The organism is Rhodococcus sp. NPDC058521, from assembly GCF_042719695.1.
GTDB lineage: Bacteria > Actinomycetota > Actinomycetes > Mycobacteriales > Mycobacteriaceae > Rhodococcus_F.
In genome coordinates this window covers 57,672-173,014 of the sequence record NZ_JBHXNL010000006.1, presented here as the reverse complement: position 1 = coordinate 173,014, position 115,343 = coordinate 57,672, and the positions used below count along the sequence as shown (strand labels likewise).

Annotated in this window: 103 protein-coding genes and 4 tRNA genes (1 of these 107 only partly in view); 40 read left to right on the top strand and 67 right to left on the bottom strand. The window is 64.6% G+C overall.

The window, feature by feature from the left end:
• From ACFWO3_RS12265 to hrcA, 3 genes are all read right to left on the bottom strand, one after another.
• On the bottom strand, positions 1 to 180 hold the 5' portion of the coding sequence (locus tag ACFWO3_RS12265; RefSeq protein ID WP_378577649.1) for a 16S rRNA (uracil(1498)-N(3))-methyltransferase. 582 nt of this gene lie to the left of the window's left edge; the window shows 180 of its 762 coding nt (coding positions 1-180); its start codon is at positions 178 to 180; the stop codon falls past the left edge of the window.
• A 4-nt stretch (positions 181 to 184) separates the two neighbouring features.
• A complete protein-coding gene (dnaJ, locus tag ACFWO3_RS12260) occupies positions 185 to 1,336 on the bottom strand; it encodes a molecular chaperone DnaJ (protein WP_378577647.1) in 1,152 nt (383 codons plus the stop codon).
• Positions 1,337 to 1,416: 80 nt separating this feature from the next.
• Positions 1,417 to 2,460 (bottom strand): heat-inducible transcriptional repressor HrcA, encoded by a 1,044-nt coding sequence (hrcA, locus tag ACFWO3_RS12255; RefSeq protein ID WP_378577645.1) that lies wholly within the window; start codon positions 2,458 to 2,460, stop codon positions 1,417 to 1,419.
• Positions 2,461 to 2,656: 196 nt separating this feature from the next.
• Between hrcA and ACFWO3_RS12250 the strand changes: the two genes are divergently transcribed.
• Positions 2,657 to 2,974 carry a type II toxin-antitoxin system VapB family antitoxin gene (locus tag ACFWO3_RS12250; protein ID WP_378577642.1) on the top strand — a complete coding sequence of 106 codons (318 nt, stop codon included), beginning with the start codon at positions 2,657 to 2,659 and terminating at the stop codon, positions 2,972 to 2,974.
• 6 nt (positions 2,975 to 2,980) lie between these two features.
• On the opposite strand, the gene hemW is transcribed toward ACFWO3_RS12250, so the two are convergent.
• On the bottom strand, positions 2,981 to 4,177 hold the full coding sequence (hemW, locus tag ACFWO3_RS12245) for a radical SAM family heme chaperone HemW (protein ID WP_378577640.1): 1,197 nt from the start codon (positions 4,175 to 4,177) through the stop codon (positions 2,981 to 2,983).
• 358 nt (positions 4,178 to 4,535) lie between these two features.
• On the opposite strand from hemW, the gene ACFWO3_RS12240 reads away from it, so the two are divergent.
• The 6 genes from ACFWO3_RS12240 to ACFWO3_RS12215 all read left to right on the top strand — a co-directional run bounded on the left by ACFWO3_RS12240 (position 4,536) and on the right by ACFWO3_RS12215 (position 10,982).
• A complete protein-coding gene (locus ACFWO3_RS12240; RefSeq protein WP_378577638.1) occupies positions 4,536 to 6,248 on the top strand; it encodes a nitrite/sulfite reductase in 1,713 nt (570 codons plus the stop codon).
• Positions 6,245 to 6,985 carry a phosphoadenylyl-sulfate reductase gene (locus tag ACFWO3_RS12235; RefSeq protein WP_378577636.1) on the top strand — a complete coding sequence of 247 codons (741 nt, stop codon included), beginning with the start codon at positions 6,245 to 6,247 and terminating at the stop codon, positions 6,983 to 6,985. The genes ACFWO3_RS12240 and ACFWO3_RS12235 overlap by 4 nt, the downstream gene beginning before the upstream one ends.
• On the top strand, positions 6,982 to 7,929 hold the full coding sequence (cysD, locus tag ACFWO3_RS12230) for a sulfate adenylyltransferase subunit CysD (protein ID WP_378577634.1): 948 nt from the start codon (positions 6,982 to 6,984) through the stop codon (positions 7,927 to 7,929). Before ACFWO3_RS12235 ends, cysD begins: the two co-directional genes overlap by 4 nt.
• A 2-nt stretch (positions 7,930 to 7,931) precedes the next feature.
• Positions 7,932 to 9,254, top strand: a complete 1,323-nt coding sequence (locus ACFWO3_RS12225) for a sulfate adenylyltransferase subunit 1 (RefSeq protein WP_378577632.1) — start codon at positions 7,932 to 7,934, stop codon at positions 9,252 to 9,254.
• 17 nt (positions 9,255 to 9,271) lie between these two features.
• Complete coding sequence (locus ACFWO3_RS12220) at positions 9,272 to 10,024, top strand: sirohydrochlorin chelatase (RefSeq protein WP_378577630.1); 753 nt, start codon at positions 9,272 to 9,274, stop codon at positions 10,022 to 10,024.
• A gap of 70 nt (positions 10,025 to 10,094) precedes the next feature.
• Entirely contained in the window at positions 10,095 to 10,982 is an 888-nt protein-coding gene (locus ACFWO3_RS12215) for a universal stress protein (RefSeq protein WP_378577628.1), read from the top strand.
• Between the two features lie 27 nt (positions 10,983 to 11,009).
• On the opposite strand, the gene ACFWO3_RS12210 is transcribed toward ACFWO3_RS12215, so the two are convergent.
• From ACFWO3_RS12210 to ACFWO3_RS12170, 9 genes are all read right to left on the bottom strand, one after another.
• Positions 11,010 to 12,023 (bottom strand): sulfate/molybdate ABC transporter ATP-binding protein, encoded by a 1,014-nt coding sequence (locus tag ACFWO3_RS12210; protein WP_378577626.1) that lies wholly within the window; start codon positions 12,021 to 12,023, stop codon positions 11,010 to 11,012.
• A complete protein-coding gene (gene cysW, locus ACFWO3_RS12205) occupies positions 12,020 to 12,826 on the bottom strand; it encodes a sulfate ABC transporter permease subunit CysW (RefSeq protein WP_378577625.1) in 807 nt (268 codons plus the stop codon). The genes ACFWO3_RS12210 and cysW overlap by 4 nt, the downstream gene beginning before the upstream one ends.
• Positions 12,823 to 13,626, bottom strand: coding sequence for a sulfate ABC transporter permease subunit CysT (gene cysT / locus ACFWO3_RS12200; RefSeq protein ID WP_378577861.1), 804 nt, complete (start codon positions 13,624 to 13,626; stop codon positions 12,823 to 12,825). The genes cysW and cysT overlap by 4 nt, the downstream gene beginning before the upstream one ends.
• Positions 13,627 to 13,693: 67 nt before the next feature.
• Positions 13,694 to 14,728 (bottom strand): sulfate ABC transporter substrate-binding protein, encoded by a 1,035-nt coding sequence (locus ACFWO3_RS12195; protein WP_378577624.1) that lies wholly within the window; start codon positions 14,726 to 14,728, stop codon positions 13,694 to 13,696.
• 196 nt (positions 14,729 to 14,924) lie between these two features.
• Positions 14,925 to 15,011, bottom strand: coding sequence for an Ms4533A family Cys-rich leader peptide (locus ACFWO3_RS12190; protein ID WP_378577859.1), 87 nt, complete (start codon positions 15,009 to 15,011; stop codon positions 14,925 to 14,927).
• Between the two features lie 121 nt (positions 15,012 to 15,132).
• Complete coding sequence (locus ACFWO3_RS12185; RefSeq protein WP_378577622.1) at positions 15,133 to 15,324, bottom strand: hypothetical protein; 192 nt, start codon at positions 15,322 to 15,324, stop codon at positions 15,133 to 15,135.
• A gap of 9 nt (positions 15,325 to 15,333) precedes the next feature.
• Positions 15,334 to 16,269, bottom strand: a complete 936-nt coding sequence (locus tag ACFWO3_RS12180; protein ID WP_378577620.1) for an NAD(P)H-dependent flavin oxidoreductase — start codon at positions 16,267 to 16,269, stop codon at positions 15,334 to 15,336.
• A 50-nt stretch (positions 16,270 to 16,319) separates the two neighbouring features.
• A complete protein-coding gene (gene lepA / locus ACFWO3_RS12175; RefSeq protein WP_378577618.1) occupies positions 16,320 to 18,206 on the bottom strand; it encodes a translation elongation factor 4 in 1,887 nt (628 codons plus the stop codon).
• Positions 18,207 to 18,281: 75 nt separating this feature from the next.
• Entirely contained in the window at positions 18,282 to 19,157 is an 876-nt protein-coding gene (locus ACFWO3_RS12170; RefSeq protein ID WP_378577616.1) for an SGNH/GDSL hydrolase family protein, read from the bottom strand.
• A 106-nt stretch (positions 19,158 to 19,263) separates the two neighbouring features.
• Here ACFWO3_RS12170 and ACFWO3_RS12165 point away from each other — a divergent pair, with 106 nt between their 5' ends.
• Entirely contained in the window at positions 19,264 to 19,827 is a 564-nt protein-coding gene (locus tag ACFWO3_RS12165) for a type II toxin-antitoxin system PemK/MazF family toxin (protein ID WP_378577614.1), read from the top strand.
• Between the two features lie 14 nt (positions 19,828 to 19,841).
• Here the strand turns inward: ACFWO3_RS12165 and ACFWO3_RS12160 are convergent, their stop codons facing one another.
• From ACFWO3_RS12160 to ACFWO3_RS12150, 3 genes are all read right to left on the bottom strand, one after another.
• Positions 19,842 to 20,606, bottom strand: coding sequence for an SGNH/GDSL hydrolase family protein (locus ACFWO3_RS12160; protein WP_378577857.1), 765 nt, complete (start codon positions 20,604 to 20,606; stop codon positions 19,842 to 19,844).
• A 186-nt stretch (positions 20,607 to 20,792) separates the two neighbouring features.
• Positions 20,793 to 21,950: a hypothetical protein gene (locus tag ACFWO3_RS12155; protein ID WP_378577612.1), complete on the bottom strand. Its 1,158-nt coding sequence runs from the start codon at positions 21,948 to 21,950 to the stop codon at positions 20,793 to 20,795.
• Between the two features lie 5 nt (positions 21,951 to 21,955).
• Complete coding sequence (locus ACFWO3_RS12150; RefSeq protein ID WP_378577610.1) at positions 21,956 to 22,729, bottom strand: aquaporin; 774 nt, start codon at positions 22,727 to 22,729, stop codon at positions 21,956 to 21,958.
• Between the two features lie 224 nt (positions 22,730 to 22,953).
• Between ACFWO3_RS12150 and rpsT the strand changes: the two genes are divergently transcribed.
• Positions 22,954 to 23,214: a 30S ribosomal protein S20 gene (gene rpsT, locus ACFWO3_RS12145; RefSeq protein WP_378577608.1), complete on the top strand. Its 261-nt coding sequence runs from the start codon at positions 22,954 to 22,956 to the stop codon at positions 23,212 to 23,214.
• Between the two features lie 105 nt (positions 23,215 to 23,319).
• Here the strand turns inward: rpsT and holA are convergent, their stop codons facing one another.
• The 11 genes from holA to ACFWO3_RS12090 form a co-directional block, all read right to left on the bottom strand.
• The gene (holA, locus tag ACFWO3_RS12140; RefSeq protein WP_378577606.1) at positions 23,320 to 24,294 is read right to left on the bottom strand and encodes a DNA polymerase III subunit delta; all 975 of its coding nucleotides are present in this window, start codon (positions 24,292 to 24,294) and stop codon (positions 23,320 to 23,322) included.
• The gene (locus ACFWO3_RS12135) at positions 24,248 to 25,801 is read right to left on the bottom strand and encodes a ComEC/Rec2 family competence protein (RefSeq protein WP_378577604.1); all 1,554 of its coding nucleotides are present in this window, start codon (positions 25,799 to 25,801) and stop codon (positions 24,248 to 24,250) included. The genes holA and ACFWO3_RS12135 overlap by 47 nt, the downstream gene beginning before the upstream one ends.
• Entirely contained in the window at positions 25,798 to 26,604 is an 807-nt protein-coding gene (locus tag ACFWO3_RS12130; protein WP_378577602.1) for a helix-hairpin-helix domain-containing protein, read from the bottom strand. The genes ACFWO3_RS12135 and ACFWO3_RS12130 overlap by 4 nt, the downstream gene beginning before the upstream one ends.
• Positions 26,605 to 26,701: 97 nt before the next feature.
• The gene (locus ACFWO3_RS12125; RefSeq protein ID WP_378577600.1) at positions 26,702 to 27,541 is read right to left on the bottom strand and encodes a DegV family protein; all 840 of its coding nucleotides are present in this window, start codon (positions 27,539 to 27,541) and stop codon (positions 26,702 to 26,704) included.
• Positions 27,542 to 27,543: 2 nt separating this feature from the next.
• Positions 27,544 to 28,329, bottom strand: a complete 786-nt coding sequence (gene octT, locus ACFWO3_RS12120) for a diglucosylglycerate octanoyltransferase (protein ID WP_378577598.1) — start codon at positions 28,327 to 28,329, stop codon at positions 27,544 to 27,546.
• On the bottom strand, positions 28,316 to 28,966 hold the full coding sequence (locus tag ACFWO3_RS12115) for a histidine phosphatase family protein (protein ID WP_378577596.1): 651 nt from the start codon (positions 28,964 to 28,966) through the stop codon (positions 28,316 to 28,318). Before ACFWO3_RS12115 ends, octT begins: the two co-directional genes overlap by 14 nt.
• Positions 28,963 to 29,370: a ribosome silencing factor gene (gene rsfS / locus ACFWO3_RS12110; RefSeq protein ID WP_378577594.1), complete on the bottom strand. Its 408-nt coding sequence runs from the start codon at positions 29,368 to 29,370 to the stop codon at positions 28,963 to 28,965. The genes ACFWO3_RS12115 and rsfS overlap by 4 nt, the downstream gene beginning before the upstream one ends.
• Before the next feature lie 31 nt (positions 29,371 to 29,401).
• Positions 29,402 to 30,115: a nicotinate-nucleotide adenylyltransferase gene (gene nadD, locus ACFWO3_RS12105; protein WP_378577855.1), complete on the bottom strand. Its 714-nt coding sequence runs from the start codon at positions 30,113 to 30,115 to the stop codon at positions 29,402 to 29,404.
• A gap of 64 nt (positions 30,116 to 30,179) precedes the next feature.
• On the bottom strand, positions 30,180 to 31,640 hold the full coding sequence (locus ACFWO3_RS12100; protein ID WP_378577592.1) for a VWA domain-containing protein: 1,461 nt from the start codon (positions 31,638 to 31,640) through the stop codon (positions 30,180 to 30,182).
• An 11-nt stretch (positions 31,641 to 31,651) separates the two neighbouring features.
• Entirely contained in the window at positions 31,652 to 32,554 is a 903-nt protein-coding gene (locus tag ACFWO3_RS12095; protein WP_378577590.1) for an AAA family ATPase, read from the bottom strand.
• Positions 32,555 to 32,588: 34 nt separating this feature from the next.
• On the bottom strand, positions 32,589 to 33,881 hold the full coding sequence (locus ACFWO3_RS12090) for a glutamate-5-semialdehyde dehydrogenase (protein ID WP_378577588.1): 1,293 nt from the start codon (positions 33,879 to 33,881) through the stop codon (positions 32,589 to 32,591).
• A 213-nt stretch (positions 33,882 to 34,094) separates the two neighbouring features.
• Here ACFWO3_RS12090 and ACFWO3_RS12085 point away from each other — a divergent pair, with 213 nt between their 5' ends.
• From ACFWO3_RS12085 to ACFWO3_RS12050, 8 genes are all read left to right on the top strand, one after another.
• Positions 34,095 to 35,567: an MFS transporter gene (locus ACFWO3_RS12085; RefSeq protein WP_378577586.1), complete on the top strand. Its 1,473-nt coding sequence runs from the start codon at positions 34,095 to 34,097 to the stop codon at positions 35,565 to 35,567.
• 25 nt (positions 35,568 to 35,592) lie between these two features.
• Positions 35,593 to 36,477 carry a ribokinase gene (locus tag ACFWO3_RS12080; RefSeq protein WP_378577584.1) on the top strand — a complete coding sequence of 295 codons (885 nt, stop codon included), beginning with the start codon at positions 35,593 to 35,595 and terminating at the stop codon, positions 36,475 to 36,477.
• Positions 36,478 to 36,534: 57 nt separating this feature from the next.
• Positions 36,535 to 38,637 (top strand): RecQ family ATP-dependent DNA helicase, encoded by a 2,103-nt coding sequence (locus tag ACFWO3_RS12075; RefSeq protein ID WP_378577582.1) that lies wholly within the window; start codon positions 36,535 to 36,537, stop codon positions 38,635 to 38,637.
• Between the two features lie 152 nt (positions 38,638 to 38,789).
• The gene (gene ectA, locus ACFWO3_RS12070; RefSeq protein ID WP_378577580.1) at positions 38,790 to 39,305 is read left to right on the top strand and encodes a diaminobutyrate acetyltransferase; all 516 of its coding nucleotides are present in this window, start codon (positions 38,790 to 38,792) and stop codon (positions 39,303 to 39,305) included.
• A 24-nt stretch (positions 39,306 to 39,329) separates the two neighbouring features.
• Complete coding sequence (gene ectB, locus ACFWO3_RS12065) at positions 39,330 to 40,592, top strand: diaminobutyrate--2-oxoglutarate transaminase (protein ID WP_378577578.1); 1,263 nt, start codon at positions 39,330 to 39,332, stop codon at positions 40,590 to 40,592.
• 13 nt (positions 40,593 to 40,605) lie between these two features.
• Positions 40,606 to 41,004, top strand: a complete 399-nt coding sequence (locus ACFWO3_RS12060; RefSeq protein ID WP_378577576.1) for an ectoine synthase — start codon at positions 40,606 to 40,608, stop codon at positions 41,002 to 41,004.
• Positions 41,005 to 41,013: 9 nt separating this feature from the next.
• Positions 41,014 to 41,940, top strand: a complete 927-nt coding sequence (locus ACFWO3_RS12055; RefSeq protein WP_378577574.1) for a D-isomer specific 2-hydroxyacid dehydrogenase family protein — start codon at positions 41,014 to 41,016, stop codon at positions 41,938 to 41,940.
• Positions 41,941 to 41,978: 38 nt separating this feature from the next.
• The gene (locus tag ACFWO3_RS12050) at positions 41,979 to 42,794 is read left to right on the top strand and encodes a Sir2 family NAD-dependent protein deacetylase (RefSeq protein WP_378577853.1); all 816 of its coding nucleotides are present in this window, start codon (positions 41,979 to 41,981) and stop codon (positions 42,792 to 42,794) included.
• Here the strand turns inward: ACFWO3_RS12050 and proB are convergent.
• The 15 genes from proB to ACFWO3_RS11975 all read right to left on the bottom strand — a co-directional run bounded on the left by proB (position 42,767) and on the right by ACFWO3_RS11975 (position 64,023).
• Complete coding sequence (gene proB, locus ACFWO3_RS12045) at positions 42,767 to 43,867, bottom strand: glutamate 5-kinase (protein ID WP_378577572.1); 1,101 nt, start codon at positions 43,865 to 43,867, stop codon at positions 42,767 to 42,769. The genes ACFWO3_RS12050 and proB overlap by 28 nt on opposite strands.
• Positions 43,864 to 45,324 carry a GTPase ObgE gene (obgE, locus tag ACFWO3_RS12040; RefSeq protein ID WP_378577570.1) on the bottom strand — a complete coding sequence of 487 codons (1,461 nt, stop codon included), beginning with the start codon at positions 45,322 to 45,324 and terminating at the stop codon, positions 43,864 to 43,866. The genes proB and obgE overlap by 4 nt, the downstream gene beginning before the upstream one ends.
• Before the next feature lie 154 nt (positions 45,325 to 45,478).
• Positions 45,479 to 45,742 (bottom strand): 50S ribosomal protein L27, encoded by a 264-nt coding sequence (gene rpmA / locus ACFWO3_RS12035; protein ID WP_378577568.1) that lies wholly within the window; start codon positions 45,740 to 45,742, stop codon positions 45,479 to 45,481.
• 41 nt (positions 45,743 to 45,783) lie between these two features.
• Complete coding sequence (gene rplU, locus ACFWO3_RS12030) at positions 45,784 to 46,095, bottom strand: 50S ribosomal protein L21 (RefSeq protein WP_378577566.1); 312 nt, start codon at positions 46,093 to 46,095, stop codon at positions 45,784 to 45,786.
• A gap of 204 nt (positions 46,096 to 46,299) precedes the next feature.
• On the bottom strand, positions 46,300 to 49,479 hold the full coding sequence (locus ACFWO3_RS12025; RefSeq protein ID WP_378577564.1) for a translation initiation factor IF-2 N-terminal domain-containing protein: 3,180 nt from the start codon (positions 49,477 to 49,479) through the stop codon (positions 46,300 to 46,302).
• Positions 49,480 to 49,964: 485 nt separating this feature from the next.
• Positions 49,965 to 50,378, bottom strand: a complete 414-nt coding sequence (gene ndk, locus ACFWO3_RS12020) for a nucleoside-diphosphate kinase (RefSeq protein WP_378577562.1) — start codon at positions 50,376 to 50,378, stop codon at positions 49,965 to 49,967.
• Between the two features lie 18 nt (positions 50,379 to 50,396).
• Positions 50,397 to 50,822, bottom strand: coding sequence for a DUF4233 domain-containing protein (locus ACFWO3_RS12015; protein ID WP_378577560.1), 426 nt, complete (start codon positions 50,820 to 50,822; stop codon positions 50,397 to 50,399).
• Positions 50,819 to 52,249, bottom strand: coding sequence for a bifunctional folylpolyglutamate synthase/dihydrofolate synthase (locus ACFWO3_RS12010; protein WP_378577558.1), 1,431 nt, complete (start codon positions 52,247 to 52,249; stop codon positions 50,819 to 50,821). Before ACFWO3_RS12010 ends, ACFWO3_RS12015 begins: the two co-directional genes overlap by 4 nt.
• Positions 52,246 to 54,906: a valine--tRNA ligase gene (locus ACFWO3_RS12005; RefSeq protein WP_378577556.1), complete on the bottom strand. Its 2,661-nt coding sequence runs from the start codon at positions 54,904 to 54,906 to the stop codon at positions 52,246 to 52,248. Before ACFWO3_RS12005 ends, ACFWO3_RS12010 begins: the two co-directional genes overlap by 4 nt.
• Positions 54,907 to 54,955: 49 nt before the next feature.
• Complete coding sequence (locus tag ACFWO3_RS12000; RefSeq protein ID WP_378577554.1) at positions 54,956 to 56,392, bottom strand: HAD-IB family hydrolase; 1,437 nt, start codon at positions 56,390 to 56,392, stop codon at positions 54,956 to 54,958.
• Complete coding sequence (locus tag ACFWO3_RS11995) at positions 56,389 to 58,695, bottom strand: glycerol-3-phosphate 1-O-acyltransferase (RefSeq protein ID WP_378577552.1); 2,307 nt, start codon at positions 58,693 to 58,695, stop codon at positions 56,389 to 56,391. The genes ACFWO3_RS12000 and ACFWO3_RS11995 overlap by 4 nt, the downstream gene beginning before the upstream one ends.
• Positions 58,692 to 60,155 (bottom strand): wax ester/triacylglycerol synthase domain-containing protein, encoded by a 1,464-nt coding sequence (locus ACFWO3_RS11990; RefSeq protein ID WP_378577550.1) that lies wholly within the window; start codon positions 60,153 to 60,155, stop codon positions 58,692 to 58,694. Before ACFWO3_RS11990 ends, ACFWO3_RS11995 begins: the two co-directional genes overlap by 4 nt.
• Positions 60,156 to 60,226: 71 nt before the next feature.
• Positions 60,227 to 62,290: a prolyl oligopeptidase family serine peptidase gene (locus tag ACFWO3_RS11985; protein ID WP_378577548.1), complete on the bottom strand. Its 2,064-nt coding sequence runs from the start codon at positions 62,288 to 62,290 to the stop codon at positions 60,227 to 60,229.
• Positions 62,291 to 62,348: 58 nt separating this feature from the next.
• Positions 62,349 to 62,957, bottom strand: a complete 609-nt coding sequence (locus tag ACFWO3_RS11980) for a GNAT family N-acetyltransferase (protein WP_378577546.1) — start codon at positions 62,955 to 62,957, stop codon at positions 62,349 to 62,351.
• A gap of 37 nt (positions 62,958 to 62,994) precedes the next feature.
• Positions 62,995 to 64,023 carry an iron-siderophore ABC transporter substrate-binding protein gene (locus ACFWO3_RS11975; protein WP_378577544.1) on the bottom strand — a complete coding sequence of 343 codons (1,029 nt, stop codon included), beginning with the start codon at positions 64,021 to 64,023 and terminating at the stop codon, positions 62,995 to 62,997.
• 108 nt (positions 64,024 to 64,131) lie between these two features.
• On the opposite strand from ACFWO3_RS11975, the gene ACFWO3_RS11970 reads away from it, so the two are divergent.
• On the top strand, positions 64,132 to 66,438 hold the full coding sequence (locus tag ACFWO3_RS11970) for an FdhF/YdeP family oxidoreductase (protein WP_378577542.1): 2,307 nt from the start codon (positions 64,132 to 64,134) through the stop codon (positions 66,436 to 66,438).
• Complete coding sequence (gene fdhD, locus ACFWO3_RS11965; RefSeq protein ID WP_378577540.1) at positions 66,438 to 67,274, top strand: formate dehydrogenase accessory sulfurtransferase FdhD; 837 nt, start codon at positions 66,438 to 66,440, stop codon at positions 67,272 to 67,274. The genes ACFWO3_RS11970 and fdhD overlap by 1 nt, the downstream gene beginning before the upstream one ends.
• On the opposite strand, the gene aroQ is transcribed toward fdhD, so the two are convergent.
• From aroQ to ACFWO3_RS11935, 6 genes are all read right to left on the bottom strand, one after another.
• Complete coding sequence (gene aroQ, locus ACFWO3_RS11960) at positions 67,265 to 67,705, bottom strand: type II 3-dehydroquinate dehydratase (protein WP_378577538.1); 441 nt, start codon at positions 67,703 to 67,705, stop codon at positions 67,265 to 67,267. The genes fdhD and aroQ overlap by 10 nt on opposite strands.
• 113 nt (positions 67,706 to 67,818) lie before the next feature.
• Entirely contained in the window at positions 67,819 to 69,096 is a 1,278-nt protein-coding gene (gene clpX / locus ACFWO3_RS11955) for an ATP-dependent Clp protease ATP-binding subunit ClpX (RefSeq protein ID WP_378577536.1), read from the bottom strand.
• Positions 69,097 to 69,372: 276 nt separating this feature from the next.
• The gene (locus ACFWO3_RS11950; RefSeq protein WP_378577534.1) at positions 69,373 to 70,035 is read right to left on the bottom strand and encodes an ATP-dependent Clp protease proteolytic subunit; all 663 of its coding nucleotides are present in this window, start codon (positions 70,033 to 70,035) and stop codon (positions 69,373 to 69,375) included.
• 42 nt (positions 70,036 to 70,077) lie between these two features.
• Positions 70,078 to 70,665, bottom strand: coding sequence for an ATP-dependent Clp protease proteolytic subunit (locus tag ACFWO3_RS11945; RefSeq protein WP_378577851.1), 588 nt, complete (start codon positions 70,663 to 70,665; stop codon positions 70,078 to 70,080).
• 187 nt (positions 70,666 to 70,852) lie between these two features.
• Complete coding sequence (tig, locus tag ACFWO3_RS11940) at positions 70,853 to 72,226, bottom strand: trigger factor (RefSeq protein ID WP_378577532.1); 1,374 nt, start codon at positions 72,224 to 72,226, stop codon at positions 70,853 to 70,855.
• A gap of 64 nt (positions 72,227 to 72,290) precedes the next feature.
• Positions 72,291 to 72,367 (bottom strand) — tRNA-Pro (locus ACFWO3_RS11935).
• 139 nt (positions 72,368 to 72,506) lie between these two features.
• Here ACFWO3_RS11935 and ACFWO3_RS11930 point away from each other — a divergent pair.
• Positions 72,507 to 72,580, top strand: a tRNA-Gly gene (locus ACFWO3_RS11930).
• Positions 72,581 to 72,756: 176 nt separating this feature from the next.
• Positions 72,757 to 73,515: a DUF1542 domain-containing protein gene (locus ACFWO3_RS11925; protein ID WP_378577530.1), complete on the top strand. Its 759-nt coding sequence runs from the start codon at positions 72,757 to 72,759 to the stop codon at positions 73,513 to 73,515.
• 2 nt (positions 73,516 to 73,517) lie between these two features.
• On the opposite strand, the gene ACFWO3_RS11920 is transcribed toward ACFWO3_RS11925, so the two are convergent.
• Together ACFWO3_RS11920 and ACFWO3_RS11915 are read right to left on the bottom strand one after the other, a co-directional pair.
• Positions 73,518 to 74,315: an Fpg/Nei family DNA glycosylase gene (locus ACFWO3_RS11920; protein WP_378577528.1), complete on the bottom strand. Its 798-nt coding sequence runs from the start codon at positions 74,313 to 74,315 to the stop codon at positions 73,518 to 73,520.
• Positions 74,316 to 74,324: 9 nt separating this feature from the next.
• The gene (locus ACFWO3_RS11915) at positions 74,325 to 74,798 is read right to left on the bottom strand and encodes a ribose-5-phosphate isomerase (protein WP_378577526.1); all 474 of its coding nucleotides are present in this window, start codon (positions 74,796 to 74,798) and stop codon (positions 74,325 to 74,327) included.
• A gap of 74 nt (positions 74,799 to 74,872) precedes the next feature.
• Between ACFWO3_RS11915 and ACFWO3_RS11910 the strand changes: the two genes are divergently transcribed.
• The gene (locus tag ACFWO3_RS11910; protein ID WP_378577524.1) at positions 74,873 to 75,883 is read left to right on the top strand and encodes a M48 family metallopeptidase; all 1,011 of its coding nucleotides are present in this window, start codon (positions 74,873 to 74,875) and stop codon (positions 75,881 to 75,883) included.
• Between the two features lie 17 nt (positions 75,884 to 75,900).
• Here ACFWO3_RS11910 and ACFWO3_RS11905 read toward each other — a convergent pair whose 3' ends face one another.
• Positions 75,901 to 76,536 (bottom strand): DsbA family protein, encoded by a 636-nt coding sequence (locus ACFWO3_RS11905; protein ID WP_378577522.1) that lies wholly within the window; start codon positions 76,534 to 76,536, stop codon positions 75,901 to 75,903.
• 159 nt (positions 76,537 to 76,695) lie between these two features.
• On the opposite strand from ACFWO3_RS11905, the gene ACFWO3_RS11900 reads away from it, so the two are divergent.
• Together ACFWO3_RS11900 and pepN are read left to right on the top strand one after the other, a co-directional pair.
• The gene (locus ACFWO3_RS11900; RefSeq protein ID WP_378577520.1) at positions 76,696 to 77,931 is read left to right on the top strand and encodes an NAD(P)/FAD-dependent oxidoreductase; all 1,236 of its coding nucleotides are present in this window, start codon (positions 76,696 to 76,698) and stop codon (positions 77,929 to 77,931) included.
• Positions 77,932 to 78,002: 71 nt separating this feature from the next.
• The gene (gene pepN, locus ACFWO3_RS11895; RefSeq protein WP_378577517.1) at positions 78,003 to 80,573 is read left to right on the top strand and encodes an aminopeptidase N; all 2,571 of its coding nucleotides are present in this window, start codon (positions 78,003 to 78,005) and stop codon (positions 80,571 to 80,573) included.
• Between the two features lie 81 nt (positions 80,574 to 80,654).
• On the opposite strand, the gene dinB is transcribed toward pepN, so the two are convergent.
• From dinB to ACFWO3_RS11875, 4 genes are all read right to left on the bottom strand, one after another.
• On the bottom strand, positions 80,655 to 81,881 hold the full coding sequence (gene dinB, locus ACFWO3_RS11890) for a DNA polymerase IV (protein WP_378577515.1): 1,227 nt from the start codon (positions 81,879 to 81,881) through the stop codon (positions 80,655 to 80,657).
• Between the two features lie 109 nt (positions 81,882 to 81,990).
• On the bottom strand, positions 81,991 to 82,467 hold the full coding sequence (locus tag ACFWO3_RS11885) for a DUF5130 domain-containing protein (RefSeq protein WP_378577513.1): 477 nt from the start codon (positions 82,465 to 82,467) through the stop codon (positions 81,991 to 81,993).
• Positions 82,454 to 82,717: a hypothetical protein gene (locus ACFWO3_RS11880; protein WP_378577511.1), complete on the bottom strand. Its 264-nt coding sequence runs from the start codon at positions 82,715 to 82,717 to the stop codon at positions 82,454 to 82,456. Before ACFWO3_RS11880 ends, ACFWO3_RS11885 begins: the two co-directional genes overlap by 14 nt.
• Positions 82,718 to 82,770: 53 nt before the next feature.
• A complete protein-coding gene (locus ACFWO3_RS11875) occupies positions 82,771 to 83,433 on the bottom strand; it encodes an HNH endonuclease (RefSeq protein ID WP_378577509.1) in 663 nt (220 codons plus the stop codon).
• Between the two features lie 168 nt (positions 83,434 to 83,601).
• Between ACFWO3_RS11875 and ACFWO3_RS11870 the strand changes: the two genes are divergently transcribed.
• Together ACFWO3_RS11870 and ACFWO3_RS11865 are read left to right on the top strand one after the other, a co-directional pair.
• On the top strand, positions 83,602 to 83,997 hold the full coding sequence (locus ACFWO3_RS11870; RefSeq protein ID WP_378577507.1) for a globin: 396 nt from the start codon (positions 83,602 to 83,604) through the stop codon (positions 83,995 to 83,997).
• Positions 83,998 to 84,055: 58 nt separating this feature from the next.
• Positions 84,056 to 85,651 carry a glycoside hydrolase family 13 protein gene (locus ACFWO3_RS11865; protein ID WP_378577505.1) on the top strand — a complete coding sequence of 532 codons (1,596 nt, stop codon included), beginning with the start codon at positions 84,056 to 84,058 and terminating at the stop codon, positions 85,649 to 85,651.
• A 12-nt stretch (positions 85,652 to 85,663) separates the two neighbouring features.
• On the opposite strand, the gene ACFWO3_RS11860 is transcribed toward ACFWO3_RS11865, so the two are convergent.
• From ACFWO3_RS11860 to ACFWO3_RS11830, 7 genes are all read right to left on the bottom strand, one after another.
• A complete protein-coding gene (locus tag ACFWO3_RS11860) occupies positions 85,664 to 86,326 on the bottom strand; it encodes a hypothetical protein (protein ID WP_378577503.1) in 663 nt (220 codons plus the stop codon).
• Positions 86,319 to 86,756, bottom strand: a complete 438-nt coding sequence (locus ACFWO3_RS11855) for an acyl-CoA thioesterase (protein ID WP_378577501.1) — start codon at positions 86,754 to 86,756, stop codon at positions 86,319 to 86,321. Before ACFWO3_RS11855 ends, ACFWO3_RS11860 begins: the two co-directional genes overlap by 8 nt.
• On the bottom strand, positions 86,753 to 91,666 hold the full coding sequence (locus ACFWO3_RS11850) for an NAD-glutamate dehydrogenase (protein WP_378577499.1): 4,914 nt from the start codon (positions 91,664 to 91,666) through the stop codon (positions 86,753 to 86,755). Before ACFWO3_RS11850 ends, ACFWO3_RS11855 begins: the two co-directional genes overlap by 4 nt.
• Before the next feature lie 96 nt (positions 91,667 to 91,762).
• Positions 91,763 to 92,185: an acyl-CoA thioesterase gene (locus tag ACFWO3_RS11845; RefSeq protein ID WP_378577497.1), complete on the bottom strand. Its 423-nt coding sequence runs from the start codon at positions 92,183 to 92,185 to the stop codon at positions 91,763 to 91,765.
• Between the two features lie 4 nt (positions 92,186 to 92,189).
• On the bottom strand, positions 92,190 to 93,869 hold the full coding sequence (ettA, locus tag ACFWO3_RS11840) for an energy-dependent translational throttle protein EttA (protein ID WP_378577495.1): 1,680 nt from the start codon (positions 93,867 to 93,869) through the stop codon (positions 92,190 to 92,192).
• Between the two features lie 218 nt (positions 93,870 to 94,087).
• The gene (locus ACFWO3_RS11835; protein ID WP_378577493.1) at positions 94,088 to 95,203 is read right to left on the bottom strand and encodes a lipase family protein; all 1,116 of its coding nucleotides are present in this window, start codon (positions 95,201 to 95,203) and stop codon (positions 94,088 to 94,090) included.
• 77 nt (positions 95,204 to 95,280) lie between these two features.
• Positions 95,281 to 97,311 (bottom strand): cytochrome c oxidase assembly protein, encoded by a 2,031-nt coding sequence (locus ACFWO3_RS11830; RefSeq protein WP_378577491.1) that lies wholly within the window; start codon positions 97,309 to 97,311, stop codon positions 95,281 to 95,283.
• Between the two features lie 109 nt (positions 97,312 to 97,420).
• Between ACFWO3_RS11830 and ACFWO3_RS11825 the strand changes: the two genes are divergently transcribed.
• The 7 genes from ACFWO3_RS11825 to ACFWO3_RS11795 all read left to right on the top strand — a co-directional run bounded on the left by ACFWO3_RS11825 (position 97,421) and on the right by ACFWO3_RS11795 (position 103,431).
• Complete coding sequence (locus ACFWO3_RS11825) at positions 97,421 to 97,795, top strand: DUF4345 family protein (protein ID WP_378577489.1); 375 nt, start codon at positions 97,421 to 97,423, stop codon at positions 97,793 to 97,795.
• 26 nt (positions 97,796 to 97,821) lie between these two features.
• A tRNA-Arg gene (locus tag ACFWO3_RS11820) sits at positions 97,822 to 97,897 on the top strand.
• Positions 97,898 to 98,052: 155 nt separating this feature from the next.
• A complete protein-coding gene (locus ACFWO3_RS11815) occupies positions 98,053 to 98,580 on the top strand; it encodes a hypothetical protein (protein WP_378577487.1) in 528 nt (175 codons plus the stop codon).
• Between the two features lie 155 nt (positions 98,581 to 98,735).
• Positions 98,736 to 100,193 carry a PepSY-associated TM helix domain-containing protein gene (locus ACFWO3_RS11810; protein ID WP_378577485.1) on the top strand — a complete coding sequence of 486 codons (1,458 nt, stop codon included), beginning with the start codon at positions 98,736 to 98,738 and terminating at the stop codon, positions 100,191 to 100,193.
• A gap of 38 nt (positions 100,194 to 100,231) precedes the next feature.
• The gene (locus ACFWO3_RS11805) at positions 100,232 to 101,245 is read left to right on the top strand and encodes a YdcF family protein (RefSeq protein WP_378577483.1); all 1,014 of its coding nucleotides are present in this window, start codon (positions 100,232 to 100,234) and stop codon (positions 101,243 to 101,245) included.
• Between the two features lie 119 nt (positions 101,246 to 101,364).
• Positions 101,365 to 102,708 (top strand): NADP-specific glutamate dehydrogenase, encoded by a 1,344-nt coding sequence (gdhA, locus tag ACFWO3_RS11800; protein WP_378577481.1) that lies wholly within the window; start codon positions 101,365 to 101,367, stop codon positions 102,706 to 102,708.
• Positions 102,709 to 102,759: 51 nt separating this feature from the next.
• Complete coding sequence (locus ACFWO3_RS11795; protein WP_378577479.1) at positions 102,760 to 103,431, top strand: spermidine synthase; 672 nt, start codon at positions 102,760 to 102,762, stop codon at positions 103,429 to 103,431.
• 32 nt (positions 103,432 to 103,463) lie between these two features.
• Here the strand turns inward: ACFWO3_RS11795 and ACFWO3_RS11790 are convergent, their stop codons facing one another.
• Genes ACFWO3_RS11790 through ACFWO3_RS11780 form a run of 3 tightly spaced genes read right to left on the bottom strand, consistent with a single transcriptional unit; the run spans position 103,464 to position 106,068 of the window.
• Positions 103,464 to 103,712 (bottom strand): hypothetical protein, encoded by a 249-nt coding sequence (locus ACFWO3_RS11790; RefSeq protein WP_378577477.1) that lies wholly within the window; start codon positions 103,710 to 103,712, stop codon positions 103,464 to 103,466.
• A gap of 13 nt (positions 103,713 to 103,725) precedes the next feature.
• A complete protein-coding gene (locus ACFWO3_RS11785; protein ID WP_378577475.1) occupies positions 103,726 to 104,895 on the bottom strand; it encodes a fatty acid desaturase family protein in 1,170 nt (389 codons plus the stop codon).
• Between the two features lie 48 nt (positions 104,896 to 104,943).
• Positions 104,944 to 106,068 carry a ferredoxin reductase gene (locus ACFWO3_RS11780; RefSeq protein WP_378577473.1) on the bottom strand — a complete coding sequence of 375 codons (1,125 nt, stop codon included), beginning with the start codon at positions 106,066 to 106,068 and terminating at the stop codon, positions 104,944 to 104,946.
• Positions 106,069 to 106,206: 138 nt separating this feature from the next.
• On the opposite strand from ACFWO3_RS11780, the gene ACFWO3_RS11775 reads away from it, so the two are divergent.
• Together ACFWO3_RS11775 and ACFWO3_RS11770 are read left to right on the top strand one after the other, a co-directional pair.
• On the top strand, positions 106,207 to 106,854 hold the full coding sequence (locus ACFWO3_RS11775) for a TetR family transcriptional regulator (protein ID WP_378577471.1): 648 nt from the start codon (positions 106,207 to 106,209) through the stop codon (positions 106,852 to 106,854).
• 26 nt (positions 106,855 to 106,880) lie between these two features.
• The gene (locus tag ACFWO3_RS11770) at positions 106,881 to 107,741 is read left to right on the top strand and encodes an alpha/beta fold hydrolase (RefSeq protein ID WP_378577469.1); all 861 of its coding nucleotides are present in this window, start codon (positions 106,881 to 106,883) and stop codon (positions 107,739 to 107,741) included.
• Here ACFWO3_RS11770 and ACFWO3_RS11765 read toward each other — a convergent pair.
• Positions 107,733 to 109,082: an MFS transporter gene (locus tag ACFWO3_RS11765; protein ID WP_378577467.1), complete on the bottom strand. Its 1,350-nt coding sequence runs from the start codon at positions 109,080 to 109,082 to the stop codon at positions 107,733 to 107,735. The two genes, ACFWO3_RS11770 and ACFWO3_RS11765, sit on opposite strands and share 9 nt — an antisense overlap.
• Before the next feature lie 106 nt (positions 109,083 to 109,188).
• Here ACFWO3_RS11765 and ACFWO3_RS11760 point away from each other — a divergent pair, with 106 nt between their 5' ends.
• The 3 genes from ACFWO3_RS11760 to cmrA are packed head-to-tail and all read left to right on the top strand — an operon-like array spanning position 109,189 to position 112,626.
• Positions 109,189 to 109,716 carry a PadR family transcriptional regulator gene (locus ACFWO3_RS11760; RefSeq protein WP_378577848.1) on the top strand — a complete coding sequence of 176 codons (528 nt, stop codon included), beginning with the start codon at positions 109,189 to 109,191 and terminating at the stop codon, positions 109,714 to 109,716.
• A gap of 59 nt (positions 109,717 to 109,775) precedes the next feature.
• Positions 109,776 to 111,800, top strand: coding sequence for an FAD-dependent oxidoreductase (locus ACFWO3_RS11755; RefSeq protein WP_378577465.1), 2,025 nt, complete (start codon positions 109,776 to 109,778; stop codon positions 111,798 to 111,800).
• A gap of 19 nt (positions 111,801 to 111,819) precedes the next feature.
• Positions 111,820 to 112,626 carry a mycolate reductase gene (gene cmrA / locus ACFWO3_RS11750; protein WP_378577463.1) on the top strand — a complete coding sequence of 269 codons (807 nt, stop codon included), beginning with the start codon at positions 111,820 to 111,822 and terminating at the stop codon, positions 112,624 to 112,626.
• A 27-nt stretch (positions 112,627 to 112,653) separates the two neighbouring features.
• Here cmrA and ACFWO3_RS11745 read toward each other — a convergent pair whose 3' ends face one another.
• A complete protein-coding gene (locus ACFWO3_RS11745; RefSeq protein ID WP_378577461.1) occupies positions 112,654 to 114,408 on the bottom strand; it encodes a helicase HerA-like domain-containing protein in 1,755 nt (584 codons plus the stop codon).
• Positions 114,409 to 114,526: 118 nt separating this feature from the next.
• On the opposite strand from ACFWO3_RS11745, the gene orn reads away from it, so the two are divergent.
• On the top strand, positions 114,527 to 115,126 hold the full coding sequence (gene orn, locus ACFWO3_RS11740; protein WP_378577459.1) for an oligoribonuclease: 600 nt from the start codon (positions 114,527 to 114,529) through the stop codon (positions 115,124 to 115,126).
• An 85-nt stretch (positions 115,127 to 115,211) separates the two neighbouring features.
• Positions 115,212 to 115,284 (top strand) — tRNA-His (locus ACFWO3_RS11735).
• The last annotated feature ends 59 nt before the right edge of the window (positions 115,285 to 115,343 follow it).

Sequence of the window (115,343 nt, the reverse complement as noted above, 5' to 3'; positions counted from 1 at the left end):
ATCCTTGGCAGCGGCCATCACCTCGCAATCCGCGATCGCGCCGCGACCGTCCGACAACACCAGACGTTCGCCGACGCCGATTCGACGGACAGTGGCAGCATGGTGACCCTCGGGACCGTCGAGAACGGCCGTCTGCCCAGGTTCGGGAAGCGGATCGAGGTAGAAGACCGTGGCAGCCACGTCGCTAGCGTCCGCTGAAGGCTTCGCGGAGTCGCGAGAACAAACCGCCCGTGTGCTGAGACGACGTGGTGACGACCTCCGCCTCGTCTCGCGACCGCAATCCCTTCAGCTCGCGGAGGAGCCTGGCCTCCTTGCCGTCGAGCTTGGACGGCACGATCACCTCGAGATGCGCGTGGACGTCACCGCGGACTCCGGATCGCAGCTTGGGCATACCGAATCCGCGCAGCACGGTCACCGACTCCGGCTGAGTACCAGCCTCGACCTCGATCTCCTTGGGCCCGTCGATGATGGAGTCGAAGGTGATCTTGGTACCGAGTGCGGCGTCCACCATCGGAACTCGGACCGTGAAATGAAGGTCTTCACCGTCTCGCACGAACACCTCGTGCTGCTGCTCGATCACTTCGACGTAGAGATCGCCGGCGGGACCACCACCGGGACCGACCTCACCCTGAGCGGCGAGGCGAATCCGCATACCGCCGGCCACACCTGCCGGAACCTTCACCGTGATCTCACGGCGAGCACGGACACGTCCGTCGCCGGCACACTTGTGGCAGGGATCCGGGATCGTTTCGCCTGCGCCGCGGCACGTCGGGCACGGCCGCGACGTCATGACCTGACCGAGGAACGACCGCTGAACGGACTGGACCTCGCCTGCGCCGTTACACGTTTCGCAGCGGACCGGCTTGGAATCACCGTTCGTTCCCGAACCGGTACAGCTGTCACACAGAATCGCCGTCTCGACCGTGACGTGCTTGCTCACACCGGTCGCGCACTCCTCGAGAGTGAGTTTGGTTCGCAGCAATGAGTCGGCGCCCGGCTGCACGCGACCACGGGGACCACGTCCGGCTCCGCCGCCACCGCCGAAGAAGGCCTCGAACACGTCACCGAGGCCGCCGCCGAATCCGCCACCGAAGCCGGCACCCGCGCCACCACCACCGGAGGACAATGGATCACCGCCCAGGTCGACGATGCGTCGCTTCTCTGGGTCCGACAGCACCTCGTAGGCGGTGGAAATCTCCCGGAATCGTGCCTGAGCCGCCTCGTCGGGGTTCACGTCGGGATGTAGTTCCCGCGCAAGCTTGCGGTACGCGCGCTTGAGCTCTTGATCGGTCGCCTTCTGATCGACGCCGAGCGTTGCGTAGTAATCCCGTGCCACGTTGAGTCTCTCGTCCTTCTCTACTACTTCGTTCAGTCAAGATTCGTCCGGTGTCCACTCGGCCTTCGGCCGGGCAGGATTCACCGCTCGGCCAGTACCTCGCCGATGTACTTCGCAACGGCTGCCACCGACGCGATTGTTCCCGGATAGTCCATTCGAGTGGGCCCGAGCACACCCATGCCGCCCAGCACCGTGCCCGCAGCGCCGTAACCCGTCGAGATCACGGACGTACCGCGCATCTGCTCGACCTTGGTCTCCTCGCCGATCTGCACCGTGACCGTTCCTGCCTGTTGGGTGGCTGCCAGGAGCTTGAGAACGACGACCTGTTCCTCGAGTGCCTCGAGGACCGAGCGAAGCGATCCCGGGAAACCACTGATCCCCGGGAAATCTGCGGCGTTGCGGGTCAGGTTCGAGGTGCCACCCAGAACGAGTCGGTCTTCGGGGTGCTCCACGAGGGTTTCCACGAGCACCGTAGCGGACCTGATGACAGCATCACGCAGGTCGTCGGGTGTCTCCTCGGCCAGTTCGGACACCGCTATCGACGCGGCAGCGAGACGTTTACCTTCGAGTGCTCCACCCAGGAGTGTGCGCAACCGCACCAGGTCCACGTCGTCGATCACGTCACCCAGTTCGACGATGCGCTGGTCGACACGCCCCGAATCGGTGATCAGCACCAGCAGCAGACGAGCGGGCGTCAGTGCGACGACCTCCAGGTGACGCACCGAAGACGCCGACAACGTCGGGTACTGCACCACGGCGACCTGGCGGGTGAGTTGCGCCAGCAGCCGCACCCCGCGTCGAAGGACGTCGTCCAGGTCCACGCCGTTCTCGAGGAACTCGAGGATCGCGCGCCGTTCCGCCGGCGACAGCGGCTTCACGTCCGCGATCCGGTCCACGAACAGCCGGTACCCCTTGTCGGTGGGAACTCGCCCCGAACTGGTGTGAGGTTGCGCGATGTACCCCTCGCTCTCGAGGGCCGCCATGTCGTTGCGCACCGTCGCACTCGAGACACCGAGGTTGTGCCGCTCCACGAGCACTTTCGAGCCGACCGGCTCCTGGGTGGAGACGTAGTCCGCGACGATGGCGCGCAGCACCTCGAACCGACGATCGTCCGTACTCGACACGCTGACCACCTCCGTCCCTTCGATCCGAATCCACACACGACACCATGGGCGTCCGTGTCGCCTCCGCCCAGTCTAATCGCCTGGCGGCACACATCCCGGTGAGGCCTTACTGTGGTGACCGCTCCTCGCACCCGATGCGACCGAGCCACGACAGGTACATGCGGTTTCGGATTTCGACGAGTTTCAAAGGTGTTCGATGATCTTCAAGGGTGTTATCGACGGCAAGCCGTACCCCGAACACGGGCTCTCGCTGCGCGATTGGTCCAAGATCCCGCCGCGCCAGGTACGTCTCGACGAGATCGTGACGACCACGAAGGTGCTCGAACTGGACCGACTCCTCTCCGAGGACTCCACGTTCTATGGCGACCTCTTTCCGCATGCGGTGCAGTGGCGGGGGGTTCTGTATCTCGAGGACGGGCTCCATCGGGCCGTTCGCTCCGCTCTTCGAAACCGCATCGTGCTGCACGCACGGGTGTTCGACTACGACGAGATGCCGGGCGTCGTCACGGGTTGATGAGCGTCAGGCCAGAAGGGTCCTGACCACGGCGTCGGCGAGCAGGCGCCCACGATCGGTCAGCACGAAACTGTCCACGCCACGCGTGAGCAGGCCGTCCCGCATCAACTGGTCAGCGGCAGCGACCTCGCTGCGGTTCAGGTCCGCTACGGGAATCCCGGTCCGTAAGCGCGCGGTGAGCATCACCCGTTCCACATGAATGTCCGCGGCAGTCAGTTCCTCGCTCCCACCGACCGGCAAACGTCCGGTGGCAAGTTCGTCCGCATAACGTGCAGGATGCTTGACGTTCCACCAACGGACTCCACCGAGATGACTGTGGGCACCGGGCCCGAACCCCCACCAGTCGCCGCCGTCCCAGTACCCGAGGTTGTGTCGGCACACCGCGTCGACGCCTCGAGCCCAGTTGGACACTTCGTACCAGGTCAGACCCTCGCGGCCGAGTCGCTCGTCGATCATTTCGTAGCGAGAGGCCAGGACATCGTCGTCGGGCGACGGCAGCTCCCCACGCCTGACCTTTCGCGCCAGCGCGGTGCCATCCTCCACGATCAGCGCGTACGCGGACACGTGATCCACATCTGCCTCCGACACGGCGTCGAGGGATGCGGCGAGATCTTCGTCGCGTTCGCCGGGCGTTCCGTAGATGAGGTCGAGGTTGACGTGATCGAAGCCGGCAGCTCGCGCTTCCCGAGCCGCGGCCACGGCGCGACCCGGCGTGTGGGTCCGATCGAGAACCCGCAGGACGTGCTGCGCCGCGGATTGCATTCCGAGGGATACGCGAGTGAAGCCTCCAGCGAGAAGCTGATCGAAGAACCCGGGCGCCGTCGATTCCGGATTCGCTTCGGTCGTGACCTCGGTCGTACCAGTGAGCGGAAAGGACGAGCGCACCGCAGCAAGCACCTCCGCCAGACCGTCGCCGCCGAGAAGTGACGGCGTCCCGCCGCCGACGAACACGGTGTCCACGACGGGCGCGCCGGTAATCCCGGCCGCAGACGCAAGCTCCCGGCGCAAACCCTCCATCCACGACTCCGGCGAAGCGGATGTGCCCAGTTCACCGGCCGTGTAGGTGTTGAAATCGCAGTAGCCGCACCGCGTGGCACAGAAAGGGACGTGCACGTAGATTCCGAACGGTCGAGTGCCGATGTCTTCGACCGCCCATTCGGGTGGACGAAACTCGAGCGAGTGGGTGGTGCTGGCTACGTTCACACCAACCAGTCTCCCAGCCTCCGACTCCGTCGATGCACGCCCGTCCAGGCCCTCACATGTGACATTTCCCCCAAAAAAGGTGGAAATACGTCCCGCTCTTCGAGTAACCGACCTGACGTGGCACAATAGAGCCCATGACTGGTCCTGGAGTACGTCTCGTGGCACGACGTCACGTCGACCTCAAGCGTGTCTGCAGCTGTGCGTGTCGACGCATCGACGCGCAGTAGATCGGCGCAGCTCACCCCTTTCCGCCCGTCACGCTCTTCCCGACATCCGGCCGGACTTGGATGATCCGAGCGAGAACCAGCCCTTCCTCCTCGGCCCCGGACCGGTGCATCGTGAGATCCAGGAGTACTCCATGACGTCGACCACCGACGCCCCCGCTGCCACGTCTTCTGCCCGGACGCGGAGCGCCAAACCCGTCAAGCGCCGCGCCGAAGGCCAGTGGGCGCTCGGGTACCGAGAGCCACTCAACCCCAACGAGCAGTCCAAGAAGGACGACAACCCACTCAACGTTCGTCGCCGAATCCTCGACATCTACTCCAAGTCCGGATTCGACAGCATCGACAAAGGCGATCTGCGCGGCCGTTTTCGTTGGATGGGCCTGTACACCCAGCGCGAGCAGGGATACGACGGCACCTGGACCGGCGACGACAACGCCGACCTGCTCGAAGCCTCGTACTTCATGATGCGAATCCGCACGGACGGCGGCGAGCTGAACACCGAACAGGTCCGGACCATCGCGGGCATCTCGAAGGAGTTCGCGCGCGACACCGCCGACATCTCGGACCGCCAGAACATTCAGTTGCACTGGGTCGAGATCGAGAGCATCCCCGAGATCTGGCGCCGCCTCGAAGCCGTCGGCTTGCAGACAACCGAAGCGTGCGGCGACTGCCCTCGCGGCATGCTCGGATCCCCGCTTGCCGGCCTGTCCACCGACGAAGTGATCGACGCTCGCCCCGCGCTCGCGGAAATCAAGCGTCGCTACATCGGCAACCCCGAATACTCGAATCTTCCCCGCAAGTTCAAGACGGCGATCTCCGGCCTCCAGGACGTGGTGCACGAGATCAACGACGTGTCGTTCGTCGGGGTGAATCATCCCGAACACGGACCGGGATTCGACCTGTGGGTAGGTGGTGGTCTTTCGACCAACCCGATGCTCGCGAAGCGAACGGGTGCCTGGATTCCCCTCGAGGACGTCCCTGACGTGTGGGAAGGCGTCGTCGCAATCTTCCGCGACTACGGCTACCGGCGGCTGCGTTCGAAGGCGCGTCTGAAGTTCCTCATCAAGGACTGGGGCATCGAGAAGTTCCGCGAAGTCCTCGAGACCGAGTACTTGAAGCGTCCCCTGATAGATGGCCCGGCTCCCGTCGCGCCGACTCACCCGATCGATCATGTCGGTGTCACGACACTGAAGAACGGGCTCAATGCCGTCGGATTCTCTGCGGTATCCGGTCGTGTATCCGGCACTGTCCTCGACACCCTTGCCGACGCGATGGACAAGGCCGGCAGCAACTCCGTGCGATTGACGCCCTACCAAAAGCTCGTGGTGGTCGACGTCCCCGAGGACAAGATCGCCGGACTGGACACGGACCTCGAGGCAGTCGGTCTCACATCGCGGCCGTCTCGCTGGCGCCGCAACCTCATTGCGTGCACCGGCCTCGAGTACTGCAAGCTGTCCTTCACCGAAACACGAAGTCGGTCTCAGGCATTGGTTCCCGAGCTCGAGACGCGCCTCGAGGAACTCAACTCGCAGCTCGACGTTCCGATCACCATCAACATCAACGGCTGCCCGAACTCCTGCGCTCGCACGCAGGTCGCGGACATCGGATTCAAGGGAATGCTCGTCGACGACGGCGACGGCAACCATGTCGAGGGCTTCCAGGTCCACCTGGGCGGCAGCCTCGGATTCGACAATGCGTTCGGTCGCAAATTGCGGCAGCACAAGGTTCTCGGCGACGAGGTCACCGACTACGTGGAGCGCCTCGTGCGCAATTTCATCAAGAACAAGGACGACGGCGAACGTTTCGCGCAGTGGGTCGTCCGCGCAGACGAGGAGGATTTGCGATGACGGGCCTCGCGGTCGCAACTCAGGACGAGTTGCGCGCACTCGCCGAACGCGGCGCAGAAGAAATGGCAGATGCTTCGGCACAGGAGTTGCTGCGATGGACCGAGGAGAACTTCGGCTCCCGAGCCGCCGGAACCGCTGACGACCGCAGCGGTTACATCGTGGCGTCCAACATGCAGGACGGCGTGCTCGTCCACCTCGCCGCCCAGGTTCGTCCGGGTGTCGACGTGCTCTTCCTCGACACCGGCTACCACTTCGCCGAGACCCTCGGCACCAGGGACGCGGTCGAGCAGGTGTACGGCGTGAACATCATCAACGCCCGCGCCGAGAGCAGTGTCGCGGAACAGGATGCGGCCGAGGGCAAGGACCTCTTCGCGCGTGACCCCAACCGATGCTGCGCGCTCCGAAAGGTCGCGCCGTTGAAAAAGACCCTGAGCGGCTACCAGGCATGGGTCACCGGCATTCGCCGGGTAGAGGCGCCCACGCGCGCCAACGCTCCGCTGATCTCGTTCGACGACGCATTCGGGCTGGTAAAGATCAATCCGGTAGCTGCGTGGTCGGACGAGGACATGCAGACCTACATCGACGAGCATTCCATTCTCGTCAATCCCCTCGTCGACGAAGGTTATCCGTCCATTGGGTGCGCACCGTGCACCAGCAAGCCTGCCCCCGGCAGCGATCCACGCAGCGGTCGCTGGGCCGGTCGGGCCAAGACAGAATGCGGGTTGCACGCCTCATGACAATCGACAGCACCCTCACCGAACTCGCCGACCGTCCGCGATTGGACGGCGGCCAGTTCGACACACTCGACGCCCTCGAATCCGAGGCGATCCACATCTTCCGTGAGGTCGCCGGCGAGTTCGAGCGTCCCGTCATCCTGTTCTCCGGCGGCAAGGACTCCACTGTTCTGCTGCACCTTGCGATCAAGGCTTTCTGGCCTGCCCCGCTGCCTTTCGCGCTGTTACACGTCGACACCGGACACAACCTCCAGGAAGTACTCGACTTCCGCGATCACGTCGTCGAGAAGTACAACCTGCGACTGCACGTCGCCAAGGTCGAGGACTACATCGCGGACGGTCGACTCACGGAGCGTCCGGACGGAATCCGCAACCCACTCCAGACCGTGCCGCTACTCGACGCGATCTCCGAGAACCGGTTCGATGCAGTATTCGGCGGCGCGCGACGCGACGAGGAGCGGGCCCGGGCGAAGGAGCGGATCTTCTCGCTGCGCAACGCATTCGGCCAATGGGATCCCAAGAAGCAGCGCCCAGAGCTGTGGAATCTGTACAACGGCAAGCACTCCCCCGGTGAGCAGGTGCGGGTCTTCCCGCTCAGCAACTTCACCGAACTCGACATCTGGCGCTACATCGCCCGCGAGGACGTGGAGCTGGCAAGCATCTATTACGCCCACCAGCGCGCCGTGTACCAGCGGGACGGCATGTGGATGACCCCCGGGGTGTGGGGTGGTCCGGCCGAGGGCGAGGAGCTGCAGAACCTGTCCGTGCGTTATCGCACGGTCGGCGACGGCTCGACCACGGGCGCTGTGCTGTCCGATGCTGGCGACAACGCGGCGATCCTCGCCGAGGTTGCCGCGTCGCGCCTCACCGAACGCGGTGCCACTCGCGGCGACGACCGAGTTTCCGAAGCAGCCATGGAAGACCGCAAGCGAGAGGGCTACTTCTGATCATGAGCCGAACGAACGCACAGATCCCCGAGGGCACTCAGCTGCTCCGCCTGGCCACCGCCGGAAGTGTCGACGACGGAAAGTCGACGCTCGTCGGCCGGCTTCTCTATGATACGAAGTCGGTGCTGGCCGACCAGATCGACGCCGTGACACGGGCGTCCGTGGATCGAGGACTCGACACCCCTGATCTCTCCCTCCTCGTCGACGGCCTCCGCGCCGAGCGGGAGCAGGGCATCACCATCGACGTCGCGTACCGGTACTTCGCGACGCCGAACAGGACTTTCGTCCTGGCCGACACACCGGGTCACGTGCAGTACACCCGCAACACGGTGTCGGGAGCGTCGACCGCGCAGTTGGTGATCCTTCTCGTCGACGCACGCAAGGGCGTCATCTCCCAGACACGCAAGCACGCCGCGGTGTTGGCACTGCTCGGTGTGCCGAAGCTCGTTCTCGCAGTGAACAAGATCGACCTGGTCGAGGATCCGGAAACGGTGTTCCGCGACATCTCGGCCGAGTTCAACTCGCTGACTCGTTCGCTGGGCTGGGACGCCGAGGACGTTCTCGAGATCCCGGTGTCCGCGCTGCACGGCGACAACGTGGCGGTGCGTTCCACGAACACCCCGTACTACGACGGCCCGACGCTCATCGAGCACCTCGAATCCGTTCCCGTCGACGCCGAACCGCATCGAGTCGGACTGCGCTTCCCCGTGCAGTACGTGATCCGGCCTCGCACCGCCGAGTTCCCGGATTACCGCGGCTACGCCGGTCAGGTCGCGGCAGGCGAGGTCTCCCCCGGCGACGAGGTAGTCGTGATGCCCTCGGGCGTGCGCACCACCGTCTCCCGGATCGACACCGCGGACGGCGAACTCGACTCCGCCCACGCGGGCCGGAGCGTGACCCTGGTACTCGCCGACGACGTCGATGTCTCGCGCGGCGACACCATCACCTCCGTCGTCGATGCGCCGGAACCGATCGGTGAGTTCGACGCCACCGTGTGCTGGCTGGCTGAGAAGCCTCTGCAGCCGGGCGCACGTCTGCTCCTCAAGCACGGAACCCGCACCACACAGGCCATCATCGGTGGACTGGTCGAACGCTTCGACGAGCAAACCCTGACGTCCACGCAGAGTCCGGAGTCGTTGGAGCTCAACGAGATCGGCAAGATCTCGGTGCGTGTGGCCGAGCCGATCGTTGCGGACGATTACAACGTCAACCGCCACACCGGCAGCTTCCTGCTCATCGACCCCGCCGGTGGCAACACCCTCGCGGCGGGCCTCGTGGGAGACGCGATCGCTGCGGTCGAACTCGGCGAAACCGCCTCCGTCTGAGCGGACGCAGTATCCGTATGACACCACTCGTCGCCGTCGCTCACGGTAGCCGCGACCCCCGCAGTGCGCGGATGGTGGCGGCTGCCGTCGCGGCGATTCGTGACCGCCGTCCCGATCTGGACGTGCGGTTGTGCTTTCTCGATCTCAATGCACCTTCTGTCGAACAGGTTCTCGACGCAATCGCGGTGGAAGGTCACGAGAGCGCAGTCGTAGTGCCTCTCCTCCTGGGCAGTGCATTCCATGCGCGCGTGGACCTGCCGGCCATCCTCGACCGCGTCCGGGTGCGGCATCCGGAACTGACCGTGGTCCAGTCGGATGTTCTGGGCGGTGACGTGCGTCTGCTCGGGGCCGTACGTGACCGGGTCGTCCAGTCAGGATTTTCCACATCCGACAGCACCCTCGGTGTAGCTTTCGCCGCGGTGGGTTCGTCCGACGAACACGCCAACGCACTCACCCGAAGCCTCGGCGAATCGTTTGCCGTCGAAACCGACTGGATGGTCGAAACCTGTTTCGCCACGGCGGCCGAACCCGGTGTCGGCGGCGCGATCGAGCGGTTACGTGCGACGGGCGCCGAGCGCGTCGTCGTAGCCCCGTGGTTCCTCGCACCCGGTCTGCTCACGGACCGCCTCGGCCACGCCGCCGAAGTGGTCGCTCCCGACACCGTCTTCGCTGCCCCGATCGGCCCCCACCACGCTCTGGTCGACCTGGTGTTGGAGCGCTTTGCCGGATCGGCACCCCTCGTCGCGCCGAATATCACCCTGTCGGCCTAGCTCGTCTTCGTCTCCACTAGCGCGGACCTTCCAATCTGGCCCAGACTGGAAGCAAGGCTAGGAGATGATCATGACCACAGCACCGATTCGACACGGAATCGTGGCGGGCATCGACGGATCCGACAACGCCGTGGATGCGGCACGCTGGGCTGTTTCCGCCGCCGCCCGTTTCGGCGAGCCCGTCTATCTCACCCATGTCGTCCGCGGGCACAAGGATCTCGAAGCCCTCGGTGACGGCGAGGTCCCCACCAGGGATACGTACCCGGACAGTCATGCCCTCCTCGATGCCGCCGAGCACGCCGTTCGGGACGGGCAGTCCGACCTCGTCATCGAGCGTCGCATCCGTCCCGGTCCTCCGGCGAAAGCACTGGTCGACCTGTCGCGCACAGCACGCATGCTCGTACTCGGTCCGGCAGAGACCACCGAAATGCAGTCGGTGTTCGTCGGCTCGAACGTCGTACGGGTAGCGAACCATGCGAAATGCCCGGTCGTGGTGTGGCGTGGCCCGGTGATACCCGCCGGCACCGACGAGCGACCGATAGTGGTCGGAGTCGACGGGAGCGACCTCAGCAACCTGGCCGTCTCACACGCATTCGAGTTCGCTTCGTTCTTCGACGCTCCGCTCGTTGCGGTTCACACGTGGTCCGAACACTCTTCGCTCGGCGGGTACTCCGAGGCCAGGCGATTCACCGACTGGGCTCCCCACGAGGAACACGAGAACGTCGTTCTCGCCGAGGCACTCGCAGGGTGGTGCGAGAAGTACCCCGACGTGTCGGTGACACGCAGTGTTCAGCGCGGCGGGCCCATGAAGGTCCTGCTCGAGCATTCCGCAGAAGCCCGCATGGTGGTGGTGGGCAGCCACGGCCGCAATCCGTTCATGGCGTCCGTGGTCGGGTCGACGAGCCAGGCACTCATACACCGCGCCTGGTGCCCCATCCTGATCTGCCGCGAGGGCTGAACGCGATCCGCTTCGTCTCCGATCGTGTTACGTCTGCGCGGGCACCGCTGTCTCGGGGAGTTGAGGCGTCCTGGTCGCCCGTGCGTAGACCGTCTCGCCTTCCTTCAGTTGCAGTGCCTCACTGTCGCCTCGGGTCACCTGAGCGGAGAACAGTTCACCGGTGGCCTCGTTCTTCAGATCGACCCGTACCTCGAATCCGAGATGCACGACGCGCTGAACGGTGGCCCGCGTGATCCCCAAGGACTCTGCGGTTCCCGACGCCTGCGCCGACGCGAGTCCGCTGTCGCGGCCGAGACGGATATCGTGCGGCCGGACCAACTGTCCGTTCAGCTTCGCGACCGAACCGAGGAACGACATGACGAAATCGTTGGAAGGCCGGTCGTAGAGATCCTCGGGCACCCCGACCTGCTCGATCCGACCGCGGTTCATGACCGCGATTCGGTCGGCAACATCGAGTGCTTCCTCCTGATCGTGGGTGACGAGCACCGTGGTGACGTGAACTTCGTCGTGAAGGCGACGCAGCCATGTCCGTAGGTCGGTCCGCACCTTGGCATCGAGTGCGCCGAACGGCTCGTCCAGCAACAGCACCTGCGGATCCACTGCCAGCGCCCGCGCAAGGGCCATCCGCTGTCGCTGGCCACCCGACAACTGGGCGGGGTAACGATGCTGGAAGCCGTCGAGGCCGACGATCTCCAGAAGTTCGTCGACCCGCTTCGCGATCTCCGGCTTCGGCCGCTTGCGGATCTTCAGCCCGAACGCAACGTTGTCGCGCACCGTCATGTGCTTGAACGCGGCATAGTGCTGGAACACGAAGCCGATGTCACGCTTCTGCGGTGCCACACCGGTGACGTCGTTGCCACCGATGGTGACCACGCCGGTGTCGAGATTCTCCAGGCCGGCGATCGCACGCAACAGGGTCGACTTGCCGGAACCGCTCGGTCCGAGGAGTGCCGTGAGGCTTCCTGCCGGAATGTCGATGGTCACGTCGTCGAGCGCCGCGAAGTCTCCGTAGTTCTTGCTCGCTCCGGTGACGGTGATCATGTCGTGCTCCTCTTCCGGTCGAGCAAGGTCATCAACAGCAGGGTGATCAGGGCAATTCCCATGAGCAACGTTGCCGCACAATATGCCCCGAACGTGTTGTGGTCGTCTATGTAGCGGGCGTGGACGAGCAGCGTGAGAGTCTGCGAGACACCCGGGAACCCCGACGACACCATGATCACGGCGCCGAATTCGCCGAGGGATCGCGCGACCGTGAGCACCACCCCGTAGGTGAGACCCCATCGAATGGCCGGCAGAGTCACCAGCCAGAACGTCTGCCACTTCGAGGCGCCGAGCGTCGCAGCCGCCTGTTCCTGTTCGTCACCGATCTCGTGCAGGACGGGTTCGACCTCACGTACGACGAACGGCAACGTCACGAAGATCGTTGCGATGACCATCCCCGGCAACCCGAAGATGACCTGAAATCCGAGCGATTCGAGCCCACCGAACCAGCCGTTCACACCCCATAACAGGATGAGCGAAACTCCCACCACGATCGGCGAGACCGCGAAGGGTAGGTCGACGACTGCCTGGATCATGCCGCGGCCCGGAAACCGGCCGCGGACCAACGCCAAGGCGGTGACTACTCCGAACACGACGTTGCTCGGCACCACGATCGCCACGATGATCAGTGAGAGATTCAGGGCGGAGATGGCGGCAGGCGTACTGATCGATTCGACGAACGCCCCGATACCGTTCTCGAAGGTGCGAAACAGGATGACCAGAATCGGCACCAGCAGCAGCCCGAACAGATACAGCAGTGCGACTGTCCGAAGTGCCAGCCGCGTCGACTTCGACGTCTTCACGAGGCCTGTTCCTGTCGTCTGGTGTTCCGGCTTGCAAGGACTCGCAGCACGCACAGGGTGACGAACGCGATCGCCAGCAATGCCACCGAGACAGCGGCGGCATTCACAGGACGGTCGATCTCGATCTGTTGCTGGATGTACTGCGAAGCCACTTGGGTCTCGCGCGGAATGTTGCCGCCGATGAGCACGACGGACCCGTACTCTCCGATGGCTCTGGCAAAGGCCAGACCGGCCCCACCGAGGATCGCGGGAGCCAGTGTCGGGAGGACGACGAGACGGAAGATCGTCAGGTTGTCCGCACCCAGCGAGGCCGCCGCCTCCTCCACATCTCGGTCCAGTTCGATGAGGACCGGCTGAACCGACCGAACCACGAAGGGCAGTGTCACGAAGGCGAGCGCGACGACGAGCCCGGGCTGAGTTGCGTTGAGCTGGATGTCGATCGGGCTGTCCGGTCCGTACAACGACAGCAGCACGATGCTCGCCACGATCGTGGGCAGAGCGAACGGCAGATCGATCAGGGCGTTGACGATCCTCTTACCGGGAAACTCGTCACGCACCAGAACCCAGGCGATCAATGTTCCCATGAAGACATTGATCACCGCGACGACGGCAGAAACCAGAACCGTAATTCGCAGCGATGCAAGAGCAACAGGTGAGGTCACCGCGTCGACGAACCCGCCGACCCCTTCCTCGAACGAGGCCACGGTGAGCGCGGCCAACGGCAGAAGCACGATGACACTCAGCCATAACGTCGCAATCCCGATCCCGACCGGCCCCACCGTTCCGGTGACCCGCGCCAGCTTCTTGCGCTTCGGACGGGAGTCGGCCTTCGCGACGCCGTCAGCTTCTCGAACCGTCACGACTTCGTCACTCGGTCGCGCCGTCGTAGATCACAGCGATGGATCCGACGTCCTTCTGGAACAGTGAACCGTCCACAGCGGACCAGCCACCGAGATCGGCGATCGTGTAGAGCTTCTCGGGTTCGGGAAACTTGTCCGCGAACTGCTTCGCCACCTCGGGGTCGACCGGGCGGAATCCGGCCTCGCCCCACAGCCGCTGGCCTTCGGTCGTGTAGAGGAAGTCCTTGAACGCGGTCGCGGCCTCCAGGTGCGAGCTGTTCTGCAGAACAGCTACCGGGTTCTCGATCTTGAACGTCTTTGCAGGAGTGACATGTTCGACGGGGTCGCCGTTCTCTTCGATGAACAGAGCCTCGTTCTCGTAGCTGAGCAGAACGTCGCCGGACCCCTGCAGGAAGGATTCGGTGGCTTCACGGCCGGACTTCGGCTGGATCCGAACATGGTCGTCGACCAACTGCTTCACGTAGTCGAGGCCGGCCTGTTCGTTCTTGCCGCCATCACTCTTGGCGGCGTAGGGCGCCAGCAGATTCCACTTCGCCGATCCGGAACTGAAGGGGTTGGGAGTGACGACCTCCACGCCCGGCTTCAGGAGATCGTCCCAGTCCTGGATTCCCTTCGGGTTGCCATCACGGACCACCATGGTCACGACGGAACCGAAGGGCACGCCGCCGTAGGCGTCCTCGTTCCAATCTTCGGCGACCAGTCCGGCGTCGACGAGCCGGGTGATGTCCGGCTCGACGGAGAAGTTGACGAAATCTGCTGCCGCGCCGTCCTTCACCTTCCTCGACTGATCACCGGAAGCGCTGTAGGACTGCTGGAACTGTACGTTCTCCCCCGCCTCCGTTTCCTGGAATGCAGGAATCAGCTTGTCGAATCCGACCTTGGGAACGGCGTATGCGAAGAGGCTGATGCTTCCGCCGCTACCGTCGCCACCTCCTTCGGAATCAGCACCCACCGTGTCACTGGAGCCGCCACTGCAGGCACTCAGCGTCACCGCGCTCACTGCTGACAATGCGGTGATCAACAGACGAGAACGTCGTCTCATTTCAGGATGCCTTTCGGAGGGGCCGCGGGTGCAGCCGTCGCAACTGATGAAGGGAGGCCGAACGAGTGCGTGGTGAGGAGGCGACCGTCGACGGGTTCAGCGGAGAACACGCGAATGAACCCGGAGGGATCGGGAGTGGCTACCTTCGATCGGTCGAAACCGAAGCGAGGTGTTCAGCTCACCACGAGAGGAGGCATCAACAGGCGATGTCTGCGACGGCCAACATGCCGACCGCGATCAACGCCAATTCGTGGCGGACCTGGTGAGCGGTGGTGTTGGACACGTCGGTGACTTTAGCAGAGCTGTACCAAGTGTCCGAATCTAGATCAGAGCGTCAGTAGCCAAGCAACCACGACGAGGATCAAGAGACCGATCAGCGCCAGTGTGACTCGTGAGCGCGGCATCTAGCGATCCTCCGTTTTCGACGCGTCCCGACGCAGCAGTACGAATACCGCAGCAAGGCCGCGATCCAGTAGCCAGGCGATTCCACGGCACAACGGCACCGCGACCAACAGTACGAGTGCCACCTGCGGTACGAACGGCAGACCGGCGACCCACAGTTCGAAGCCGTCCCACCACCCGGCGGTTCTTTCCATCAGGCCAGCCTATCGAAACCGGCCGAGCAACCCGTCGGCCCGTTCCCCGATCTCGCGGATAACGTCGCCTGCAGGCCGGGAAGAGCGGACGACGCCGGCGGCTTCACCGGCATAGACGACACCGAGATTCGGGTCGGCCGGATCATAGGCCTGCGCAAGTTCCGACTCTGTGGCATCCCTTCCGTGCCACATAGACGTGAAATCGTTCGTCAGTGCGCGACCACCCCACCGGGCCGGCCACGCCTGACTGCGCGCCTGATCGAAGACCGAGGTGTAGACGGTGTCGGCGCTACCCGCTGCCACCACGCGATCGCGCGCATAGTCGGGTCCCGCCGTCTCCGGACTGGCGAGAAGGGCGGTGCCGACAAGCGCGCCCTCCGCACCGGCGGCCAGAACAGCAGCAAGGCCGCGGCCGGTCGCGATACCACCTGCTGCGAGGACCGGAAGAGTCGTAGCCTCGAGAACTTCCTGCAGGAGCGGCAACGTCGCGATGCGACCGGTGTGGCCGCCCGCTTCCCCACCCTGTGCGACCACGACATCGACACCCGCAGCCTCGACGACTCGGAGGTCCTCGAGCGTATTGATCTGCGACATCACGAGAGCGCCGCTGTCGTGGACCCGCGAGACGTACGGTGCGGGGTCACCGAACGACAACGACACCACTCTGGGGCGCTGTTCGAGAGTTGCACTCAATAACGAATCGTCGTCGTCCAAGGCCCAGGTCATCAACCCGATACCAAAGGTGTCACCGCCGATCCCCCGTGCCGTCGCGACCTCCGTGGCCACCCACTCGGGTGTCGCGTACCGGGCCGCACCGAGGAGTCCGATTCCCCCGGCCTTCGACACCTCACCCGTCAGGCGGCCACCGGCCCTGCCGCCCATGGGAGCACCGACGATCGGAAACTCGATTCCCAGGGTTCGGGTCAGCCAGGTGTCGATCGCCATGATGTTCCCTCTCTTCGGGGTTTCGTGTCGGCCGGCGTGCGCGTGAGCACCTACTTCTTGGACTTCTCCGGCGCGTCGTCGGAGGAGAGCGCCGCCACGAAGGCCTCCTGCGGAACCTCGACCCGTCCGATCGTCTTCATCCGCTTCTTGCCCTCCTTCTGCTTCTCCAGCAGCTTTCGCTTACGACTGATGTCACCGCCGTAGCACTTGGCGAGAACGTCCTTCCGGATCGCTCGAATGTTCTCGCGCGAGATGATCTTCGAACCGATCGCGGCCTGGATCGGAACCTCGAACTGCTGACGCGGGATCAGCTCCCTCAGCTTCGATGTCATCTTGCCGCCGTAGGTGCCGGCGGCCGTCCGGTGCACGATCGACGAGAACGCATCGACCGCCTCGCCCTGCAACAGAATGTCGACCTTGACGAGGTCGGCCTGCTGTTCTCCGGCTTCCTCGTAGTCGAGGCTCGCATACCCCTTGGTGCGAGACTTCAACGCATCGAAGAAGTCGAACATGATCTCGCCCATCGGAATCGTGTAGCGAAGCTCGACGCGGCTTTCCGACAGGTAGTCCATCCCCCCGAGGTCGCCACGTCGGCTCTGACACAGCTCCATGATCGCGCCGATGAACTCGCTGGGGGCGATCACCGTGCACTTGACCATCGGCTCGTACACCTCGCGCACCTTGCCCTCCGGCCAGTACGAAGGGTTGGTCACGGTGTGTTCGACGCCGTCCTCCATCACCACGCGGTACACCACGTTGGGTGAGGTCGATATGAGGTCCAGGCCGAATTCGCGCTCGAGCCGGTCGCGCGTGATCTCCATGTGCAGAAGGCCGAGGAAGCCGCAGCGGAAGCCGAACCCGAGAGCGACGGATGTCTCCGGCTCGTAGGCGAGTGCGGCATCGTTCAGGCGAAGCTTGTCCAGGGCATCACGCAGTACCGGATAGTCGGAGCCGTCGAGCGGATAGAGACCCGAGTACACCATCGGTTTCGGATCCCGGTAGCCGACGAGCGGCTCTTCCGCGCCACCACGAGCTGCGGTCACCGTGTCACCGACTCGGGATTGACGGACGTCCTTCACACCCGTGATCAGATATCCGACCTCACCGACACCGAGTCCGGCGCTGGCCTTCGGCTCCGGCGAGATGATGCCGACCTCGATCAGGTCGTGGGTGGCGCCGGTGGACATCATCGTGATCTTCTCGCGCGGCGAGATACGACCGTCGACGACACGCACGTAGGTGACGACACCGCGGTAGGCGTCGTACACGGAATCGAAAATCATGGCTCGCGCCGGACCGTCCGCGTTGCCGACGGGGGCGGGCACCTGCTTCACCACCTCGTCGAGCAGTTCCGACACCCCGACGCCGGTCTTGCCCGACACCCGCAGCACGTCACCTGGCTCACAACCCGTGATGTGCGCGATCTCTTCCGCGTAGCGGTCCGGGTCGGCGGCGGGGAGATCGATCTTGTTGAGCACCGGGATGATCGTGAGGTCCTTCTCCATCGCCAGATACAGGTTGGCGAGCGTCTGCGCCTCGATCCCCTGTGCGGCGTCGACGAGGAGAACCGCGCCTTCACATGCCTCGAGCGCGCGAGAGACCTCGTAGGTGAAGTCGACGTGCCCCGGCGTGTCGATCAGGTGCATGACGAACTCTTCGTCGTTCACGGTCCACGGCAAGCGAACGTTCTGCGCCTTGATGGTGATTCCGCGCTCGCGCTCGATGTCCATGCGATCCAGATACTGCGCGCGCATCTGCCGTTCCTCCACCACCCCGGTGAGCTGGAGCATGCGGTCGGCCAACGTCGACTTGCCGTGGTCGATGTGGGCGATGATGCAGAAGTTCCGGATCTGCGCAGGATCCGTGAACGTCTTGTCTGCGAAGCTGCTGATGGGGAACCCCTTACCTGGACCGGCACCGACCCGGATTCGGGTCAACTGTCACCAGTCAGGATATCCAAGGTGAACCCCCACAGACAGCTGGGTGTCACGCGCCCGTAACGGGTCGACGAATCAGAATCCCAATTCGCCTTCGATCATGTCCGCCACGGCCTGCATTCCGCGCTCGTTGAAATGTCCCGGTTGCGCCGAGTCCGTCGGGACCAGACCCTCGAACCACTTGTCCTCGGGTGCGGCGCAAGGATCGTGCCCACCTTCGACTGTCGCCCGCCCGATGTCGATGTAGTGCGCTCCGTACTTGGCGGCAGCGTCGACGTACACCTGATTGAAACGGTCGAAGTACGACACGAGCCACTTCGCGTCCTCGTCGGAATACGGCAGCGACGGCCAGCAACCACGATTGCCCACCGCGCCACCGTGACCGACGATCACGATCTCCGCGTCCGGTGCCTTTGCGGCGATGGCACCGATCACCCTGTCGATCTCGGGAGCGACCTTCGCTATACCGTCGACGGCCTTCTGCTCGACTTCCGGGTTGTTTCGGCATTCACGATCGAGGTTCGGCAGCGGGGTGGCGCAGCTTTCTCGGGTGATCACCACGTGGTTCGAACCCACCCCGCCGATACTGATGGTCACGAGATCGGTGTCCGGATCGAGCGAGTCCAGTTGCGGAGCCGCCGTCGTCGTCCCGATTCGTTGTGGGGTGTCGATGACGTTCTCGACCTTCGCCGCGATGCACGACGCGTCCTCGAACCGGGAGGCCCCGATCTGCCGTGCCAGTTTGGAGGCGTAGTTCTGATCCGAACGCATGCAGAAATCCTTGTGCGAAGCCGTGTCGATGAACGGACCTGCCGCCCTGGAATCACCGAGTGCCACGTACTTCGGACCGTCTTCGTCCGCCGGTGCCGCAGCGGCAACTCCAGACGCCGCGCCCGAGGCCACCAAGCACAGCACCACCCCCAACAAGCCTGCAACCACCCTCTTCGACATCGTCGTGCTCACTCCCCACGTCGCCGGCCCGCCCTGCCGTGGCCGTCTCGCCTCAGATCATGCCGCATCCGAAGGCCACGCCGCGTGCCGACTAAGCTCGAGCACCATGGCAAGCACGTGGAGCACTCTCGGAAAGAAGTTGGGCCGACTCGCGGTTTCCCAGGGCCCACAGCTGTTGCGACAACTACAGAGATCGGGCGCTCTCGACCGCGCAGGCCGCACCCTCACCGGTTCTCGAACGGACAACCCCGCGGCCACCCCGGGTCGCCCGGTCGCGTCGACGTCCGCACCGACGGCGCACCGCGCTCGCCGCATCGAGTACTCGCCGGCGTTGGACGGACAAGCCGATCCCGGCGAGATCGTGTGGACGTGGGTCTCCTACGAGGACGACCCGTCCAAGGGTAAGGACCGACCGGTACTCGTGGTGGGCCGCGACGGCAGAACTCTCCTGGGCCTCATGATGTCCTCGCAGGAGAAGCGAGACGGGCAACCCGGTTGGCTCGCAATCGGTTCCGGGAGCTGGGACTCGGAAGGGCGCCCGAGTTGGTTGCGCCTCGACCGGGTCCTCGACGTCCCCGAGGACGGAATACGGCGTGAAGGCGCCATCATGGAGCAGAAGACTTTCGACGTCGTGGCGCAGAGGCTACGCGCCGACTTCAGCTGGACCTGATCGTCACGACTGCCTCAGCGAGAAGCGACGTCCGCTGCCACGAGCTCGGCGATCGCCGTCATCGCAAGAGCATTGGGATGTGCCGGTTCGGCGGGTGACTGCGGCACGATTCCCTCGAACCACCGCTCCCCGGTGGGCGCACATGCATCGTGGCCACCCTCGACCGTCGCCTTCGCAATGTCGATGTAGTGAACCCCGTACTTGTTCGCGGCATCGACGTAGATCTGGTTGAACCTCTCGAAGTAGTCGTGCAACCACACGACGTCCTCGGGTGAGTGCGGAAGGTTCGGCCAGCAGCTCCGCATTCCCACCGAACCTCCGTGTCCGATGATGTACACCTCCGCATCCGGGGCCTTGGCCACGATCGCGGCCACCGTGGCGTCCACGAGGGGGCGCATCTTGTCGATACCCTCCACCGCCAGACGTTCGGCGACAGGATTGTTGCGGCACCCCGAATCGAGGCCGGGTGCCGGGATCACGCAGCGCACCGACACGGGTAGATGATTCGATCCACCGCCGCCGATACTCAGCGTCACGAGGTCGGTGTCCGGTGCCAGCGTCTCGATCTGCGGCGGGGCGAACCTGGTTCCGACGAACTGGGCCTTGTCGGTGATGTGCTCCGGTTTCGCTGCCGAGCACGTCACATCCGTGAACTTCGACGCACCGACCAACTGTGCGAGCTGGGCAGGGTAGTTGAGATCCGCGGACCGCAGACATAGATCGCGATGCGAGGAAGCGTTGACGAACGGGCCCGACGCGCGCGAATCACCGAGTGCCACATAGCTCGGACCGGTCGGTTCGTCGGCCATCGCAACCCCGGCACCCGAGGACCATGCGGCCGTGACCGCGAAACACAGAGCTGCCGCCGCCCCGAAAAGCCTGTTCCTCATCACGTGTTCCCCTACTTCAAGCCTGTTCGACACCTCGCGACCGTGTGCCCACGGTCATCGACGCTCGATCATGCCCTATCGACTCTTCACCCAATGCTCGAAGATTCGAAACAACGCACCGGGCAGCTTCGGCGCGATCTCGAGGAGGAGCCACCGGTACTTCAGGAACTGCTGCCGACGCGGGGAACGCACGAGAATCCCGACCAACGCTGCTTCCAACTCAGGGTCGTCCACCCCGCGTGCACGCATTTCGTCGAGATTCTCCTGAACGAAACGAAAGCCGCCCGGCCGGACGTGCATCGTTTTCATTCGTTCGATCGGAATACTGAGCGGTAGCGATTCGCTCCGTTCCAGTCCGCCGACGACATACAGGTTCACCATCGTGCGGATGCACTTCTCGCATTTGCCGCAGTTGTATTCGTCGTCGGTGTTGAGATTGCAGACCCGTAGATACCGCGCCACCAGGTCGTTGTCCTTCACCGCGGCGGCCTTGGCGACCCGGTTGGACTCCAGTCCATCCTGCACGAGTTCGACCCCGCCGCTCGACCACAACGGGTCCAGATCGGGATGACTGCCGTGCGGGTCGCGGCGACCTTCTTCGAACGACGACGCGATGATCACCTTCCGCAGATGCTGCGACAGCAGTAGGCCCACGTGCGCCAATGCGGCGCCGTGTGCAGCGCTCGCCCAGTTGTGCCCGTACTTGACGTGGAGAAACTGCAGGTTCGTGCGCACTTCGATCAGTTCCACGCCCAGCTCGGCAGCAACCTTCTTGGCGTTGCTCGAGATTCGGTCGTACGGACGCTGCCGACGCGGGTCGATGTCGAACCCGTGAACGAGAATCAGGTGGGTGATCTCCTCCCGGTTCTTCAGCGCCGTGTAGAAGGCATCGAGACCACCACTGAAGAAACAGCCGACTCCTCGGTCGTCGGGCACCTCGGCAGCGGACTCCTCGGCGTGCACGTCCGCCTGCGACATCTGCGGGTACCAGGATCGCAGCAGCTCGCCCGCCTTCGCACCGCCCGACAACGCCACCGGATCGACGGGGCGATCCAGTTCCAGTCGCTTCCCCGTGGTCCCGGCGACGACGACGCCAGGCGGCAGCCACGGTGTTCCCGAGGTGTCCAACGACGCGGTGGCCGTCGTCCGGACGGTGAAGTCCTTGCCGTCGACCGAGAAGACTGCCTCGATGGTGTGGGCGTCGGCTGCCCGCGGGGTGACCTGGATGCCCATTTTCCTCAACTCTGTAGACGGTCGAACCTGCCGAACAACGCCCTATAGACGAACGCGCCCAGCGCACCTCCGATCAGGGGAAAGACTATGAAGAGCCATAGCTGCGCAAGTGCGCCGTCCTGATACGGAGCGACCGCGATACTACGTGCCGGATTGACCGAGGTGTTGTCGATCGGGATGGCCACCAGGTGAACAACCACCAACGTGAATCCGATCGACACACCGGCCAGGGGTAGGTCCGAAATCTGGTCGGTCGACGCGAGGATGACGAAAACGAGAAGACCGGTGAGCAGCACCTCGATGATCATCGCGGCACCGATTCCGTAACCGCTTTCGATGATTCCGCCCATCGGGCCCTGCACCGCCGACGGGCTGTGCTCACCCCACCCGTTCGCGGCCAACCCGTCCGAGGCCCGGTCGTAGGCCGGGAGGCTCTGCGCCACTGCGTAGACCGTGATTCCCGCAAGTAGGCCACCCACGATCTGCATGACCATGTAGATTCCGGCTTTGGCCGCCGACAGCCGACCGAGAGCGAAATGGCCGATGGTCACGGCGGGATTGACGTGACAGCCCGAGATGGGGCCGATGGCATAGACCAGAAAACACAGGGTGAGACCGAACGCCAGGGCTATGCCCAGGTTCCCGACCTTCTGGCCGGCGAACACTGCGGTGCCCACTGCCGACAGGACCAGCACGAAAGTGCCGATCGCCTCGGCCATGTACTTCTTGAGATCGGAGATTTCCTGGACCTCGGCGAACTCCTGCGCGGTTGGAGACATGACACCCACCTTCCGGGAAGGGAACGGCTGTGTATCCTGCACTTTCGCAAACCTCGCGGAGAAACATTACGCAAAGTGGGCGAGGCACACACCGAAATCGGGCATCGCGAATGGACACCGGTTTGAGATCCGCGAGCGAACACTGGTAACCTCGTCTGTCGGTGCACGTGCGCACCCACAGATTTCAAGACAAAAAACCAGCTTAAGACGACAGGATTTTACGCGTGGCCAACATCAAGTCCCAGGTGAAGCGGATCCGTACCAACGAGGCAGCTCGACTGCGTAACCAGTCGGTGAAGTCCTCGCTGCGCACGGCGATCCGCTCGTTCCGCGAGGCCGCGGCGGCCGGTGACAAGGACAAGGCCAACGAGCTCCTCGTCTCGACCAGCCGCAAGCTCGACAAGGCAGCAAGCAAGGGCGTCATCCACGCCAACCAGGCTGCGAACAAGAAGTCGGCTCTGGCAAAGGCAGCCGGCAAGCTCTGACATTCGCTTCAACGGCAGTGGCCGCCGATCCTTCACGGATCGGCGGCCACTGCCGTTCTGTGGTGCAGCCGTTCGGTGTTGCAGCCGTTCTGTGGTGCAGCCGTTTCAGCGGTGCAGTAGAGAAACTCTCCGAACCGCAGATTCGATCGCATAGTCCGGGTCGGCTGCAGCGCCCTTCACGTCGGCATTGAGATCGGCGACGATCCGCAGCGCTTCCCCTACGGTCGCGGGAGTCCAGCCGCCGACGATGGCCTGGGTCTTCTTGATCTTCCACGGCGGCATACCCAGTTCGGACGCGATTCGGAAGGGATCGGCTCGGGCGACCGGAGCCACCCGAGCGATCGAATGGACCGCGTCGGCGAGCGCGTCTGCCAGCAGCACGTGTGGCACCCCTCGCAGCATTGCCCACCGCAGCGACTCGAGTGCGCCCGCACTGTTACCTGCGACTGCCTTCTCGGCGACTTCGAATCCCGTGACTTCAGCCTTACCCGAGTAGTAGCGGCGAACCGCGGCGACATCCACCCGACCGCCGGTGTCCGCAACCAACTGGGAACATGCTGCGGCCAGCTCTCGCAGATTCGAGCCCACACTGTCTAGGACTGCCTGCACGACGTCCTGCCCTACTCTGACCTCGAGGTTGCGAAACTCCGCGCGAACGAAACCGACCAACTCGCTCTGCTTGAGTTTGACGCACGGGTGTACGACTGCGCCCGACTTCTCGAGTGCGCCGGCAAGCGCCTTCGCGCGTCCGCCGCCGGAATGCAGGACGATCATCACGACACCGGCCGGCGGATCGACAGCTGCGTCCTGCACCAGTGCCACGGCGTCCTTACCTGCCTCCGCCGCGGCCTCGAGGACCACGATCCGGTCTTCTGCGAACAGAGACGGACTGAGCAGCTCGGCCAATTCGGTGGAGGTGGCATCTCCCGTACGCAGGCGAGTGACCGGTACGTCGGCTCCTGCGGTCGCCACAGCGGAGGCGCGCACGTCGGCGACGATCGCGGAGACCGCGCGCTCGATCAGAAATTCTTCGTCACCGAGGACGAGGTGGAGCTGGTCGACGGGGGCGGTGTTCGGCACGAGACGATCGTGCCACGTCCCGCCGACACCACCGAACCAGGGCAGGCCACAACGCCCACCCTCCGAAAACCGTCGACATCACCGCGAGCGCCAGACACGCACCCGCCAGACCGTCGGGCACCTGCAATACCGCACCGGGGATGCGAGCCGACCTCTCAGCCACCGTCAGAAGCCACCACAGCGGCAGCGTCACGGACCGGGCTCCCCACTCGGCCAACGGAATCGACACCACCGAGACGAGTGCGGTGACACCCCCGACGATCGTGATCACGGCCACCACCGGGGCGGCAAGGATGTTGGCGACGATCGACACGGAACTCACGGTGCCGGCCATCGCGGCGATCACCGGCGTGGTCACCAAGAATGCCGCACCGGACACGGCAACCACCTCTGCCATGCCCTGTGGCCAGCCGCGGGCCCCCAACCGCTCGGACCAGATCGGTGCGATCACGATGAGCGCCGCGGTTGCCACGACGGACAGCACGAATCCGAAATCCACCGCCAGCCTCGGAAACAGCAACAGGAGCACGACGATGGACCCCGACAACGCAGGTAGCGCCTGCCGTCCCCGCCCGGTGACCATGGCAAGAATCGTGACCGACCCCATCGCCGCCGCACGCAGAACACTCGGCGAAGGCCGCACGACGACGACGAACGCAACCAATGCCGACAATGCCAGAACCGCGGTCACACGGGGCCCCACCCCGACACCGCGCGACACCAGGAGGACTGCACCCAGCACGATCGACACGTTCGCACCCGACACGGCCGTCAAATGCGTCAGCCCGGCCGCCTTGAACGCGTCCACGACACTCTGGTCCAGCGCCGTGGTGTCTCCCACGACCAGTCCGGGCAACAGACCCGCTTGATCCGGTGGCAGCGACCGCTCCGCCGCCATGACGAATCGATCACGCACGGTGCCTGCCCAACGCTGATACCAGGACGGCGAATCGACCTGCAGCGGAGCACCTTCGGCGCGCACCACCGCGACGGTGAGGTCGTGGTTGCGTGGTGTGTCGAGCTTGCCCGCGAACGTCGTGCGTTGCCCGGGTAGCAGGTGGGCCCACCCCTTCGCCGACGCAAACACGTTCACCACCCCACCGACTCGAACCACGCCATCGGCAGTGCGCACCTCTTCCAGCTCCATCCGAAAGCGCACCTGGCCCCGAGTGGCCGATCCGGCAGATCCGAGCGCCACCGGGTCCTCGACAGGTGCACCCACCAGGGTCACCTTGTCTCTGTCGGCCGCAGACGATGTGAGCGGATGCGTCTCCACCCCACGCACCTGCAACCCGATACCCACGAGCGCCAGAACTCCGAGCAACAGAGCGACCGAGACACCACGTACCGGTCCGGACCGGCGTCGCAACCACGTGACCGATACCCACAGAACTGAAACTACGCCCGCACTCACGAATGCCACCCGAGAGCCCGCGAGGATACCGAGAAGCGTTGCGCTCCAGCACACGCAGGCATAGGGAACGAGGCGGGCATCGAGGGGATTCACACGGAAACCAGGTCACGCAACTTCTCGAGCCGAACCGGGCCGATCCCGTCCACTTCGCCGAGCTGATCGACCGAGGTGAACTTTCCGTTGGCGGTTCGCCACTCGAGAATTGCCGCCGCGGTCACCGGGCCGACACCCGGCAGCGAATCCAACGCGGACTGGTCCGCCGTATTGAGATCGACGACCGAGCCCGCCGCGGCATCGGCTCCCCCACCCGAACCGGCGCGTCCACCCGAACCAGCAAGTCCACCAGCCGGCCCCGCGGTCGCGGGAAGTTCCCCACCATCGACACCGACCACGACCTGATCACCATCGGCCAATCGTTGAGCCAAATTGAGCGCCAAAGTATCTCCACCTTCGCGGACTCCTCCCGCAGCCGTCAGCGCATCGGCGATCCGCGACCCGTCCGGGAGCTTCACGAGACCGGGCGCGTGTACGAGACCGACCACACTGACGACCAACTCGGCCGGTGGCCCACCTGTTTCGAGCGGGGAAACCTCGCCGGTGGGCACCGTGTCGGTCGAGGGCGCCGACTTCTCCACGACGGGCAACGGCGGTACTGCCTGCGCCACCGGACGATCCCGGAAGACGGTGAAGAACACGACGACCAGCGCGAGGACACCCACCACGACCAACGCCGCGCCGCCGTGAACGCCCGGGTCGAATCGCGTCCCCCGCCACCGTTGCGGAATCCATGCCGGACGACCGTCGAGGGAACGGTCCAGGCGCGGCCAGTCCGCGGTGTCGAATACCTCGACGTAGTTGTCGTCGTCGCGCTTTCGGCGTACTTCGCTCTCCCCCATGCCGGCGACCCTACGAGAACACGGTCGCCGTTTCGGCGCCACCGACCGACGGGAGAGCCGGCCTGTGGATCACCGGGGACCTGTGGACGATCAGGGGCTACCGGGCTGTATCGGCCGGGTGCGAGGCGAGTGCGATTCCCACTGCACCGGGGCCCACGTGCGCCCCGAGGACGGCACTGAACTCGGTTACGAAGATTTCCTCGATCTTCGGAATCCGCTCCCTGAGCCGCCGGACCAGATCTTCCGCTCGAATCTGCGCATGCAGATGATGCACGGCCACCGACACCGGCTCCTGCTCGACCTGCGACACCGCGATCTCGGTGAGTCGGGCCAGTGCCTTGGTCGACGTTCGGGTCTTCTCCTTGAGAGCGAGCCTTCCGTCGAGTATGTGCAGAACCGGTTTCATGGCCAACGCGGTTCCGAGAAGCGCTGCGGCGGCGCCGATACGCCCCCCTCGTCGGAGGTGATCCAAGCGGTCGACCACGAAGAAGCTGCTCGTGTGTGTCGCCGCTTCCACCGCGTGCCGGTACACCGAGCCGAGTCCCGCACCCTCCACAGCAGCACGAGCTGCTGCGAGCACCGGGAACCCGACTCCCATACCCGCCGACTGCGAATCCACGAGCCGCACCTTCCCGCCGAACTCTTCGGCGGCGACCCTGGCGGCATCCCAGGTTCCGGAGAGCTGACGCGAAATATGCACCGCGAGAACACCGTCCCCGTCGCTACGGTCCAGGGCCGCGCCGTACGCAGCTCTCAATGCCTCTGGGGGTGCACCGGAGGTCGTCACCGGCCCGGAATCCAGGTCGATGTCGTCGATCCCGTCGCGGTAATCGTGTTCACCGACGAGAACGTGAAGCGGCACCACCTCGATCCCGTACTGCTCGACCAGACCCGAAGGCATGCACGCCGAGGAGTCGGTGACGACGACCACCGACACTGCTATCGACCCCCGCTCGTGACGACGGTGTCCCCGTCGGTTTCGTGCTCTTCTATCCGACGGAGGGTCCGGACCATCGCATCGGCAACCTCGACGTGAGCGTCCCAGCCCCAGTGGATGCCATCGGGATTCGCGTCTTCGGACTCGATGTTCGCCCGAACCGCCTGCGCGAGATCCACCACCGGCACCTCGGTTCTCGCCGCCCACTCGGTGATGGCGGCCGCTGCTGCAGCGCGGCCGGAATGAATCCGCCCATATGCTTCGCTGCGATGAACCGACGGAAGTGTTCCGACAACGGCCAGGTCCGGGCGCATGTACGCCAGCGCCGCCCTCGCGCTTTCGAGGTACTCGACACTGAGTCGAGGCGGAAGAGCAACCGGCCAACCGAGGGGTGCCAAACGCGGCTGCAACCATTGGTAGCCCGCACGAACGATTCGTCGCACGGCCGGCGGGCGAATGTAGCGCAACTGCTCGCGCAGCGCCGTAGGCAGCGGCGACGGCAACGAATCCATGCCGCCGACGGCGAACACGACCGCGGCGGCCCGAGGTACGGCCGACCACACCCTGGGGTCCTGGGTCAGTGCCCACCACGCGTCCCGACTCGTCCACCCGATCCGCGCAACAAGTTCCACGTCCCAGCCCATCTGCTGCGCAACGAGATTCGGCCAGATCCGCGGATCGTCGGAGGGTAGGCCACCTTCGGGCCCGTAGTACGCCAGCGAGTCACCGAGAACGAGAAGGACCGGCTTGCGCTCCACTGCGCCCGGCTCCGGATCAGAGGACGTCATCGGCCACACTCGCTGAAGCGTTCCACACGTCGAGTCGCCACTCCGGCCGATCGGAGCCGTGCGCACTGAGCTGAACCCAACTGGTGTTCCCAAGGCCACCGAGAACCGGCCACCGGTTCACGGGGAGATCGAGGAGCGTTGCGGTCAACGCCGCGACGAGGCCTCCGTGCGCGACGAGGAGAACCGGTGCGGCGTCCCACCCGTCGTGCTTCTCGAGCAATTCCTCCACGACCGGCCTACTACGCTCGGCAACGTCGACCCGACTCTCGCCGCCCGGCGGCGCCCACGTCGCATCGGCTCGCCACCGTGCCCGTGCGCCGGGGAACTCGGAGTCGACCTCGAGGTGCGTCATTCCCTGCCACTCGCCGAGACACGTTTCCCGGAGTCGCTCGTCGACCTGTACGGATACGCCCGCACTATCGCCCACCTCGGTCGCGGTGTCCAGTGCGCGACGCAGATCCGACGACACGATCGCAACCGGCGACAGTGCACTCATCGCATCGCCCGCGGTTCGCGCCTGTGCACGGCCGAGATCCGACAGCTCGGTGTCGAGTTGGCCCTGCATCCTGTTGCCCGCGTTGTATTCGGTCTGACCGTGCCGCAACAGGATCAGTCGACGCACACCGGCCCCGGTCACTGCCCGGGTTCGCCTTCGTCCGCCGACGATGCGGGGCGATTTTCGCCGATGCCCTCGACCTCGACGTGCGGGCAGTCCCTCCACAAACGCTCGAGTGCGTAGAAATTGCGCTCGTCGTCGTGCTGGACGTGGATGACCACATCCACGAAATCCAGAAGTGCCCAACGGCCTTCGCGGGTTCCTTCGCGTCGTACGGGCTTGTGCCCAGCCTCACGCAGACGATCCTCGATGTTCTCGACAACGGCGTTCACCTGACGCTCGTTGGGTGCGGAGGCGATGACGAAGCAGTCCGTGATCACCAGTTGCTCGGACACGTCGAGCACGACTACGTCCGACGCCAGCTTCTCGTCGGCCGCGATGGCGGCGATGCGGGCCACCTCGATGGCTTCGGTGGATGCACTCACTCGATTTTCTCCAGTTCTGCCGAGATACGACTCATGATCGATGCGGGGTGACGTCGGGATTGGCGGTGGCGTCGGGATCTGTGTTGGCGGTTGCCGGTGTCGTGGCCGTATCGGGGGCGGGTTCCGACATCGTGGCGGCCCCGTCCGATCTCGTCGCGTTCTCCGGCCGGTACAGATTTCGTTTCGAGATGTACTGGACCACTCCGTCCGGGACCAGGTACCAGACGGGTCGATCCTGCGAGGCTCGGAGACGACATTCGGTCGACGAGATCGCGAGCGCCGGTACCTCGATGAGGGTGACCGCGTCCTTCGGGTGGTCGTCCAGAAGGCCGGAAAGATGTTCGGTGTGCAGGTCGAATCCGGGCCGCGAGACGCCCACGAACTTGGCTAGCGAGAAGAGTTCCTCCCAGTCCTGCCAAGAAAGGATGCTCGCGAGGGCGTCGGCCCCCGTGATGAAGTAGAGCTCGGCATCGGGGTGTTTTGCCCGTAGATCACGCAGGGTGTCCACCGTGTAGGTCACCTTTTCGCGATCCACGTCCACCCTGCTCACCGAGAATCTCGGATTGGAGGCCGTGGCGATCACGGTCATCAGATATCGGTCCTCGGCCGGGCTGACCTCTTTGCCTTCCTTCTGCCAGGGCCTGCCGGTGGGCACGAACACGACCTCGTCGAGGCCGAAACGGTCGGCAACTTCACTGGCCGCCACCAGGTGGCCATGGTGGATCGGGTCGAACGTGCCGCCCATGACACCGAGCCGGCGCAGACGAGTGACGTTCGTTCCTTGTTCCACGAGTGTCGAGCTTACGTGTTCACACCGGCAGCAATCCGGCGACCACCGCCGCCAACTGCTGTGCGGACCGGCATTCGTGCATGCTGACGATCTCCCGATAGGCGTCGGTGGCCGAATCACCGGTACCCCACTGCCCGACCGGCTCCGGGTTGAGCCAGTGTGTGTGCCTCGCGACGGACGCGAGACGAGCCAGCGCCGCACTGTTGGGATCGCGGTAGTTGTTCCTGCCGTCCCCGAGGACGAGCAGCGAACTCCGGCTGGTGAGACTGTGGCCGAATCTCTCGGCGAACACGCCGAACGCATTACCGTAATCGGAGTGCCCGTCGTAGCTCACCAGATCTGCTTCACGAATCATCCTCGACATCGCCACGCCCAGATCGGCGCCGGCTTCGAAGAACCTGGTCACCTCGTCGGTCGTGTCGACGAAGGCGAATACTCGTACCCGGGCGAACTGCTCCCGCAGGGCGTGGACGAGCAACAGGGTGAAATGACTGAACCCGGCGACCGACCCGGACACGTCGCACAGCACCACCAGTTCGGGACGCGCAGTCTTCGGCTTGCGCTGCACCAGGTCGATGGGCACACCTCCGGTGGACATCGACTTTCGCAGGGTACGGCGCAGATCGATCACACCGGCACGACTGCGGCTCCGACGCACCGCCAGACGACTCGCCAGCAGCCTCGCGAGTGGGGTGACGTTTCGACGCAGGGCGGTGAGTTCGGAGTCGGACGCGCGAAGAAAGTCGACTTCCTCGGCCAGTCGCGGAACGCCGTGAATCGCGACGCGCTCCTTACCCAGCTGTTCGGCAGAACGACGCCGCGTCTCGGACTCGACCATCCTTCGGAAATCGGTGATCCGGGCAGCCGCGGTGCGCCGTGCGATTTCGGCGCGGTGCTCGTCGACGTGTGGGGCCGGCCCCCCGTCCTGCGCGCCGCCCATGAGTCCGTCGAGGATCTTCTTCAACAGCGTGTCGGGTGAGAGATCCTTCAATGCCTGGTAGGCGGAGAACGATGGGCCTTTGGTCGACTGGTACTGCCCGAGCTCTTCGACCATCTGCGTGGTGAGTAGTTCGGTCAGCTCGACCGCCTCCGGGGAACCGTCGGTCAGGAGTTCCGCGACCAACTCGCGCAATGCCTCCATGTCGACCTCACCGTCGTCGGTGCGCGGCAACGACGTGTCGATCTTGCCGCTGGATCGGAGGCCGATTGCGCGCGGATACCACAGGTCGAACAGAGCATCGAAGGTCGAGCGGTGCGTCGGACGCCGAAGAACGGCACACGCCAACCCTTCGCGCAACGCCTCCCGATCGAGCAGGTCGAGGACGGCGATGACTTTGCCGGCGTCCACGGTCTCCGCAGGTCCGACGCCGATGCCGCGAGCCCTCAGCGCCTCGATGAACCCCACCAGATGACCGCTCAACCCGTTGGGTGCGGCGGGTCCGTGCGCCCGGAAACGGGGCGATCGTCCAGTAGCTCCCACGTGCGCCGTCCTCAGTTCAGCCGAAGCTCGGCGGCGGCCCGCTGCTGGTCGGAACGATGCTTCAGGATGACGCCGAGCGTGTCGCGCACCGTGTCGCTGTCCAGAGTGTCGTCCGCGAAAGTGTCCAGACCGAGAGCCAACAACGTGCGCCCCCAGTCGATCGTCTCGGCCACCGAAGGCGTCTTCTTCAGCTGCATCCCGCGCAAGACCCTGATCGTGCGAACCAATTGTTCGGCGATTCGTTCGGGCAGTTCGGGGACCCGGCTGGCCAGAATCTCGAGTTCGAGGGCCTCGTCCGGAAAGTCGAGGTGCAGGAACAGGCAGCGCCGCTTGAGTGCCTCCGACAGTTCACGGGTCGCATTGGACGTCAGAACGACGAACGGTTTGCGACCGGCGGTGATGGTGCCGAGTTCGGGAATCGTGACCGCGAAATCGCTGAGCACCTCCAGCAGAAGGCCTTCGATCTCGACGTCGGCCTTGTCGGTCTCGTCCACGAGGAGCACCGTCGGACCATCTCGACGGATAGCGGTGAGCAGCGGACGTGGCAGAAGAAACTCTTCCGAGAACACGTCGACCTTGGTGGCATCCCAGTCCACTCCGTCGCTCCCACCGGCCTGGATACGGAGGATCTGCTTGGCGTGATTCCACTCGTACAGAGCCCTGGCCTCGTCGACGCCCTCGTAACACTGCAAACGGACGAGTTCGGCGCTCGCAGTCTGGGCGACTGCCCGCGCGAGTTCGGTCTTGCCGACGCCGGCGGGTCCTTCCACGAGCAGCGGCTTTCCCAGCCGATCCGCGAGGAACACCGCAGTCGCCGTCGCCTTGTCGGCGATGTATCCGGTTGTCGCCAGTTTCGTCACGACGTCGTCGACGTTTGCGAACAGGGGTCGCGTCGTCGGAAGTGCTCGATCCACTCTTGCTCCTCGAAATCTTCTGCGCGGCCCTCGATCAGGAAGGCCGGGTGTGGCCGTCTCCCCACACGATCCACTTGGTGGATGTGAGCTCGGTCAGCCCCATCGGTCCACGCGCATGCAACTTCTGCGTCGAGATCCCGATCTCCGCACCGAAGCCGAACTGTTCACCATCGGTGAACGCGGTCGACGCGTTCACCATGACGGCAGCCGCATCGACTCGCGCGGTGAACTCACGCGCCGCGGCCAGGTCGGTGGTGACGACGGCCTCGGTGTGGCCGGTGCCGTACCGATCGATGTGTTCGACCGCTGCATTCAGATCGTCCACGACTCGCAACGCGATGTCGAGGGTCAAGTACTCCTCCGACCAGTCCGATTCGGTGGCGGGAACCATCCCCGGCAGATCTCCGTGCACGGTCACACTGTGCGACTGCAGCGCCTGGAGCAACTTCGGGACGAAGGTGTCGGCGATCGCGGCGTCCACCAGTACGGTCTCGACCGTGTTGCACACACTGGGCCGACGAGTCTTGGCATTGATCACGATGCGCTCCGCAACCTCTGCGTCCGCAGCTGCGTGGACATAGACATGGCAGTTGCCGACCCCGGTCTCGATCGTCGGCACTTTCGCATCCCGGACAACGGCATCGATCAGACCGGCGCCACCACGCGGGATGACCACGTCGACGAGACCGCGGGCCTGAATCAAATGAGTGACACTCGAACGATCGTGACTGGGCAACAATTGCACCGAGTCTTCCGGCACCCCCTGGGCTGCCAACGCGCCGTGGAGGGCGCCAACGAGCGCAGTGTTCGAGGACGCAGCCGACGAGGAGCCACGCAGCAAAGCCGCGTTGCCGGACTTCAAGGCCAGCCCGAAAGCATCGACCGTGACGTTGGGACGGGCCTCGTAGACCATGCCGACGACACCGATCGGCACCCGCTGCTGCCGCAGCTCGAGTCCGTTGGGAAGCGTCGAACCACGCAGCACTTCACCGATCGGGTCCGGCAGATCTGCGACCTGTCGCAGTCCCGACGCGATCCCGGCGACACGCTCGGGCGTCAAGCGCAGCCGGTCGAGCAGCGACTCCTCGGTTCCGACAGCACGGGCAACGTCGATGTCCGCGGCGTTCGCCTCGAGGATGTTCTCCTGGGCGGCAAGAACCGCATCCGCCGCGGCAGCCAGGACGGCATTCTTCTCGGCTGTGGTGAGGAGGGCGAGTGAGCGGGCTGCCACCCGAGCACTCCGGGCCGCGGCGTGTACCGCTTCCCGCGTGTCGTCACCGGCGGTATCGACAGAAGATGCATTGCTGGGTACGGACACCGAAGTCATGGTCACAGCCTATCGACGCTCTCGCCCACCGGCAGCGGCACCTCCGTCGTCACCCACGCTTGCACATGTTCGACCTCTTCCTTTGCTAACGTAACGGACTTGACCGACGGTCGCGACGCACGCGGCCACATCGCGAAATGGGAAACGAAAAGATGCGTGCATCAGGTACGTGCCCCGTTTCGGACGATGACTGCGCTGGGGAGCGCACAATCTATGAATGCACCAGATCAACAGATCACCGCAGAAGATATAGCGGAATCCACAGACGTCACTCTCACCGACGAGTCCGCCGTCAAACGCGCCGTCAAAGCCACGATGCTCGGCAATGCGATGGAGTGGTTCGACTTCGGTGTCTACGCCTACCTTGCGACCACGATCGGCAAGGTCTTCTTCCCTGACGCGAACGGCACTGCCCAGCTGTTGTCCACGTTCGCGATCTTTGCCGCCGCCTTCCTCGTGCGCCCGCTCGGTGGCCTGTTCTTCGGACCCCTCGGTGACCGCATAGGACGTAAGAAGGTCCTCGCGACCACCATCGTCATGATGGCGGGCAGCACCTTCCTGATCGGCCTCATCCCGAGCTACGGATCCATCGGTATCGCGGCCCCGATCCTGCTGGTCGTGCTCCGACTCGTACAGGGCTTCTCGACCGGCGGAGAGTACGGCGGTGCCAGTACGTTCGTCGCCGAGTACGCACCCGACAAGCGGCGCGGATTCTTCGCGAGTTTCCTCGAGTTCGGGACACTCGCCGGCTACGCGGCCGCTGCCGCGCTGGTCACCATCATCACCACGGTGACCGACGAGGAGACCCTCGTCGACTGGGCGTGGCGAATTCCGTTCCTGATCGCGGGCCCGCTCGGCCTGATCGGTCTGTACCTGCGACTGAAGCTCGAGGAGACTCCCGCCTTCAAGCAGATGGAGAAGGCCGAAAAGGACTCGATGGCCGCGGAGTCGACCGGAAAGAAGCTGCGGGAGACGATCCTCGAGAATTGGCGCCCACTGCTGCTGTGCGTCATGTTGGTCGCGACGTACAACATCGCGCACTACGGCCTGCTCAGCTACATGCCGACCTATCTCACCAACACGCTCGGCTACGACGAGTCGCACGGCCTGGTCCTCATGATCATCGTGATGGTCTTGATGATGGTGGCTATCACGTTCGTCGGAAAGTACTCCGACAAGGTCGGGCGCAAGCCACTGCTGTTGACCGGCTTCATCGGGTTCTTCCTGCTGTCCTTGCCCGCGTACCTGCTCATCGGGGTGGGCCACTACATCACGATCTTCGTCGGACTGGCCGTGCTCGGTGGACTGCTCCTGATGTTCGTGGGCGTCTTCCCGTCCGTGCTTCCCGCTCTGTTCCCGACCGGAATTCGGTACGGCGGGCTCGCAATCGGGTACAACCTGGCCGTATCGATCTTCGGTGGTACCACCCCGTTGGTTCTCACTGCCCTCGGTGACGCCACCGACAGCGACCTGGTCGCTCCCGGTTACATGATGGTCGCGGCCGTCATCGGCACCATCACCGTTCTTCTCATACCCGAGACGGCACGCCGTCCGCTCGAGGGCTCCCCACCGTCGGTGGCGACCGAGGAGGAGGCGCGCCGCGTCATCCGTCGCACCCGAATTCAGGAGGCGAAGAGGGCGATGAAGGCGCGAGACTCGCGGGGAGAAAGCACGCTGGTCGAGTGACCGCAGATCGGGTTAGCCTCGGCACATGCCCGAGGCACCCGGTCCTTTGTCGAAGTCCCCACGAGTCGTCGTGGTCGGCAGCATCAACATGGATCTGACGACCACGACGACTCGTCTCCCCATTCCGGGAGAAACCGTTCTCGGCGATTCCTTCGCCACCAGACCCGGCGGCAAGGGCGCCAATCAGGCCGTGGCGGCGGCGCACGCAGGCGCCACGGTCGACTTCGTCGGTTCCGTCGGTTCGGACGCGTTCGCGTCCGAACTGCGTACGTCCCTGATCGATGCGGAGGTCGGAATCAGTGGGTTGCGGGAAGTCGACGGTCCGAGCGGCGTGGCGGCGATCGCCGTCGCCGAAGACGGGCAGAACAACATCATCGTGGTGGCCGGCGCCAACTCCACGCTGTCCGAACTGAGCGATGCCGACCGTTCCGCGATCGCTACAGCCGACATACTGGTGTGCCAGCTCGAAATTCCCATCGCCGTCGTCACGGCGGCAGCACAGCACGCACGCACTGCCGACACCGTTGTCGTACTCAACCCCTCCCCTGTCCGGGAACTCCCCGACGCGCTGCTCGATTGTGTCGACGTACTCGTGGTCAACGAGAACGAGGCGTATGCCCTGCGGTCCTCGATCGACCGAGTGCCCCATGTGGTGACGACCCGGGGGCGTGACGGCGCAGTTCACCGAGGCCCCGACGGCGCCGTCCTTCGTGTCCCATCGCCGTCGGTCGCCGCAGTCGACACGACGGGTGCAGGTGACGCATTCACCGGTGCGCTCACTGTTCGGTGGTCCGAGGGCCCACGGCCGGCTCTCGAATTCGCGTGCACTGCGGGCGCTCTCGCCACCACGAAACCCGGCGCAGGATCGTCCGCACCATACGAATCCGAGATCCGCAGCGCACTGAACTGACGTGGCCCGGCGACCGCGCCGCGAGACGGTGTCGGCGACGTCGTGCACCATGGGCCCATGACGACAGTTGCCGCACCCGACCTTCGTGACGAGGCCGAACGGATCCTTCGTGAGCTGGCCGGCCCGGACGCACGGCTACGCGACGATCAGTGGCGTGCCATCGAGGCCCTTGTCGTCGAGCGCAGGCGGGCCCTGGTGGTTCAGCGCACGGGCTGGGGAAAGTCCGCTGTCTACTTCATTGCCGCAAAGTTGCTGCGTGCGACCGGACACGGCCCGACCGTCATCGTGTCGCCTCTCCTCGCCCTCATGCGGAACCAGGTGAGCGCCGCCGAGCGCGCGGGAGTCCGCGCCGCGACCATCAACTCGGGCAACGTCACCGAGTGGGACGATATTCATCGGCGGGTGAACGCACGCGAGCTCGATGTCCTTCTGGTCAGTCCGGAACGACTGAACAATCCGGACTTCAGGGATGCGGTACTGCCCTCCCTGGCCGCCGACGCCGGCCTCGTGGTGGTGGACGAGGCCCACTGCGTGTCCGACTGGGGTCACGACTTTCGTCCCGATTACCGGCGAATCAGGACGTTGGTCGCGGACCTTGGCAGCGACATTCCGGTCCTTGCGACCACGGCAACGGCCAACGACCGTGTCGTCGAGGACGTCTCCACCCAGCTCGGTGTGGGTGGAGACGAGACCCTGGTTCTCCGTGGCGGACTCGAGCGGGAGTCACTCCGACTCTCGGTCGTGCACATTCCGGAGGTCACCACACGGGCCGCCTGGCTCTGCGACCGACTCGGCGACCTCCCCGGGTCCGGAATCATCTATGCGCTCACGGTTTCCGCCGCCCGCGATCTCGCTGCCCTCCTCGGCGATCGTGGATACTCCGTCGCCGCATACACAGGACAATCCGACGCGACCGAGCGTGAGGTGCTCGAACGCGACCTTCTCGACAACAAGGTCAAAGCCCTCGTCGCCACCTCGGCGCTGGGCATGGGCTTCGACAAACCGGACCTCGGCTTCGTGGTGCATCTGGGCGCACCGTCCTCACCCATCTCCTACTACCAGCAGGTGGGACGTGCCGGGCGCGCAACCGAGCGCGCCGAAGTGATTTTGCTGCCCGGCGCCGAAGACCGGCAGATCTGGAGCTACTTCGCGTCCGTCGCGTTTCCCCGGGAGCCCGTCGTTCGTCGCGTCATCGAGGTCCTGGACGACACTCGCCCGCAGTCGACCCCCGCACTGGAACCGCTCGTCGAACTCGGACGTACCCGACTCGAGATGGTGCTGAAGGTCCTCGATGTCGACGGCGCCGTTCGTCGGGTCAAGGGCGGCTGGATCTCGACGGGACAGGAGTGGAGTTACGACGCGGACCGCTACGAGCGGTTGGACAATGCGCGTGCGGCCGAACAGCGGGCAATGATCGAGTATCAGAACATCGCCACCTGTCGTATGAACTTCCTACGCGCTCAATTGGACGACCCGGAACTGTCGGCCGGGAGCCCGGGGTGCGGACGATGCGACAACTGCACCGGCACCGTCCACGACACCGCGGTCGACACAGAGGCGCTCGAGAAGACCAAGTCACGTCTCGAGCGCCCCGGAGTGGACCTGCCGCCCCGCAAGCAGTGGCCGACCGGATTGCGCAAACTCGGGGTCGAGTTGACCGGGAGAATCACCGACGGTCCCGAGGCCGGTCGGATTCTGGGACGGCTGTCCGATCTCGGCTGGGGCCAGAAGTTGAGGTCCTTGCTCGACGGCAGTGACGGTCCGGTACCGGAAGACGTCGTGCGTGCCTGCATCGGTGTCCTGGCTGCGTGGGACTGGGCCGAGCGACCGACTGCGGTGATAGCCGTGGAGTCGCCCAGCCATCCACAACTGTCTGCCTCCCTCGGGGCCGAATTGGCCGGAGTCGGGCGGCTCGAGAATTTGGGCGTCCTGCGACTCGCTCCCGAACACCCACCCGTGTCCGCTGCGAACTCGGCCTATCGAGTGGGCGGTCTGGTGGGCGCCTGGGAACCGCCTGAAGGACTCGAACAGACGAGTGGACCGATCCTCCTCGTCGATGCGGTGACCGATACCGGGTGGACGCTGACGATGGCCGCCAGAACGCTACGACAAGCGGGAGCGGACGCCGTACTCCCGTTCGCTCTGGCCAGCCCTCGGTGAGCCCTCGGCCCCGCGGTAAAACTGCTCCAACCAGGCCATAATGTGATGCACCTCACAACCCCCGTCTCACCTGCGTGGCTCCCGAGTCTGAGGTGTCCAATTTCGAAGGGCAGATGAAATCGACACCGATCGTTGTTACGTTTGTATTTCCAATGACGCCTGATCAAAAGAGTGCTAACCCGACCACCGCGCCGGACGCGGTGTTGTTTCGCAGCCCACAGATCGCAGACGGAGTCCGGCTCTGGGAGATCGCCAGGAATACGGAAGTACTCGATCTCAATTCGAGTTACGCCTACCTGTTGTGGTGCCGAGATTTCAGCCGCACATCGGTTGTCACGGTTGTCGACAATCGGGTCGTAGGGTTCGTCACGGGCTTCACCCGCCCCGACGCTCCCCACACCCTGATGGTCTGGCAGGTTGCCGTCGACGCCGACCAGCGCGGCAAAGGCCTGGCAGGCCGCATGCTCACTGAGCTGCTCGACCGACTCGCCCCCGACGGGGTGACACACCTCGAGACCACGATCAGCCCCGACAACGAGGCATCGATCGCACTGTTCACAGCACTGGCCCGACGCCGAAACACGACCATCACTCGGTCGGACCTGTTCCAGCCCGAGAATTTTCCCGATGGCCACGAAGCCGAAGAATTGTACACAATCGGCGATTAGCACGCCCCGGAGGATTGCACGACCATGAATGCAGTTGATAACAGTATTTTCGAGAATCTCGAATCCGAGGTTCGCAGCTACAGCCGCGGTTGGCCCGCCGTTTTCACCACGGCCTCGGGTTCGTGGATCAAGGACGAGAGCGGTCGCGAGTACCTCGACTTCTTCGCAGGTGCCGGCGCCCTCAACTACGGGCACAACAACCCGATTCTGAAGAAGGCGCTGCTCGACTACATCGCCTCGGACGGAATCACGCACGGCCTGGACATGTACACGCCGGCCAAGCGCAATCTGCTCGAGTCGATCGATCGCAACATCCTGAAGCCGCGCGACCTCGACTACAAGGTTCAGTTCCCCGGCCCCACCGGCACCAACGCCGTCGAGGCCGCTCTGAAGCTCGCACGTAAGGTGACCGGCCGTTCGTCGATCATCAACTTCACCAACGCCTTCCACGGCATGACGCTCGGCGCCCTGTCCGTGACCGGCAACTCGATGAAACGTGCCGGCGCCGGTATCCCGCTCGTGCATGCCACGCCGATGCCGTTCGACAACTACTTCGACGGTGTCACCGAAGACTTCCACTGGTTCTCCCGTGTGCTCGACGACTCGGGCAGTGGCCTGAACCGCCCCGCCGCCGTGATCGTGGAGACCGTTCAGGGTGAGGGTGGCGTCAATGTCGCCCGTCCCGAGTGGCTGCGCGCACTGGCCGACCTGTGCGCCGAGCGCGACATCCTCCTGATCGTCGACGACGTGCAGATGGGTTGCGGACGTACCGGCCCGTTCTTCTCGTTCGAAATCGCCGGCATCAAGCCGGACATCGTCACGTTGTCGAAGTCGATCGGCGGCTACGGCCTGCCCATGGCGCTCACGCTCTTCAAGCGTGAACTCGACGTGTGGGGCCCCGGCGAGCACAACGGCACGTTCCGTGGCAACAACCCGTCCTTCGTGACGGCTGCAACGGCCCTCGACCACTACTGGTCGGACGACAAGCTGGCCAAGGAGACACCGATCAAGGGCGAGCGCATCAGCAAGGCGTTCACCGCACTTGCCGAAAAATTCCCGGACAACGTGTCGACCCGCGGACGCGGCCTCGTGCAAGGCCTGGTGTTCGAGAACGCCGACGACGCAGGCAAGGTCTGCAAGATCGCGTTCGACGAGGGTCTGCTCGCGGAGACCTCCGGCCCGTCCGACGAGGTCGTCAAGCTCCTCCCGCCGCTCACCATCACCGAGGACGAGTTGGACAAGGGGCTGTCGATCCTGTCCGAGGCCACCATCAAGGTTTGCAGCTAGAAAGGACCAACTCATGATTGTTCGTACCACCGACGAGATCACCGATACCGATCGCGACGTCGCCGCCGAGAACGGCAACTGGCGCAGCAAGCGCATCGTCCTGGGCGGCGACAAGGTCGGGTTCTCGTTCCACGAGACCGTGATCAAGGCCGGAACAGTCAACGAGTTCCACTACGCCAATCACATCGAGGCTGTGTGGCTCGTCGAGGGCACCGGGAAGCTGGTCGACCTCGACAACGACAAGACGTACGACCTCGGTCCCGGATCGATGTACCTGCTCAACGGTCACGAGCGTCACCGCGTCGAGCCGGACACCGAGATGCGCATGCTGTGCGTGTTCAATCCCCCGGTCACCGGACGTGAGGTCCACGACGAGAACGGTGTGTACCCGCTCATCGAGGAACCCGCGTAACGTCGGGGCATGTCTGCCACGACCAAGATTGCACTCGGCCCCGCCCCGGACCCGCTTCTCACCGAAGCAGTGGTCCGGGGCGGGGCCGTTGTGGCACCTCTCGAATCTGCAGACGCCCTCGTGTGGGCTGGTGGCGTGGAGGAGTTTCCGCGTACCTTGCCGGAGGGCATCACGTGGGTACAGCTTCCGGCTGCGGGCATCGAGGATTGGTTCGATGCCGGTGTCGTGACTGCCGATCCCGGCCGCACGTGGACGTCTGCCGCAGGGGCGTTCTCGGCGACTGTTGCCGAGCACGCGCTCACTCTTCTCCTTGCCGGTGTTCGGGCGCTTCCCGCGCACCTCGCGGCACGGACGTGGAGCCAGCAGGAGCTTTTCCATCGCGTGGGCACCCTGCGTGGCACCACGGTTGCCATCGTGGGTGCCGGTGGAATCGGGCGCGCCCTCGTTCCGATGCTCGCCGCGCTGGGCGCACAGACGATCGCCGTCAATCGATCGGGAAGTCCGGTACCCGGCGCCATAGCCACCTTCCCCACCAGCAGGCTGTCCGAGGTCTGGCCACGTGCCGACCACTTCGTGATCGCTGCGCCGGCGACCACCGCGACCTACCACCTCGTGAGTAGAGACGAACTCGCACTCATGAAGCCGAGCGCATGGGTGGTCAACGTGGCTCGTGGAACCCTCATCGACACCGAGGCCCTCGTCGAGGCATTGCGTGACGAAAAGATCGGCGGCGCAGGGCTCGACGTCACCGATCCCGAACCACTTCCCGACGGGCACCCGTTGTGGACCCTGCCCAACGTGATCGTCACTCCACACGATTCGAACCCGCCCGCCGTGCGCCCGCCCGCTTACGCGGAGCACGTCACACTCAACGTGGCCCGTTTCGTCGCCGGCGAACCACTCGCGGCGCGAATCGATCCGGTGATCGGTTACTGACGGAGTCCGGCGTGTCCACAGAAGCACTGGTCGACCTGATGCGGGGGCGTACGTCGTGCGTCCTGACGGGCGCAGGGATCTCCACCGACTCGGGCATTCCCGACTATCGCGGACCGGACTCACCACCACGCACCCCGATGACCTATCAGCAGTTCGTCGGGGACCCTGCCTTCAGAAGGCACTACTGGGCCCGCAATCATCTCGGGTGGCGGCACATGGACTCGACGCGTCCCAACCTCGGACACCGGGCGTTGGCGTCACTCGAGCGAAACGGTCTGGTGAACGGGGTGATCACCCAGAATGTCGATCTCCTACACACCAAGGCGGGAAGTCGTCGGGTGCTCGATCTCCACGGTTGCTACGCGCAGGTTCGCTGCCTGTCGTGTGACAACGCGATCTCCCGAGTGACACTTGCCGATCGACTCGAACGGAAGAATCCGGACTTCGCCCGATCCGTCACGGCCGCAACGGGTGTCGAAATAGCGCCCGATGCAGACGCCGTGATCTCCGAGACCGAACACTTCGTCATGGTCGACTGCGAGATCTGCGGCGGCACCCTCAAACCCGACATCGTCTACTTCGGGGAGTCGGTACCGAAATGGCGGGTCGAAGCTGCATACGCAATGGTCGACGAAGCCGATTCCCTGCTCGTCGTCGGCACTTCGCTGACAGTGATGTCAGGACTGCGCTTCGTCCGGCATGCCGCCAAGCACGGCATGCCGATCGCCTTCGTGAATCGCGGAGCGACCCGCGGAGACGACCTCGCCACGCTCACACTGGACGCGGGGACGTCCGAGGTACTGGTGGAGGTGGCAGCCGCCCTCGATCAGATCGGTACCAGATCGTCCGCGTGAACCACCGGACGCTGCATCTCGACAGGCAGTTCGCGAGTCGACCGCCCCTGCATCTGTCCGATCTCGTGCGAGTCGTAGGACACCACTCCCCTGGCGACCACCCGATCGTGCGGACCCACGAGTCCGACGACATCACCGCAATAGAACGTTCCCGTCACTGCGGTGATACCCGCGGGCAGCAATGATCGTCGGCCCTCGACCACCGCGCGGACCGCGCCCTCGTCGAGATGCACCGCGCCGCTCTCGTCGGCCGCATGGCGCACCCAGAATCGGCGGGCGGACAATCTCGTCGGACGGGCATTGAACGCGGTACCGACACTCGCATCACTCAGCGCAACGCTCGCCTCCGAGGCGGCCGCGAGGAGAACGGGAACGCCGGCGTCCGCCGCCAGACGGGCTGCGGACAGTTTGGACGCCATCCCTCCGGTACCCAATGCTCCCCCGGAACCGGCAACGACACCGTCGAGGTCCTCGGGGCTCACGACCTCTCGAATCATGGTCGCGCCGCCCTTGCGCGGATCCCCGTCGTACAGACCGTCCACGTCCGACAGTAGGACGAGCGCTTCGGCGCCCACGAGGTGCGCGACGAGTGCTGCCAGTCGATCGTTGTCCCCGAACCGCAGCTCGGTGGTCGCGACGGTGTCGTTCTCGTTCACGACGGCGACCGCGTGCAGCGCGCGCAGTCGATCGAGGGTGCGCTGCGCATTGCGGTGCTGCGCGCGACGGGCGATGTCGTCCGCCGTCAGCAGCACCTGACCTACCGTGCGGTCGTACCGTGCGAACGACGTGCCCCACGCGTGGGCCAGTGCCAATTGCCCGACACTCGCGGCAGCCTGTTTGGTTGCGAGGTCCCGAGGGCGCTTGCTCAGGCCGAGCGGGGCGAGCCCGGCGCCGACGGCCCCCGAGGACACGACCACCACGTCGGAGCCCGCACGCATACGCGCTTCGATCGCGTCGGCCAGACGATCGAGCCTGCCCACATCTAGGCCACCGACCAGGCTCGTCAGGGCCGAAGAACCGATCTTGACGACGATGCTGTGTGCCGACGACACCGCGTCTCGAGCGGCACTCATCCTTCGTAGGGGTCGAGGCCCTCGAGGCCACGACGAATCCGGTGTGCGTGCTTGCGCTCGGCAGCACCGATACGGTCGACCTGGTCGAGGCGCGCATCCGTGCCTCGACCCGTACGAGTGAGGTCGACACCGGCCGGCGTCTGGGGCTCCCATTCGAAGCTCACGTCACCGATCGTCACCGAGCATCCGGGTTCCGCGCCATGCTTGACCAGCGCATCTTCCACACCGAGGCGCGCCAATCGGTCCGCGAGGTAGCCGACGGCCTCGTCGTTCGAGAACTGGGTCTGCGCGATCCAGCGCTCCGGACGACTTCCGCGCACGACGAATCCGCCCGGGACCTCCGGATCCGCGAAGACCTCGAAGCTCGACTCGTCGCGCGCAACCGGACGGATGACCTGGCGCTTGGGAGCTGCCTTCGGGTGGGCCTCGCGGTAGTCCTTCACCATGGATGCCAACGCGAAGGTCAACGGCCGCAACCCGTCTCGACTCACTGCGGATATGGTGAACACCGGCCAGCCGCGAGCCTCGAGATCGGGGGTCACCATCTCGGCCAGTTCGGCCGCTTCCGGAACGTCCGTCTTGTTCAGGATGACGATGCGCGGGCGATCCGCCAGATCGCCGAGGCTCGAATCCCCGGACAGAGCCGGTTTGTACGCTGCGAGTTCCGATTCGAGGGCGTCGATGTCGGAGATGGGATCACGACCGGGCTCGAGGGTCGCGCAGTCGACGACGTGGGCGAGTACGGCACAGCGTTCGAGGTGCCGCAGGAAGTCGAGTCCGAGCCCACGCCCGTCACTGGCACCGGGAATCAGGCCGGGGACGTCGGCCACCGTGAAGGTGGTGTCCCCACTGGAGACCACTCCGAGGTTGGGGACCAGTGTCGTGAACGGGTAGTCGGCGATCTTGGGCTTGGCTGCGGACAGCACCGACACCAGGGAGGACTTGCCCGCCGAAGGGAAGCCCACGAGCCCCACGTCGGCAACCGACTTGAGCTCGAGAACCAGATCCCGTTCGACACCTTCTTCACCCAACAGCGCGAAGCCCGGCGCCTTACGCGCCTTCGACGAGAGAGCAGCGTTTCCGAGGCCTCCGCGCCCACCTTGCGCAGCCTCGAAACGAGTACCGACGCCGACCAGATCGGCGATCAGATTGCCGGATTTGTCGAGCACGACCGTACCGTCCGGAACTTTCAGAACGAGATCCTCGCCCTGACCGCCGTCACGGTTGCTACCCATCCCCTGCTTGCCGTTGGTGGCCTTCGCATTGGGATGGAAATGGAAGTCGAGGAGGGTGTGCACATTGCCGTCGACTTCGAGAATCACGTCGCCGCCGCGCCCCCCGTTTCCGCCGTCTGGCCCACCGAGCGGCTTGAACTTCTCCCGGTGAACGGAGGCGCAACCATTGCCGCCTTTTCCTGCGCTGACGTGCAGCACGACGCGGTCAATGAATCGGGACATGACTGTCGGATCCTTCCTCAGCCAATCGATCTTGTCTGAACTTCTCTATAACGAACAATAGGGGCGGACCGGGTACTTCGACCCAGGTCCGCCCCTATTGGGAGCTTGGAACGTCCGACCTATTCGGCCCGGACGGTACGCACTCGCGGCAGGACTAGACCTCTGCCACAGCCGGAACGATGTTCACGGTCTTGCGTCCGCGCTTGGTGCCGAACTCGACGGCACCGGCAGCGAGGGCGAAGAGGGTGTCGTCGCCGCCACGGCCGACGTTCACACCCGGGTGGAAATGGGTTCCACGCTGACGGACCAGGATCTCTCCCGCGCCGACGGCCTGTCCACCGAAGCGCTTCACGCCGAGGCGCTGGGCATTCGAATCGCGACCGTTACGGGAGCTGGATGCACCCTTCTTATGTGCCATGTTGACCCTCCTCGGGTGAAATCAGCTGAAGAAAGCTCTAGTTACTTGATACCGGTGACCTTGAGGACCGTCAGCTTCTGCCTGTGGCCCTGACGCTTGTGGTAGCCGGTCTTGTTCTTGAACTTGTGAATGCGGATCTTCGGGCCCTTGGTGTGCTCGACAACCTCGCCGGTGACCGAGACCTTGGCCAGCTTGGCGGCGTCGGTGGTCAGCTCGGAACCGTCGACGACGAGAACCGGAGCAAGCGAGACAGCAGTGCCGGGCTCACCCTCGATCTTCTCGACCTTGACGAGGTCACCAACAGCGACCTTGTACTGCTTTCCGCCGGTCTTGACGATCGCGTACGTTGCCATCGGAGGGCTACCCCTTGCTTCTTCGAACTTGCTCGCGCCGCTGCCTCGAAGCGTTCGATGCGGCACGACTGGTCTGGTGTACTTGCTCCTCCGGCTGCCGTCCACGTGCACTCGAGGCACAGCGGAGCAGTATCGCCGGGGAGCGACTGGTCAAGGTTACAGGACGGCAACCGGTCGAAACAAATTCGGCCGGTTGCCGACACCTCAGCTTTCGTTGTCCACCGGCGGTCCGGCGGGGCGTGCAGCCGCGCGCCGTCGGCGTGGACGAGCGGGCGGCCCGGCCACCGCCGTCGACACCGCCGCCTCCGCTTGGGCCGGGACCTGCACGTCAGGCTCCGGTTCCGGGGCCGACTCGGATGCCGGGATCACGACAACCGTGCCTTCCGATGCGCGGTCCCCCGTCGGTGCAGCCGCCGCACGTGACGCACGCCGGCTTCTCCGACGCGGCTTCTCCGACGGAACCTGTTCCGGTCCCGATTCCTCCGTGGGTGCCGCGGCGGTGTCCGAGTTCACCGATTCGGCGACCGGCTCCGGCGCGGGCGCCGACGAAGTGTCGGCCTCGGCCTCGACCTCTTGCGCAGGCGCCTCGACCTCTTGCGCAGGCGCCTCGACCTCTTGCGCAGGCGCCTCGACCTCTTGCGCAGGCGCCTCGACCGAAGCGACGGGGGCCGGAACGAGCGCTACTTCGTCGACACTCTCCGACGCGGCAACGGCGTCGGTCTCGTCTGGCTTCGCCTCGTCGTGAAGGTGATGGGCCATTGCCAGCGCGACCGGGTGTGCTCGCTTGACCGTGGCATCTGCAGTCGACGCCTGCGCCGATGTCTCGGTGCTCGTCGACTGACCGTTGCTGTCTGCCTGATTCGAGTTCTTGTCTCGTCCACGGCGCTTGCGCGACCCACCCGAGCCCGAGCGCGATCCGGAATCCTCCTGGGCTTTCACCTCCACCGGGTCGGCGTGGACGACGATTCCACGCCCGTGGCAGTGCTCGCAGTTGGTGGAGAACGCCTCCACCAGGCCCGTACCGAGCTTCTTGCGCGTCATCTGCACAAGGCCGAGCGAGGTGACCTCGGAAACCTGGTGGCGGGTTCGGTCGCGGCCGAGGGCCTCGGTGAGACGCCGAAGCACCAGGTCGCGGTTCGCTTCGAGAACCATGTCGATGAAGTCGACGACGATCATTCCGCCGATGTCGCGCAACCGCATCTGCCGCACGACCTCTTCCGCGGCCTCGAGGTTGTTGCGGGTGACGGTCTCTTCGAGATTGCCGCCCGCACCGGTGAACTTGCCGGTGTTGACGTCGACGACGGTCATGGCCTCGGTGCGGTCGATCACCAGGGTGCCACCCGAGGGCAACCACACCTTGCGGTCCAGGGCTTTCGCCAGTTGCTCGTCGATCCGGTACGCCGCGAAGACGTCACCTATACCACTGTCCGACGTGTACTGCTCGAGGCGCGGAAGCAGATCCGATGCCACCGACTCGATGTAGGCGTGCACGGTGGACCAGGCCTTCTCGCCCTCGATGACCAGCTTCGAGAAGTCCTCGTTGAAGAGGTCGCGAATAACCTTGACCAGAAGGTCGGGCTCCTCGTAGAGGGACTGGGGGTTGCCCGATTTACCGGACTCGGCCTTCGCGGCCTTCTCCTCGATATCGGACCACTGCTTCTGCAGGCGCGCAACGTCGCGTGCGAGTTCCTCTTCGCTCACACCTTCCGATGCCGTGCGAATGATGACTCCCGCATCGGCGGGCACGATGTCCCGGAGGATGTCCTTGAGCCTCTTGCGCTCGGTGTCGGGCAACTTACGACTGATACCCGTGGAGGTGCCGCCGGGAACGTAGACCAGGAATCGGCCGGCAAGACTGATCTGGGTGGTCAATCGCGCGCCCTTGTGACCCACAGGATCTTTACTGACCTGCACGAGAACCTGGTCACCGGGCTTGAGGGCCTGCTCGATCTTGCGCGAGTTACCGCCGAGACCGGCGGCTTCCCAGTTGACCTCACCCGCGTACAGCACGCCGTTGCGACCACGGCCGATATCGATGAACGCGGCTTCCATGCTGGGAAGAACGTTCTGCACCCTGCCCAGGTAGACATTGCCGACCATCGAGGCCGACGAAGACGTGGTCACGAAGTGCTCGACGAGGACCGAGTCCTCGAGGACCGCGACCTGGGTGGTGGCGTGCGGTTGCCCCGACCCCATCCGGTCCCGAACGACCATCACACGGTCGACGGATTCGCGTCGGGCGAGGAATTCCGATTCCGAGAGGATCGGTGGCCGACGGCGACCCGCGTCGCGGCCGTCGCGGCGACGCTGGCGCTTCGCCTCGAGCCGGGTGGAACCCGTGATGCCCTGAACCTCGTCCTTCGAGCGGTTTTTGTTCCGCGGCTCACGTTCGTGGACCACGGTGTTCGGCGGATCGTCTTCCGAACCCGAATCGGTGGACGAGTCGCCACCGGACTTACGGCGACGCCTCCTGCGCCGACGGCGGCTGTTGCCCTCGCCGGATTCGCCGTCGCCGGATTCGCCGTCCGACTGCTCGCTCTCGGCACCCTTCTCCGAATCGGCGTCCTTGGTCTCGGCCGTGTCGCCTTCGGAATCGGCGGGCTTTCCGTCCTTGCCGGCGTTCTTCGAGGCGGAATCCGAACTCTTGGACTTGTCCGAATCGGATTCCGACTCGTTCCCTGCGTCCTCGGTCTGCTCACCACGACCACGACCGCGACCGCGGCGGCCGCGACGACGTCGCCGTGGCTGATCGTCGTCGCTCTCGGCGCGATCGCCGTCGGTGCGGTCGGCACTGTCCGCAGTGCTGTCGTCTTCGGACTTCACGTCGTCCGTGGACGACTTCGCCTGCCCGCTGCCACTGTCTGCGGACGAAAGGTCGGGCGCCGCCGCATCACGGCGGCTGCGACGACGGCGCGGAGCCGCTTCGAGATCGGGCTGCAGGAATAGCGGCACCTGGGCAACGGGCTCGGCCGAACCGGCGTCCTCGGAGTCGGATCCGGAAGGCTGCACTTCTTCTGCCGGTGCGGGGGGCGTGAACAGCGACGGCTCCGCGTTCACCTCGACGTCGCTTGCCGGCGCACCGAGAGCCGCGGCCGCCTCGGCGACGGGTTCCGTAACCACGGGCTCCCGCGCCGTTTCTTCCTGTACTGCCAGATCCGGCGCCGCCGGGGCCTGGACCGCCGCGCGAATCTGTTCTGCTGCGTCCTTGAGGACGCTCGACTGGGCACTGCGAAGCTCGGTACCGAGTTTCGCAGCCTCCGCGATGACCTGCTTGCTCGTCACACCCAGCAACTTCGCAAGCGCATGCACGCGAATCTTCGCGGGAAGATCGGGGGTCTCGCTTCCGGCAGCAACCGAATTGATGGGCGGCTCTAGTTCGGCCACGTAGTCTCCTCAGCCCCCGGGCGCGTCCACTCGTTTCGAGTGTCACGCGGCCACGCGAGGGCGCAGTGTGTGTACTCACGCCCGGGTTGTGAGCGCGAGATTGTCTGGTCTCGCTCCACGTGACCGGCAGTGTCCGTTAGCACTGCATTCCACGAGGTGCCTTGCGGGTGGCGTTCACCCTCCCCTGCGAGCGCCTGATCATCCAGCGTGCGTGCCGCCCGGGTACTTCCCGTTGACGGTATGCAGCGATGAAGGGCATCGCGGCGAGGTGCCATCCGGCCGAATGCACGTCCAGCTCGAATTGCGCTTCGACCGTCTTCAGTATCCCACATCGACGGAGGGGTCCATGACAACGGCGCACCGAATGTCACCGATGTCGAAAACTTCGGTCCCACTCGCACCGAACTCGGGGCGAACGGGACCGAAGGACTTTCGGATCGCCACAGACGTGAACCGGCAGGTCAGGCAGGTATTACCGCTCAGGCCTAGGCGAAATTGGGGAACCAGAGAGCGATCTCGCGTTCGGCGGACTCGACCGAATCGGAGCCGTGCACGAGGTTCTGCTGTGTCTCGAGACCGAAATCTCCACGAATGCTGCCGGTGGCGGCCTTCTCCACGGGATCGGTGCCGCCCGCCAGCTGACGGAACGCGGCGATCGCGCGCGGCCCTTCCAGGACAGCCGCCACGAGAGGTCCGGACGTGATGAAGTCGAGGAGGCTCGGGTAGAAGGGGCGTTCTGCATGTTCCGCGTAGTGGCTCGCCGCCACGTCCTGAGATGCGGTCTTCAGCTCGAGGGCTGCGATCGTGAGACCCTTCCGCTCGATGCGGGAGAGAATCTCTCCGACGTAACCACGCGAAACAGCGTCGGGCTTGATCAGTACAAGGGTGCGCTCAGTCACGGCAGTGAGCCTAGATGGTCAGTCGCGTTGCCCAGGAAGCAGGCCCTGCTCCGACCGCCGAGTGATGTCTCTGCGCAGGTAGATGAGGTAACCCCACACGCCGGCGAAGATGAGCCCGAGCACGCCGAGCGACGGATGCACCAGGAATCCCGCGATCATGGCGACCTGGAGTGCCAGGTTGTATTTCATGGCCCACGGTCGTCCCTGCAGGCCTGCACCGGCGAGCATTGCCAGTGCAAGCACCACTATGTAGGTGATCGACAACCAAGACAGGCCGCCGCCGACGGTGGCCGCCACCGGCAGAGCCAACAGAACGACGATCACCTCGAGGACGAGAGTTCCGGCACAGACGCCTCGGAATCCTTTCCACGGGTCCTTCGTCGGTGGTGCGAACTCTCCGCCGTTTGCGGCTGAATCGTCACCGGGTTTCTGCGGCTCACTCACGCCGGATCCTTTCCGAAAAGTGTGCGGGCAGCACCCGCGGTGACCACCGATCCCGTCACGACGACCCCGGCGCCGGACACTGCTTCTCCCGGGTCGCCGACTTCTTCGGCCAGACGAATGGCCGTCTCGAGTGCATCGGCCAGATTGTCGGCGACAACCACACGCTCGTCACCGAAGCGTGCGACGGCGCGGTTCGCCAGATCCTCGAGGTCCATCGCGCGAGGCGAGCCGTTGTGGGTGACGACGAGTTCGTCGAACACGGGCTCCAGAGCGGCGAGGATTCCGTCCACGTCCTTGTCGCCCATCATGCTTACGACACCCACGAGCTTGCGGAAGTCGAACTCCGCGGTCAGCGCGGACGCCAATGCCCGAGCACCGTGCGGATTGTGCGCTGCATCGAGAAACACGGTGGGCGCGTTCCGCACCCGCTCGAGTCTGCCGGGGTTGGTCACCGTCGCGAAGGCCTCACGGACCGCGTCCGCCTCGAGTTGCCGGTCCGGACCCGAACCGAAGAACGCCTCGACGGCCGCGAGCGCGACAGACGCGTTGCGTGCCTGGTGCTCGCCGTGAAGGGGAAGGAACACGTCCGTGTACACCCCGCCGAGTCCCTGAAGTTCGAGTTGCTGGCCACCCACGGCGACCTGACGAGCCAGAACCTTGAATTCCGCGCCTTCACGCGCCACGGCGGCCTCGGTCTCGACGGCCCTGCGCAGCAAGACGTCCATGACTTCCGGAGTCTGCTCCGCGAGGATCGCCACCGCCTCGATGGGTGCGAGGGGGTCCTCCCGCGGCTTCTTGATGATCCCGGCCTTCTCCGCCGCGATTCCGGCCAGATCGTCACCGAGGTACTCGGCGTGGTCGAGACCGATCGGAGTGACGACGGCGACCTGGGCATCGATGACGTTCGTGGCGTCCCATCGGCCTCCCAGTCCGACCTCCACCACGGCGACGTCGATGGGCGCCTCCGCGAAGGCTGCGTAACCCATCGCCGTGAGCACCTCGAACTTGCTCATCGGCGGTCCCCCGGCCTCGGTGGACTGCTGATCGACCATCTGGACGTACGGCTCGATCTCCCGATACGTGTCGACGTACGTACGAGGCGACACGGGCTTTCCGTCGATACTGATTCGTTCGGTCGCCAACTGCAGGTGCGGGCTGGTGGTCCGGCCCGTGCGTCGGTGCAGGCTTCGCAGAAGTGCGTCGACCATCCTCGCCACCGACGTCTTGCCGTTGGTCCCGGTGATGTGGATCGAGGGATAGTTGTTCTGCGGTGACCCGATGATGTCCATCAGCGCCGAGATGCGGGTGAGAGACGGCTCCATCTTCGTCTCGGGCCAACGCTTGTCGAGTTCGGCCTCGACGAGCGCGAGCTCGGCGAGATCCACCGGCGTCGCGGGTGCGTCGGGTACGGGCTCAGGAGTGCTCACACGTTCCCCAATTCACCGAGCCGGGCAGTGATTCGCTCGATCTCCTCGCTCGCCACCTGTCGGCGACCACGGATCTTTTCGACGACCGCATCCGGAGCCTTCGCGAGGAAGGACTCGTTGGACAGTTTCGCGTCGGTTCCCGCCAGTTCCTTCTGCGCGGCCGCCAGATCCTTCTCCAGGCGCGCCTTCTCGGCGCCGAGATCGACGGAGCCCGACGTGTCGAGTTCCACGGTCACGGTGCCCTTCGACAGCCGGACCTCAACCGATGCCGTCGCGGTGAAGTCACCCTCCGAATCCTTCAGGCGTGCGAGAGAAGTGATGGCGGGCATCTGCTCGACGAGGTCGGCACCCTCGATCCCGTGGACGACCGCAGTCACCTTCTGCGAGGGCTTGAGCCCCTGGTCACTGCGGAATCGGCGCACCTCGGTGACGAGGCGCGCCATGTCGTCGACACGCTGCGCTGCCCGAGCATCCGCAGGCACGCCGCTGGCCGTCGGCCATTCCGCAACGACAACGGACTCCTTGCCCGTCAACACCTTCCACAACGTCTCTGTGACGAACGGGATGGTGGGATGCAACATGCGCAACAACGCGTCCAGGACGTTGCCGAGCACCGACTTCGTGGTGTCGGCAACCGTCTCACCCTGCGCGAACTGCACCTTGGCGATCTCCAGGTACCAGTCGCACACCTCGTCCCACGCGAAGTGGTACAGCGCTTCGCATGCCTTGCTGAACTCGTAACGATCGAAGGCCCCATCCACGTCGGCGCGCACCTGCTCGAGCCGGTCGAGAATCCAGCGGTCGGCGTCGGTGAGGTCCTCGCGGCCCGGAAGCTCGGCCGGCGCAGCGCCGTTCATCAATGCGAACTTGGTCGCGTTGAACAACTTGTTGGCGAAGTTCCGCGAGGACTGCGCATGATCCTCGCCCACCGACAGGTCGCTGCCGGGGTTGGCCCCACGAGCCAGCGTGAAGCGCAGTGCATCGGCTCCGAAACGGTCGACCCAGTCGAGAGGATCGATGCCGTTGCCCCGAGACTTCGACATCTTCTTTCCGTACTGGTCACGCACCAGGCCGTGCAGGAACACGTCACGGAACGGGACCGGCCCGGGAACCGAGGAGTCCGAAGCCGCGAAGGTACCGAACATCATCATCCGCGCGACCCAGAAGAACAGAATGTCGTAACCGGTGACGAGAACACTTGTGGGATAGAACTTCTCGAGTTCTTCGGTCGTGTCCGGCCAACCCATCGTCGAGAACGGCCACAGACCGGACGAGAACCACGTGTCGAGCACGTCCGGGTCCTGCTCCCAGCCCTCGGGTACCGACTCGTCGGGCCCGAAGCACTCGACCTCGCCGTTCGGTCCGTACCAGATCGGGATGCGGTGTCCCCACCACAGCTGACGTGAGATGCACCAGTCGTGCATGTCGTCGACCCAGTCGAACCAGCGAGGTTCTTGGCTGGTCGGGTGGATGACGGTCTCGCCGCCACGCACCGCGTCACCTGCCGCCTTCGCCAACGACTCGACCTTCACCCACCACTGCAGCGACAGTCGCGGCTCGATCGATTCGCCGCTGCGTTCGGAGTGTCCCACGCTGTGCAGATACGGTCGCTTCTCCGCGACGACACGACCCTGTTCGGCAAGGGCTTCGCGGACCTTCACACGAGCTTCGAAGCGGTCCATCCCGTCGAATTGTGTTCCGGTGTCGGCAATCTTGCCGGTCTTGTCCATGATCGTGGGCATCGGCAGGTTGTGCCGAACGCCCATCTCGAAGTCGTTCGGGTCGTGCGCCGGGGTGATCTTCACGGCGCCGGTCCCGAACTCGGGATCGACGTATTCGTCGGCGATGATGGGGATCTGCCGTCCGGTGAATGGATGCTCGAGTGTCGTCCCGAGCAGGTGCGCGTAACGCTCGTCCTCGGGGTGCACCGCGACCGCGGTGTCACCGAGCATCGTCTCGACACGCGTCGTCGCGACGATCACGTGCGGTTCGTCGTCGTTCAGCGAACCGTAACGGAGGGACACCAACTCGCCCTCGACGTCCTCGAACTTCACCTCGATGTCGGAGATCGCCGTCTGCAACACCGGCGACCAGTTGACGAGACGCTCGGCGCGGTAGATCAGTCCCTCGTCGTAGAGGCGCTTGAAGATCGTCTGAACTGCTCGGGACAACCCCGCGTCCATGGTGAACCGATCACGACTCCAGTCGACACCGTCGCCGATGCGACGCATCTGCCCCTGAATCGTGCCGCCGGATTCGGCTTTCCACTGCCAGACTCTCTCGACAAAACCCTCGCGTCCGAGATCTTCCTTCGTCTGGCCGTCCGTGGCGAGTTGCTTCTCCACCACCGTCTGGGTCGCGATACCCGCATGATCCATACCGGGCAGCCACAGCACTTCGTAACCCTGCATGCGCTTGCGGCGCGACAGGGCATCCATCAGGGTGTGATCCAGCGCGTGGCCCATGTGCAGGCTGCCGGTGACGTTCGGCGGCGGCAGCACGATCGAGTACCCGGGCTTGTCGCTGGTGGGATCGGCACGGAAATAGCCGGCATCCACCCAACCCTGGTAGAGGTCCGCCTCCACCGTGCTGGGGTCCCAGCTCTTCGGAAGGTCGTCAGCGGGGGTCTTCGGGTTCACTGATGCTGCACTGGTCACCCGTCGAGTCTAATGAACGCCCGAAGCACCGTACTGCCGGGAGTGACGGTCATCGGTGCCCGTCGTGAACGACCGCCTGGAACCGTGCGCGTAGATCCGCAACCCTGGCATCGAGGTCCGCGGCCACCCATCCCTCCGTGGAGACGGGCTCGAGCACCGAGACGTGCACGGTACCGGGGTGTGCGACCAGCGAATTACGCCACATCAACTCGCCGGCGTTGTGCACCACGATCGGCACGATCGGAACGCCCGCCTGCATCGCCAGGTGGAAGCCGCCCTTCTTGAAGGGCGCGATCTTCGGCGTCGGGGTCCGGGTGCCCTCCGGGGCGATCGCGAGGGATATGCCTGATCTCAGCTTCTTCAGCGCAGGTTCGAGCGCGGCCCGCGCCCGAGCGCCGTCGGAGCGGTCGATGTAGGCCACGTCCAGGAGTGCACCGACCGGAAAGAAGCGAGGATCGCGCGACGCTTCAACCTTCGCCACCCCCGTCACATCCCGTTGGACGACGCTTCCGACCACGAGTAGATCCAGGGAACTCTGGTGATTGAACATGTACACCGCAGGCCGCTGCCGCCACGCGTTCTGCCGTCCGGACACCCGCACGTCGATTCCGCAGATCGCGAGAGCCAGATCCGGACCGACCGTGCCGACGAGATTTGCTGCACGCTGACGATCGCCGGTCAGCAGGCCCACTGCTGCGGCCCCGGCAACGGTGGTCGTCAGTGCACCGATCGCGATGCCCGTCCTGATCGTCGACCCCACCGTTGCACCACGCCGCGGCTCACGCAGCCGGACCACGGACCACCCTCGTGTTTTCGCGCGCTGGGTCAGGCGTCGATCCGGATTCAGCGCGACCGGATGCCCGACCGACTCCAACATCGGGACGTCCTCGAATCCGTTCGAGTACGCGAAGGCGCGCCGAGCGACGGCGTCGTGCTCGCTCAGATAGCTGCTCACTGCGTCGGCCTTCGCCGGTCCCCACAGAGGTGGGCCGGACAGACGTCCGGTGAGCATCCCGTCGACAACCTCCGGTCGGGTGCAGAGCACGTCGTCGATGTCGAGGTCCCGCGCCACCGAAAGCGCTTGGTACGGGGTGGCGGAGGTCGCCATGACCACACGATGACCTGCCCTCCTGTGTGCGGCGAGCAGTCCACGTACTTCGGGATAGATCATGCCCGCGATCTCCTGCCGGAACAGTCTCTCCCCCCACTCGAGCAGATCGTCGTCGAGCCGCCCGGACAGGGAGCGCACCGCGATTCCCATCAGCTTTCCCACATCGGCACCCCGAAGTCGCGTGTCCATCGCAGCGCCGGTGGTGCGCATCAGCTCGGCGGCCCCGAGATCGAAGCGCCGCAACCGGTCTCGATACACCACACTGGCCGAGTACCCGTCGATGAGAGTGCCGTCGAGGTCGAAGGCCGCCACCGTGCCCGGTCCGGGTGGCGCCGCGGCGATCGCCGCATGCAGGCCCGAGGCCGTGGTCGTCACCGGTTGACCTCGATTCGCTCGAGTTTCGCATTGGCCAGCGTGCGAATCCGGCGAACACGATCGACCGTGATCCGAATCTCGCGCGCAAGTTCGTGGCGCCGTTCCCCGAGTGACACGTCACCGGCATCTTCCGGTGAACGGTCGACGGCACCCCGGTTCCGGGCGAGTCGCAGAGCTGTCGCGAACAACTCACTCGAGATCGACTCGGTACTCGAGATCTGTTGACGCAGGCGATACTCTTCCGCCCGTTCCAGACAATCCGCCATGAACCGCTCCTCGTCGAACTCGACGTCCAGTGGACATTTCGTCAGTTGATCGGCCACGACGAGGTAGGCCTCGAGGAACGGCTGGAGCACGCGGTGCGCCAGGTACGGAACGACTGCGGACAGCAAGGATTCTGCATGACCTTCGGCGCCGAGATTCCGGTCCCACTCGGGGTCCAGCACCGTGAGCTCGGCCCGAAGATCCGCGCGGAACTCTTCCTTCTCCCCGAAGAAGAACTCGAACTTCAACAAGTCCCGCAGTCGCAGCGCCTCCGCCCATCCCTGCGCCAACGGATCGACGAATCGGTTCTCGGTCGCGGCGGCCAGCACCATCTCGGCGATCGCCCGCACGACCAGAAAGTGAATCGTGGTGTTCCGGAAGAACGCAGCAACCAGGTGCTGATTCCGGCCCAGATAGAACACCCGCTCGTCGCCGGACCCGAAACTCTTCAGGACACCCGAATCGAGGTGTGTCTGCACCGCGGTACGTATCACCTGCGGGTTCGTCAGGTCCACGTCACCGGCAGTGGGCAACCGCCGCGCGGTGATGTACGCGACCATCGGCCCGAGGATGGCCTGCAACTCTCCCACCGTGAGGGCCCGATCCTCGATGCCGAGAAAAGCCAACATGACCAGCGAGGATGCGGTGACCGGAGTTACTTCGTTGATCCGGTGGCACAACTCGAAGGCCGTCTTCTGAACCGCGAGCTTGGTGTCGGTCTCTTGGCCGAGGTACGCGGCCAACGACATCGGCCGACCGACGGCGACATGGGCCACGCCGTGACGTTCACCCTGTGCCCGGACATAGCCGAGCAGCCATTTGAGCCCCTCCTTGCTCTTGGCCTCGCCGTGCGCCTCGGCGGCCATCGCCGACACTTCGTACAGCTGGTCGTAGGTGATCGACACCGGCACGAGGTACACGTCGACGCCCTCACTTTCACGCAGGGCACGCGCGAGATACGTGAGCAGACCGTAACGCGGTGGCCGGAGCTTCCCGGTCCGGCTCCGCCCACCCTCGATGTACCACTCGAGGTTGAAGCGCCTTCCGATCAGGTAGTGCATGTACTCGCGTATCGACCACTTGTAGACCTCGTCGCCCTCGATCTTGCGGCGGATGAAGACTGTCCCGCTTCGCTTCCCGATCGGACCGATCGGCCAGAAGCTCACGTTGAGCCCACCCATCACGTGGTTGAGCGGCAGATCGTTGGCGACCAGCGCCGGACGCAGCACCAAGGGGTCAAGGTACGACCGATGGCTCGGCAGGAACACCAGCGAGTGGCGCTCGTTGAGGCGTCGCAACTCGTCGAATCCGGCCGTGTTCACGTCGAGGCGGTACGCCCGGGAGAAGTAGCGCCCCAGTTGATCCCAGATCGCAATCGCCCGCCGACTCTGCGCCGCGACCATCTCGATGAGGGCATCGCGCGCACGCGACTCGATCTTCACCGGCGACTCGTCCAGATCGGCGGCCAGATCATGGGTTCCGTCCCGGAATCGGCGACTTTCGACGATGTCCTCGACCACGAATCTCGAGACCTTGTACTGGGTGCCGAGCAACGATCGTTCGGCACGTTCGAGTGCCAACGCGGCCTGCCGCCTGATGAACTGCGGCAGGGACCCGCCTCCGTGCTCCTCGAGACGGTGTTCGAGATCGCTCAGCGATGCCGCCTCGCCTTCGAGGACGCGACAACGCTCTGGAACAGCTCCGAGCAGCCGACGTTGCGCGGTACGACTCGGGTGCAGAGGATCGCGCCGCGACAGCGTATTCCTTATCCGGTGATCGCCGGAACCGTCCGCTGTTTCGGGCAGCCACACCACCCGAACCGGCGTCAACAACGGATCTCCGCCGCCCCGCACCAACTCGGCGAGCGCGACGTCGGTGACCGGAACGACCCTCGGTGCGTCCCCGTCACCGTCGCCGAAGTTGCCGAGCCAACGACTCATCACGTCGACTTCGGCGTCCGACATCGCCTCCGTCAGATACACCCGTCTGCGTTGCGCATCTTCCGAACCTTCGGTGATTCTCGCCGCGTGAAGCGTCATCGGTCACCCTTTCGTCCCAGCTCGACGACCTCGTCGAAACCCTCTTGAAGGCACCGCATGAACAACGCGGGTTCGGTCACCGCTGCGGTGTCGAGGTTGACGCCGATGCAGCACACGCCGGCATGCGAAACCAGTGTGGACATAACCGCACACCCCGGAACCGGCCCGAACGGAAACATTCGCTCGATTCGCGCGCCCGCGAGGTAGACCGGCACCGGAACACCGGCCACATTGCTGGCCTGAAGGTCGATCGCTGTCGATTGCGACAGGTACCAACTCGCGAGGAGCCGGGTGGGCACGCGGACCAACAATGGACCGATCGCATCGAGAACACCGATTGCAGGCTCGTCACGCAGACCCATCACGATGGCTCTGACCTTCTTCATTCGCTCTGCCGGGTCGTGGGTACCGACGGGGCCGGAGAACCGTGCGGCCGCAAAATGATTGCCGCCCATGTTGTCCGAAGCCGAACGGAGGCTGATCGGCATTCCGACGGGGATGGACACGACCGGACGCCCGAACTTCTCGTGGTATCTACCGATGCCGCCGAGCAACGCAGCCGTGTACGCGTCGTTCACCGAACCGTCGACGGTCCGGGCAGCCGCTTTGAGTTCGCCGAGACCGACTTCGAGCGCACCGAACCACCGGCCGAGACCGCGTGCAGCCATCAGTTCCGAACCGTTTCCGGGTGGCGGGGCGGCAACCCGGAGAACCGAGTTGGCATAGTCCCACGCGTCACCGAGGAAGGTCGACGGCGCGGCGGCCGCGGACATCGCCGTCCGAAGAGCTCCGCGAGCGATCCCACCGATACGCCCGGGTACGGCCGCCAGGTCCTTCTCCATTTGCGAAGACCAGACCGACCATCCAGAGGTGGTCTCCCCCTCCGGTGGCGGACGGTCCGGCTTTTCCGGGGTCGGCTCCGCCCGGCGACTGTGCAACAGTGTCATCAGGGCGATGCCGCCCAGTCCGTCCGTCATGCTGTGGTGTGTCTTGGCCACGTAGACGGCTTTTCCGTTGTCGAGCCCCTCGATGAGCATCGCGTTCCAGGGCGGACGAGCCCGGTCGAACGGTTCGGTTGCCAGGTGCCGGCACATCCGCAAGGCGTGATCGAACGTCGCAGGTTCCGGCAATCGCACGCGTCGAAGGTGAAAATCGAGGTCGAACTCCGGGTCGACGGACCACACGGGGTTCGCGAACCACGGAACCGCGTCGACCACTCTCATCCGAATTCGCGGAACGATGTGCGATGCCCACTCGTGGGCTGCGACGAGGCGCTCCCAATCGGGCGGTCGATCGAGGACGTCCACCGCCACGATCGGCGTTCTCAGCTGAGGACGAGCCGCCTCCATCCGCCACATGCCCGTCTCGAGATCGGACATCGACCTGTCCGCACCCCAGGTCAGACCGGAAAGGTCCACGTCCACGGCACTCGGTGGCACCAGCTGTTCGCCTGCGGGCATGGCCGCCCTCCCTGAAATCCGTCAGTGACCTACATCACAGTCTGGACCCTTCGGCGCGAACGCGCACCCCTTCACCCCAGTGCGGTCGGCATCGACGCGGCTTCACCGAGTACGTGTTCCGAAAGAAACGCTTCCACCACCTGATACCAGATCTTGGCGTGCTGCGGAGCAAGGACCCAGTGGTGCTCGTCCGGGAAGTAGAGAAAACGGTGGACGGTCGTGCCGTCCTGGTCGGCAGGCAGGCCGGACTCCGACAACAACTCGTACCAGAGCCGCAGCCCCTCACCGATCGGAACCCGGTAGTCCCGGTCCCCGTGAATGACGAGCATGGGAGTGACGATGTCGGCCACGAACAGATGCGGCGAATTCTCGACGGCCATCTCCGGCGTCATCTCACGTTGCCAATACCAGGCAGCATCCGTCGTCGGGCCGAACTGATCGAGCGCCCACAAACTCGCGTGGGTCACTATCGCCTTGAATCGATTCGTATGACCGGCAACCCAATTCGCCATGTAGCCACCGAAGGAGCCGCCCATCGCGGCGGTGCGATTCTCGTCGATCTCCGGACGCGCGACCGCCGCGTCCGTCACCGCCATCAGATCGGTGAACGGTTCCCGTCCCCAACGCCCCCAGCCACGCTGGACAAAATCCTGCCCGTATCCCGTGGACAACGCCGGATCGGGCAGCAACACCGCGTAACCCTTCGCAACCAGCAGCCATGGGCACCAACGCCATGACCACGCGTTCCACGACCCCAGCGGACCACCGTGTATCCACAGCACCAGCGGAACCGGGGCGTGCTGCGCCGCACCGGTCGGAAGCGCCAGCCACGCTCGGAGCGGGGTGCCGTCCGGGGCCGTCGCGGTGACCTCGGTGAGAGAACCCGGAAGTTCCGGGGCCGACGCCGGCGACCGAAGCTCCGTCACCGCTCCCGTGGCGGTGTCGATCCGAACAGGGTGCGGCGGACGCTCGTAGGACGTGCGCAATGCGTAGATCCGACCGTCGGGCGATATCTGGACGTCCGTGTACGCGGCGTCGTCCTCGGTCAGCTGCGTGGGAATCCCGTCTCCCCGTACCACGAACAACGGGCCACGACCGGCGTCGTCCGCCGTGAGCACCAGCCCCGAACCGTCCGGAAGCCACGCGGCAGATGTCGGCCACCTGTCCCAGCCGTCCGCAATGGGGGTCTCCCGGCCGGAATCGACATCCATCCGGTGCGCGGTCACGCGAGGGGCGGAGTCCGGCGACGAGTCGCTCTCACGGAAATACACCATCGCCGTTCCGTCCGGTGACAAGACCGGCGCCGTCAAGTCCGCTCCGGGGTCTTCCATCAGGACGGTGCGTTCTCCACTTCCCGCATCGATGCGAACCAGAACCTGACGGAGCGAGCCCAGCGGCCCCGGTTTCGTCCAGGACGTAACGAGGAACGAACCGTCCGGCGCCGCCGAGAACGACGTGTCTCGAAGCGCCACCCCGGAATCCGGGGTGAGGTCGTTCGGACGGACCTCGTCGCCGCCGAGTTCGAGGGCCACGAGGTGCGGCGCTTCCGGCCCGAGGTCGTGGTCCCAGTGCCGCACCGGATAGCCGGAGTGCAGAACTGCCGAGACCTTCTTGTCCTTACGTTCGGCGCGTATCCGTTCGTCGCCCTCGGGCCCCTGCGCTCCGCCCATCGTCGGGACAGTCACGAACGCCCGATCGGACTGTCTCGCAGCGACCACTCCGGCCACTCCCCCACCTGGACTCAGTACCGAACGTGCCTCCCCACCCTCGGCAGGCAGGCACCACAGGGCGGTCGGTGAATCCTCCTCGGCGGCACGCTTTCTCGCCGACAGGAACAGAAGGTCGCCTGCAGCTGTGAACGTTGCACCCGATTCTCCGGCGCTACCCCACGTCAGCCTCCGCGCGTCACGTTCGCCCGACAGGTCGATGTCCCACAGAGCAGTGACGTACTTGGTCGAGTCGGCGTCCTTGCCCGAGTCGGTGTCCTTGCCCGAGTCGGTATCGAGGACTGCCTGGGCGACCACGAGGCGCTCGCCGTCCGGTGACAGCACCAGTCCACTGATCCGTCCGAGTGCGAGGTAATCGTCGAGGTCGTCGAAAGGCGTACCGGCGTGTAGTTCGGGAATCGGATTCACTGTTCGTTGGTATCACGTCGAGGACGCCTTGGCGTCCATCCGAGCCATTGCCGCGCGTTCAGCGAGGGTGGCGCCACATCGCGTACAAGACCGGTCCACCTCTGGGCATCGGAATCTCGCCCGTGACTGCGAAGCCGAATCGTTCGTAGTACGGGATGTTCGCCGCCTTGCTCGACTCGAGATAGGCGGCCGACCCCTCGGCATCGCATCGATCGAGCCTCGAGGACATCAGGGCGGTGCCGTATCCCCCACCTCGCGCCGCCGACCCGGTTCCGATGGTCGAAAGGTACCAGTGCGGTTCTTGCGGATGAGCACGATCGAGGGCCCGGTCGAATTCGCCACCGAACCGGGTCCTGCCACCGAACGCCCACACGATCGAAGGCATCATCCCAAGAGTCGACCACGTCGACTGTCGCCACATCCCGGGCGGATCCCACAAGGTCGCACCGCCGATCACGCCGGTCTCGTCGGTCGCGACCTCCACGCCGCCCTGGGACAGGTGGTGGTGTCGGGTCACAGCTGAGAACATGCGGGCGAGGCGCTTCGCGCGATCTTTCGGATCGGGCAACACCCACGAGAGTGCCGGATCGTCCTCGAACGCGTCGGCGAGCACGCGGGACAATTCCTGGACATCGGACCGGTCGGCGGGGCGTACACGGATTCCCATGCGCCGAACCTACCTTCACAGGTTCGGCGCTGCACTCCTACTGCACAAGCGGTGCGACTCGGGACGGGATCTCGTTCAGAGCATACGGCAGGCTGAGGACGGTACTCCACGTCATCGCCTCTGCCGCTTCGTCTTCCAGGATGATGGCGCGACCGTCCTTGACCACCTGGAGTTCCTGGTAGAGCGGGGTCTTGTCGAGCTCGGCACGAAGTTTGTCACCGAATCCGCCGCCTGCGTACCAGACGAGCAGGTCGACCTCCGCCAGCGAGAGTTGTTCGGTACTGATCTCGGCAAAGTTGCCGGTGATCTGATCGAGCACGGGCGGATTGGCGAATCCGAGTTCGGTGAAGAAGCGCACCTTGGGGTCCTCGGCACCGTAGACACCGAACTGGCCAGGTCCCTTCAGCGCGCCGACCAGTACCGTCTTGCCTTCGAAGGTGGGATTTGCGACCCTCGCGTTCTCGAAGTCGGCGTCGACCGATGCCGCCAGTTCCGTCGCCTCACCGCTCTTACCCAGCGCCTCGCCGAGAATCGCCGTCTGGTGCTGCCAAGGAACCCCGTAGTCCGCGAACTGCGCGGGCTGAGCAACGGTGGGGGCGATTGCACTCAGTTTGTCGTAGTCGGCCTGGGTGAGGCCGGAATACGTGGCGACGATCAGGTCGGGCGCCGCGCCGGCAACCTTCTCGAAATCGATGCCCCCGGATGCGGCAGCGACAATTTCGGGCTTCTGGTCCCCTGCCGCTTCCTGCGCCCACGGCCACAGACCGTTCGGGTAATCGCCGTACCAGTCGAACGTGCCCACGAGCGTGCCCCCGAGAGCCAGGACGGTGTCCTGGTCGTTGTAGCCGACGCTCACGATCCGCTGTGGGTCCGCCGGCACCTCGGTCGATCCGTACTTGTGCTCGACGGTCACCCCGGTTTCGCTGCTGCCACCCGAGTCGGAATCACTGCTGCACGCCGCAGCGAACGCGAGGATCGCACCGCCCGAACCGACGAGGAACCCTCTTCGACTCAACGAGTGCTGCGTCAGCGGGTGCTGCCCGCGCGAGATGTACTTCTTTGCCACGCCCACCATTCGACGAGCCTCTCTGGGATCCGGTACGTCCACGCAGACATTAATCGACAAACCTCCGAGATGGGGGCGCATCTTCGACCGGAGATGCACTATGGAGACATGAAACACCATGGGCCTCGCGCGGACATCGACGAATCCGAACTGGTTGTCGGGCAGCCGAAGGATTATGCGGCCGGCGTGCCCGCTGTGCTCGTCTCGTTGCAACGCGGACTCGAGCAGATGGGCGCCGTGCGGACGTCACGCGCTCTCGTCCGGCTCAATCAACGCCACGGATTCGACTGCCCGGGCTGCGCGTGGCCCGAGACGCCCGGACACCGTAAGCCCGCAGAGTTCTGCGAGAACGGAGCGAAGGCCGTCGCCGAGGAAGCGACGCTCCGCACAGCGGACCCGCAGTTCTTCGCCGACCATTCGGTGCGCGAGCTGGCCGAACACACCGGTTACTGGCTCGGACAACAGGGCCGAATCACTCGTCCCATGGTGTTGCGACCGGACGCCACCCACTACGAACCCATCGAATGGGACGCCGCCTACGAACTGGTCGCCGAGCACCTGAACGCGTTGGACAACCCCGACGAGGCCGTGTTCTACACGTCCGGCCGCACAAGCAACGAAGCCGCGTTCCTGTATCAACTTCTGGTCCGCAGCTTCGGAACCAACAACCTTCCGGACTGCTCGAACATGTGCCACGAATCCTCGGGAGCCGCACTGACCGACGCCATAGGCATCGGGAAGGGGTCGGTCACCGTTCCCGATCTGCAGGATGCGGATCTCATTCTCATCGCCGGCCAGAACCCCGGTACGAATCACCCGAGGATGCTGTCGACACTGGAGAAGGCCAAGGAGCGCGGAGCGCGCATCATCGCGATCAACCCCCTCCGCGAAGCGGGCCTCCTGCGATTCAAGGATCCCCAGAAGGTGAACGGCGTCGTCGGTCACGGAGTCGAGATCGCCGACGACTACCTGCAGATCCGCCTCGGTGGAGACCTCGCGCTGTTCCAAGGACTCGGGCGGCTTCTCCTCGACATGGAGAAGTCGGAGCCGGGCACGGTCGTCGACCGACCGTTCGTCGAGAAGTTCTGCACCGGCTTCGAGGACTATGCGAAGCACGTCGGCGACGTCGACCTGGATATCGTTCTCGAGGCCACCGGCATCACGCTCGATCAGCTCCTCGACACCGCGCGTGCCCTGGCGCGGTCAGAGCGCACGGTCATCTGCTGGGCGATGGGCCTCACCCAGCACACCCACGCTGTCGCAACGATCCACGAAGCGACGAACATCTTGTTGATGCGCGGAATGATGGGGAAACCGGGGGCCGGTGTGTGCCCCGTACGAGGGCATTCGAACGTGCAGGGTGATCGCACGATGGGGATCTGGGAACAGATGCCCGACAGCTTTCACGACGCACTCGACCGCGAGTTCTCCATCGCCACACCACGCCGTCACGGGCTCGACACCGTGGACGCCATCCGGGCGATGAGGGACGGACGCGCCAAGGTGTTCGTGGCCATGGGAGGAAACTTCGCCCAGGCAACACCCGACACCGACCTCACCGAGGATGCCCTGCGGAGTTGCGAACTCACGGTGCAGATCTCGACGAAACCGAACCGAAGTCACGTGGTCCACGGCCGCACCGCACTGATCCTCCCGACCCTCGGGAGAACCGACCTCGACGTGCAAGCGAGCGGCAAACAGGTGGTCTCGGTCGAGGACTCGATGTCGATGGTCCATCTGTCACGTGGCCGCCTGCATCCCGTGAGCGAGCACCTTCGCAGCGAGGTTGCGATCGTCTGCCAGCTCGCACGAGTGTTGCTCGGTGAGAACCACCCGGTGCCCTGGCGCCCGTTCGAAGGCGACTACGACCGGATTCGTGACTCCATCGCGCGAGTGGTTCCCGGATGTACGGACTACAACCGCCGAGTACGCGAACCCGACGGGTTCGCGCTGCCACATCCACCTCGAGACGCACGCGAGTTCGACACGCCTACCGGCAAGGCCGCGTTCGGCGTGCATGATCTGGAATGGATTCCCACCCCACCCGGGCGGCTGATCCTGCAGACGATCCGCAGCCACGACCAGTACAACACCACCATCTACGGACTCGACGACCGCTACCGCGGGATCTCCGGCGGCCGCCGCGTCGTCCTCGTCAACGACTACGACATCCGCGAACTCGGCTTCCGCGACGGCGATCTCGTCGACGTGGTGTCCGAATGGACCACCTCGGACGGCACGACGCAGGAACGGCGAGTGACGGAATTCCGCATCGTTCGATACGACACACCACGCGGGAATGCGGCTGCCTACTATCCGGAGACCAACCCGCTCGTGGCTCTCGATCACGTTGCCCACAAGTCGAACACCCCTGTGTCGAAAGCAGTGATCGTACGTCTCGAAAGGAGTGCGTGATGGGCCGAATAACCGCCAGACGACCGATCGTGCGCGTCACCGCAACCGGATCGTCGGCCCGCCCCGACTCGTTGGCGGTGGAAGAGCCGTTCGAGATGCGGGTGGGCGGTCGTCCGCTGTCGGTCACCATGCGCACACCGGGCGCCGACATCGACCTGGTCCACGGATCTTTGTACACCGAAGGGATCATCCGCGACCGCTCGGACATCACCGAGGTCCGCTACTGCGACGGCGTCGACGAGAACGGAACGAACACCTACAACGTCGTCGACGTCCACCTTCCCGATGGCAGCCACCTGCCCGAGGCACGGAGTCGACGAACCTTCGTCAACTCGGCATGCGGAGTGTGCGGCAAGACGTCCGCCGACGAAATTCGTCAGAAGCTGCCGTTCCCACCACCCGCAACCGACCTGTCCGTCTGCACGACCACGCTGGCCGAGATGCCGGTGACACTGCGCCGCGGCCAGCGCGCGTTCGATTCCACCGGCGGACTACATGCGGCCGCCCTGTTCACAGCCGACGGCGCACTCCTCGCACTACGCGAGGACGTCGGGCGGCACAACGCCGTCGACAAAGTGCTGGGTTGGGCTGTCCGAGAAGGACTTCCACCACTCTCGGACAAAGTACTCTTGGTCACCAGCAGGGCATCGTTCGAAATCGTCCAGAAGGCCGCCATGGCAGGCGTGCGGGTCCTGGCCACCGTGTCCGCGCCGTCGTCGCTTGCCGTGGACCTCGCGAACGAGTGCGATCTGACGCTGGTCGGATTCCTACGAGGCGACTCGATGAACGTCTACACCCACGCCGAACGAATGAAAATCGACTCCGGTCAATCCTGAGCGCAGACGAAATCGATCGCAGCTCGATACCCCTGAATACCGAGACCCGCGATGACGCCGGACGCGATACCGGAAACGTAGGAGTGGCGCCGGAACTCCTCACGCGCGTGAACGTTGCTGATGTGCACCTCGACCAGGGGGACCTCGAGCGTCACCAACGCGTCGCGAAGCGCAACGGACGTATGAGTGAATCCGCCCGGATTGATGATCACGGCAGACGCGGACAGACGAGCCTCGTGAACCCAGTCGATCAGTTCACCCTCGTGATTGGACTGCCGAGCATCGATATCACGTCCTGCCTTCGCCGCAGTGGTCCGGCACAACTCCACGACGTCGTCGAGCGTCGCGCTGCCGTACACCTCCGGCTGCCGCTGACCGAGAAGGTTCAGATTGGGGCCGTTCAAGACGAAGATCGGTCCGTCTGCCGTCATAACGCGCTGTCCTCCCGGTGTGCGAACCAACTCGAATAGCTCGGGGCAGCCCCGATACGAGAAAGACGTTCGTGCGGCGAACCCACACGAACGTCCGTCCTCGTCACAATTGCCTACGCGCTCTTGTCGCGGCGCTCCCGCTCCCGCTTACGCGGAACGATGGTCGGAAGCACGTTGTCGTTGACGGTCTCGGCACTGACCACGACCCGCTCGACGTCATCGCGACTCGGAATGTCGTACATCACCGGCAGGAGCACTTCCTCCATGATGGCGCGAAGACCACGAGCGCCGGTGCCGCGGAGAATTGCCTGATCGGCGATGGCCTCGAGGCCGTCCGTAGTGAACTCGAGCTCCACGTTGTCCATGTCGAACAATCGCGTGTACTGCTTCACCAGTGCATTCTTCGGCTCCGACAGAATCTGAACCAGCGACTCCTTGTCCAGATTCGTCACCGAGGCAACGATCGGGAGTCGGCCGATGAACTCGGGGATCAGACCGAACTTGATGAGGTCCTCGGGCATGACCTCGGCGAAATGATCCTGAGTGTCGATCTCCGCCTTGGACCGGACCTCGGCACCGAAACCGATCCCTCGCTTGCCGATGCGGTCCGACACGATCTTCTCGAGCCCCGCGAACGCACCCGCGACGATGAACAGCACGTTGGTGGTGTCGATCTGAATGAACTCCTGATGCGGGTGCTTACGCCCACCCTGCGGAGGAACGCTCGCCTGCGTTCCCTCGAGAATCTTCAGGAGTGCCTGCTGTACGCCCTCACCGGACACGTCCCGGGTGATCGACGGGTTCTCGCTCTTGCGTGCGATCTTGTCGACCTCGTCGATGTAGATGATGCCGGTCTCGGCACGCTTCACGTCGTAGTCGGCAGCCTGGATGAGTTTGAGGAGAATGTTCTCGACATCCTCGCCCACGTACCCGGCTTCGGTGAGCGCCGTGGCGTCCGCAATGGCGAACGGCACGTTGAGCATCTTGGCCAACGTCTGGGCAAGGTAGGTCTTGCCACAACCGGTGGGCCCCAACATGAGAATGTTGGACTTCGCCAGTTCGACGGACTCACCGTGGGCATCACGGTTCTTGTCGCCGGCCTGAATGCGCTTGTAGTGGTTGTAGACGGCGACCGCCAACGACCGCTTCGCAGAATCCTGACCGATCACGTAGTTCTCGAGGAAGTCTCGGATCTCGGCCGGCTTGGGGAGCTCGTCGAGCTTCACCTCGCTCGTTTCGGCCAGTTCCTCTTCGATGATCTCGTTGCACAGGTCGATGCACTCGTCGCAGATGTACACCCCAGGTCCCGCAATGAGCTTCTTAACCTGCTTCTGACTCTTGCCACAAAAAGAGCACTTGAGCAGGTCCCCGCCGTCTCCGATGCGTGCCATCTCGTCAGGTCCCTACTTCCTTCGTTTCCGTGCAACCCTCGCCCGAAGTGGATCTGGACGAAAGCCCGTTATGTGACCGTACCCGCAGATCGGGAACAAGGTCGACTGCTTACCGGTGATTCGTCGACCTATATTCCGAATCCGTCTCCCGCGAAACGACCCGCCTCACGCCGATGCGTTTTCGGGGAGTTCAGACTCGTGGATTCCGTCCCCGGCTCGCGGCAACCGCCGGATACTGGCGTGTCGCGCGAGCCGGGTGGATCGACGTCGAAAGACCTACTTCTGCGCGCTGAGCTTGCGGTACTCGAGCACGTCGTCGATGATGCCGTACTCCTTGGCCTCCTCGGCCGTCAGAATCTTGTCGCGATCGGTGTCCTTGCGGATCACATCGGCATCCTTGCCGGTGTGACGTGCCAGCGTCAGCTCCATCTGGCGACGCATGCGCTCGATCTCACCTGCCTGGATCTCGAGGTCCGACACCTGACCCTGAATACCCTCGGTGGCCGGCTGATGGATGAGCACACGAGCGTTGGGAAGTGCCATGCGCTTACCGGGAGTTCCGGCAGCGAGCAGCACCGCGGCTGCCGAAGCTGCCTGACCGAGGCACACCGTGGTGATGTCGGCCCGCACGTACTGCATGGTGTCGTAGATCGCCATGAGCGAGGTGAACGAACCACCGGGCGAGTTGATGTACATCGTGATGTCACGGTCGGGGTCGAGCGACTCCAGAACGAGCAGCTGCGCCATCACGTCGTTGGCGGACGCGTCGTCGACCTGTACGCCGAGGAAGATGATGCGCTCTTCGAACAGCTTGTTGTAAGGGTTGGACTCTTTGACGCCGTAGCTCGAGTGCTCGATGAACGACGGCAGGATGTAGCGGCTCTGCGGACCGGCCGGAGCCTGGCCGCCGAGCTTACGGGGATCGAACATGTTGGTCATCGGTTCTCCAAAGAATTGTGGGGCGTGCGACGGCGGGATCGGTCAGTTACCGGATCCGCCGGTCTGGCGCGCGCGGGAGACGACGTGGTCGACGAAGCCGTACTCGAGTGCCTCGGTGGCCGTGAACCAACGGTCACGGTCCGAATCCTCGGTGATCTGCTCGATGGACTGGCCCGTGTGCTCGGCGATGAGTTCGGCCATTTCACGCTTGGTGTGTTTGAACTGCTCGGCCATGATGGCGATGTCGCTGGCCGTACCGCCGATGCCTGCCGACGGCTGGTGCATCATGATCCGCGCATGCGGTAGCGCGTAACGCTTGCCCTTCGCGCCGGCCGACAGCAGGAACTGCCCCATCGAAGCGGCCAGGCCCATACCGAACGTCGCGACGTCGCACTCGGCGAACTGCATCGTGTCGTAGATCGCCATGCCCGCGGTCACCGAACCGCCGGGCGAGTTGATGTAGAGCGAGATGTCCCGAGTGGGGTCCTCCGCCGACAGCAACAGGATCTGCGCGCACAGCTTGTTCGCGATGTCGTCGTCGACCTGAGTACCGAGGAAGATGATGCGCTCGCGTAGCAGGCGTTCGTAGACCGAATCGCTGAGGTTCAATCCAGCGGTAGCGGAGGTCATGGCGGGACTCTGCAAAGTCTCCAGGTGATTGGAAGTCACGGTACCTGCCTTCTCGAAAAATCGTCGATTGCTGACACTGACACTAACGAAGTGGGGCGGCACCGAAGTCCCGGTGCCGCCCCACTTCGCTCAAAGCGGAAAACTATTCACTGACGACAGCGACCCAAAATGCCCGCCACCTGCCTTTTTACTTGTCTTCACTCTCGGCGGAATCGGCCGCCGTGTCGTCGTCCTCGGACTCGTTGCCGCCGAAGAGCTCCGACGTGTCGACTGCGGCACCCGTGGTGTCCGTGACCTTCGCCTGCTCCACGACCGACGCGAGCGCCTTGCCGCGACGAACATCCGCGAACACTGCCCCGAGCTGTCCCGCCTGCTGGATCTGCTGGATGAACTGCTCGGGCGCCATGCCGTAACGCTGCGCCTGGAAGAGAATGCGCTCGGTGAGCTCGTCCTGACCGACGGTCACGTCACCGGCATCGGCGATCGCGTCGAGCAGCAGCTGGGTCTTGACCGACCGCTCGGCGCCTTCCTGAGCGTCCTTGTCGAACTCCGCGCGAGTGGTGCCCTGCTCCTCGAGCGCCGACTCGAATGCTTCCTCGTCGTGGTCGAAACCGTGCACGGCGTCGTGCTGTGCCGCGTCGACCTCTGCCTTGACGACAGCATCGGGCAGCGGGACCTCGACCGTCTCGATGAGCTGTTCGAGAACCTTGTCGCGGATCTGGCCGGCCTGCTCGACCTTGCGGACGCGACCGACGCGCTCTCGCAGGTCGGCTTCGAGCTCCTCGAGCGTGTCGAACTCACTCGCCAGCTGAGCGAACTCGTCGTCCGCCTCCGGGAGCTCACGTTCCTTCACGGAGCCCACGGTGACGGTGACAACCGCTTCCTTGCCCGCGAACTCGCCGGCCACGAGGGTGGACGGGAAGTCCTTCGACTCCCCTGCCTTCACACCGATGACGGCCTCGTCGAGGCCCTCGATGAGCTGGCCGGAACCGACCTCGTGCGACAGGCCGGTCGCCGTTGCCTCGGGAACGTCCTTTCCGCCGACGGTTGCGGTCAGATCGATCGACAGGAAGTCACCGTCCTGAACACCGCGATCGACGCCGGTGAGGGTTCCGAAGCGCTGGCGCAGCGACAACAGCTGCTCCTGGACGGCCTCGTCGGTGATCTCGACCGGATCGACCTCGACTGCGATCGTCGAGTAGTCGGGCAGGGTGATCTCGGGGCGGACGTCGACCTCGGCGGCGAACTCGAGGACGTCACCGTCTTCGAGCTTGGTGATCTCGATCTCGGGCTGGCCGATGGCCTTCACCGAAGAGCTCGTCACAGCCTCGGAGTAGCGGCCCGGAAGCGCGTCGTTGACGACCTGCTCGAGCACTGCACCGCGACCGACACGCGCTTCGAGAAGCTTGGCCGGGGCCTTGCCGGGACGGAAGCCGGGGAGACGAATCTGCTGCGCGAGGGCCTTGTAGGCCTTGTCGAAATCAGGCTTGAGCTCCTCGAAGGGCACCTCAACGTTGATACGGACTCGCGTCGGGCTCAGCTGCTCGACGGTGCTCTTCACGGAAATAGCTCCTTCGTCTGGTCTTGCACGTTCGATTTCGACAGATTTGCCTGTCTGGTGGTTCTGGTCGGGGTGACAGGATTTGAACCTGCGACCCTCCGCTCCCAAAGCGGATGCGCTACCAAGCTGCGCTACACCCCGGTCCGAGAAGGTTCTCGCCAACCTCGCGAGGACCCGGGGACCGATCCTACGGCCCCCCGATTATGAATTCCAAAGCGAGGTTGGGTACAGTCTCCATCGCAGCCGGAGTTCACTGCTAGCAGCGAGTTTCGACGTGCACGGGGATGTAGCTCAATGGTAGAGCCTCAGTCTTCCAAACTGATTACGCGGGTTCGATTCCCGTCATCCCCTCCACGAAGGAGCGTTCCCCTACGGGAACGCTCCTTTTTCGTGCGCTCGGTCCGTCTTGCGACTGTGACCATGTCGATGTTCGCTCGCGGCGTAACTCCCCATCACGTCGGTACTGTGGGAAATGTCCGATTCACCACCCCAGTCAGTGGTCGTCCGAAACTTCCGGTCGTGAGGCCCTCATGGAATTCCTGCTCGTCATCGTCGTCCTTGCCGCCGTCGTGTTCGTCGTCGCCAAGACCCAGAAACGCTCCTCCGCCACCCAACTCGAGGACGCCAAAGCAGACGCCCGCCAGTCGATCGAGCGACTCGGTGGACAGGTGTTCAACCTCGTCGGCTCCGATACTCCGTCGAAGCAGGCGCTCGCGGACGCCTCCGAGCGATACACCGCCGCAGGTTCGCAGATAGATCAGGCAACCACCCCGGCACAGGCCAGGCTCGCGAAGCAGACCGCACTCGAGGGCCTCTACTACATCCGTGCCGCTCGCATCGCGATGGACATGGACCCGGGCCCCGAGGTGCCGACCCTCGACGGGCAGAAAGCCGCGGGGACGGTCACCGAGGATCGTGAGGTCGAGTTCGAAGGGCGGCAGGTGGCCGCGTCCCCCAACCCGTCTTCGCGCACACCGAACTACTACCCGGGCGGACGCGTCGCAGGTCGGCCCGTACCGGCAGGTTGGTACTCCGAGCCCTGGTGGCGTCCCGCCCTCGTGGCCGGCGCATGGGGTGTCGGTTCGATGTTCTTGTTCTCGGCGATGTTCTCCGGAATGTCGGGAGTCGGCTATTCCGCGAACGAGTTCGAAAGCGGTGCGGGTGACGCATCGCAGGAACTCGGCGACAGCGCAGACGCGGGCGACATGGGCGATACCGGCGACATGGGCGACACCGGTGGTGGCGACTTCGACCTCGGTGGCGGGGACTTCGGCGGCTTCGACTTCTGACCTCAGGAGGGTTGACAGGTGGGGCACCAGAACAGATTTCGGCCCTTCATCACCGAATGCAGGATAGGGGTACCACACACCCGGCAAGGCTCACCGGCCCTGCGGTACACGTACGTGCGCGGCCGGTCCTTGGCATACGACGGCGCACCGAGGTCATGTTCCGGCCGGACGACGTGCATCCTGCCTCGCCGGACTCCCACCGCCATGAGAGCGACGAGGTCGTCCCACAACGCATCCCATTCGGGCCGGGACATCTGGTTACCCGGTCGATCCGGGTGGATTTCGTGCCGGAAGAGGACCTCGGCCCGGTAGACGTTGCCCACCCCGGCCAGCACCGACTGGTCCATCAGCAGTGCGCCGATGGAAACCTTCGAACGGGAGATCCGATTCCAGGCGCGGGCGGGATCGGCATCCTTGCGTAGCGGGTCCGGTCCCAGCCGGCGAAGGACCGCATCCACTTCCTCGGGGTCGAGGACTTCGCAGGCGGTGGGACCGCGAAGATCGGTACCGAAACTCGTACCGATCATTCGCATCCGCACCTGGCCGACCGGATCGTCCATCGGTACCGACGAATCGGTGAATGCCCCGTACAGACCGAGATGAACGTGCACCGTGCGGTCGGCCTCGTAGTGATGGAACAAGTGCTTGCCCCATGCGTCCGCGCGGTGCATAGCGAGACCGTCCACGAGGGCCGCGCCCTCCGCGAACCGTCCTTGGGGACTCAGAACACGGACCGGCGCGCCTGCGAATTCTCGACGATGCAGACGCGCCAGTCGGTGAAGAGTGTGCCCTTCAGGCACGGATGGACCTCAGCCCTGCGGGACCGCAGGAGCGACGCCGGTCTTCTCGTACTCGGCAAGAATGTCGATTCGGCGCTGGTGACGCTCCTCGTCCGACCACGCCGTCGCCAGGAACGCATCGACGATGGCGAGAGTTTCCTCGAGCGAATGCATGCGCCCACCGATTCCGATGAGCTGCGCGTTGTTGTGCTGGCGGGCAAGCTGCGCTGTCTCGACGCTCCAGGCGAGAGCACAACGGGCGCCTGGAACCTTGTTGGCTGCGATCTGCTCGCCGTTTCCGCTGCCACCCAACACGATTCCCAAGCTGCCTTCGTCGGCGACGACTCGGCGTGCGGCCTCGATGCAGAAGGCGGGGTAGTCGTCCACGGCGTCGTAAACGTGGGCACCGCAGTCGACGGCTTCGTGCCCCGCCGCGGTCAGGTGTTCGATGATCTCGTTCTTACGTTCGAATCCGGCATGGTCGGCACCAAGGTATACGCGCATGGTCGGTGATTCTGTCAGACGCGGCGCGACCTTCGATTGGTTACCTCTCCCCGGCGCGCCCTAACCTGGTGCGCATGAATCCCGACAACCCGGCCGGGCCGAATTTCCACGGCACTCCCCCTCCCGGATTTCCGCTTCCGGCGACGCCGCACTCACCCGCACCGCAGCATCCGCAGTGGGCGTCGGGGCCGACAGGGCCTGTCCGGAGTTCGGGCCGCACCGGTCTTTTTCCCGGGGACGACCCCATTCGGCATCCCTGGGAGATTCCCCTCCTGGTCGTGACGGTGCTACTCACCGCGATCGTCTACACCGTTGCGATCCTCGCGCTTGCCCTCGGCGTCGTATCGACCTGGTTGTTGATCGTTCTGCTCGCACCCATCGCCCTCGCCATCGGCCGCGGGCAGTTGTACGGGTCGCAGCAGGTCAACGGTGTCAAGATGTCACCCACGCAGTTTCCCGACGGATATTGGATGGTGGCCGAGGCTGCAGCCAGGTTCGGGATGCGCACGCCACCCGATGCGTACGTGGTCCTCGGCAACGGCCAGATCAACGCATTCGCGTCGGGCCACGGATTTCGGCGCTTCGTCGTGGTCTACAGCGACATGTTCGAGATCGGCGGACAGGCCCGCGAACCGGAGGCACTGTCGTTCATCATCGGCCACGAGGTCGGCCACATCGCCGCCGGTCACGCGTCGTACTGGCGCCAGCTCGGCCAGCTCGCCGCCAACTATTTCCCCGTCGTCGGGCCCGCGCTGTACCGATCGATGGAGTACACGGCGGACAACCACGGTTACTGCGTGCGCTCCCAGGGTGCTCGTGGTGCGATGGGCGTTCTCGGCGCCGGAAAGTATCTGGTCAGCGTCGTCGGTTTCGACGAGCTCGCCGACCGTGCCACCACCGAACGTGGTTTCTTCCCGTGGTTGGTGAACCTGATGTCGGGACACCCCGTGCTCACCTGGCGGGCCGCGGCGCTGCGCAACCGGACCCGCCACGGGTCGCTGTTCGTCAAACCGGGCCAGCTCTACCGGGAGCCGCAAGCGCCTGCCCCGACGCCTTCGATCGGTCCGACCTGGCCCGGCCGATAACCGCGAAACCGGGCCCTCTAGTCGAACTCGGGATCCTCGGTCCGTGTTCGCTTGAGTTCGAAGAAGTGCGGGTAGCCGGCGAGTGCGACCGCCCCGTCCCACACCCGGCCTGCGTCTTCACCACGCGGAATCCGTGAGAGCACGGGCCCGAAGAAGGCCACTCCGTTCACGTGGATGGTGGGAGTACCGACATCTGGACCCACCGCATCCATTCCCGCAGCATGACTCTCACGCAGGGCAGCGTCGTATGCGTCCGAATCGGCGGCCTCGGCCAGTTCGGCTCCGAGACCGACCTCGGCGAGCGACGACGCGATGACGTCGGCGAAATCCTTGTTGCCCTCGTTGTGAATTCGGGTGCCCATGGCCGTGTAGAGCGGAGGCAGAATGTCGTCACCGTGCTTCTGCGCAGCAGCGATCAGGACCCGAACAGGGCCCCAAGCCTTCTTCATCATCTCCTGGTAGTCCTCCGGAATGTCACGGCCCTCGTTGAGAACCGCGAGACTCATCACGTGGAACTCGACGTCGATGTCGCGAACCTTCTCGGCCTCGAGGATCCACCGCGACGTGATCCAGCACCAGGGGCACAGCGGATCGAACCAGAACTCCGCCAGATCCTTCGAGCCGACTCCGCCATGTGAACTACCTGTAGTCATCCAGACGCTCCTCGTCGAGTTGTCGTTTCGGTCACTCTTGTGCGCAACACCGATCATCCGCCAAAAGTTCCCGGACCGCGGTTGTCTGCCGCTGCGCGGACGTAGGGTCGGAGAAGGGACTCACGACCGACACCCGATTCCCTCGAGGAGATGGTTCACGTGTCCGACAATTCGACCTTCGTCGTCGTCGGCGGCGGCCTCGCTGGTGCATCGACTGCGATAGCTCTGCGTGAGCTCGACTATCCGGGTTCCATCGTGCTGCTCTCCCAGGAAGATCACCTCCCGTACGAGCGACCGCCACTGTCCAAGGAACACCTCGCCGGCAAGAAGCAACTTGCCGATTTCACCGTCCGGAACGGGGACTGGTATCGCGACCACCACGTCGATCTTCGGCTCGGCACCGAAGTGACGTCGATCGATCGGGACGCACACACCGTGTCTCTGCCGGACGGATCGACGGTTCGGTACGACAAGCTCGCACTCGCCACGGGTTCGCGGTCGAGTCGTCCACCGATTCCCGGCGCCGACGCGGCGGGTGTGCGCTACCTGCGCACGATCGACGAGTCCGATGCCATCCTGAAAATCCTCGAACCGGGATCCGGGCTGGTGATCGTCGGCGCAGGGTGGATCGGCCTCGAGGTCGCGGCCGCCGCTCGCGAACGCGGAGTCGAAGTCACGATCGTCGAATCCGCCGAATGCCCCCTCCTCGGCGCACTCGGCCCCGAAATGGGCAGGGTCTTCGCGGATCTCCATCGCGAGCACGGTGTGACTCTGCATCTCGGAGCCACGGTCGACGAGATCACCGTCGACGACGGACACGCGTCGGGTGTCCGGCTCGCGGGAGGAACGACCATCGCTGCTGAAACGGTTCTCGTGGCTGTCGGGGCGACGCCCAACGTGAAGTTGGCCCGCAACGCCGGTCTCGACGTAGACGGCGGCGTACTCGTGAACGCGGCTCTCTCGACTTCGGACCCGGACATCGTGGCAGTCGGTGACATCGCGGCTCAGGCGCATCCGCACCTCGGGGAACGAGTACGGGTGGAGCACTGGGCAAACGCCCTGAAGCAACCCAGGACCGCTGCAGCCACCATGCTCGGACGGACTGCCGAGTACTCCGATCTGCCGTACTTCTTCACTGATCAGTTCGACCTCGGAATGGAGTACACGGGGTACGTGCCCAGTGCGGGTTACGACCGCGTCGTCGTCCGCGGTGACACCGACAGCCGCGAGTTCGTCGCGTTCTGGATCGACTCGGAGAACCGTGTTCTGGCGGGCATGAACGTCAACATCTGGGACGTCACCGATCAGATCAAGGCTCTGGTGTCGTCGGCGTCGCCCGTCGATCCCGCCCAGCTCGGCGACCCCTCGATGGGACTGTCGGACCTGTTGCCTTAGCTCTCCGCAGTCGATCGTGATGTGATGGCAACATCGAACGAGCACGACCGTCCATCACCGAGGAGATCTTTGTGGCACCCCCGAATCTGACCCGTGAACAGGCCGCGACTCGCGCCGAGCTGCTCGACGTACAGAACTACCTGATCGAGCTCGACCTCACCGACGGCAACGGTCAGCCGGGAACAGCCACTTTCAGGTCCAAGACCACCGTGACGTTCCAGGCCGACGAAGGTGCCTCGACATTCGTCGACCTCATCGCCGACCGCATCGTCGCCGCGACTCTCAACGGAGCAGCTGTCGACGTCTCCGAGTACGACGAGGCCACCGGAATCACCCTTTCGGGCCTCGCCGCAGAGAACGAGCTGATCGTCGAAGCAGACTGCGCCTACTCGCACACAGGTGAGGGACTGCACCGATTCGTCGACCCCTCGGACGACTCCGTGTACCTGTACTCGCAGTTCGAGACGGCCGACGCCAAGCGCATGTTCACGTGCTTCGACCAGCCGGACCTCAAGGCCACCTTCGACATCCGGGTCACGGCGCCCACCGAGTGGACGGTCGTCTCCAACGGAGCAACCCGCACCTCCGAATCCGGCACCCACGTCTTCGAGACCACGCCGCTGTTGAGCACCTACCTGGTCGCCCTCGTCGCCGGCCCGTACGCCGAGTGGAACGACACGTACTCGGACGAGCACGGCGACATCCCGCTCGGAATCTTCTGCCGCGCTTCGCTCGCCGAGCACATGGACGCCGAACGGCTGTTCACCGAAACGAAGCAGGGCTTCGGCTTCTACCACGAGAAGTTCGGCGTCCCGTACGCGTTCGGGAAGTACGACCAGCTCTTCGTGCCCGAGTTCAATGCCGGCGCAATGGAGAATGCGGGCGCAGTCACCTTCCTCGAGGACTACGTGTTCCGGTCCAAGGTCACCAGGTACTCGTACGAGCGCCGGGCCGAGACCGTCCTTCACGAGATGGCACACATGTGGTTCGGCGACCTCGTGACGATGCGTTGGTGGGACGACCTGTGGCTCAACGAATCGTTCGCGACCTTCGCATCTGTGCTGTGCCAGACGGAGGCGACCGAATACACCAATGCCTGGACGTCCTTCGCCAACGTCGAGAAGTCCTGGGCATACCGACAGGACCAGTTGCCGTCCACGCACCCCATCGCGGCCGATATTCCCGACCTCGCAGCCGTCGAGGTCAACTTCGACGGAATCACCTACGCCAAGGGTGCGAGTGTCCTCAAGCAGCTCGTCGCCTACGTCGGCCTCGAGCCCTTCCTGGCCGGACTACGCGAGTACTTCCGCGAACACGCTTTCGACAACGCCACTTTCGACGACCTTCTCGGTGCACTCGAGAAGTCGTCCGGTCGCGACCTGTCCGATTGGGGCGCACAGTGGCTCAAGACGACAGGGCTGAACACCCTGCGACCGGACTTCGACGTGGATGCGGACGGACAGTTCACGGCATTCTCGGTCGTCCAGGAAGGTGCCGAACCGGGTGCGGGCGAACGCAGGGTGCACCGCATCGCGGTCGGTGTGTACGACGACGAAGGCGGCAAGCTCGTTCGAACGCACCGGGTCGAGCTCGACCTGGAAGCCGCGGAGCGCACCGAAGTTCCCGAACTCGTCGGCGTGCCGAGGGGCAAGCTGGTGCTGGTCAACGACGACGATCTCACCTACTGCTCGGTGCGGCTCGACTCCGATTCGTTGGCCACCGCCATCGACCGCGTGGGTGACATTGCCGAGCCGCTCCCCCGCACCCTGGTGTGGTCGGCGGCGTGGGAGATGACGCGCCAGGCAGAACTCAGGGCCCGCGACTTCGTTGCGCTCGTCCAGCGCGGAATCGGCGCCGAGTCCGAGGTCGGCGTCGTCCAGCGTGTGCTGATGCAGGCGCAAACCGCATTGGCTCACTACGCCGAACCCGGCTGGGCAATAGAACGCGGCTGGCCGGACTTCGCCAACCGTCTGCTCGAGCTGGCGCGGGAAGCCGAGGCGGGATCCGATCACCAGCTCGCGTTCGTCAATTCGCTCACCGGCGCACAGCTTTCGCCGTGGCACACCGAAGTTCTCCGGGAGCTTCTCGACGCCGATCCTGCCACCGTGGGACTGGACGGTCTCACCGTGGACACGGACCTTCGCTGGCGAATCGTCGGCGCTCTGGCCGCTGCGGGAGAGATCGACGCGGAGGGCGAAGCAACGCCGTTCATCGACGCGGAGGCCGACCGCGATCGCACCGCGGCAGGTGCGCGCCACGCGGCTGCGGCCGCTGCGTCACGCCCGCAGGCCGCGGTGAAGGAGGCTGCGTGGTCGAAGGTCGTGAACGACGATTCGGTACCCAACATCACCGCCAGGGCCATCGCCGGCGGATTCGTGGGGGTCGGGCAGGACGATCTTCTCGAGCCGTACGTCGCACGCTACTTCGCCGACGTACCCGGTGTGTGGGAGCGGCGGTCGAGTGAAGTCGCGCAGACAGTCGTGATCGGCCTCTACCCGTCGTGGTCGGTCGGTCGCGAGTCGATCGAGGCGGCGGACCGCTTCCTCGAGTCGGATCTGCCTCCGGCCCTGCGACGCCTCGTGAGCGAAGGACGCGCCGGGGTCGTTCGGGCACTGGCAGCCCGCGAATTCGACGCGAAATGACGTAGCCACGCCGATGTGGAACGCGGCCGGCGCCGAGCGCGCCGGCCCGTTCTCCTTGTCGGGGTTCTTTGCCGGGGCTGCCTAGTCGGGCAGCAGCGGCACCTCGATGCCACTGCTCCGTCCGAGGAGCGTCGCACGCGTGAGAGCCGAAGTACCGAATCGTTCACGTACCAGGTCACGCGCTCCGTCGAGGGGCGAGGCGGTATCGGCATCGAACGGTAGCTCCAATTGCATCGGTGCCACGGGCTGGAGATTCTGAACGGCAATTCCGACCAGGGTGATTCCGCGCTGCGTGATCGTCGACATCGCCTCGTCGAGAAGCGAGCGCGCCGCCGCGAGGATGGCGTCGGTTTGCGCTGTCGGCATTCGAAGAGTGTGTGATCGGGTGATGCGTGTGTAGTCCCCCAATCGCAGCCGCAACACGACCGTACGCCCCGCCCTGTCTGCACGTCGCAGTCGACCCGCAACACGGTCCACGAGAGACATCAGAACTGCCGCAATATCTTCCGCAGATCGCGTACTGCTACCCAGCGCGCACTGTGCACCCACCGACTTCCGTCGCCTCCCTGTGTCGACTCGTCGTGGGTCACGAGCCCACGCGAGCGCATGCAGGTGATGCGCATACGAAGTGCCGAGAAGATGCGTGAGCCGATCCTCCGACTCTTGCGCGAGCTGTCCGACCGTATGGATACCGGCTCCCCGCAGTTTGGTGGAGGTGACACGGCCGACACCCCACAGTCGCTCCACCGGCAGCGGATGTAGAAACTCGAGTTCACGGTCCGGTGGTACGTGCAGCAACCCGTCCGGCTTGCCGACGGCGCTGGCGACCTTCGCGAGGAACTTCGTGCGGGCCACGCCGACCGTGATGGGCAAACCGACTTCTCGGTACACGTCGCGGCGTAGTGCCGCAGCGATCTCCACCGGAGTACCGGCGATCCTGCCGAGCCCGGACACGTCGAGAAACGCCTCGTCGATCGACAACGCTTCGACGATCGGCGTCGTGCCACCGAATACGTCGAAAACAGCGCGGCTCGCCTCCGTGTACGCCCGCATTCGCGGGGGCACGACGATGGCATCCGGGCAGAGTCGCCTGGCTACCGAAACCCCCGACGCCGTACGAACCCCGAATGCCTTCGCCTCGTAACTGGCAGCGAGCACGACGCCGCCCCCGACGATGACGGGAACACCACGGAGCCGCGGATCGTCACGTTGCTCCACCGAGGCGTAGAACGCGTCGAGATCGGCATGCAGAATCGACGCCGCCGGTCTTGCAGCGAGTCGCGTGCGATCCGATTCCGACACGAACATATGTTCGCATCACCCACCGACAGCCCACGGTGACGCGCACCGGGCCATACGACAGAAGGTGCGTCTCCGACGAATCGGAGACGCACCTTCCTGTGCGGTCGGCGGGCGGTCAGGGAGCGGAGATCGCGGCGCTCATGACCTTGACGGCACTGACGAGACCGTCGATGAGCTGGCCTTCCGAGAACGACGACACGGCTGCCGAGGCGCCCAGCTGGTTCACCCGGTCGGTCACACGATCGGATACCGCCCGGCCGCTGCGGACCTCGATGATCCGCTGGTTGGGCGACACGGCCAGGAGCACCGACCGCTCGGGTTCCGGTGTGTTCGGGAACAACGCATCTGCTCCGGCCGCGGTGTTCTCACCCAGGTCACCGACATAGACGTTGAAGCGCACCTTGGTGCGGCGAGTCGCATCGGTGAGAGCGTCGTCGAGCGCAACCAGCTCTTCGGTCGTGAACGGCAGGTCGTCGACGAAGGGCTCACCGACTCGGTGAACTCCGGACACCCGACCACTGGTGGTCACGACGTGACCCACAGGCAGATCTTCTGCCGACATCGGCTTGGCTACGACGTCACCACTTGCCATGAGCGGACCCTCCAATCAGATTCTGGGAACCCGCAGTGATGGCGTGATGCCCGACGTGATGACCTGCAGGAACGGTCACCTCGTCGACGGCACTCCACAGCACGGGCTCGTGGGTCCACTTCTCGCCCAGATGGAAGGCAGGCGGAACGGGTCCCGGGTTCTTCTTGCCGACGAACGACATACCCGCGAAGAACGCGGTGATGCCCAGCGGCGCACCTACGTAGATCAGCACAGTCTCGAGAATGCTCACGGTCCAAAGGTAGCCCAGAACCCCTGACGAGGAAGCGTCAGGGCCGAATTCGGTCAGGCCGCGCCCTCGCCCAGATACTGCATCCACGACGGGTGCAGTTCCTTGGTGGTTGCGAGCAGCCGCCAATGTTGTCCGGAAGGGGGCGTGAGGGCGGTTCTCAGCGTCCACCCGAGTTCCGCGAGAAGTTTGTCTGCCTTGCGGTGGTTGCACGGCGCACAGCACGCGACGCAGTTCTCCCAGGAATGTCCGCCACCCCGACTACGTGGGACTACGTGATCGATCGTCTCCGCCTTGGCTCCGCAATATGCACACCGGGAGCGGTCACGGTGCATCAGCGCCGCGCGCGTCATCGGAATTCGCGCCCGGTAGGGAACGCGCACGTAGTTGCGAAGTCGGATCACGGACGGCACCTGCACGGACCACTCGGCCGAGTGCACGACCGGGGCATGGGGGTCTTCGTGAACCGTGTCGGCCTTTCCGCAGGTCATGAGCACCACAGCTCGGCGGGCGGGGAGTGCGGTGAGGGGCTCGTAGGTTGCATTCAGAAGCAACACGCGGCGTCCCAGCCACGAAGGCACAGTTTGTTCGGAAGGGCGCGCTGCCAGCGCGTCACCCTCGGATATCACCTGTAACGCATAAGCCCCCGACTGCCGGTCGCTCCGGCCGTCGGTGGGCACGAGTTGTCGGTGCTTGCGCGCGCTGTGTCCGTGTTTCATGCCACCTCCGGAAGACTGCCACCTAGTGGACCACGGATCGGAGGTCCGCGCACGCCCATTCTGGATGGAAACGCCAGGACATCCGGTGAACAACCGGTGACGCGTAGATCGGCCGTCCGCGCCCGCGGTCGAGGATCGCGCACGACTTCGGGCACAATGGGCTGTGCCATGACTGACGTGCAACAGACCTTCTACGACGCGGTGGGCGGAGCCGCCACGTTCCGTGCGCTCACCGCCCGCTTCTACGAAGAGGTGGCGAAGGACGAGATCGTTCGCCCCCTCTACCCCGAAGAGGATCTCGGACCCGCCGAGCGACGGATGCGAATGTTCCTCGAGCAGTACTGGGGCGGACCACACACGTACTCCGACGAACGCGGGCATCCGCGGCTCCGGATGCGACACCAGCCGTTCAAGATCGGCCCGATCGAACGCGACGCCTGGCTGCGGTGCATGCACACGGCCATCGCGTCGATCGACTCCGAGACGTTGGACGATGCGCACCGCAAGGCGCTCGTCGACTACATGGACATGGCGGCCGCGTCGATGGTCAATTCACCGTTCTGACGTTCGACTGCCGCATTCCGAGTCGTGATGCGCCCCGAGGTTTGGCACGATGTCGTCTGTGAGCACTCCTGCTGATCCACCCGCCGAGGCCACCGGGTCTCACACCTGGTGGAAAAACGCGGTCTTCTACCAGATCTATCCGCGCTCGTTCGCCGACGGCGACGCCGACGGGATCGGTGATCTGCGCGGTGTGCAGGACAAACTCGGCTACCTCGAACTCCTCGGAATCGACGCTCTGTGGCTGAGCCCGGTGATGAAGTCACCGATGGCCGACCACGGTTACGACGTGTCGGATCCACGGGACATCGATCCGATCTTCGGCAATCTCGAGACGATGGATTCCCTGATCGAGGCCGCACACGATCGTGGCATCAGGATCACCATGGACCTGGTGCCCAACCACACGAGTGTCGAGCACGAATGGTTTCGTGCCGCCATGGATTCCGCACCGGGAAGCCCCGAACGAGCCCGCTACATCTTCCGGGACGGCAAGGGTGACGGCTCGATTCCGCCGAACAACTGGCCGAGCATCTTCGGCGGGCCGGCGTGGACACGAGTGACCGAACGCGACGGCACGCCCGGCCAGTGGTATCTCCACATCTTCGCGCCGGAACAACCGGATCTGAACTGGGACAACCCGGAGATTTTCGCCGACCTGGAGAAAACGCTCCGATTCTGGCTCGAACGTGGCGTGGACGGCTTCCGAATCGACGTGGCACACGGCATGGCGAAGCCCGAGGGCCTTCCCGACCACGACTGGGGCGACAACAGACTGCTCGTGAACAACGACCTCGATCCTCGTTTCGACAATCCCGAGGTGCACGAGATCCACCGTGGGATTCGCAAGGTGATGAACGAGTACCCGGACGCCGTGACCGTCGGCGAGATCTGGGTCGAGGACAATGCACGATTCGGCGAGTACGTTCGCCCGGACGAACTGCATCTCGGTTTCAACTTCCGGCTCGCCGAGGCCGAGTTCTCCGCGGAGACGGTCCGGGCGGCCATCGAGAATTCCCTCGAGGCCGTCGCTGCCGTGGGCGGGACGCCGACCTGGACGTTGTCGAATCACGATGTCGAACGCGAAGTGACCAGATACGGCGGCGGTGCGACAGGAGAATCTCGCGCCCGCGCAATGATTCTCGTGGAACTCGCCCTTCCCGGTGCGTGTTTCGTCTACAACGGGTCCGAGATCGGTCTGCCGAACGCAGTCCTTCCGGACTCCGTTCTGCAGGACCCGGTTTGGGAGCGATCCGGCCACACCGAGCGTGGCCGCGACGGTTGTCGCGTCCCGATTCCGTGGGAAGGTTCCGAGCCGCCGTTCGGGTTCACCTCCGGCCGCGACACCTGGCTACCGATCCCCGCCGAGTGGGCTTCCCTGACCGTCGAGTCGCAACTCGAAAATATGGATTCGACACTGTCTCTGTACCGCACCGCACTCGAACTCCGCTCTCAGCGACCGGAATTCGCAGGCGACGAGGTCGACTGGTACGGCAGCCCCGCCGGGTGCTTCGCGTTTCGTCGGCCGGGTGGTCTCGTGTGTGTCCTCAATGCGTCCGAAGTCCCGATCGTCATGCCGCCAGGAGAGGTGTTGCTCTCGAGCGCACCACTCGTGGGTGGCAAGCTACCGCCGCACGCTGCGGCGTGGCTCATCTGATGGCGCCCGCAGCTAGACCACACTGAGGGGCAATCCCCCACCACGCCTGCGGTACAACGATCCGAAACGCGCGTCCAGGCGAAGCCAGGTGGCGGTGGCACGCACGCGGACGGTCTCGTTCGGGTCGACGGAGTCGGACGTGGCACCGAACCCGGGTACGAACCCCATGGCGCCGAGCGCGAAGACCACCCGCATCGGAATACCGACCTCGTACCCGTTTCCCGATACCGAGAGCACGTCCTGATCGAGAAGTGACGCGGGCGGGCCATGACTGCTGCCGTGTTCTTCGGCGAGGGTGGCGCCGCGCTGCGCCAAATCGAGGAGGACCCGGGCAGGTACGTCGTCCACGTGGTCGAAGCCGCCGATCGGAGGCAGCGCCCCGCGCCATGCCGAGTCCATCGAGAACCCCGGGTCCATGTCCGACCCGTCCGCGTTCCGCACGACGTGCAGAAGCTGGTCGGCCCCCGCTGCCGTGTCGTCCGGGCTGATGGAACCCGCGAGTGACCGGACGGCGAGAACGTCGAATCCCGTTGCAGCCCAGACGTCCAGGCGGCCGTCACCACGGCCGCGCATCCGCACCACAGCAGAGTCGTCGAGTTGCACGATGCGGGCGAGAAAGTTCGCGAGGTTACCGCGCTCCCCTGCGTCGGCTACCGACAGAATCCGCTCATACACGTTGCCAGCTCTCCAGGTACGTCCGCTCCGGCTCGGTGAGCCGACGGAGGCGCTGCGTCTCGATGTCGAAGGCGGCAATCTGCGTCGAGGCGACGATGGACGGCGGCGTGGAGACGTCGGCACCCTTGGGGCGGACCTCGTAGGAGATCGTGAAGTCCACGGCGCGAACCTTGGCGATCCACATGAGCACGTCCAACGGCGTGTCACTGTGGCGAAGCTGTCCGCGGTAACGGACATGGAGATCCGCGATGACCGCACCATCCCGAAGAGTCATGGTCGGGCGGTGGTCCTCGAACAACCACGGGATACGAGCTTCCTCGAGGAGAGTGACCATCCGAGCATGATTGATGTGTTGGAACGCGTCCATATCCGACCAGCGCACCTCGACCTCGGTGTGGAAACCCACATTCTCGCCCGCATTTTCGCTCAACGTCCTACCTCCGATCGGGTGCCCAGACCGCGCACCATGCTGCGTACCATGCTGCGTACCTGACGCGCTGCCACCGACAGCGTCGCGAGGTCCAGCGTTCCAGATTCGAAAATCTCGGTGAGAGCGGACCTCGCCCTGGCGAGTCTCGACGCGTTGGTCGATTCCCAGTCCTCGATCTTCTCCTGAGGCGTCTCGTGCGGTTCACCACCCTCCAGAACTTCCATGGTGAGCTGCCGGAGGGAACCGTAGAGGTCGTCCCGCAATGCCAGCCGCGCCAGCGAATGCCAACGGTCACCACGGGCCAGCCCGGACACGGCCGTGAGCAGCCAGTCCACTCCGATGTGCGCGTCCATCGCGAAGTAGAGTTCGGCGACTTCGTCGATGTCGCGCTCGGCGATGTCGGCAATGTCGCTGACGTCCAACAGGCAGAACTGGTCGAGCAGGCAGTACACCTCGGCCACCAGGTCTTCGGGTACCCCGAGCGCCCTGGCCTCACGGGACCGATCCCTCAGATCGTCACGTTGGTGCCCTTGCAGCAGGCCGCTCACCTTCGGCCCGAGGTGCCGCAGGTCCGACGAATAGCGTGCGATCTCGGCGCCCACCGCGATCGGCTGTGGACGATTCTGCAGCAGCCAGCGCGAGGCTCGATCCAGCACTCGACAGGTTTCCAGTATCAGCTGGTCCTCGTTCGTGGTGTCCAAGTCGGCATCGCGGATCCGCGCCCACAGCGCAGGTAGCCCGAATATCTCGGTGACGGCCGCGTAAGCCCGAATCGAGTCCGTGCTGCTCGCACCGGCGTCCTCCGCCAGCCGGTACGCAAACGTGATCCCACCGTTGTCGATCGTCTCGTTGGCCAACATGGTCGCGACGATCTGACGGCGCAGCGGGTGCGACTTGATGGCGGAACGGAAATCCTTGCGCAACCGGGACGGAAAGTAACGAGGCAGTCGCGGTGCGAACGTTTCACTGTCGGGGAGATCGGTGGCCAGCAAGTCGTCCCCGAGTGCGAGCTTCACATGGGCCGTCAGGGTCGCCAGTTCGGGAGACGTCAGCCCCTGGTCCATCTGACGTCGCCGCACGATCTCCTCGTCGGTCGGCAGCGCCTCGAGGTCCCGGTCCACCCCGCGCAGTGCAACGAGTTCGTCGATCTGGCGACGATGCACGCTCGCCATCTGGGGTGCGCTCAGCCGCGACACACCCAGCAGGTTGTTCTGAGCGATGTTGTCCGCCAACACCAGATCGGCGACTTCGTCCGTCATCGACGCCAAGAGCGGATTGCGATCCGCGCTTGCCAACCGGCCGCTCCCGACGAGTGAATCCAGCAGGATCTTGATGTTCACTTCGTGATCGGAGCAGTCCACCCCGGCCGAGTTGTCGATCGCGTCGGTGTTGATGCGACCCCCGCACTGGCTGTACTCGATTCGGCCGAGGGAGGTCACTCCCAGATTGCCGCCTTCACCGACGACCCGCGCCCGTACATCGGCGCCGTCGACGCGCACGGTGTCGTTTCCCTTGTCTCCCACCGCGGCATTGGTCTCGGTGCTCGCTTTGACGTAGGTGCCGATCCCGCCGTTCCACAGCAGGTCCACCGGTGCACGCAGGATCGCCTGCACGAGTTCGGGGGGAGACAGTTCGGTGACCGACTCACCGAGACCGAGGGCCTCGCGGGCAGCGGCGCTGAGCGGAACGGACTTTCGGGTGCGCTCCCACACTCCTCCGCCCGCACTGATCATCCCGGTGTCGTAGTCCACCCACGACGACCGCGGCAACCCGAAGAGGCGGGAACGTTCTGCGAACGACGACGCCGGATCGGGGTCCGGGTCGAGGAATATGTGCCGGTGGTCGAACGCAGCGACCAGACGGATATGCCTGCTCAGCAGCATGCCGTTGCCGAACACGTCGCCGCTCATGTCGCCGATTCCGACAACGGTGAACTCTTCTGTCTGGGTGTCGATCCCGAGTTCCCGGAAGTGGCGTTTCACGCTTTCCCACGCGCCCCTGGCTGTGATGCCCATTTCCTTGTGGTCGTACCCTGCGGAGCCGCCCGACGCGAACGCATCTCCCAACCAGAAGTTGTAGTCGGCAGCCACCGAGTTGGCGAGGTCGGAGAAACTCGCCGTGCCTTTGTCCGCGGCCACTACCAAGTAGCGATCGTCGTCGTCACGTCGCACCACCATCGTGGGTGGCAGGATCTCGCCGGTCGCATTGTCGACGTTGTCGGTGACATCCAGCAGGCCCGAAATGAAGGTTCGATAGCAGGCCTTTCCGGCATCGAGGGTCGCCTGCCGATCCACTACCGCATCTCCGGTCACGGCAGGTGGCGACTTCACCACGAACCCGCCCTTCGCACCGACCGGGACGATCACCGCATTCTTCACGGCCTGCGCCTTCACGAGCCCCAGAATCTCGGTACGGAAGTCCTCCCTCCGGTCCGACCAGCGCAGACCGCCGCGAGCCACCGCACCGAATCTCAGGTGCACACCCTCCACGTCGGGTGAGTACACGAAGATCTCGAACCGTGGTCTCGGCTTGGGGAGTTCGTGAATGCGACCCGGGTCGAGTTTGAGCGAAAGGCATTCGCGCGCTTCGCCCTCCGGTCCGGTCACAAAGTAGTTGGTGCGTAGAGTCGCCTCGATCAAGCCGAAGAGCCCGCGCAAAATTCGGTCCGCATCCAGGCTCACCACCTGGTCGATGGCGTCGTGCAGACTTCGGGTCAACTCGGTCACTCGCCCGGACGATTCGGACTGGAGATCGGGATCGAAGAGTGCTTCGAAGAGCGCGACCAGCGCACAGGTGGTCCGGGGATTGGCAAGCGCAACTCCCTCGATGTGGAACTGACTGTACGGAAATCCCGCCTGCCGCAGGTACTTCGCATATGCCCTGAGGATCATGCCCTGACGCCAGCTCAGTCCCGCTCTGAGGACCAATTCGTTGAATCGATCAGCCTCGGCTCTTCCCTGCCATACGGCTTCGAACGTCTCGGTGAATCTGGTCTGCAGGCGGGCGTGGTCGGCGGTGGCTTCTCGGTCCTCGCCGTGTTTCAGCTCCGCATCGAGATCGCCTTCGATCGCCGACAATCGAAGGTCCACCGGGACGGACAGTCCGAAATCGTATATCCAGCAGACGATGTCGTCAGGTCGGCGCACGGAGTACGGACGCTCGTCGAGGACCTCCACCCCGAGACTCTGCAGCACGGGCAGCACTTCGCTCAGCGAGATACTTTCGCCCCCGACGTACAACGTGAACCGCCACCGCCCCTCGGGCGAGCTCGGCTGGCGATACAGCTGGAGATCGATCGACCCTTCCGTCAACGTCTCGATACGGGCGATGTCGGATAGACCGCGCTTCGCGTCGAAGTCCTCCTTGTAACCGTCCGGGAGTGCGTCGGCATACCTCTGGAGCAGAGCAGGCTCCGCGTCGGGAATCGCCGACACGAGATCGCCCAGCCGGTCGTCCCACGTCCGTCCGGCTTCCGCGAGCAAGCCCTGCACTCGTAGCCTGTTCGAGTCGGACACATCGGCCCGAACGTGCATCGAGTCCGCCGGTTTCCGGATGGTCACGTGCAGCAGTGCGAGGTCGGACTCTGTCACACGAGCGGTGTATTCCAATGTGCCCCCACCGAACTCGCGAAGCAAGATCTTTTGCATCTCGAGACGCGAGCGGGTGTTGTAACGATCGCGGGGCAGGTAGACCAGGCAGGATACGAATCGCGCGAACTGATCTTCTCTCACGAAGAGCCGAACCTGGCGACGCAAGCCGATGCTGTGAACGGCCTTGGCGATGTCGAGCAAAGTGTCGGCGTCGTTCGAGAACAACTCCGTTCGAGGAAATGACTGGATCAGCTCCAGCATCGCTTGCCCCGAATAGGAGCCGATGTCGTATCCGGCGCGTTCGATAACGGTGCGAACGCGTCTTTCGATGACAGGGATGTCCAGCACGTTGTCGTGCAACGCCGTAACGGTGAAGACTCCGAGGAAACGGTGTTCACCGATGATGTCTCCGTCTTCGCCGAGGATGCTCACACCCACGAAATACGGGTACGCGAACCGATGGACCGTTGCTGGAAAAGAACCCTGGGTGAGCAGCAGGAGCGGTCGATCCGCGATATCCGCAGTCGGAGGCAGGCCCAACCGCTGACCGGTGTGCAGATCGGTGCGGAGCATTCCGAGATCGCTGCCGCGCACTACTTCCTGGGTGCGTTTCCCAGAGGGATCAGGCTCGCCGAGTTCGTATCGCCGATATCCGAGTACCGCATAGTGACCGTCCGCCAGCCATCGGAGCAACGCAGCGCAGTCCGTCAACTCCTCGCTGCGCGAGGACCGTCGTGCTGCGGCCTGCTCCAGTTCCCTGGCGACGTCGAACTCGAGTGTGCGCATGGCCTCGGTGTCGCTCACCACTTGGCGGACATCTCGCAGAACCTTCGCCACCCCGTCTGCCAACCCCTCGAGGGCCGAATCCTCCGTTCGACGATCGAGTTGGACGTGAATCCACGACTCCGACACGACACCCGATTCGTGACCACCCGTAACCACATCCGTCAGGGTTCCGTCGGCATCTCGTTCGACGGTGAGAATGGGGTGCACGAACTCGGTGATCGCAAGGCCACGTCGGGTCAGAAGTGCAGTCACCGATTCGACGAGCAACGGCATGTCGTCGACGACGATCTGCAGTGACGGCCCACAATCGACGCCGGCGCCGTGCACGGCGATCGCGGGAGTTCCCAGCACGCGATGAAGGGCCAATTGCAGGTGCGCTCCGAGGATCGCATCCGCCGACCCGTTGACGATGCTGGTGCCGTCGTCCTCGTCGACGTGCCGATAATAGGCGGCCGCCAGGGCCGGCACCCTCGAACGCAGTTCGGCAGGGAGATCGCTCACCCACTCACCGACGTCGGACGCCGTTCCTGTCATCGTGGCCCACTTCCCTCGAGATACAGATCACCGCGGACAACTCTCCTCGAGAGTAGCCGCGGTGATCCGAACTCAGGGTGAACTTCGACGGGCGGTTCAGGTAGTTGCTGCCGGAACCAGATTCCGTTGCAGCATCGAGCGCTCCGCATCCGAGAGCAGCCTAGACTTCTCGGTACGCGGATCGAAGGCGACGAGTACTGCGTCACCGGTGGCGACGGCCTCGCCACCACGGTCCTTGATGACGTGACGCATCGTGTACGACGAATTGCCCAAGTGCAGCACGGACATCTCGACGGTCAGCGGTCCTGACGAATCGGTGGCCGGACGCAGGAACTCGACGTCCATCTTACGCACCACCATCGCGTGCGGCCGCTCCCCCTCGATCTCCATCTCGTGGGCGAAGAACAGGATGCGTGCTTCCTGCATGTACTCGACGTAGCGGACGTTGTTGATGTGTCCGAGACGATCCGAATCTCCCCAGCGAACCTGAACTTCGCAGGAGAACACTTGATCAGGCACTGGCTCAGTCCCTGGTCAGCTTGCGGTGCGTGACGCGATGGGGGCGGGCTGCGTCGGGCCCGAGGCGCTCGATCTTGTTCGCCTCGTAACCTTCGAAGTTGCCTTCGTACCAGTACCAGGCCGCCTCGTTGTCACCGAATCCGCCTTCCCACGCGAGGATGTGGGTACAGGTGCGGTCCAGGAACCAGCGGTCGTGCGAGATCACGACGGCGCAACCAGGGAACTGCTCGAGGGCGTTCTCGAGAGAACCGAGGGTCTCGACGTCGAGGTCGTTGGTCGGCTCGTCGAGCAGGATCAGGTTGCCGCCCTGCTTGAGGGTCATCGCCAGGTTGAGGCGGTTGCGCTCACCACCGGAGAGGACACCGGACGGCTTCTGCTGGTCTGCCCCCTTGAATCCGAACGAGCTGATGTAGGCACGCGAGGGCATTTCGGTCTGACCGACGTGGATGTAGTCGAGTCCGTCGGAGACGACCTCCCACACCGACTTCTCGGGGTCGATTCCGGCACGGTTCTGGTCGACGTAGCTCAGCTTCACCGTCTGGCCGACCTTGACCTCACCGGCATCCGGCTCCTCGAGCCCGACGATCGTCTTGAACAGCGTGGTCTTACCGACACCGTTCGGGCCGATGACGCCGACGATGCCGTTGCGAGGAAGCGTGAAGGACAGGTCCTTGATGAGGAGTCGACCGTCGAAGCCCTTGTCGAGGTGCGACACCTCGACCACCACGTCACCGAGACGCGGCGGTGCCGGGATCTGGATCTCCTCGAAGTCGAGCTTGCGATTCTTCTCGGCCTCGGCAGCCATCTCGTCGTAGCGATCGAGACGGGCCTTGTTCTTGGCCTGACGTGCCTTGGCACCCGAACGGACCCAGGCGAGTTCTTCCTTGAGCCGCTTCTGCAGCTTCTGGTCCTTCTTGCCCTGCACCTCGAGACGGGCGGCCTTCTGCTCCAGGTAGGTGGAGTAGTTGCCCTCGTACGGGTAGAGACGTCCGCGGTCGACTTCGCAGATCCATTCCGCGACGTGGTCGAGGAAGTACCGGTCGTGGGTGACCGCGAGGATGGCGCCCGGGTAGGCGGCCAGGTGCTGCTCGAGCCACAGCACCGATTCGGCGTCGAGGTGGTTGGTGGGCTCGTCGAGCAGAAGCAGATCGGGCTTGCTCAAGAGCAGCTTGCACAGCGCGACTCGGCGCTTCTCACCACCGGACAGGTGGGTGACCATCTCCTCGGGCGGCGGGCAACGCAACGCATCCATCGCCTGCTCGAGCTGCGAATCGATCTCCCAGGCGTCCGCGTGGTCGAGCTTCTCCTGAAGCTCGCCCATCTCCTCCATGAGTTCGTCCGAGTAGTCGGTGGCCATCAGCTCGGCGATCTCGTTGTAGCGCTTGAGCTGAACCATCGTGTCGCCGAGGCCCTCTTCGACGTTCTCGCGAACCGTCTTGGTCTCGTCGAGGTGCGGCTCCTGCATGAGGATGCCGACGGACGCCCCGGGGGCGAGAAATGCCTCACCGTTTCCGGGCTGGTCCAACCCGGCCATGATCTTCAGGATGCTCGACTTACCCGCACCGTTCGGCCCGACCACACCGATCTTCGCGCCGGGGTAGAAGCTCATCGTTACGTCGTCGAGGATGACCTTGTCACCGTGCGCTTTGCGCACCTTCTTCATCGTGTAAATGAACTCAGCCACGCGTTCGAGTCTCCTACCTGGGGTTTACGGCGTGCGGCCGACAGGGGACGTCAGCATTCCCCCGCAGGCCACTCGGACGATTCTCGTTCGATGCTAGTCGGTACATCAAAACGGCCCCAACGAGAGCGAAACTCCCCGCCAGGGCCTCGACACCGACGGTGGTGACCACCGCGCATCGTCGGTGTCTCATCCTACTCGGTGCACGATCGGCGCCCGCACTACCGCATGGCTGCGGCCACGAACGGCGTGGAATCGGGCAGGGAGGCAGCCATCGTGCCGTTGTGATCCGTCGGATACGTCCGGTAGTCGACGGATGCGCCTCCTGCGAGCAGCTGCGGCACCAGCGCGAACGACAGCGGCGCAGGTACCACGGTGTCGGTGAGCCCCTGACCGATGAACATCGGGCGGTCGTAACCGGTTGTGGGAACCGCCAGGTAGTCGGTGATCGCCGAACGGAATTCCGGGGTGTTCAACGAACGTGACAGCAGTGCTCCTGTGGCGACCCCTTCGACTCGCGCCGCTTGGTCGTCGTAGCAGAGCGACTCCGCAGAATCGACGAGTTCGGCGCCGAGCGGTGTGAGGTAGCTGTTCACGTCGAGGTGGGGCTGCGCTGCGCGCATGCCCGCGAGGATGTAGGTACTGAACGTGGTCAGGCCGTCGAGTCCGAGTTCGGGAAACGCGGGATCGCCATACGGATACAGGTGCTCGAGATTGGACGGCGCCCCCGTCGCGACGCCGCCACGGAAGTCCAGCTCGGGCGCATACGACATCGCCTCGTGTGTCGCATTCACGGTGGCGTGTCCACCCTGCGACTGCCCGATCGCCATCCATTTGTTCGACAAGGCAGGGACTGCGGCACGACCGGCACGCACCATGTCGACGACGTTGTGGGCCGCGACCTTGCTGTCGAGATACGGGTGCACCCCGGGCGTTCCCAGGCCCACGTAATCGGTGGCGACCACCGCATAGCCCTGCGAGAGCCAGTGATCCAGATATGCCACGTCTCGTACCGAGCGGGGGTTCGTGGACGGTGCGCAGTCGTCACCGATCCCCACAGTGCCGTGCGCCCACGACAGAACGGGCCATCCACCTTCCGGCGCCTCGCCGGCCGGCACGAACACCGCACCGGTGCTCACCGCCGGGCGATCGTCGATACCCAACGTGTCGTAGGTGATCCGGTAGGCCCTGTCTGCAGCAGGAAGCGAGAACTCGGCCGGCAGTTCCTCGGTCCTAGGTACCGCACCGAGACCCCCGTCCTTCGGATCTGCCTGCGCGACAACGGGCGTCACCGCCAACGCAAGCGCAACGAGCATTGCCGTGGGTACGAGCCGCATCGAAACCTCCGAGACGAAACATGGACGTGTGTCCATCAACCTACGGAGAAGGCATCCTCGTTGCATGCGGATCGAGCTCACTCGCCACGTTCGCGGTCCCTCCGTGCGAGTTCGGCGAACATCGCGTTGTGTGCGGCGAGTTCGGCGTCGTCGTCCCGGTCCGCCGCACGGTCCACGCGCCTGGCCGTACGGTCGTCGCTGCGTGACCACTGAACGAGCAGCGCCAGCATCACCAGGACCAGCGGAATCTCGCCGGTTGCCCAGGCGATGCTTCCGCCCAACTGTTGGTCGCCGATCAAGTCTTGATTCCAGCCGAGACCGAGCGATCGGAAGTACCACTCCCCCATGACGGCGCCCATGCTCATCAGTGCGATTCCGAAGAATGCGTGGAACGGCAGCGACCCGAACACCATTGCCAGCTTTGTGACCGGCTGCAACGGCCGAGGCGACGGATCGACTCCGATGGCCACCCAGTAGAAGAGGTAGCCGGTGACCAGGAAGTGCAGATTCATCATCAGATGCGCGGCGTGAGTGTCCACGACGGCATCGAAGATTCCGCCCATGTAGAGCGCGTAGAAGCCTCCGACGAACAACACCGCCGCCACGATGGGATGGGTCAGGAACTTCGACAGTGGGCTGTGCAGTGCGATCAACAGCCACTCCCGGACTCCCGGCACACCGTCTTTGCCTGCGGGGTCGAGCGATCGGAGCGCGAGCGTGATCGGCGCACCGAGCACCAGCAGAACCGGCACCAGCATCGACATCGCCATGTGCGCGCCCATGTGCACGCTGAACACGGCCGGTGAGTATTTGCCGACACCCGAGGACGTCGTGATCAGGAGGACGGCACATCCGGCCATCCAGGCGATGGTGCGGCCAACGGGCCATGCGTCGCCGCGGTGACGCAGTTTCCTCAGTCCCAGCGAGTACAGACCGGCGAGCATGACCGCGGCGGTGCCGAAGATCAGATCGAAGCGCCAGTCGGTGACGAACGCACCGAACGACGGTGGGTCGGGAAGGTTGTATCCGAGCTCCACCTCCGGCACCGACGGAACCGAACTCGGTGGTGGCGGTGGAGTACGTCCCAGTCCGACGGCAAGCCCGATCGTCGCCGCGAAGACCATTCCCTCTGCGCCCGCGAACCGGACCAGTGCGCCCCGGCTCGTGGGATCGGCCGCCAGATCCGGCAGCGAACGGCGTCGCTGCAGCCAGCCCAGCAGCCCGAGCAGAACCAGGGCAACCGTCTTGGCAACCACCAGTCGCCCGTAGGTCGTGGTGAACAGGTCGCCGAGAGGCAGGCGGACGAGTGCGTTGACGATACCGCTGACGGCCATCACCGCGAAGCACACGGTTGCTACTGCCGAGAACCGCCTCGCGGCCACGTCGGTGAATGCGCCTCGACGACGCGCGTGTGCCAGCAGCGCGAACAGGCCGCCTGCCCACAGGGACGCGGCAACGAGATGCAGAATGAGGCTGTTGGTGGCCATGTCGTGGGCGCCACCCGAGGATGAGTGTCCTGTAAGGGCGAGCGGCATCAGACCGATGATGCCCACTCCAAGCAATATCGGCGTCCACCACCAGCGAAGCGCGAACCGGGCGAGAACCGCCAGCACAACCGCGATGATTGCGGTCCACCGCCACGCACCGGCCATCTCGACCTGACCGATCGAGTTGAAGATGTTCTCGGGCTTCACAGCTTCGGTGAACGGTTGCCCGGACGTGTCCGACAGAGTGAGGGGTACGAGGACGAGGGAGCACGCCGCCCACACGATCGCAGCGTACGACGCCGTGCGAACGGCCCGGTAACCGTCCACATCGAGCACTCCGGACTTCTGCGGTGGCACGAAGAACGCCGCCAGCAGCAACGATCCGATCGCGATGACCGCAGCGATCTCGGCCGCCGCGCGCACGGCAGGCAGTCCGTAGGTCGTCACCGGCCCGGGGTCCGGGATACCCAGCAACACCAGCGCCTGCGCTGCCGACAGACCCACGACGATCGCGGCGACGACAGCCGCCACCAGTCCCGCAACGACGAACAGCGCCGTCGACGCAGGCCGCGACGATGCCGTGGGCTGCGGATCCGTGGACGCGAGGGAGGATGTGGCCATGCTTCAAGAGTAGGACCTACGACACGCTGTAGAAGACACGGACCCTTCGGCTCGACACGTAGCCTGCTACAGGAGAGAGTAACTCCACATCCCGACCCGGAGACTCGATGTGACAGCAGTGCTGATCCTGCTCGTAGCCCTGTTCTTTCTCTGCATGGGCCTGTACGGCCTCACCATGCCCGACCGACTCACAGCACCGTTCTCGATCGCCGCCGACTCGGCGACATCCCGCACCGAGGTCCGTGCGGTGTACGGCGGTTTCGGCGTAGCTGTCGCAGTCGCATTGGTGCTCGCGGCATTCGACGTCGGCGACATCGGAACCGGCGTCTGTATCGCCGTCGCCGCCGCACTTGCCGGCATGGCATTCGGTCGCATCGTCTCGGCACTCGTCGGTGACCGAACCGGCTTCTACCCCGTGTGGTTCTATTTCGTGGTCGAACTCGTGCTCGCCGGGATGCTCGTCGTGGCCGTTGCCGTCGGCTGAGCCGTGCACGGTAATATTCGCACCGCGCCTCCGTAGCTCAGGGGATAGAGCAATGGCCTTCTAATCCATTGGTCGCAGGTTCGAATCCTGCCGGGGGCACCACACCACTGCGTCTGCTCGGTGCTTCCTCCAGCGATCCCGAGAGTTGGGATCGAACGATGACAGACGATCTGTGGTTCTGGATCACCACATTGATCTCCAGTTTCGGCAGCTGACTCCGTAACGAGCCCCACGAGAACCCACGGTACTGTCTGCTGGTGAACTCACGACCGGATCTCGTCGCGCGATTGCGCGGCGCAGCTGTGGGTTCACTGTCGGGAGGCGTGAGCATCGCGGCCCACGGAATCGGTGGGGCCGACGCACCGAGCGACCGCGCGATCGTTCTCCTGCTGCTTGCGTGTGCCGCACTCGGAGCTTCCGTGGGAGCCGTTCGTTTGCCCGTCGACCGCCTTCCCTTCATGTTCGGGACACTCGCGGCGGGGCAGGTGGTCGGTCACACGACCCTGACCCTGGTCTCCGACCACGCACACAGCGCAGTTCCCTCCGGCCCGATGTTGTCCGCGCACGCCGTCGCGCTCGTCGTGACGGCGCTCCTCGTTCTCGCAGTCGAAACTGCCGCCGCTCGTGTACTTGCGGCGCTCGTGCGGATAGTCCGCACCGCGATCGAGCCCTACCCCGCCGGCGCCGACCTGTGGTCGGCGACGCCGGTACATCGGTCGAACGTGTCACGGTCCCTGCTCGCGGCAGCATCGGCGGGCACCCGCGGACCACCCTCTCTCGCCTGAATCTCACTTCATCCGCGCCGTCCGATGTCACAGCACACCGGACCCGCGGCTTTCCCTTGCGCCCCGCACGTCCGCCGTGCCGTGGCGTTCATCCCCGAGGCTTGTCGCTGCTCCGTGCACACGTTCTCGGCTGGAATCGAATCGAGTTCACGTGTATGTCCGTACCCGAACTCGAGCGCGACAAGATCGAGTCGCGCTCGACACCACCCAAGTCCCGTTACAGCCTCCGCCCGCTCGTGATGCGGATGCACTTCTATGCTGGGATCCTGGTCGCTCCGTTCCTCGTCCTCGCCACCATCAGTGGTGGTCTCTACGCGGTAGCCCCGACCATCGAGCAGATCGTCTATCGCGATTACCTCCACGTCGACAGCACCGGTCCAGCCATGCCTGTCCCCGAGCAGATCGAAGCAGCGCAGAGGGTCCGCCCTGACCTGACGGTCGCCGCGGTCCGTCCGGCCGCCGAGGCCGGGGACACCACCAAGGTGTTGTTCACCGACCCCGCGCTGGGCGAGTCCGAACGACTTGCCGTGTTCGTCGATCCTGTGACGACCCAGTCACGTGGCGAACTCGTCATGTACGGCAGCGGTGGCGCGCTACCCATCCGCACCTGGATCTCGCAGCTGCACCGGCACCTGCATCTGGGTGAGCCGGGCCGGATCTACAGCGAACTCGCGGCATCCTGGCTGTGGGTCATCGCGCTCGGCGGCATCTACCTGTGGATCGAGCGGTACCGGGCCACTCGTCGCCGCAACCGCGAGAGCGCCAGGATGTGGACGCTCGACCGCAAAGCGACGGGCCGCCCTCGCACACTGAGCTGGCACGGCGTCGCCGGGATCTGGATTGCCGCAGGTTTGGTGTTCCTCTCCGCCACCGGACTGACGTGGTCGAAGTACGCGGGTGAGAACGTCACGAATCTTCGCTCCGCCCTGAGCTGGACCACCCCGGCCGTCGATACCGCACTGTCCCCCACAGGGGCCGCGTCCAGTGGCGGTCACGACTCCCACGCCGGTGCCGACGACCACCCTGTCGACCACGCGACACATCGGAGCGCGGTCGAGAACATCGACTCGGTTCTCGAGGTCGCCCGCACTCACGACGTGAGCGGCGAGGTGGAGGTGGCAATTCCCGCTGACACCGACACGGCATTCGAGGTCGAGCAGACCCGGCAACCATGGCAGTTCACCCCCGATTCGATCGCCATCGACGGCAGTGACGGCACGGTCACCGACATCTCGCGGTTCACGGATTTGCCGCTCGCGGCCAAGTTGGCATCGTGGGGCATCGCGCTGCACATGGGAATTCTCTTCGGCCTCGCGAGTCAGGCCGCGCTCGTCGTGCTGGCGGTGGCACTCCTGTCCGTCATCGTCCGCGGGTATGTGCTGCGGTGGCAGCGCCGCCCGAAGCGCCGACCACGCGCGATGGGTAAGCCGCCGGCTCGTGGAGCGTGGCGCCGAGTCGGTCCCGCCACGTTGATTTCGGCGGCGGCGATCACAGTCGGTGTCGGCTGGTTCGTGCCGCTGCTCGGTGTCAGCCTGCTCGCCTTCGTCCTGGTCGATATCGCGCTGGCGGCCGTCCCGCGATTACGGCAGGGAACGGCGACGAACGGTCGATAGAGTCGCATCCGAACGAGCCGTACCGACGAAGGGGCCGGATGAACGTCGATTACACGATTGTCATGGTGATCGCATCCATCACGGTCCTCGCTCTCGCCGTATGGCGCGTGCGGCGTGAACCACGCCGGGTATCGACGGGAATGCTCATCGTCGCCGGCGTGGTGCTGTTGTGGGTCTCGACGTCCAACCTCGTCTATCAATACGACGAACCGGCAGGGACGCTCATGACGAGCGGAGTTCTGTACATCCTGGTACCGATCGCGCTGCTGGCGGTGGCATCGGCCGCCGTGATCAACGGCGTGGTCGTCATGCGCCGGGAGGGCATTCGCCTCGCGAATGCCCTCCCCCTCGCTTTCGGGCTGGCTTCGTTCGTCCTGTACGCGTTGGCCGTCCTTCAGGTCGTCCGCAGCCCGGACGCCGACATCTCTGCCGTCATCGTGTCGATCCTGTCGATCTACATCTACGTGGGCTCCCTGCTGACCGGGTACACCGCGTACGCGCTCCTCAACTCGCGTCTTCCCCGCTTGGAGAACGTGCACACCATCGTCACCCTGGGTTGCTCACTGAGTGGTCACCTCCCGACGCCGCTGCTCCGCAGCCGCCTCGACCGCGCCCTCCGAGTCGGTAACCACGGTGACGATCCCTTGCACGTCCCCTCGGGAGGACAAGGCGGCGAGATCCTCTCCGAAGCGCAGGCGATGGCCACCTACCTCGTCGAACAGGGCGTCGCGGAAGACAGAGTGCTGCTCGAGGATCGGTCCACCACCACGCGTCAGAATCTGGAGTACACACATCGACTGCTCGAAAGAGACGGACTTCCGACCCGTGGAGTTGTCGTCGTCACGAGCAATTTCCACGTATTGCGCAGCGCATCTCTGGCACGCTCACTCGGATACGACTGGGTAGTCGTGGGCGCACCCACAGCGCGCTACTACGTGTCCACGGCGTTTCTGCGCGAGTTCGCCGCATATCTCACATATCACAAATGGATTCATCTCGCGGTCGTCGCGCTGCTGGTGATACCGACCCTCGCCGCCGGCCTGCTGTCCTGAATCCCTCGGCGTGAATCTTCTCTCGTCCAATTCGTGCACCCGAGGTACACCTCGACAGGGTTCTTGTGGTTATGTGAACGCGCTGTTACAAAATCCTCACAGGAACAGGTAGGTGTGCGGTGTCCGTTCGTGACCGCGTGGAAGAGATCTACAAGCAGGTCGTCGACCGCAACGCCGGTGAGCCCGAGTTTCATCAGGCTGTCGCCGAGGTCTTCGAGTCTCTTCGGGTTGTCGTCGACGTCCAGCCCGAATACGCCGACGCCGGCCTCATCGATCGCCTCTGCGAGCCCGAGCGTCAGATCATCTTCCGCGTGCCGTGGACGGACGACAACGGCCAGGTGCAGGTCAACCGCGGTTTCCGGGTGCAGTACAACAGCGTCCTCGGGCCCTACAAGGGCGGACTCCGCTTCCACCCGAGCGTCAACCTCGGCATCGTCAAATTCCTCGGTTTCGAGCAGATCTTCAAGAACGCGCTGACGGGACTCCCTATCGGCGGCGGGAAGGGTGGGTCGGACTTCGACCCCAAGGGCCGCTCCGAAGCCGAGGTCATGCGCTTCTGCCAGTCGTTCATGACCGAACTGAACCGGCACATAGGTGAGTACACCGACGTGCCCGCCGGCGACATCGGTGTCGGCGGCCGCGAGATCGGCTACCTGTTCGGCCAGTACAAGCGCCTCACCAATTCGTACGAATCGGGTGTGCTGACCGGCAAGGGCATCACGTGGGGCGGCTCCCAGGTTCGCCGTGAGGCAACCGGATACGGCGTGGCCTACTTCGTCGCCGAGATGCTGAAGGCGTCCCGCAACGGGCTCGACAACAAGAAGGTCGTCGTCTCCGGCTCCGGAAACGTCGCCATCTACGCAATCGAGAAGGTCCAGCAACTCGGCGGACTGCCCATTGCGTGCTCCGACTCGTCCGGATACATCGTCGACGAACAGGGCATCGACCTCGACCTGCTCAAGACCATCAAGGAAATCGAACGCGGGCGCATCTGCGATTACACGGACAAGGTGCCGCACGCCAAGTTCGTCGAGGGCGGATCGATCTGGGACGTTCCCTGCGATGTGGCGCTCCCCTGCGCCACCCAGAACGAACTCGACGAGGATGCCGCGCGGACGCTCGTGAAAAACGGGGTCGTGGCCGTTGCCGAGGGCGCCAACATGCCCACCACCCCGCAGGGTATCCAGGTGTTCCGCGATGCCGACGTCGCCTTCGCTCCCGGCAAAGCTGCGAACGCCGGCGGCGTCGCCACCTCCGCACTCGAGATGCAGCAGAATGCATCCCGAGATTCCTGGGGCTTCGAGTACACCGACGAACGTCTGGCCGCCATCATGCGTGGCATCCACCAGCGCACCATTGAGACTGCAGAGGAGTATGGACGCAAAGGCGATTACGTCCACGGCGCCAATATTGCGGGCTTCGTCAAGGTCGCGGACGCGATGCTCGCACTCGGGGTCATCTGAGCGGCGTCCGAACTTGCCCCGAACCCGGTCCTTCCGGGCATCATGGCGGGCATGGACTTCGTCGAGATCGCCCGCGCCGAGTCCGAGCGCGGTGAGCTGGTATTGCGCGAGAGACGCGAGGCCGAGTCGAGTGTGCTCGAGCTCCGCGCCAACGGCATCTTCGTGATGGACACCCAGGAAACGAGCAGTGAGCGGGCACTCGCCACGGTTGCGCTGTCAACAGTGGCGAGTCCCGAGCGCGTCCTCGTGGGTGGACTCGGACTGGGATTCACCATGAACGAGGTGCTCGCAGACGATCGAGTGCGGGACTGCACCGTCGTCGAGATCGACCCCGCCCTGGTGGGCTGGATGAGCGAGGGCGTCGTCCCCCACGGCCCCGACATGCTGGCGGACAGCCGCATCGACGTCGAGATCGCCGATGTTGCGGACGTTCTCGAGCAGGCCTCCGAGTCCTCGTACGACCTGGTTCTGCTCGATGTCGACAACGGCCCAGGATACCTGGTGCACGAATCCAACGGGCCGCTCTATCGACCCAGATTCCTCAGCGAGGCGCGTGCGGCACTGCGGCCCGGCGGTGCCCTCGCTGTGTGGTCCGCCGCCGAAGAACCGGAACTGGAGTCCTCCCTGGCCGAGGTTTTCGACGACGTCGTTCCCCATCCCCTGGAAGTGAACCTCCAAGGTCACCGGGAAAGCTACTGGCTGTACGAAGCTCGCTGTGCCTGAGGCCTCAAATCAGCCTCTGTGCACGTGAGCGGTCAGTTGGAGTTCTTCGGCTCCTGATCGGTGTCGTCCACATCGATCACGATATTGTCCGAATCCTCGTCCTCTTTGGCCTTTCGGGCGGCATCGCGCATCTCGATGCCGTCCGAAATCCAGTCTCCGACCTCGTGGGTCACGTCCCGAACGGCGCCTGTGATGATCGTCGCGATGCGGCCCACGTGGCTCGCCGCCGACTCCGTCAACTCCTGGACCGTGTCCTTACGCCTCTCGAACTTCCCCACCATGATCGAATCCCTCTCAGGCCGCGGACTTCTGCCGCTCGACGATAACACCGGGAGCACTCTCGGATCGGATGAGAAACGGCGGCAGTGCGAGTGTGAAGATCTTCCTCCAGACCGTTCCGATCTGGGAGAAGAAGCCGCCCGTGTTGTACGGCAACGAGTACTTCTCACAAAGGGCCTTCACCTCGGGTGCCATCTCCGGGTAGCGATGAGCCGGCAAATCCGGGAAGAGGTGGTGCTCGATCTGATGCGACAGGTTTCCGGACATGATGTGGAACAGAGCGCTGCCCTCGATGTTCGCGGAGCCGAGCATCTGCCGGACGTACCACTGACCGCGGGTCTCGTCGGCGGTTTCGTCCTCGGTGAAGGTCTGGACTCCCGTCGGGAAGTGCCCACAGAAGATGATCGAGTACGCCCAAACGTTGCGGATGAGGTTGGCCCCGACGTTGCCGACCACTGTCGTGACGAAGAACGGTCCGGTCAGGGCCGGAAACACCACGTAGTCCTTGAGGACCTGTCGGCCCGCCTTGCGCCACCATCCCTGGACGAGCGGCTTCACGTCGTGCCACTTGCGCTTGCCCTGGACGACGTTCTCCGCCTCGAGGTCGTGCAGCATGACGCCCCATTCGAAGAAAACCATCAATGCCGTTGCCCATACCGGGTTTCCGAGGTAGTACGGGTTCCACTTCTGGCCCTCGTCCATCCGCAGAATCCCGTACCCGATGTCGCGGTCGCGGCCCAGAATGTTGGTGTACGTGTGGTGCATGTAGTTGTGGGAATGCTTCCACTGGTCGCCAGGGCACACGTTGTCCCATTCGAACTCACGCGAGTTGAGGCCCGGCTCACGCATCCAGTCGTACTGACCGTGCATGACGTTGTGGCCGATCTCCATGTTGTCGAGAATCTTCGACAACGCGAGGGAGCCGACGCCCGCGAGCCACACTGGTGGGACGAACGGGAAGTACATCAGTACCCGTCCGGCAACTTCCAACCCACGCTGCGCCTTGATGATTCGATAGATGTATTCGCGATCCTCGGCACCGAGATCTGCGACGACCCGGTCCCGGAGAGCATCGAGCTCGGCACCGAGTTTCTCGACCTGGTCGTAGGTGAGCACCAGTGGAGGTCCCGGAACCGGCCGGTGCTTGTTGTCGTTCAGGAACGGGAGGAACGAAAGTCCGAACATGTCGATCTCCAGACGTGGATGGGCGAAAGAGGTTGAGGAAGAGACAGATCAGATGTCGACGGACACGTCGCCGACGGGAACGGATACGCACAGCTGAATCTGCTTGTTCGGCTCGGCATCCATCTCACCGGTGCGCACGTTCTTGGTGCAGCCCGACGTCTTGGTCGACGTGCACGAGAAGCAGATCCCCATGCGGCAGCCGTATTCCGGAGTGAGGCCCGCGGCTTCGGCCTGCTCGAGCAATGTCTTGCCGCCGTTCTCGGCGGTGACTCCACTCGACGTGAACGACAGCGTTCCACCGGCTTCACCGTCCACCGCGGTCCCGGCCGGTGCGAACTCCTCGGTGTGCAGCCGATCTTCGATGCCCAGTTCCCGATACGTGTCACGAACACCGCGCATCAGTCCGGGAGGGCCGCACAGGTAGGTCTGACCATCGGCGAACCAAGGCGCGACCTCGTCGAGGTGGTGCTTGCCGAAGAATCCGCTCAGCCGGCCGCCCTCTGGATCGTCGGTGTACGCGTACACGATGTCGATACGAGGATCGGCGGCGATCTCGTCGAGCTGCGCGCGATACGCGACGTCGTTTTCGGTGTACGCGTAGTGCAGAAAGGCGACGTTTCCGGTGTGCCCCTCTGCCACGAGCGTGCGCAACATCGACATCAGCGGAGTGATACCGCTACCGCCGCTGATCAGCAGGATGCGGTCGGGCCGGGGCGACGGAAGCACGAATTCACCGGCGGCCTGCGACAGGTTGACCATGAGGCCGGGTTCGGCGTTTCGGTGCAGGTACTGCGAAACCAACCCGTCCGGGTGCGCCTTGACCGTCAGTTCGATCGCACCGTTGCGTTCGACGACCCCTCTCCCGCCGTTCGCAGCCCCGGCCGGCGAGTAGCAGCGCGTGTGACGCACACCGTCGATCACGACTCCGACCTGCACATATTGACCCGCCCGGAAGCCTTTCCATTGACGTGTGGGTCGGATCGTCATCGTGACCGTGTCCGGAGTCGAGCGCACGACCGACTCGACCCGCCCACGCAGGTCCCGAACGGTGGTCATGGGATCCACCAGCTCCAGATAGCGGTCGAGGGCATGTGGTGTCGCCATCGTCTCGAACAGCGATACCAACGAGAAGCGGCGCCGTGCGCCGTCACGCCCTCTGTCGATCACTGCCATCAGAACCTCCGAGCTTTGAGTGAACACTTGTGCACTGGTAATAGTGTGACACGAAGACACAGAAAGCTGTCAACCCGAGGTGCTGCAATCCCACGCCGCATCCACTGAACGAACTGCGTGGGGCTTACACTCGCTCAGGTGAGCAGCACGGGCAGCGCCGCGGAGATCCAGCCGGAAAGCCGAGCCGCACGCAAGGAGAGAACCCGCGCAGCCCTCTTGGACGGGACGCTCGGTCTGCTCGCCGACCGCACCTTCGCAAGCCTGAGCCTGCGCGAGGTCGCCCGCACCGCGGGCATCGTCCCCACCGCCTTCTATCGACACTTCGCCTCACTCGAAGAGCTCGGCGTGGTGCTGGCCGAAGACAGCATGAGGATGTTGCGGCAGATGCTCCGCGACGCACGGCGCAGCAAAGGTGCAAAAAGTGCCGGCGCCTCTCTCGACATCCTCGTCAAACAGGTCAGATCCCACGAAGATCAGTTCCGCTTCCTCAGCCGAGAGCGCTACGGAGGTGTACCCGAACTTCGCAGGGCGATAGACCTCGAAATGCGTTTGTTCGTCAGCGAACTCACCACCGACCTCTCGCGCATGCCAGGGCTCGAGAACTGGAGATCGGAAGATCTGGAAATGTCTGCGGACATCATCGTGTCCGCGATGTTCTCGGTGGTCGTCGATCTCCTCGAATCCGATCGACCGAACGGCAGAACCCAGCAGGACATCGTCCGTCGCGCGGAAAAGCAGCTGCGACTGATCATGCTCGGAATGGCGGAGTGGAGACCTTCCCGCTGACCCCGCCTCTCTCGTAGTCTGGCGGCATGACTGAGGAATCCGGTTCGCACGAAGCGACACTCACCCAGGTCACCGCCGCGAACCTCACGTTCGACGTCACCGTGACCGGCCCCGCACACGGCACCCCCATCGTCCTCCTGCACGGCTTTCCGGAGACTTCCGCATCCTGGTCCGAGGTCGCCGCCCGTCTCGCAGATTCGGGCTTGCGGGTCTACGCGCCGAATCAACGCGGGTACTCCCCCGGCGCCCGGCCAGAAGGTGTCGACTCCTACCGAACCGAGCTACTCGCCGCAGACGTCGTAGGCCTCCTCGACGCACTCGACATCCCGAAGGCACACCTGGTCGGTCACGACTGGGGTGCAGTGGTCGCCTGGGTGGTGACGGGAACGAACCCGGATCGAATCCTTTCGTTGACCACCGTCTCGATTCCACACCCCACCGCGTTCGGTTGGGCAGTTCGCGAGGACCCGGACCAACAGCAAAGGTCGTCGTACTTCGGCCTGTTCCGCCAGGAGGGGAAGGCCGAGCACGTTCTCCTGCGGGACGACGCCGGGCCGCTGCGGGCCATGTACGGCGGGATCGTTCCCGAACGCCGAGTCGAAGACTACGTGCGCGTCCTCACCGAACCGGGTGCGCTGACCGCAGCACTCAACTGGTACCGAGCGATGAGCCGCGAACTCGACCAGTTGCCGTCGGTGACCGTTCCGACGACGTACGTGTGGGGAACGGCGGACCTCGCAATGGGCCGGGCAGGCGCGGAGCGGTGTGGTGAGTTCGTCGACGCCCCGTACGAATTCGAAATCTTCGACGGCGCTTCGCATTGGATCCCCGAGGAACGGCCGGACGCACTCGCCGACGTCGTGCTGTCCCGGGTGGGCCTACGCTGACCGCTGCGCCGAATCACCGTTCACCGTGACCGATTCACGTTCGGGGGCGCGAACGGCGGACAACGCGATCAGTCCGACCACGAGCACGAGCAGCAGGCCTACGATTCCGGCCCGGTCGGAGCCGAACCACCACGCGAAGAATCCGAACAGCGTGGGCGACAGGAAGGACACCGCCCGGCCCGTGGTGGCGTAGAGGCCGAACAGCTGGCCTTCACGGCCGGGCGGTGTGAGGCGTGCCAGGAATGTCCGTGCCGAAGACTGCGCGGGCCCGACGAAGAGACACAGCAGCAGTCCGAACACCCAGAACATTCCGGGGCCCGATACCGCGATGAGGACGACGCCGACCACCACCATCGACGCGAGCGAGAACACGATCACGGACTTGGGGCCGATTCGGTCGTCGAACCTGCCGGCAACGAGTGCACCGATCGCGGAGATGATGTTGGCTGCAACCCCGAACAGGAGTACGTCGGCGGCTGCGATCTCGTACACGTTGACAGCGAGGACGGCGCCGAAGGTGAAGACGCCCGCCAGGCCGTCCCGAAACAGGGCACTGGCGATCAGGAAGTAGACGGTGCGGCGGTCCGTCGTCCACAGTTCTCGCAGATCGCGCCACAACACCCGATAGGACTCCGCGACTCCTGCCTTGGCAGCTCCGGGATCCGCTCCGGTCCGCGGCAGCTCGGGAACCTTCAGCAGGACCGGCACGGTGAAGACCGCGAACCACACGGCCCCGAGCAGCGCGACCAGACGAATGTTCAGCCCACCGTCCGTGGTGAGGCCTAGCAGCCCACGGGTGTCGCCCTCCCCCGATATGAAGCCGAAGTAGCAGAGCAGCAGCAGAACGATGCCGCCGAAATATCCCATCGCCCAGCCGAAACCCGACACGCGACCGATGTTCGAGGGCGTGGAGACCTGCCGAAGCATGGCGTTGTAGGGGACGTTCGCGAGCTCGAAAATCACGGAGCCTGCGGCCAGCAGGACGAGCCCGAGCCAGAGGTACTGATAGCTGTCTCGAACGAAAAACATCCCCGCCATGCACCCGACGGTGGCGAATGTGAGTAGTCCGAGCGCCCATTTGCGTCGCCCTGTCGCGTCGAATCGCTGCCCGGTGACGGGCGCCGTGACGGCGATGACGAATCCCGCAATACCGAGTGCCCAGCCGAGCCAGGTGCTGGCGGAGACGCTGCCCGGCAGGTCGTCTCCGACCGCGTCGGTGAGATAGACCGAGAACACGAAGGTCAGGATCACCGCGTTGAATGCGGCCGAGCCCCAATCCCACAGGCCCCACGCCACCACCTGCTTGCGTGTGGTGGCCACACCGACGACGTCCGAAGCCATGGCGGGAGCCTAGACGAACTTCGAGGTCCGAGCCGTGCGATCAACACGCACGCACCGGCATGTGCATCACGTTGCATATTCGCCTCGTTGCATAGATACTGTGATGGTGGCTCTCGAACACGCACTGCTGGTCTCCCTGTCCGAACAATCCGGGTCCGGGTACGAACTGGCCCGCCGATTCGACAAATCGATCGGCTACTTCTGGAGTGCCAGTCACCAGCAGATCTACCGCGTCCTCAAACGGATGGAGAGCTCCGAGTGGGTCGTGAGCGAGACCGTCGCGCAAGACGGCCGGCCCGACAAGATCGTGTACGACGTGGGGGCGGCAGGCCGGGCAGAACTCCACCGATGGATCTCCGAGCCCGCCGCCGTCGGCCATCTTCGCGACGATCTCGCGGTCAAGCTCCGCGGTGCAGCGCACGGTGACGTCGACGCAGTGCGGGCCGAATTCGAGAGGCACCTCCACGAACACGATCAACGCCTGGAGGTCTACCGCCAGGTTCAGAAGCACGACTTCCCCGAACCCGAACGATTGACCGGCTCCGAACTGCACCAATACCTGGTTCTGCGCGGCGGATTCCGCGTCGAAGAAGGATTCGCCGATTGGTGCAGAGAGGTACTCGAAGCCCTGTGACAGCCCCGATCGCCCCCCCTCCGCGCCCCCACCCCAGTCCTTCGGCGAAAGGCCCAGACGTGAAGTCCTACCCCCACCTGCTGTCGCCACTCGACCTCGGATTCACAACGCTGCCCAACCGCGTCGTCATGGGCTCGATGCACACCGGGCTCGAGGACCGCGCGAAGAACATCCCTCGGTTGGCGGAATATTTCGCCGAACGCGCCCGCGGCGGAGTCGGATTGATCGTGACCGGTGGTTACGCACCCAATCGAACCGGCTGGCTTCTCCCCTTCGGCGCCAAGCTCACAAACCGAATCGAAGCCCGCCGCCATCGCCGGATCACCGATGCCGTTCACGCCGCCGGCAGCAAGATCGCGATGCAGATCCTGCATGCCGGTCGCTACAGCTATCAGCCCCTCAGCGTCTCCGCATCCTCGATCAAGGCACCCATCAACCCGTTTCGCCCTCGACGCCTGACCGATCGTGGAGTTCGTCGCCAGATTCGCAATTTCGTCCGCTGTGCTCGGCTGGCCCAGTCCGCGGGTTACGACGGGGTCGAGATCATGGGCGGTGAAGGCTATTTCGTCAATCAGTTCCTGTGCACACGCACCAACAAACGAAACGACCGGTGGGGTGGCACTTCCGAGAATCGCCGTCGACTCGCCGTGGAGATCGTGCGGGCCACCCGCGCCGCCGTCGGCGAGAACTTCATCATCGCGTTCCGGTTGTCGATGGCCGACCTCGTGGAAGACGGTCAGACCTGGGACGAGATCGTCGCACTCGCCCAGGAGGTCGAGGCTGCCGGAGCCACCATCATCAACACCGACATCGGCTGGCACGAATCGCGCGTACCGACGATCGTCACGTCCGTCCCTCGCGCGGCGTTCGCGGACATCACCGGCAAGCTCGAGAAGCACGTAGGGATCCCGGTTGCCGCCTCCAATCGCATAAACATGCCCGAAATGGCAGAGGACATCCTCGAACGCGGTGACGCACAGTTGGTCTCGATGGCACGGCCGATGCTGGCCGACCCGCAATGGGTACGCAAAGCCGAGGCCGATGCGGCCGACGAGATCAACACCTGCATCGCGTGTAATCAGGCGTGCCTCGATCACGCCTTCGTGAACAAGCACGTCTCCTGCCTGCTCAACCCGCGCGCAGGACGCGAGACCGAACTCGTCCTGTCCCCCACTCGCATCACCAAGACGATCGCCGTCGTCGGTGCCGGTCCGGCCGGATTGTCTGCTGCGTTCAATCTTGCCGAGCGGGGTCACACGGTCACGCTGTTCGAGGCGGATTCCGAGATCGGCGGACAGTTCGGAATTGCGAAGAGGATCCCGGGCAAGGAGGAGTTCTCCGAGACCATTCGCTACTACGACCGCCAGCTCACCCGCGTCGGAGTCGATGTCAGACTCGACACCCGGGTCACGACGAACGATCTCGTCGGCCACTTCGACGAGGTCGTGCTCGCCACCGGGGTCACACCCCGGGTGCCGTCCATCCCGGGCATCGACCATCCGAAGGTCCTCACGTATCCCGAAGTGGTTCGCGGAGGCAAGCCGGTCGGCCACTCGGTAGCGGTGATCGGCGCGGGCGGCATCGGTGTCGACGTGAGCGAGTTCCTCACTCACGAATCGTCCCCGACACTCGACGTGAAGGAATGGAAGCAGGAATGGGGTGTCACCGAACCCGAAGCAGCGCCCGGTGCTCTCACCACACCCGTGCCGAGGACGTCGCCGCGTGAGGTGTACCTGCTGCAGCGTAAATCGGGCCGCATCGGAGCGGGCCTGGCGAAGACCACGGGCTGGGTGCACCGAGCGACATTGAAGGCGAAGGGCGTGCACGAGCTGTCCGACGTCAACTACGAACGGATCGACGACGAGGGCCTGCACATCACCTTCGGCGAGAAGCACGAGAATCCGCGTGTGCTCTCGGTGGACAACATCGTGGTGTGCGCAGGTCAGGAGTCCGTTCGTGATCTCGTGGACGAGCTGATCGTGGCCGGCGTTCTCACCCATGTGATCGGTGGCGCGGACGTCGCTGCAGAACTCGACGCCAAACGTGCCATCGAGCAGGGCACGCGCCTGGCCGCCCGATTGTGACGCGCTACGCTGGCTCACCGTGAGCCTGCCGAACCCCACCCCCACAGCCCGTGCCGTCGTGACCGGAGCATCGTCCGGAATCGGTGAGGCGCTTGCCGCCGATCTCGCTGCACGCGGTCACTCGCTCGTCCTCGTGGCACGCCGCGGCGAGGTGATGGAGCAACTTGCGAATTCTCTGCGGAGCGCGCATGGCGTGGAGGTGGAGGTGCGGGCCTGCGATCTGTCCGATCGTGACCAACGCGGCAAGCTCGTCGACGAACTGTCCGGCCGCGAGATCAGCGTCCTGTGCAACAACGCAGGGATAGCGACCTTCGGCCCTGTTGCCGAGCTCGATCCGACGTACGAACGGGCACAGGTGGAGCTCAACGCCGTTGCCGTTCACGACCTCACACTCGCCGTACTTCCCGGCATGATCGAACGCGGGTCCGGGGCAATTCTGATGGTGGGCTCCGCGGCCGGGAACATGCCGATCCCGAACAATGCGACCTATGCGGCGTCGAAGGCCTTCGTCAACACGTTCTCCGAATCGCTGCGCGGCGAGCTCAAGGGAACAGGGGTGAACGTCACCCTGCTGGCACCGGGGCCCGTGCGCACCGAGACCCCCGACCCCTCGGACGCCTCGATCGTGGACAAGCTCGTGCCCGACTTTCTGTGGATCTCGAGCGAGCACACCGCCAAGGTGTCCCTCGACGGGCTGTCGAGCAACAAGATGCGGGTGGTGCCGGGCATCATCAGCAAGGCGATGTCTGTCGCAGGGCAGTACAGCCCGCGAGCGGTAGTTGCCCCCATCGTGGGCACCTTCTACAAGAAGCTCGGCGACGACTGAGAATCGTCGCCGCCGAGCCGACAATGTCTAACGGCGGCGGCGCCCGGTGCCGAAGATACTGCGAGTGATTTCCCGACCGGCAGCGGAAGCCGCAGATCGGAGGAATCCCTTCACTGCCGTGTTCCCGAGGACTTGCTGCGCAAGGTTCGGGCCGTCGTCCTGCGCAGTCGGCGCTGTGTCCTGCTGGGGCGGCAAGGGCGGTAGATCTGCCTCGTCGGAAGCCTGCGCGCCCGCCACCTTCGCTGTCAGCTTCTCGTAGGCCGACTCACGGTCGATGCTCTCGCCGTACTTGCCGAAAAGGCCACTCCCCTTGGCAGCCTCGGAGATCGCTTCGTTTCCGATGGTGTCCATCAGTGAGCGCGGTGGGCGGATCTTGGTCCACGCGACCGGTGTTGGCGCACCCTTCTCGGACAGCACCGTCACCACGGCCTCACCCGTGCCCAAAGTGGTGAGAGCCTCCTCGAGGTCGTAATGCTCACTCTTCGGGTAGGTACGCACTGTTTTGGTCAGCGCCTTCTGATCGTCGGGCGTGAACGCGCGCAGGGCGTGCTGAACTCGCGCACCGAGCTGTGACAGAACGGCATTGGGCACATCGGTGGGCAGCTGTGTGCAGAAGAAGACACCGACGCCTTTGGACCTGATCAACTTCACGGTCTGCTCGATCTGCTCGAGGAACGCCTTCGACGCGTCCGCGAAGAGAAGGTGCGCCTCGTCGAAGATGAAGACGAGCTTCGGCTTGTCCAGGTCACCTTCCTCGGGCAGCGTCTGGAACAGGTCTGCCAGCACCCACATCAGGAACGTGGAGAACAGGGCCGGACGAGCTGCCTGTGCGCCGAGTTCGAAAAGCGTGACGACACCGGCACCGTCGACCACTCGGAGCAGGTCTTCGGTCTCCAACTCCGGTTCTCCGAAGAACGTGTCGCCGCCGTCGGCCTCGAGGTTGACCAGTGCGCGCAGGATCACGCCCGCGGTGGCCGCCGAGACACCGCCGATCCCCTTCAGATCGGCCTTGCCCTCGTCGCTGGTGAGGTGTGCGATCACCGAACGCAGGTCTTTGAGGTCCAGCAGTGCCAGGCCTTGGCTGTCGGCCCAGTGGAAGATGAGTCCGAGCGTGGACTCCTGAGTCTGGTTCAGCCCCAGGACCTTGCTGAGCAGGATGGGTCCGAATGCCGTGATGGTGGCCCGCACCGGAACACCGATCCCCTCGGTTCCGAGCGACAGGAACTCGACGGGAACACCTGCGGGCGCCCATCCTTCGTCGCCCGTCTCGGCTGCGCGCGTGGTGACCGCATCGGTGGCCTCGCCCGCTCGGGACAGGCCCGAGAGGTCTCCCTTCACATCGGCCATGACGACGGGAATCGCAGCGGCAGAGAGCTGTTCGGCGATGCCCTGCAGGGTTTTCGTCTTTCCCGTTCCGGTGGCGCCCGCCACCAGCCCGTGCCGATTGAGCGTCGCGAACGGAATGCGCACCCGTGCGGAAGGATCGGCGGAACCGTCCACCACGACGGTTCCCAGCTCGAGCGCACCTCCCGCAGAGGCGTATCCGGCAGCGATCTCGGCCGCAGCACCGGACGATACGGATGCTTCTCCGGCCGGCTCCACCCTCGCTGCCTCGTCTGCCTTGTCTGCGTTCTCCGCTTCGGCGGCCTCACGTTCGGCCGCGTCCGCCGCTGCGGCTGCAGCTTCCGCAGCGCGCGCCGCCTCGGCCGCAGCTTCACGCGCGGCCTTGGCTTTCTCGGCCGGTGTCGGTGTGGCTGCGGAGCCTTCGGAATCGACGGTCATTCAGGGCCCTCCTCGGAGCAAGAACTCGGACAGATTGGTTGCGTCACGCGGGCCCGATGTCCCGCGAAAGATCCACCGCAAACCTTATCCCGACGCACACCTGACTACTGTGTTGCTCGTGCAGGACAAACTTGTGTGGATCGATTGTGAAATGACGGGGCTCCGGCTCGGTAGCGACAGGCTGATCGAAATTGCAGCTCTCGTCACCGACAGCGACCTGAACATCCTGGGTGACGGTGTGGACATCGTCATCCATGCGGACGACGATGCTCTGGCCGACATGCCCGATGTGGTGACCAGAATGCACGAGAAGTCCGGCCTGACCGACGAGGTGCGGAAATCGTCCGTAACCCTCGCCGAGGCGGAGGAACAGGTGCTCGCGTACATCCGCGAACACGTTCCCTCGGCAGGGTCGGCCCCTCTCGCAGGCAACTCCATTGCCACGGACCGCGGGTTCATCGCACGGGACATGCCGGAACTCGACGCGCACCTGCACTACCGCATGATCGATGTCAGCTCGATCAAGGAACTGTGCCGTCGCTGGTATCCCCGGATCTACTTCGGCCAGCCCGAGAAGGGCCTTGCCCACCGTGCCCTCGCGGACATCAAGGAATCGATCCGCGAGCTCGAGTATTATCGGCGTACCGCTTTCGTCGCCGATCCCGGACCGTCGACCAGCGACATCACCGCGATCGTCAAGGACATCGGCCCCGCCTGACACACCGATTGGCTTCTCGACCGCCCGGCACGCTAGTATCTTTCTCGCTGAAGTTGCTGCCCTCGGGTGGCCGCAGAAGCGGATGGTGAGTGTAGTTCAGTTGGTAGAGCACCAGGTTGTGATCCTGGCTGTCGCGGGTTCGAGTCCCGTCACTCACCCAACGAGAAACCCCCTGTGAACTGGGATTACCAGACTCACAGGGGGTTTCTTTATGCCT

Bases quoted from the DNA above. Each gene is read 5' to 3' on its own strand.
- ACFWO3_RS12250 (WP_378577642.1), top strand. From the start codon at position 2,657: ATGATCTTCAAGGGTGTTATCGACGGCAAGCCGTACCCCGAACACGGG.
- ACFWO3_RS12240 (WP_378577638.1), top strand. From the start codon at position 4,536: ATGACGTCGACCACCGACGCCCCCGCTGCCACGTCTTCTGCCCGGACG.
- ACFWO3_RS12235 (WP_378577636.1), top strand. From the start codon at position 6,245: ATGACGGGCCTCGCGGTCGCAACTCAGGACGAGTTGCGCGCACTCGCC.
- cysD (WP_378577634.1), top strand. From the start codon at position 6,982: ATGACAATCGACAGCACCCTCACCGAACTCGCCGACCGTCCGCGATTG.
- ACFWO3_RS12225 (WP_378577632.1), top strand. From the start codon at position 7,932: ATGAGCCGAACGAACGCACAGATCCCCGAGGGCACTCAGCTGCTCCGC.
- ACFWO3_RS12220 (WP_378577630.1), top strand. From the start codon at position 9,272: ATGACACCACTCGTCGCCGTCGCTCACGGTAGCCGCGACCCCCGCAGT.
- ACFWO3_RS12215 (WP_378577628.1), top strand. From the start codon at position 10,095: ATGACCACAGCACCGATTCGACACGGAATCGTGGCGGGCATCGACGGA.
- ACFWO3_RS12210 (WP_378577626.1), bottom strand. From the start codon at position 12,023: ATGATCACCGTCACCGGAGCGAGCAAGAACTACGGAGACTTCGCGGCG.
- ACFWO3_RS12195 (WP_378577624.1), bottom strand. From the start codon at position 14,728: ATGAGACGACGTTCTCGTCTGTTGATCACCGCATTGTCAGCAGTGAGC.
- ACFWO3_RS12185 (WP_378577622.1), bottom strand. From the start codon at position 15,324: ATGGAAAGAACCGCCGGGTGGTGGGACGGCTTCGAACTGTGGGTCGCC.
- ACFWO3_RS12180 (WP_378577620.1), bottom strand. From the start codon at position 16,269: ATGGCGATCGACACCTGGCTGACCCGAACCCTGGGAATCGAGTTTCCG.
- ACFWO3_RS12170 (WP_378577616.1), bottom strand. From the start codon at position 19,157: ATGTCGAAGAGGGTGGTTGCAGGCTTGTTGGGGGTGGTGCTGTGCTTG.
- ACFWO3_RS12165 (WP_378577614.1), top strand. From the start codon at position 19,264: ATGGCAAGCACGTGGAGCACTCTCGGAAAGAAGTTGGGCCGACTCGCG.
- ACFWO3_RS12155 (WP_378577612.1), bottom strand. From the start codon at position 21,950: ATGGGCATCCAGGTCACCCCGCGGGCAGCCGACGCCCACACCATCGAG.
- ACFWO3_RS12150 (WP_378577610.1), bottom strand. From the start codon at position 22,729: ATGTCTCCAACCGCGCAGGAGTTCGCCGAGGTCCAGGAAATCTCCGAT.
- ACFWO3_RS12130 (WP_378577602.1), bottom strand. From the start codon at position 26,604: ATGGGGGAGAGCGAAGTACGCCGAAAGCGCGACGACGACAACTACGTC.
- octT (WP_378577598.1), bottom strand. From the start codon at position 28,329: ATGACGTCCTCTGATCCGGAGCCGGGCGCAGTGGAGCGCAAGCCGGTC.
- nadD (WP_378577855.1), bottom strand. From the start codon at position 30,115: ATGGGCGGCACGTTCGACCCGATCCACCATGGCCACCTGGTGGCGGCC.
- ACFWO3_RS12090 (WP_378577588.1), bottom strand. From the start codon at position 33,881: ATGACTTCGGTGTCCGTACCCAGCAATGCATCTTCTGTCGATACCGCC.
- ACFWO3_RS12085 (WP_378577586.1), top strand. From the start codon at position 34,095: ATGAATGCACCAGATCAACAGATCACCGCAGAAGATATAGCGGAATCC.
- ACFWO3_RS12080 (WP_378577584.1), top strand. From the start codon at position 35,593: ATGCCCGAGGCACCCGGTCCTTTGTCGAAGTCCCCACGAGTCGTCGTG.
- ACFWO3_RS12075 (WP_378577582.1), top strand. From the start codon at position 36,535: ATGACGACAGTTGCCGCACCCGACCTTCGTGACGAGGCCGAACGGATC.
- ectA (WP_378577580.1), top strand. From the start codon at position 38,790: ATGACGCCTGATCAAAAGAGTGCTAACCCGACCACCGCGCCGGACGCG.
- ectB (WP_378577578.1), top strand. From the start codon at position 39,330: ATGAATGCAGTTGATAACAGTATTTTCGAGAATCTCGAATCCGAGGTT.
- ACFWO3_RS12060 (WP_378577576.1), top strand. From the start codon at position 40,606: ATGATTGTTCGTACCACCGACGAGATCACCGATACCGATCGCGACGTC.
- ACFWO3_RS12055 (WP_378577574.1), top strand. From the start codon at position 41,014: ATGTCTGCCACGACCAAGATTGCACTCGGCCCCGCCCCGGACCCGCTT.
- ACFWO3_RS12050 (WP_378577853.1), top strand. From the start codon at position 41,979: ATGCGGGGGCGTACGTCGTGCGTCCTGACGGGCGCAGGGATCTCCACC.
- proB (WP_378577572.1), bottom strand. From the start codon at position 43,867: ATGAGTGCCGCTCGAGACGCGGTGTCGTCGGCACACAGCATCGTCGTC.
- obgE (WP_378577570.1), bottom strand. From the start codon at position 45,324: ATGTCCCGATTCATTGACCGCGTCGTGCTGCACGTCAGCGCAGGAAAA.
- rpmA (WP_378577568.1), bottom strand. From the start codon at position 45,742: ATGGCACATAAGAAGGGTGCATCCAGCTCCCGTAACGGTCGCGATTCG.
- rplU (WP_378577566.1), bottom strand. From the start codon at position 46,095: ATGGCAACGTACGCGATCGTCAAGACCGGCGGAAAGCAGTACAAGGTC.
- ACFWO3_RS11995 (WP_378577552.1), bottom strand. From the start codon at position 58,695: ATGACGCTTCACGCGGCGAGAATCACCGAAGGTTCGGAAGATGCGCAA.
- ACFWO3_RS11990 (WP_378577550.1), bottom strand. From the start codon at position 60,155: ATGCCCGCAGGCGAACAGCTGGTGCCACCGAGTGCCGTGGACGTGGAC.
- ACFWO3_RS11980 (WP_378577546.1), bottom strand. From the start codon at position 62,957: ATGGGAATCCGTGTACGCCCCGCCGACCGGTCCGATGTCCAGGAATTG.
- ACFWO3_RS11970 (WP_378577542.1), top strand. From the start codon at position 64,132: ATGAAACACCATGGGCCTCGCGCGGACATCGACGAATCCGAACTGGTT.
- fdhD (WP_378577540.1), top strand. From the start codon at position 66,438: ATGGGCCGAATAACCGCCAGACGACCGATCGTGCGCGTCACCGCAACC.
- aroQ (WP_378577538.1), bottom strand. From the start codon at position 67,705: ATGACGGCAGACGGACCGATCTTCGTCTTGAACGGCCCCAATCTGAAC.
- clpX (WP_378577536.1), bottom strand. From the start codon at position 69,096: ATGGCACGCATCGGAGACGGCGGGGACCTGCTCAAGTGCTCTTTTTGT.
- ACFWO3_RS11950 (WP_378577534.1), bottom strand. From the start codon at position 70,035: ATGACCAACATGTTCGATCCCCGTAAGCTCGGCGGCCAGGCTCCGGCC.
- ACFWO3_RS11945 (WP_378577851.1), bottom strand. From the start codon at position 70,665: ATGACCTCCGCTACCGCTGGATTGAACCTCAGCGATTCGGTCTACGAA.
- ACFWO3_RS11925 (WP_378577530.1), top strand. From the start codon at position 72,757: ATGGAATTCCTGCTCGTCATCGTCGTCCTTGCCGCCGTCGTGTTCGTC.
- ACFWO3_RS11915 (WP_378577526.1), bottom strand. From the start codon at position 74,798: ATGCGCGTATACCTTGGTGCCGACCATGCCGGATTCGAACGTAAGAAC.
- ACFWO3_RS11910 (WP_378577524.1), top strand. From the start codon at position 74,873: ATGAATCCCGACAACCCGGCCGGGCCGAATTTCCACGGCACTCCCCCT.
- ACFWO3_RS11905 (WP_378577522.1), bottom strand. From the start codon at position 76,536: ATGACTACAGGTAGTTCACATGGCGGAGTCGGCTCGAAGGATCTGGCG.
- dinB (WP_378577515.1), bottom strand. From the start codon at position 81,881: ATGTTCGTGTCGGAATCGGATCGCACGCGACTCGCTGCAAGACCGGCG.
- ACFWO3_RS11885 (WP_378577513.1), bottom strand. From the start codon at position 82,467: ATGGCAAGTGGTGACGTCGTAGCCAAGCCGATGTCGGCAGAAGATCTG.
- ACFWO3_RS11875 (WP_378577509.1), bottom strand. From the start codon at position 83,433: ATGAAACACGGACACAGCGCGCGCAAGCACCGACAACTCGTGCCCACC.
- ACFWO3_RS11870 (WP_378577507.1), top strand. From the start codon at position 83,602: ATGACTGACGTGCAACAGACCTTCTACGACGCGGTGGGCGGAGCCGCC.
- ACFWO3_RS11850 (WP_378577499.1), bottom strand. From the start codon at position 91,666: ATGACAGGAACGGCGTCCGACGTCGGTGAGTGGGTGAGCGATCTCCCT.
- ACFWO3_RS11835 (WP_378577493.1), bottom strand. From the start codon at position 95,203: ATGCGGCTCGTACCCACGGCAATGCTCGTTGCGCTTGCGTTGGCGGTG.
- ACFWO3_RS11830 (WP_378577491.1), bottom strand. From the start codon at position 97,311: ATGGCCACATCCTCCCTCGCGTCCACGGATCCGCAGCCCACGGCATCG.
- ACFWO3_RS11810 (WP_378577485.1), top strand. From the start codon at position 98,736: ATGTCCGTACCCGAACTCGAGCGCGACAAGATCGAGTCGCGCTCGACA.
- ACFWO3_RS11805 (WP_378577483.1), top strand. From the start codon at position 100,232: ATGAACGTCGATTACACGATTGTCATGGTGATCGCATCCATCACGGTC.
- ACFWO3_RS11795 (WP_378577479.1), top strand. From the start codon at position 102,760: ATGGACTTCGTCGAGATCGCCCGCGCCGAGTCCGAGCGCGGTGAGCTG.
- ACFWO3_RS11790 (WP_378577477.1), bottom strand. From the start codon at position 103,712: ATGGTGGGGAAGTTCGAGAGGCGTAAGGACACGGTCCAGGAGTTGACG.
- ACFWO3_RS11785 (WP_378577475.1), bottom strand. From the start codon at position 104,895: ATGTTCGGACTTTCGTTCCTCCCGTTCCTGAACGACAACAAGCACCGG.
- ACFWO3_RS11780 (WP_378577473.1), bottom strand. From the start codon at position 106,068: ATGGCAGTGATCGACAGAGGGCGTGACGGCGCACGGCGCCGCTTCTCG.
- ACFWO3_RS11770 (WP_378577469.1), top strand. From the start codon at position 106,881: ATGACTGAGGAATCCGGTTCGCACGAAGCGACACTCACCCAGGTCACC.
- ACFWO3_RS11765 (WP_378577467.1), bottom strand. From the start codon at position 109,082: ATGGCTTCGGACGTCGTCGGTGTGGCCACCACACGCAAGCAGGTGGTG.
- ACFWO3_RS11745 (WP_378577461.1), bottom strand. From the start codon at position 114,408: ATGACCGTCGATTCCGAAGGCTCCGCAGCCACACCGACACCGGCCGAG.